The organism is Flavobacterium sp. Sr18 (assembly GCF_011064265.1).
Lineage (GTDB): Bacteria > Bacteroidota > Bacteroidia > Flavobacteriales > Flavobacteriaceae > Flavobacterium > Flavobacterium petrolei.
Genome location: NZ_CP049329.1, coordinates 2,595,214 through 2,710,556, shown reverse-complemented (window position 1 = coordinate 2,710,556; position 115,343 = coordinate 2,595,214). Strand labels below are relative to the sequence as shown.

At 34.7% G+C, this 115,343-nt stretch carries 114 protein-coding genes, 1 tRNA gene and 1 pseudogene (2 of these 116 only partly in view); 27 read left to right on the top strand and 89 right to left on the bottom strand.

The window, feature by feature from the left end; genetic code table 11:
• The 14 genes from G7A72_RS11980 to recR form a co-directional block, all read right to left on the bottom strand.
• Nucleotides 1–255: the 5' portion of an aldo/keto reductase gene (locus G7A72_RS11980; protein WP_165152634.1), read on the bottom strand. The gene continues 612 nt to the left of window position 1, outside the view; 255 of the gene's 867 nt are visible here — the first part of the coding sequence; its start codon is at nucleotides 253–255; its stop codon lies beyond the left edge, outside the window.
• A 6-nt stretch (nucleotides 256–261) separates the two neighbouring features.
• A complete protein-coding gene (gene pseC, locus G7A72_RS11975; RefSeq protein WP_165152633.1) occupies nucleotides 262–1,461 on the bottom strand; it encodes a UDP-4-amino-4,6-dideoxy-N-acetyl-beta-L-altrosamine transaminase in 1,200 nt (399 codons plus the stop codon).
• The gene (pseB, locus tag G7A72_RS11970; protein ID WP_165152632.1) at nucleotides 1,454–2,473 is read right to left on the bottom strand and encodes a UDP-N-acetylglucosamine 4,6-dehydratase (inverting); all 1,020 of its coding nucleotides are present in this window, start codon (nucleotides 2,471–2,473) and stop codon (nucleotides 1,454–1,456) included. The genes pseC and pseB overlap by 8 nt, the downstream gene beginning before the upstream one ends.
• 81 nt (nucleotides 2,474–2,554) lie before the next feature.
• Nucleotides 2,555–3,619 (bottom strand): Wzz/FepE/Etk N-terminal domain-containing protein, encoded by a 1,065-nt coding sequence (locus tag G7A72_RS11965; protein ID WP_165152631.1) that lies wholly within the window; start codon nucleotides 3,617–3,619, stop codon nucleotides 2,555–2,557.
• Between the two features lie 649 nt (nucleotides 3,620–4,268).
• Complete coding sequence (locus G7A72_RS11960; RefSeq protein WP_165152630.1) at nucleotides 4,269–6,692, bottom strand: SLBB domain-containing protein; 2,424 nt, start codon at nucleotides 6,690–6,692, stop codon at nucleotides 4,269–4,271.
• 744 nt (nucleotides 6,693–7,436) lie between these two features.
• Nucleotides 7,437–7,907 carry a UpxY family transcription antiterminator gene (locus G7A72_RS11955; protein WP_165152629.1) on the bottom strand — a complete coding sequence of 157 codons (471 nt, stop codon included), beginning with the start codon at nucleotides 7,905–7,907 and terminating at the stop codon, nucleotides 7,437–7,439.
• Between the two features lie 256 nt (nucleotides 7,908–8,163).
• Nucleotides 8,164–8,535 (bottom strand): GIY-YIG nuclease family protein, encoded by a 372-nt coding sequence (locus tag G7A72_RS11950; RefSeq protein WP_165152628.1) that lies wholly within the window; start codon nucleotides 8,533–8,535, stop codon nucleotides 8,164–8,166.
• Between the two features lie 171 nt (nucleotides 8,536–8,706).
• Nucleotides 8,707–9,714, bottom strand: coding sequence for a mannose-1-phosphate guanylyltransferase (locus G7A72_RS11945; RefSeq protein WP_165152627.1), 1,008 nt, complete (start codon nucleotides 9,712–9,714; stop codon nucleotides 8,707–8,709).
• A gap of 115 nt (nucleotides 9,715–9,829) precedes the next feature.
• Nucleotides 9,830–11,113: a nucleotide sugar dehydrogenase gene (locus tag G7A72_RS11940; protein ID WP_165152626.1), complete on the bottom strand. Its 1,284-nt coding sequence runs from the start codon at nucleotides 11,111–11,113 to the stop codon at nucleotides 9,830–9,832.
• Between the two features lie 303 nt (nucleotides 11,114–11,416).
• Nucleotides 11,417–12,808: a UDP-glucose 6-dehydrogenase gene (locus tag G7A72_RS11935; protein ID WP_165152625.1), complete on the bottom strand. Its 1,392-nt coding sequence runs from the start codon at nucleotides 12,806–12,808 to the stop codon at nucleotides 11,417–11,419.
• A gap of 33 nt (nucleotides 12,809–12,841) precedes the next feature.
• Nucleotides 12,842–13,822 (bottom strand): SDR family oxidoreductase, encoded by a 981-nt coding sequence (locus G7A72_RS11930; RefSeq protein WP_165152624.1) that lies wholly within the window; start codon nucleotides 13,820–13,822, stop codon nucleotides 12,842–12,844.
• Between the two features lie 20 nt (nucleotides 13,823–13,842).
• Nucleotides 13,843–16,308, bottom strand: a complete 2,466-nt coding sequence (locus G7A72_RS11925) for a polysaccharide biosynthesis tyrosine autokinase (protein ID WP_165152623.1) — start codon at nucleotides 16,306–16,308, stop codon at nucleotides 13,843–13,845.
• 15 nt (nucleotides 16,309–16,323) lie between these two features.
• A complete protein-coding gene (locus G7A72_RS11920) occupies nucleotides 16,324–17,115 on the bottom strand; it encodes a polysaccharide biosynthesis/export family protein (RefSeq protein WP_165152622.1) in 792 nt (263 codons plus the stop codon).
• Between the two features lie 73 nt (nucleotides 17,116–17,188).
• Nucleotides 17,189–17,809: a recombination mediator RecR gene (gene recR, locus G7A72_RS11915; RefSeq protein ID WP_165153753.1), complete on the bottom strand. Its 621-nt coding sequence runs from the start codon at nucleotides 17,807–17,809 to the stop codon at nucleotides 17,189–17,191.
• 100 nt (nucleotides 17,810–17,909) lie between these two features.
• On the opposite strand from recR, the gene G7A72_RS11910 reads away from it, so the two are divergent.
• A complete protein-coding gene (locus tag G7A72_RS11910; RefSeq protein ID WP_165152621.1) occupies nucleotides 17,910–19,418 on the top strand; it encodes a sodium:solute symporter in 1,509 nt (502 codons plus the stop codon).
• Between the two features lie 96 nt (nucleotides 19,419–19,514).
• On the opposite strand, the gene G7A72_RS11905 is transcribed toward G7A72_RS11910, so the two are convergent.
• A complete protein-coding gene (locus G7A72_RS11905) occupies nucleotides 19,515–19,880 on the bottom strand; it encodes a CoA-binding protein (RefSeq protein ID WP_091173917.1) in 366 nt (121 codons plus the stop codon).
• 146 nt (nucleotides 19,881–20,026) lie between these two features.
• Between G7A72_RS11905 and G7A72_RS11900 the strand changes: the two genes are divergently transcribed.
• Nucleotides 20,027–20,656 carry a MarC family NAAT transporter gene (locus tag G7A72_RS11900; RefSeq protein WP_091173749.1) on the top strand — a complete coding sequence of 210 codons (630 nt, stop codon included), beginning with the start codon at nucleotides 20,027–20,029 and terminating at the stop codon, nucleotides 20,654–20,656.
• A 61-nt stretch (nucleotides 20,657–20,717) separates the two neighbouring features.
• Here G7A72_RS11900 and ctlX read toward each other — a convergent pair whose 3' ends face one another.
• The 4 genes from ctlX to eno form a co-directional block, all read right to left on the bottom strand.
• A complete protein-coding gene (gene ctlX, locus G7A72_RS11895; protein ID WP_165152620.1) occupies nucleotides 20,718–21,653 on the bottom strand; it encodes a citrulline utilization hydrolase CtlX in 936 nt (311 codons plus the stop codon).
• Nucleotides 21,654–21,728: 75 nt separating this feature from the next.
• Nucleotides 21,729–22,643 (bottom strand): dimethylarginine dimethylaminohydrolase family protein, encoded by a 915-nt coding sequence (locus tag G7A72_RS11890; RefSeq protein ID WP_165152619.1) that lies wholly within the window; start codon nucleotides 22,641–22,643, stop codon nucleotides 21,729–21,731.
• A gap of 65 nt (nucleotides 22,644–22,708) precedes the next feature.
• Nucleotides 22,709–23,992, bottom strand: coding sequence for a citrate synthase (locus tag G7A72_RS11885; RefSeq protein ID WP_165152618.1), 1,284 nt, complete (start codon nucleotides 23,990–23,992; stop codon nucleotides 22,709–22,711).
• A 155-nt stretch (nucleotides 23,993–24,147) separates the two neighbouring features.
• Nucleotides 24,148–25,440, bottom strand: coding sequence for a phosphopyruvate hydratase (eno, locus tag G7A72_RS11880; RefSeq protein ID WP_113666979.1), 1,293 nt, complete (start codon nucleotides 25,438–25,440; stop codon nucleotides 24,148–24,150).
• 367 nt (nucleotides 25,441–25,807) lie between these two features.
• On the opposite strand from eno, the gene G7A72_RS11875 reads away from it, so the two are divergent.
• Nucleotides 25,808–27,145, top strand: a complete 1,338-nt coding sequence (locus G7A72_RS11875) for an erythromycin esterase family protein (protein WP_165152617.1) — start codon at nucleotides 25,808–25,810, stop codon at nucleotides 27,143–27,145.
• Between the two features lie 82 nt (nucleotides 27,146–27,227).
• Here the strand turns inward: G7A72_RS11875 and carA are convergent, their stop codons facing one another.
• From carA to rpsL, 33 genes are all read right to left on the bottom strand, one after another.
• Nucleotides 27,228–28,328 (bottom strand): glutamine-hydrolyzing carbamoyl-phosphate synthase small subunit, encoded by a 1,101-nt coding sequence (gene carA, locus G7A72_RS11870; RefSeq protein ID WP_165152616.1) that lies wholly within the window; start codon nucleotides 28,326–28,328, stop codon nucleotides 27,228–27,230.
• 376 nt (nucleotides 28,329–28,704) lie between these two features.
• A complete protein-coding gene (gene rplQ / locus G7A72_RS11865; protein ID WP_073210393.1) occupies nucleotides 28,705–29,190 on the bottom strand; it encodes a 50S ribosomal protein L17 in 486 nt (161 codons plus the stop codon).
• Between the two features lie 31 nt (nucleotides 29,191–29,221).
• A complete protein-coding gene (locus G7A72_RS11860; protein WP_039110214.1) occupies nucleotides 29,222–30,214 on the bottom strand; it encodes a DNA-directed RNA polymerase subunit alpha in 993 nt (330 codons plus the stop codon).
• A gap of 21 nt (nucleotides 30,215–30,235) precedes the next feature.
• Nucleotides 30,236–30,841 carry a 30S ribosomal protein S4 gene (gene rpsD, locus G7A72_RS11855; RefSeq protein WP_113636693.1) on the bottom strand — a complete coding sequence of 202 codons (606 nt, stop codon included), beginning with the start codon at nucleotides 30,839–30,841 and terminating at the stop codon, nucleotides 30,236–30,238.
• 92 nt (nucleotides 30,842–30,933) lie between these two features.
• Nucleotides 30,934–31,317 carry a 30S ribosomal protein S11 gene (gene rpsK / locus G7A72_RS11850; RefSeq protein ID WP_024981527.1) on the bottom strand — a complete coding sequence of 128 codons (384 nt, stop codon included), beginning with the start codon at nucleotides 31,315–31,317 and terminating at the stop codon, nucleotides 30,934–30,936.
• A gap of 8 nt (nucleotides 31,318–31,325) precedes the next feature.
• Entirely contained in the window at nucleotides 31,326–31,700 is a 375-nt protein-coding gene (gene rpsM / locus G7A72_RS11845; protein WP_091203660.1) for a 30S ribosomal protein S13, read from the bottom strand.
• Nucleotides 31,701–31,702: 2 nt separating this feature from the next.
• On the bottom strand, nucleotides 31,703–31,819 hold the full coding sequence (gene ykgO, locus G7A72_RS11840; protein WP_008992256.1) for a type B 50S ribosomal protein L36: 117 nt from the start codon (nucleotides 31,817–31,819) through the stop codon (nucleotides 31,703–31,705).
• A 12-nt stretch (nucleotides 31,820–31,831) separates the two neighbouring features.
• Nucleotides 31,832–32,047 carry a translation initiation factor IF-1 gene (infA, locus tag G7A72_RS11835; RefSeq protein WP_007136545.1) on the bottom strand — a complete coding sequence of 72 codons (216 nt, stop codon included), beginning with the start codon at nucleotides 32,045–32,047 and terminating at the stop codon, nucleotides 31,832–31,834.
• Nucleotides 32,048–32,051: 4 nt separating this feature from the next.
• Nucleotides 32,052–33,398 (bottom strand): preprotein translocase subunit SecY, encoded by a 1,347-nt coding sequence (gene secY, locus G7A72_RS11830; RefSeq protein WP_113666975.1) that lies wholly within the window; start codon nucleotides 33,396–33,398, stop codon nucleotides 32,052–32,054.
• 13 nt (nucleotides 33,399–33,411) lie between these two features.
• On the bottom strand, nucleotides 33,412–33,864 hold the full coding sequence (gene rplO / locus G7A72_RS11825) for a 50S ribosomal protein L15 (RefSeq protein ID WP_066081007.1): 453 nt from the start codon (nucleotides 33,862–33,864) through the stop codon (nucleotides 33,412–33,414).
• 11 nt (nucleotides 33,865–33,875) lie between these two features.
• Nucleotides 33,876–34,058: a 50S ribosomal protein L30 gene (gene rpmD, locus G7A72_RS11820; protein ID WP_035668100.1), complete on the bottom strand. Its 183-nt coding sequence runs from the start codon at nucleotides 34,056–34,058 to the stop codon at nucleotides 33,876–33,878.
• 12 nt (nucleotides 34,059–34,070) lie between these two features.
• On the bottom strand, nucleotides 34,071–34,598 hold the full coding sequence (gene rpsE / locus G7A72_RS11815; RefSeq protein ID WP_035668102.1) for a 30S ribosomal protein S5: 528 nt from the start codon (nucleotides 34,596–34,598) through the stop codon (nucleotides 34,071–34,073).
• Nucleotides 34,599–34,604: 6 nt separating this feature from the next.
• Nucleotides 34,605–34,955 (bottom strand): 50S ribosomal protein L18, encoded by a 351-nt coding sequence (rplR, locus tag G7A72_RS11810; RefSeq protein ID WP_039110219.1) that lies wholly within the window; start codon nucleotides 34,953–34,955, stop codon nucleotides 34,605–34,607.
• An 11-nt stretch (nucleotides 34,956–34,966) separates the two neighbouring features.
• Nucleotides 34,967–35,509, bottom strand: a complete 543-nt coding sequence (rplF, locus tag G7A72_RS11805; protein WP_091173708.1) for a 50S ribosomal protein L6 — start codon at nucleotides 35,507–35,509, stop codon at nucleotides 34,967–34,969.
• 18 nt (nucleotides 35,510–35,527) lie between these two features.
• A complete protein-coding gene (gene rpsH / locus G7A72_RS11800; protein WP_026707006.1) occupies nucleotides 35,528–35,926 on the bottom strand; it encodes a 30S ribosomal protein S8 in 399 nt (132 codons plus the stop codon).
• A 123-nt stretch (nucleotides 35,927–36,049) separates the two neighbouring features.
• Nucleotides 36,050–36,319, bottom strand: a complete 270-nt coding sequence (gene rpsN / locus G7A72_RS11795) for a 30S ribosomal protein S14 (RefSeq protein WP_007136553.1) — start codon at nucleotides 36,317–36,319, stop codon at nucleotides 36,050–36,052.
• A gap of 3 nt (nucleotides 36,320–36,322) precedes the next feature.
• Nucleotides 36,323–36,874: a 50S ribosomal protein L5 gene (gene rplE / locus G7A72_RS11790; RefSeq protein WP_113666974.1), complete on the bottom strand. Its 552-nt coding sequence runs from the start codon at nucleotides 36,872–36,874 to the stop codon at nucleotides 36,323–36,325.
• Between the two features lie 2 nt (nucleotides 36,875–36,876).
• Nucleotides 36,877–37,191, bottom strand: coding sequence for a 50S ribosomal protein L24 (rplX, locus tag G7A72_RS11785; protein WP_035668111.1), 315 nt, complete (start codon nucleotides 37,189–37,191; stop codon nucleotides 36,877–36,879).
• 11 nt (nucleotides 37,192–37,202) lie between these two features.
• A complete protein-coding gene (gene rplN, locus G7A72_RS11780; RefSeq protein ID WP_026717863.1) occupies nucleotides 37,203–37,571 on the bottom strand; it encodes a 50S ribosomal protein L14 in 369 nt (122 codons plus the stop codon).
• A 2-nt stretch (nucleotides 37,572–37,573) separates the two neighbouring features.
• The gene (rpsQ, locus tag G7A72_RS11775; protein ID WP_091173701.1) at nucleotides 37,574–37,834 is read right to left on the bottom strand and encodes a 30S ribosomal protein S17; all 261 of its coding nucleotides are present in this window, start codon (nucleotides 37,832–37,834) and stop codon (nucleotides 37,574–37,576) included.
• 17 nt (nucleotides 37,835–37,851) lie between these two features.
• Entirely contained in the window at nucleotides 37,852–38,037 is a 186-nt protein-coding gene (gene rpmC, locus G7A72_RS11770) for a 50S ribosomal protein L29 (protein ID WP_091203666.1), read from the bottom strand.
• Nucleotides 38,038–38,050: 13 nt separating this feature from the next.
• Nucleotides 38,051–38,476: a 50S ribosomal protein L16 gene (gene rplP / locus G7A72_RS11765; protein WP_007803637.1), complete on the bottom strand. Its 426-nt coding sequence runs from the start codon at nucleotides 38,474–38,476 to the stop codon at nucleotides 38,051–38,053.
• Between the two features lie 19 nt (nucleotides 38,477–38,495).
• On the bottom strand, nucleotides 38,496–39,254 hold the full coding sequence (gene rpsC / locus G7A72_RS11760) for a 30S ribosomal protein S3 (RefSeq protein WP_066081035.1): 759 nt from the start codon (nucleotides 39,252–39,254) through the stop codon (nucleotides 38,496–38,498).
• A 5-nt stretch (nucleotides 39,255–39,259) separates the two neighbouring features.
• Nucleotides 39,260–39,673, bottom strand: a complete 414-nt coding sequence (gene rplV, locus G7A72_RS11755; RefSeq protein WP_113636701.1) for a 50S ribosomal protein L22 — start codon at nucleotides 39,671–39,673, stop codon at nucleotides 39,260–39,262.
• 6 nt (nucleotides 39,674–39,679) lie between these two features.
• On the bottom strand, nucleotides 39,680–39,958 hold the full coding sequence (rpsS, locus tag G7A72_RS11750) for a 30S ribosomal protein S19 (RefSeq protein ID WP_007136562.1): 279 nt from the start codon (nucleotides 39,956–39,958) through the stop codon (nucleotides 39,680–39,682).
• 6 nt (nucleotides 39,959–39,964) lie between these two features.
• Nucleotides 39,965–40,789 carry a 50S ribosomal protein L2 gene (gene rplB / locus G7A72_RS11745; RefSeq protein WP_035668122.1) on the bottom strand — a complete coding sequence of 275 codons (825 nt, stop codon included), beginning with the start codon at nucleotides 40,787–40,789 and terminating at the stop codon, nucleotides 39,965–39,967.
• A 6-nt stretch (nucleotides 40,790–40,795) separates the two neighbouring features.
• Nucleotides 40,796–41,086, bottom strand: coding sequence for a 50S ribosomal protein L23 (rplW, locus tag G7A72_RS11740; protein WP_066081040.1), 291 nt, complete (start codon nucleotides 41,084–41,086; stop codon nucleotides 40,796–40,798).
• Between the two features lie 6 nt (nucleotides 41,087–41,092).
• Nucleotides 41,093–41,722 (bottom strand): 50S ribosomal protein L4, encoded by a 630-nt coding sequence (gene rplD, locus G7A72_RS11735; RefSeq protein ID WP_113666973.1) that lies wholly within the window; start codon nucleotides 41,720–41,722, stop codon nucleotides 41,093–41,095.
• Nucleotides 41,722–42,339, bottom strand: coding sequence for a 50S ribosomal protein L3 (rplC, locus tag G7A72_RS11730; RefSeq protein ID WP_113666972.1), 618 nt, complete (start codon nucleotides 42,337–42,339; stop codon nucleotides 41,722–41,724). Before rplC ends, rplD begins: the two co-directional genes overlap by 1 nt.
• Before the next feature lie 154 nt (nucleotides 42,340–42,493).
• Nucleotides 42,494–42,799, bottom strand: a complete 306-nt coding sequence (rpsJ, locus tag G7A72_RS11725) for a 30S ribosomal protein S10 (RefSeq protein ID WP_011963470.1) — start codon at nucleotides 42,797–42,799, stop codon at nucleotides 42,494–42,496.
• Nucleotides 42,800–42,810: 11 nt separating this feature from the next.
• Entirely contained in the window at nucleotides 42,811–44,967 is a 2,157-nt protein-coding gene (gene fusA, locus G7A72_RS11720) for an elongation factor G (protein ID WP_113666971.1), read from the bottom strand.
• 10 nt (nucleotides 44,968–44,977) lie between these two features.
• Nucleotides 44,978–45,454, bottom strand: a complete 477-nt coding sequence (gene rpsG, locus G7A72_RS11715) for a 30S ribosomal protein S7 (protein ID WP_035668130.1) — start codon at nucleotides 45,452–45,454, stop codon at nucleotides 44,978–44,980.
• 74 nt (nucleotides 45,455–45,528) lie between these two features.
• Complete coding sequence (rpsL, locus tag G7A72_RS11710; RefSeq protein ID WP_007136570.1) at nucleotides 45,529–45,912, bottom strand: 30S ribosomal protein S12; 384 nt, start codon at nucleotides 45,910–45,912, stop codon at nucleotides 45,529–45,531.
• A gap of 180 nt (nucleotides 45,913–46,092) precedes the next feature.
• On the opposite strand from rpsL, the gene G7A72_RS11705 reads away from it, so the two are divergent.
• From G7A72_RS11705 to rlmB, 4 genes are all read left to right on the top strand, one after another.
• Nucleotides 46,093–47,799 (top strand): hypothetical protein, encoded by a 1,707-nt coding sequence (locus G7A72_RS11705; RefSeq protein ID WP_165152615.1) that lies wholly within the window; start codon nucleotides 46,093–46,095, stop codon nucleotides 47,797–47,799.
• 84 nt (nucleotides 47,800–47,883) lie between these two features.
• Nucleotides 47,884–51,144 (top strand): SusC/RagA family TonB-linked outer membrane protein, encoded by a 3,261-nt coding sequence (locus G7A72_RS11700; RefSeq protein WP_165152614.1) that lies wholly within the window; start codon nucleotides 47,884–47,886, stop codon nucleotides 51,142–51,144.
• Nucleotides 51,145–51,147: 3 nt separating this feature from the next.
• Nucleotides 51,148–52,599: a SusD/RagB family nutrient-binding outer membrane lipoprotein gene (locus G7A72_RS11695; RefSeq protein WP_165152613.1), complete on the top strand. Its 1,452-nt coding sequence runs from the start codon at nucleotides 51,148–51,150 to the stop codon at nucleotides 52,597–52,599.
• Nucleotides 52,600–52,678: 79 nt separating this feature from the next.
• Nucleotides 52,679–53,413, top strand: coding sequence for a 23S rRNA (guanosine(2251)-2'-O)-methyltransferase RlmB (rlmB, locus tag G7A72_RS11690; RefSeq protein ID WP_035668140.1), 735 nt, complete (start codon nucleotides 52,679–52,681; stop codon nucleotides 53,411–53,413).
• Between the two features lie 61 nt (nucleotides 53,414–53,474).
• Here rlmB and G7A72_RS11685 read toward each other — a convergent pair whose 3' ends face one another.
• The gene (locus G7A72_RS11685; RefSeq protein WP_165152612.1) at nucleotides 53,475–54,263 is read right to left on the bottom strand and encodes a rhomboid family intramembrane serine protease; all 789 of its coding nucleotides are present in this window, start codon (nucleotides 54,261–54,263) and stop codon (nucleotides 53,475–53,477) included.
• 268 nt (nucleotides 54,264–54,531) lie between these two features.
• On the opposite strand from G7A72_RS11685, the gene G7A72_RS11680 reads away from it, so the two are divergent.
• On the top strand, nucleotides 54,532–55,809 hold the full coding sequence (locus tag G7A72_RS11680; RefSeq protein WP_165152611.1) for a replication-associated recombination protein A: 1,278 nt from the start codon (nucleotides 54,532–54,534) through the stop codon (nucleotides 55,807–55,809).
• Nucleotides 55,810–55,881: 72 nt separating this feature from the next.
• Here the strand turns inward: G7A72_RS11680 and G7A72_RS11675 are convergent, their stop codons facing one another.
• The 13 genes from G7A72_RS11675 to G7A72_RS11615 form a co-directional block, all read right to left on the bottom strand.
• Complete coding sequence (locus tag G7A72_RS11675) at nucleotides 55,882–56,646, bottom strand: hypothetical protein (protein WP_165152610.1); 765 nt, start codon at nucleotides 56,644–56,646, stop codon at nucleotides 55,882–55,884.
• Nucleotides 56,647–56,648: 2 nt separating this feature from the next.
• Entirely contained in the window at nucleotides 56,649–57,338 is a 690-nt protein-coding gene (locus G7A72_RS11670) for a YjjG family noncanonical pyrimidine nucleotidase (RefSeq protein ID WP_165152609.1), read from the bottom strand.
• 9 nt (nucleotides 57,339–57,347) lie between these two features.
• Complete coding sequence (radC, locus tag G7A72_RS11665) at nucleotides 57,348–58,043, bottom strand: DNA repair protein RadC (protein WP_165152608.1); 696 nt, start codon at nucleotides 58,041–58,043, stop codon at nucleotides 57,348–57,350.
• A gap of 12 nt (nucleotides 58,044–58,055) precedes the next feature.
• A complete protein-coding gene (locus G7A72_RS11660) occupies nucleotides 58,056–58,514 on the bottom strand; it encodes a GNAT family N-acetyltransferase (RefSeq protein WP_113666961.1) in 459 nt (152 codons plus the stop codon).
• Nucleotides 58,515–58,521: 7 nt separating this feature from the next.
• Nucleotides 58,522–59,877, bottom strand: a complete 1,356-nt coding sequence (murC, locus tag G7A72_RS11655) for a UDP-N-acetylmuramate--L-alanine ligase (RefSeq protein ID WP_165152607.1) — start codon at nucleotides 59,875–59,877, stop codon at nucleotides 58,522–58,524.
• 43 nt (nucleotides 59,878–59,920) lie between these two features.
• Nucleotides 59,921–60,619, bottom strand: coding sequence for a lipopolysaccharide assembly protein LapB (locus G7A72_RS11650; RefSeq protein WP_165152606.1), 699 nt, complete (start codon nucleotides 60,617–60,619; stop codon nucleotides 59,921–59,923).
• 126 nt (nucleotides 60,620–60,745) lie between these two features.
• Nucleotides 60,746–61,747: a GTPase ObgE gene (gene obgE, locus G7A72_RS11645; protein WP_165152605.1), complete on the bottom strand. Its 1,002-nt coding sequence runs from the start codon at nucleotides 61,745–61,747 to the stop codon at nucleotides 60,746–60,748.
• Between the two features lie 65 nt (nucleotides 61,748–61,812).
• Nucleotides 61,813–63,087: a hemolysin family protein gene (locus tag G7A72_RS11640; RefSeq protein WP_165153751.1), complete on the bottom strand. Its 1,275-nt coding sequence runs from the start codon at nucleotides 63,085–63,087 to the stop codon at nucleotides 61,813–61,815.
• Nucleotides 63,088–63,305: 218 nt separating this feature from the next.
• The gene (locus G7A72_RS11635; protein WP_165152604.1) at nucleotides 63,306–63,878 is read right to left on the bottom strand and encodes an adenylate kinase; all 573 of its coding nucleotides are present in this window, start codon (nucleotides 63,876–63,878) and stop codon (nucleotides 63,306–63,308) included.
• A 12-nt stretch (nucleotides 63,879–63,890) separates the two neighbouring features.
• On the bottom strand, nucleotides 63,891–64,421 hold the full coding sequence (hpt, locus tag G7A72_RS11630) for a hypoxanthine phosphoribosyltransferase (RefSeq protein ID WP_165152603.1): 531 nt from the start codon (nucleotides 64,419–64,421) through the stop codon (nucleotides 63,891–63,893).
• Nucleotides 64,422–64,828: 407 nt separating this feature from the next.
• The gene (locus tag G7A72_RS11625) at nucleotides 64,829–65,659 is read right to left on the bottom strand and encodes a hypothetical protein (RefSeq protein WP_165152602.1); all 831 of its coding nucleotides are present in this window, start codon (nucleotides 65,657–65,659) and stop codon (nucleotides 64,829–64,831) included.
• A gap of 81 nt (nucleotides 65,660–65,740) precedes the next feature.
• Nucleotides 65,741–70,339: a putative Ig domain-containing protein gene (locus G7A72_RS11620; RefSeq protein WP_165152601.1), complete on the bottom strand. Its 4,599-nt coding sequence runs from the start codon at nucleotides 70,337–70,339 to the stop codon at nucleotides 65,741–65,743.
• 198 nt (nucleotides 70,340–70,537) lie between these two features.
• Nucleotides 70,538–71,617 (bottom strand): helix-turn-helix domain-containing protein, encoded by a 1,080-nt coding sequence (locus G7A72_RS11615; protein WP_165152600.1) that lies wholly within the window; start codon nucleotides 71,615–71,617, stop codon nucleotides 70,538–70,540.
• Between the two features lie 479 nt (nucleotides 71,618–72,096).
• Here G7A72_RS11615 and G7A72_RS11610 point away from each other — a divergent pair, with 479 nt between their 5' ends.
• Together G7A72_RS11610 and purE are read left to right on the top strand one after the other, a co-directional pair.
• Nucleotides 72,097–73,248, top strand: coding sequence for a 5-(carboxyamino)imidazole ribonucleotide synthase (locus tag G7A72_RS11610; RefSeq protein ID WP_165152599.1), 1,152 nt, complete (start codon nucleotides 72,097–72,099; stop codon nucleotides 73,246–73,248).
• 107 nt (nucleotides 73,249–73,355) lie between these two features.
• A complete protein-coding gene (purE, locus tag G7A72_RS11605) occupies nucleotides 73,356–73,838 on the top strand; it encodes a 5-(carboxyamino)imidazole ribonucleotide mutase (RefSeq protein ID WP_165152598.1) in 483 nt (160 codons plus the stop codon).
• 50 nt (nucleotides 73,839–73,888) lie between these two features.
• On the opposite strand, the gene G7A72_RS11600 is transcribed toward purE, so the two are convergent.
• Nucleotides 73,889–74,560, bottom strand: a complete 672-nt coding sequence (locus tag G7A72_RS11600; protein WP_165152597.1) for a hypothetical protein — start codon at nucleotides 74,558–74,560, stop codon at nucleotides 73,889–73,891.
• A 227-nt stretch (nucleotides 74,561–74,787) separates the two neighbouring features.
• Between G7A72_RS11600 and G7A72_RS11595 the strand changes: the two genes are divergently transcribed.
• From G7A72_RS11595 to G7A72_RS11585, 3 genes are all read left to right on the top strand, one after another.
• Entirely contained in the window at nucleotides 74,788–76,815 is a 2,028-nt protein-coding gene (locus G7A72_RS11595; RefSeq protein WP_165152596.1) for a M3 family metallopeptidase, read from the top strand.
• Nucleotides 76,816–76,901: 86 nt separating this feature from the next.
• On the top strand, nucleotides 76,902–77,615 hold the full coding sequence (locus tag G7A72_RS11590; protein ID WP_165152595.1) for a YqjF family protein: 714 nt from the start codon (nucleotides 76,902–76,904) through the stop codon (nucleotides 77,613–77,615).
• Between the two features lie 74 nt (nucleotides 77,616–77,689).
• Entirely contained in the window at nucleotides 77,690–78,070 is a 381-nt protein-coding gene (locus tag G7A72_RS11585) for an SRPBCC family protein (RefSeq protein WP_241258506.1), read from the top strand.
• Nucleotides 78,071–78,201: 131 nt separating this feature from the next.
• On the opposite strand, the gene G7A72_RS11580 is transcribed toward G7A72_RS11585, so the two are convergent.
• Entirely contained in the window at nucleotides 78,202–79,014 is an 813-nt protein-coding gene (locus G7A72_RS11580) for a hypothetical protein (RefSeq protein WP_165152594.1), read from the bottom strand.
• 147 nt (nucleotides 79,015–79,161) lie between these two features.
• On the opposite strand from G7A72_RS11580, the gene gcvP reads away from it, so the two are divergent.
• The 6 genes from gcvP to G7A72_RS11550 all read left to right on the top strand — a co-directional run bounded on the left by gcvP (nucleotide 79,162) and on the right by G7A72_RS11550 (nucleotide 86,539).
• Nucleotides 79,162–82,011 carry an aminomethyl-transferring glycine dehydrogenase gene (gene gcvP, locus G7A72_RS11575; protein WP_113666946.1) on the top strand — a complete coding sequence of 950 codons (2,850 nt, stop codon included), beginning with the start codon at nucleotides 79,162–79,164 and terminating at the stop codon, nucleotides 82,009–82,011.
• A 274-nt stretch (nucleotides 82,012–82,285) separates the two neighbouring features.
• Nucleotides 82,286–83,344 (top strand): 3-oxoacyl-ACP synthase III family protein, encoded by a 1,059-nt coding sequence (locus G7A72_RS11570; RefSeq protein WP_165152593.1) that lies wholly within the window; start codon nucleotides 82,286–82,288, stop codon nucleotides 83,342–83,344.
• Nucleotides 83,345–83,578: 234 nt separating this feature from the next.
• Nucleotides 83,579–84,103: a class I SAM-dependent methyltransferase gene (locus G7A72_RS11565; RefSeq protein ID WP_165152592.1), complete on the top strand. Its 525-nt coding sequence runs from the start codon at nucleotides 83,579–83,581 to the stop codon at nucleotides 84,101–84,103.
• Nucleotides 84,103–84,951, top strand: a complete 849-nt coding sequence (locus G7A72_RS11560) for a glycosyltransferase (RefSeq protein WP_113666943.1) — start codon at nucleotides 84,103–84,105, stop codon at nucleotides 84,949–84,951. Before G7A72_RS11565 ends, G7A72_RS11560 begins: the two co-directional genes overlap by 1 nt.
• Nucleotides 84,952–85,031: 80 nt before the next feature.
• Nucleotides 85,032–85,781 carry an ABC transporter permease gene (locus G7A72_RS11555; RefSeq protein WP_113666942.1) on the top strand — a complete coding sequence of 250 codons (750 nt, stop codon included), beginning with the start codon at nucleotides 85,032–85,034 and terminating at the stop codon, nucleotides 85,779–85,781.
• Entirely contained in the window at nucleotides 85,778–86,539 is a 762-nt protein-coding gene (locus G7A72_RS11550; protein ID WP_113666941.1) for an ABC transporter ATP-binding protein, read from the top strand. The genes G7A72_RS11555 and G7A72_RS11550 overlap by 4 nt, the downstream gene beginning before the upstream one ends.
• A gap of 4 nt (nucleotides 86,540–86,543) precedes the next feature.
• Here G7A72_RS11550 and G7A72_RS11545 read toward each other — a convergent pair whose 3' ends face one another.
• Nucleotides 86,544–87,146, bottom strand: a complete 603-nt coding sequence (locus tag G7A72_RS11545) for a SprT-like domain-containing protein (RefSeq protein WP_113636767.1) — start codon at nucleotides 87,144–87,146, stop codon at nucleotides 86,544–86,546.
• Nucleotides 87,147–87,179: 33 nt separating this feature from the next.
• Entirely contained in the window at nucleotides 87,180–87,857 is a 678-nt protein-coding gene (locus G7A72_RS11540) for an SDR family oxidoreductase (RefSeq protein ID WP_165152591.1), read from the bottom strand.
• Nucleotides 87,858–87,987: 130 nt separating this feature from the next.
• On the opposite strand from G7A72_RS11540, the gene G7A72_RS11535 reads away from it, so the two are divergent.
• Nucleotides 87,988–88,566, top strand: a complete 579-nt coding sequence (locus G7A72_RS11535) for a GNAT family acetyltransferase (RefSeq protein ID WP_165152590.1) — start codon at nucleotides 87,988–87,990, stop codon at nucleotides 88,564–88,566.
• On the opposite strand, the gene G7A72_RS11530 is transcribed toward G7A72_RS11535, so the two are convergent.
• The 10 genes from G7A72_RS11530 to G7A72_RS11485 form a co-directional block, all read right to left on the bottom strand.
• Nucleotides 88,559–89,530, bottom strand: a complete 972-nt coding sequence (locus G7A72_RS11530; RefSeq protein WP_165152589.1) for a M20/M25/M40 family metallo-hydrolase — start codon at nucleotides 89,528–89,530, stop codon at nucleotides 88,559–88,561. The genes G7A72_RS11535 and G7A72_RS11530 overlap by 8 nt on opposite strands.
• Before the next feature lie 56 nt (nucleotides 89,531–89,586).
• Nucleotides 89,587–90,234, bottom strand: a complete 648-nt coding sequence (locus G7A72_RS11525) for a hypothetical protein (protein ID WP_165152588.1) — start codon at nucleotides 90,232–90,234, stop codon at nucleotides 89,587–89,589.
• Between the two features lie 4 nt (nucleotides 90,235–90,238).
• Entirely contained in the window at nucleotides 90,239–91,288 is a 1,050-nt protein-coding gene (locus G7A72_RS11520) for a D-alanine--D-alanine ligase (protein ID WP_165152587.1), read from the bottom strand.
• A 22-nt stretch (nucleotides 91,289–91,310) separates the two neighbouring features.
• Nucleotides 91,311–92,021 (bottom strand): NRDE family protein, encoded by a 711-nt coding sequence (locus tag G7A72_RS11515; RefSeq protein ID WP_165152586.1) that lies wholly within the window; start codon nucleotides 92,019–92,021, stop codon nucleotides 91,311–91,313.
• Nucleotides 92,009–92,497: a DinB family protein gene (locus tag G7A72_RS11510; RefSeq protein WP_165152585.1), complete on the bottom strand. Its 489-nt coding sequence runs from the start codon at nucleotides 92,495–92,497 to the stop codon at nucleotides 92,009–92,011. The genes G7A72_RS11515 and G7A72_RS11510 overlap by 13 nt, the downstream gene beginning before the upstream one ends.
• 9 nt (nucleotides 92,498–92,506) lie before the next feature.
• On the bottom strand, nucleotides 92,507–92,887 hold the full coding sequence (locus G7A72_RS11505) for a DoxX family protein (RefSeq protein WP_165152584.1): 381 nt from the start codon (nucleotides 92,885–92,887) through the stop codon (nucleotides 92,507–92,509).
• A 13-nt stretch (nucleotides 92,888–92,900) separates the two neighbouring features.
• Nucleotides 92,901–93,359, bottom strand: a complete 459-nt coding sequence (locus tag G7A72_RS11500; protein WP_165152583.1) for a YHS domain-containing (seleno)protein — start codon at nucleotides 93,357–93,359, stop codon at nucleotides 92,901–92,903.
• Between the two features lie 2 nt (nucleotides 93,360–93,361).
• Nucleotides 93,362–93,961 (bottom strand): peroxiredoxin-like family protein, encoded by a 600-nt coding sequence (locus G7A72_RS11495; protein WP_165152582.1) that lies wholly within the window; start codon nucleotides 93,959–93,961, stop codon nucleotides 93,362–93,364.
• 81 nt (nucleotides 93,962–94,042) lie between these two features.
• Nucleotides 94,043–94,720 (bottom strand): Crp/Fnr family transcriptional regulator, encoded by a 678-nt coding sequence (locus tag G7A72_RS11490; RefSeq protein WP_165152581.1) that lies wholly within the window; start codon nucleotides 94,718–94,720, stop codon nucleotides 94,043–94,045.
• Between the two features lie 86 nt (nucleotides 94,721–94,806).
• Nucleotides 94,807–95,946 (bottom strand): acyl-CoA dehydrogenase family protein, encoded by a 1,140-nt coding sequence (locus G7A72_RS11485; RefSeq protein WP_165152580.1) that lies wholly within the window; start codon nucleotides 95,944–95,946, stop codon nucleotides 94,807–94,809.
• A gap of 505 nt (nucleotides 95,947–96,451) precedes the next feature.
• Between G7A72_RS11485 and G7A72_RS11480 the strand changes: the two genes are divergently transcribed.
• From G7A72_RS11480 to G7A72_RS11470, 3 genes are all read left to right on the top strand, one after another.
• Nucleotides 96,452–97,090 carry a chalcone isomerase family protein gene (locus tag G7A72_RS11480; RefSeq protein ID WP_371807548.1) on the top strand — a complete coding sequence of 213 codons (639 nt, stop codon included), beginning with the start codon at nucleotides 96,452–96,454 and terminating at the stop codon, nucleotides 97,088–97,090.
• A 103-nt stretch (nucleotides 97,091–97,193) separates the two neighbouring features.
• On the top strand, nucleotides 97,194–98,420 hold the full coding sequence (locus G7A72_RS11475; protein WP_165152579.1) for a Glu/Leu/Phe/Val dehydrogenase dimerization domain-containing protein: 1,227 nt from the start codon (nucleotides 97,194–97,196) through the stop codon (nucleotides 98,418–98,420).
• 195 nt (nucleotides 98,421–98,615) lie between these two features.
• The gene (locus G7A72_RS11470) at nucleotides 98,616–99,515 is read left to right on the top strand and encodes an energy transducer TonB (RefSeq protein ID WP_165152578.1); all 900 of its coding nucleotides are present in this window, start codon (nucleotides 98,616–98,618) and stop codon (nucleotides 99,513–99,515) included.
• A 236-nt stretch (nucleotides 99,516–99,751) separates the two neighbouring features.
• Here G7A72_RS11470 and G7A72_RS11465 read toward each other — a convergent pair whose 3' ends face one another.
• Entirely contained in the window at nucleotides 99,752–100,147 is a 396-nt protein-coding gene (locus G7A72_RS11465; protein ID WP_165152577.1) for a biopolymer transporter ExbD, read from the bottom strand.
• Between the two features lies 1 nt (nucleotide 100,148).
• Nucleotides 100,149–100,844, bottom strand: a complete 696-nt coding sequence (locus G7A72_RS11460; protein ID WP_091173488.1) for a MotA/TolQ/ExbB proton channel family protein — start codon at nucleotides 100,842–100,844, stop codon at nucleotides 100,149–100,151.
• Between the two features lie 129 nt (nucleotides 100,845–100,973).
• Between G7A72_RS11460 and G7A72_RS11455 the strand changes: the two genes are divergently transcribed.
• The 3 genes from G7A72_RS11455 to G7A72_RS11445 all read left to right on the top strand — a co-directional run bounded on the left by G7A72_RS11455 (nucleotide 100,974) and on the right by G7A72_RS11445 (nucleotide 102,567).
• Nucleotides 100,974–102,194 (top strand): folylpolyglutamate synthase/dihydrofolate synthase family protein, encoded by a 1,221-nt coding sequence (locus G7A72_RS11455; RefSeq protein ID WP_165152576.1) that lies wholly within the window; start codon nucleotides 100,974–100,976, stop codon nucleotides 102,192–102,194.
• 86 nt (nucleotides 102,195–102,280) lie between these two features.
• Nucleotides 102,281–102,355: transfer RNA gene (locus tag G7A72_RS11450), tRNA-Val, on the top strand.
• A 50-nt stretch (nucleotides 102,356–102,405) separates the two neighbouring features.
• Nucleotides 102,406–102,567, top strand: a complete 162-nt coding sequence (locus G7A72_RS11445; protein WP_165152575.1) for a hypothetical protein — start codon at nucleotides 102,406–102,408, stop codon at nucleotides 102,565–102,567.
• A gap of 33 nt (nucleotides 102,568–102,600) precedes the next feature.
• Here G7A72_RS11445 and G7A72_RS11440 read toward each other — a convergent pair whose 3' ends face one another.
• A complete protein-coding gene (locus G7A72_RS11440) occupies nucleotides 102,601–103,356 on the bottom strand; it encodes an NUDIX hydrolase (protein ID WP_165152574.1) in 756 nt (251 codons plus the stop codon).
• 327 nt (nucleotides 103,357–103,683) lie between these two features.
• Here G7A72_RS11440 and G7A72_RS11435 point away from each other — a divergent pair, with 327 nt between their 5' ends.
• The gene (locus G7A72_RS11435) at nucleotides 103,684–106,014 is read left to right on the top strand and encodes a glycoside hydrolase family 3 C-terminal domain-containing protein (RefSeq protein WP_206531505.1); all 2,331 of its coding nucleotides are present in this window, start codon (nucleotides 103,684–103,686) and stop codon (nucleotides 106,012–106,014) included.
• 279 nt (nucleotides 106,015–106,293) lie between these two features.
• Here the strand turns inward: G7A72_RS11435 and G7A72_RS11430 are convergent, their stop codons facing one another.
• From G7A72_RS11430 to G7A72_RS11405, 6 genes and pseudogenes are all read right to left on the bottom strand, one after another.
• Nucleotides 106,294–108,033: a cellulase family glycosylhydrolase gene (locus G7A72_RS11430; protein ID WP_165152573.1), complete on the bottom strand. Its 1,740-nt coding sequence runs from the start codon at nucleotides 108,031–108,033 to the stop codon at nucleotides 106,294–106,296.
• A gap of 30 nt (nucleotides 108,034–108,063) precedes the next feature.
• A complete protein-coding gene (locus G7A72_RS11425) occupies nucleotides 108,064–109,521 on the bottom strand; it encodes a glycoside hydrolase family 30 beta sandwich domain-containing protein (RefSeq protein ID WP_165152572.1) in 1,458 nt (485 codons plus the stop codon).
• 28 nt (nucleotides 109,522–109,549) lie between these two features.
• Nucleotides 109,550–111,013: a glycoside hydrolase family 30 beta sandwich domain-containing protein gene (locus G7A72_RS11420; protein WP_241258505.1), complete on the bottom strand. Its 1,464-nt coding sequence runs from the start codon at nucleotides 111,011–111,013 to the stop codon at nucleotides 109,550–109,552.
• A gap of 3 nt (nucleotides 111,014–111,016) precedes the next feature.
• A pseudogene (locus tag G7A72_RS11415) lies at nucleotides 111,017–111,780 on the bottom strand (endonuclease/exonuclease/phosphatase family protein).
• A 487-nt stretch (nucleotides 111,781–112,267) separates the two neighbouring features.
• On the bottom strand, nucleotides 112,268–113,776 hold the full coding sequence (locus G7A72_RS11410; RefSeq protein ID WP_165152571.1) for a RagB/SusD family nutrient uptake outer membrane protein: 1,509 nt from the start codon (nucleotides 113,774–113,776) through the stop codon (nucleotides 112,268–112,270).
• 14 nt (nucleotides 113,777–113,790) lie between these two features.
• Nucleotides 113,791–115,343 carry the 3' portion of a TonB-dependent receptor gene (locus G7A72_RS11405; RefSeq protein WP_165152570.1) on the bottom strand. It continues 1,558 nt past the right edge of the window, so 1,553 of the gene's 3,111 nt are visible here — the last part of the coding sequence; its start codon lies off the right edge, out of view; its stop codon occupies nucleotides 113,791–113,793.

The following is a 115,343-nucleotide window of genomic DNA, read 5'->3' as shown; positions in this document are numbered from 1 at the left end:
TTCGATTTCTTCAACGACTACTTTGTGTGGAATTTTTGTGATGACATCAAATTTTATTTCGGGATTTAACTTGTGAAAATCCCCTATTACTTTATGGGCATTCCCGTAGGCTTCTGCTGTATCTAAAGTGTCAATTCCTACCTCAAATGCCTTTGACAAAATCAAACAACTATTCTCGAAAGTGATCTTCCCAGAATTGTTATTAACTCCATAATCCAAACCCATCTGAACGGTCCCTAAAATCAGTTTACTCATATGTACTTATTTACTGTAATATGCTGTTATTTTGTCAATAACATAGTTTTGTTCCTCTGTTGACAATGTGGGATACATTGGTAAACTAATACAATTTTTATAATAATTTTCGGCATTTGGCATATCGCCTGCTGCCCAACCTAATTGTTTATAATAAGGCATTAAATGGCAAGGTATATAATGGATTTGAGCAAAAATTTTATTTTCTCTCAAATGATTATACAAGCCCAAACGATCCTCAACTTCAATAACATAAAGATGATAAGCATGACCCTCAACAACACCTGACTGTCCTTGTATAAAAGACTTCCCTCTAAAGGCTTCATTATAAATCGATGCAATTTCTCTTCTTTTTACCATTCCATCATCAGCTCTTTGTAATTGACTTGTTCCTAAAGCAGCCTGAAAATCGGTCAATCTGTAATTGAATCCTAAAGTTTGCATTTCCATATACCAGCCAGGATAAGCATCAGTTGGCGTAGTTGTTCCGTTAGCAAATTCTATAGAATTACTGTAGTCCGACTCGTTTTTAGTAATACCGTGTGTACGTAATGCTAAAAGTTTTTTGTACAAAATTTCATCATTAGTCGTTATCATTCCACCTTCTCCACAAGCGATATGCTTTACAGGGTGAAAAGAAAAAATAGCTAAATTGGCAAATTTGCTATTTCCGCAATTTTGACTACTATTGTTTGTATCATTAAAAAAACCGCCTGGCGCATGACAAGCATCCTCTATAATCCACAAACCATATTGATCTGCTAATTTTCTGTACGCTGCTAAATCCACAGCTCGTCCAGCAAAGTCAACAGGAATAATTCCTTTATAAGTTCCTTTTGGAGATGCCTCTAATAATGCTTTTACTTTTTCAATATCCAAAAGATACGTATCGGGATCAATATCTGAGAAAACAACCTCTCCACCGCAGTAACGCACACAGTTTGCTGATGCCGCAAAAGTGATGGGTGTTGTAATCACTTTGTCCCCATCCTTTACATCTAATGCTAATGCACATAAATGCAATGCAGCAGTTCCATTAGAAACAGCTACCGCATAAGTACTTCCTACATATTCTGCAAAAGCTTTTTCGAACTCTAAAATTTTAGGACCTTGTGTCAGATAATCAGACTGTAATGCATCAATAACAACATTAATGTCTTCTTGCGTAATATTTTGACGACCATAGGGTATTACTTTATCAATCATTTATTAAAAAATTTGAATCAACATGTTCTTTTATTAACTCCCTTAAACCTTCAACAGTTTCCCATTCCGAATTAGTTCCTGAATTATAATTAAATCCTTCCTCAACTTTAACAGCATTAAAAGTAGATATAAAACCATCTAGATTAAAATTAGGAATAGAGGGTAATATTGTAAAATACTTCCCTAAATCATACGTATTGTAAGAATCCGAAGAAGTAATCATTTCTTCATGAATTTTTTCCCCTGGTCTAATTCCAATAATTTCTAAGGGACATTCTGGAGCAACAGCTGCAGCAACATCAGTAATTTTATACGAAGGTATTTTTGGTATAAAAATCTCACCACCCCAAGCTTGATCAATAGCATGCATTACCATATCTACACCTCCTTGTAATGATATATTAAAACGAGTCATTGTAGGATCAGTAATAGGCAATTTCCCTTCTGCTTTCTTTTTCATAAAAAAAGGAATAACAGAACCATTAGATCCCATTACATTACCATATCGAACAACAGAGAACTTAATCGGATTAGTTCCTTTTATATTATTAGCTGCAACAAATAACTTATCTGAAGTTAATTTAGTAGCACCATATAAATTAATTGGTGCACAAGCTTTATCAGTTGACAGTGCAACAACATTGCTTACGCTTGTTTGCAAAGCAGCATGAATAACATTTTGTGCACCACCAATATTAGTTTTGATACACTCATCAGGATTATATTCAGCTAAATGCACATGTTTCATTGCGGCAGCGTGAATCACAATATCAACGCCTTGAAAGGCCCGTACCAATCTTTGCTCATCTCGAACATCTCCCAAAAAGAAACGAATTTGAGGGAATTGGCTTTCTGGAAATTCTTGAGCCATTTGAAACTGCTTTTGCTCATCCCTAGAAAGTATGATCAATTTCTTAATTTCAGGAAAATTTTTAAAAATATGAGAAGTTAATGCTTTCCCTAAAGACCCCGTTCCACCAGTTATTAAAATTGTTTTATTTTCAAGATTCATATTATATATATATTTGTGAAATAATACTATTGTTTACCCTCATTGGATATAATTCTTTTATTCTTTTTCCATAGTATAGAACTAAGAGGACACCACCTTTGTAAACATTCGTCTTACGGCCAACCCCATCACCGTCAAAAAACCAGCTAAAGTCCCTCCAAAGACAATCCCTTTCGCCTTTCCAAATTGTTCTTTTTTCAAAGGCAAAATCGGTTGATCAATCACTTGAATCAAAGGGGTTTCTTTACGCAAAGTAACTTTGGCTAGTTCAGTTTGTTTAACTAACTCGGTTAGTATCGCAGTATTAGCCTGAACATCCACCTGTCTGCGTGCAGAAGGAGCACGGCGCACATTCATGGCAGGATTCAATCCAAAAGTATTATCATTAGCAACAGCCACACCAGTAATGGCACCATTGAGTGCCCCACGAATAGAATCCGTTTGACGTTCTAGGATATCCATATTCTCACGTGCTTTTTTACTCTTCGTAGTTACGTAAAAATCGGATACTTCTTTTACCAAAGATTCAGTAAAATATTTAGAAAACAATTCATTGGTAGAAGACACATCAATTGTAATAATCGCTATTTTTTTATCTTTTTGACCTACAACCAAACCATTTTTAGATAAATCTTGATACATAACCCCTAAAATACTGTCATGCACTCGGGTAAAGTACTTTCTCTTGGTATCGGGTAAAAACTGGATCGCCTTGAATTTAGGATTTTCATTCCATTGATCTCTCCATTCGTTATTCTGAATATACATCTCTGCAAGAGAAACAGCCTTTCCATCAACAACAACGGGACTCAACAACGTTTGTTCCACCATCGCACGGGACTTGAACAATTCTGTCAAATTAGAGCCGGTAAAAATACTCCCGCCGCCGCCGCCGAGATCTAAGCCAAGCGAACTGGCCAATCCAAGGGCACTCCCTAAACCACCGCCACCTTTTTCATCTTCCAAAGCAAAAGACAAACTGGCAGTGTACACTGGTTTTTTACTAAAAGAATAAGCAAGACCCAATCCGGCACCTACAATCCCCGCCAAAACAATGACCTTCCATTGCGAAAGCAAATAAGAAAACCATTCCCTTCCTTTTTCTATTAATTCCTTTAACGATATTTCGTCATTTTGTACTTCCATCAACACTTATATTTAATAACTAACAGCTAATTATTTTTCGTTTTTTGCCCACCGTTTTTCATTCACCATTTTTTCAATCATCGTTCAACTAATATCGGAAACGGAATCCTCTTCACACCACTCCTCCATCGCCCTTAAATTAAAAACGCAAAAAAACAACGAAAAAGTAAAGTGGCAGCAGTCCGCGAGTTGAGGACGAAGGACGAACGGCTCGGGCTGCGGAACGGCACTTTAAGGTAGTTTTTAAGCTTTTAATTTTCAGGCTTGATTTTTTTGTTTCTTTTTTGATCAAGCAAAAAAGAATAGATTGTTCTTTAATAATTTTATATCGCCTCAATAACTATAAAGTTAATGCATGAATATTTTTTTGTTCCTTTTTTGATCAAGCAAATAAGAAAAAATTGTTCTTTAATAATACTATATAGCCTCAATAACTATACAGTTAACCTATGAATAATTTTTTATTTCTTTTTTGATCAACCAAAAAAGAAAAAATTGTTCTTGAGCAGTAATAATTCCTTAATCACTCTTCACACCACTCAAATTTATAACAACAAACTCAAATTGTAAATATCTAAATCTTTAAAAATTTTCATTGTTCTTATTGCAAGGAATTCTTCCTTTTACAGACAACGATAAACCTTAAACCTTACCTCAATATAGCAATAATAACTCCAGCCAAACTCGCTAAAACTCCCGCTATACTTACAAATTCTCCCGTACTCATCTTTTTGGTCTCTGGTTTTTCAGGAACAATAATCTGCGACCCCGGAGTTACCTTTGGGTAATTTTTGAAAAACAAGAAAGAACTCGCAACATCTGCTTTTCCATTTGGATAAATGATATACGCTTTTTTCTTCCACCCTTTAGCATCAATCCCACCGGCTGCATTCAGATAATAACGAAACCCTTTACTGCGGTCATACGGAATCTCCGAAGTCAGCAGCACATTTCCAGTCACTTTAACGCCTTCATTAAAAGGAACAACTTCAATTTCATCTCCTGGAAACAAAGTCACATTGGTATTGCTCTTTTGATTCTTAATGATGGACTTCCAATCCACTGGAATAGTCGCATATTTTAAATCTTCTTTTAATTTTTTCTCTAATTTATTTTGAATGCTGTCTTTTTTTCCTAAGTTCAAATTGACATTTTCCAAATCTTCAATTTGTTTAGCTTGTATAGGCCTTTTGATACGTACCCCTTCTAAATTGGCAACCGAAGTCAATCCACCTGCTCTTTGAATCACATCATACACACGGTCTTTTTTACCGGCCAAGACATATTTACCAGCATACTGCACTGCTCCACTTACAGTCACCATCTCAGGTTTTTCGTATACCGCCATCTTTCGGATATTGACCACATCAAAAGGAAGCAGCGCAAAATTTTTAGCCTGCTCATTATTGGTGGCTGAAATCTCGATATTAAACAATTCTACTTTATTAGGATTCGAATCATCGATCTCCTCTGATTGTATCATTCGTGCTATTTCAACCTTTTTAGAAGCCGAACCACTTAAACCCCCTGCCTGAACCAATACATCATTAAGGGTTAAGTTATCGTAATATTGATATACTCCTGGTTTTTTTATTTCTCCATTAATGGTAATGGTAAATTCTTCTTCGAAATCTAAAATAGAATAAACCGTAACAACATCTTCTCTTTTTAAGGGAACGTCCGCATCCAAATCACCAGACAAGGCTTGAGCCAAATTGACATTGACGATTTCTGTAGTCAGATCGGATCGCAACCTGATAATTCGGGCTCTATTGTTGTAAGCATCTTCTTTTAAACCATCTGCTTTGCTGATTAGGTCAGAAATGCGCATGCCCTCATAAAAGGAATACGTATCCGGTCTAAAAACGGCTCCTTCGATTGTGATTCGGTTTTCAAAACGGCTTAAAATTTTAGAAACGCGAAACACATCGCCTGACAGCGGTTTGTAGGTATTGAATTCAGACTCCTTAATATCTGTTACTTTGAATTCCTTATTCGTTTTTTGCAACACATTGACAGAGGCCGTGTAAGCAAATTCGTTAAACCCCGAAGCAAAAGACACTAAAGTATTAAAAGTCTCGCCTTTCTTCATTTCAAAGATTCCAGGTCGTTTGACCTGACCCTCTACCGTTACCCTTTGACTGTACGCCGGAATCCGAATGACATCATTATCCTTCAGACCTACATTGTCAGACTGGTCTCCATTAACCAAAAAACGATAAATATCTATATTTCTATATACCTTATTGTCTCGCAATAATTCTATATTTCTGTAACTGCCGTTCTTTCCCGGACCTCCACCTAAAAACAACGCATTATAAACGGTTGCTAAAGAAGAAATAGAATAATTTCCCGGCTGCTTACTCCCTATTATCGTTACTCGGATTGTTCTAATTCTACTAAGACTCACACCCACCTGTGACTGACCGGATGCAACTGTGCTATACACACGCGCAATGGCACCTCTGATCTTTTGAGTAGCCGCTTCAATAGTCATTCCTGAAACGGAAATCTGACCTACATATTGAATAGTAACTTTACCTTCTGTAGTAACCGGCACCGATGCATTAAATTCCTGAACACCATAAACGCTGATTTGCAATTCATCACCAGGCCCTAGCACATAGTTCATTGGGGTCGCTAATTTCAAATTAGGTTCGAAATTTAGGATAGGATTGTCAAAAAGCTCTGAACCAAAGATTAACGCATTGACAGTATCTTTCACCTTCGTATTGACAATTTTTTCTTGTTTTCTGCTAAGCTCTTTTGTATCCGCTTCATTCTCTGAATCACCAATTATTCCAGAAGCTGCTCCATTAGTTTGCTGCAAACGAATTTTCAATTTGGCAAATTCAGCTGCGGGCATTCCTTTTGCTAAAGACATAGGCTCAGCTTGCTCAATAGTCAAATTATTAGACTGCAACTGCATTTTTATTTTTGAAATATCACCATCGGATAAATTATCCACTTTAAGTGTACTTAAATCAGTACTCTTTAATAAATCTTGAGCTACCGCAGTAGTCGAATAGAAAAAAGCGATAAAAAGGACAAGAACAGTAATTATTTTTTTCATAAAATGGGTGTGTAAATTTATCCTGCGCAATTATTGGCAATTAATAGTAGGAAAGCAATGGAAAGTCTGGTATAAAAAAGAGAATAAAAATGTACTATAACGATACAATTACATTTCTGATTCTAATTTCTTTTAAAACACTCAAAGCCAAATAAGCATTGCTAACAAGTACTAGTACGCCTTTTTTCTCTTTATATTGTTGTCAAAAATCACCACATGATATGGCTTCGCCGTTGCAAGTCCCAATTAGGAATTTGCGCTAGATATAAAACGGCAAATTTATAGTAAATAATTAGACTATTATAAATTTTGTTTACAAAATTCACAGTTTTATCTAAAAACAACCCTTAATTTTAAAGTGATTTTTCTTGCATATTACAAAATAAAAGATACGGCAAAAAATCCAATTGATACGAATTCACTTATAAAGCTAACAAAAATAGTACTTCGGGATACATTGACAATATTAGTATTTAATGATCTGTGGGATACAATTAATAAGAATTGTAAAATAGCAATAAATTAAAAAATCGAAACACATTAGAGGTGCCAAAAAAAAACTAAAAAGACCTGTTTTTGGGATGAAAAGCCATTTTTTTCTAAAAGAAAAAACTTTCCCTATTAATAAAGCTATCCATATCGCCTTCTGAACAGTGAGAAGTCGATGTAGTTACGCTATAAAATCTTATGAATCCAAAGCGTTTGTGACTCATCTATACAAACGCAAAACACGGCAGCAAGCTTTTACAGTTGTTTTTTATCTACTTTAAGCACGCAGCCCAAAGATTCTAACACTAGCAGGTAATGGCTCTGTTTGACTTCTTGTACAATAGCCTCTTGGTCGATAAATGGTCCCGAATCTAAAACAATTTTATCCCCTTTGCGCCAAGTTTCTATAGCAATTTCAAATGTTTCCGGTGCCGAAAGCCAATTCTGAATGGCTTCAATTTCAATATCTTTAACTACTGCTGGTTTTCCTAACCAAAACAAATAACGAATAGCCCCAGGTATGTCAAAAACCTGACTCCGATCTTTATCAGCTATCTGAACAAAAATATAAGAGTTAAACAAAGGCACCATGACCTTTTTTTTACGGTCGGACCACTGACTAATTTTTGCAATCAAAGGACAATAGGCAACGACTCCCATTTCAGTCAATCGCTCCGCCACTTTTTTCTCCCATTTGGGTTTAGTGTATACAACGTACCAACTCATATTTTCCAGTATTGATTAATTTTTTATTTTTTAAAAGGAACTGCATTCCAATGTCTCAGTACAATTTTTTTAAATCCTCAACAGAATCAAAAACCACAAAAAACCACAGTAAGCAATTTTATAAAATAGCGACAGCGGCTTTATAAAAATGTATCAAGAACCCGTCAGTTCGAGTGTTTTTATAAAATAGCGACAGCGGCTTTATAAAAATGTATCGAGAACAGTTGTGAATCCAAAAATTCTCTATGCATTTTGGCTAACATACTATTTTATATAAACAACTTCCTCCAGCCAAAACACTCGAAGTGACGAATATCCGACGATTGAGAATCCATCCTTTATGAAATCTCTTTTTAGCTAAGTTAATTAATGACTCAAATTCCCCATTAATTAAAGCTTCTTTCTTAATTTTCGACCACTTCTTGATTTGCTTTTCTTTTTCTACAGCTATGTTTATATCTGGAAACTCACAATAGATAACTAATTCTAATGGTCTTTTATTAAAAGTACAGCAATCAGGATAGAATCCAGAATTATGTTTGTATAATCTACTAGATAAATTACTTGTAACACCTGTGTAATAACTACCACCTGAGCATTTTATAATGTATACATAGGACTGCTTCATTTTATTTTTTGTTAAGTACAAATTATAAAATTTTATCGTGCAATCAGACCTTCTTGAACCAAAAGTAACGTCAGTTCAACTATTTTTACAAAACCGCAACAACACTTGTATAAAAAGACATTAAGAACAACCAACGGATTTAGGATTAAGAAATCTAATAATCGCTTTACTTTACTCTAACAAATGAGATTTCTTTCTTTCTAATTCGTTATAAACATTCTTGACTTCCTGTGAACTTTCTTTCTGCAAAATTAAATTAGCTGACTCGGTAGAAACAAAGATTGTGTTCTTTAATCCTACAAAAGCAGTATAAACAGCTTTCCCAATAACCATATTTCCATGGGCGTCTATGGCATGACCTTTTGATACTAAATAATCATAAACCGATTCAAAAGACCCTAAATCAGACCACGTAAATTCAGAGGAGACTACTTTTATTTTCCTGCTGCGTTCCATAACAGCGTAATCAATACTGATAGAAGGAATGGCAAGTGACAAGTCCAAATCTAATTTTCCATCTATGTTAGCATCCCAAGCAATTTTCGATTTTTCATAAACTTCAGGGTTAAATAATTTTAATTCTTCCAAAAAGACACCTGCTTTAAAACAAAACATACCACTGTTCCACAAAAAATTACCTTTTTCAATAAAATCTCTAGCCGAAACCTTGTTTGGTTTTTCTCGAAAAGAAAGAACATCCTCTCCTTTACGTTCAATATAACCATATCCCGTTTCTGGTTTAGTGGGAATAATACCAAAAGTAACAATATAGCCTTTGGAGGCTTTATCAACCGCCTCTTTAATGGATTGCTCATAGCGCTCCATTTCATCGATGATATGATCAGAAGGCGTAACAATTAATACAGTATCAGGATCAGAAGCAAATGCGGCAAAAGCGATTGCAGCAGCTGTGTTTCTTGGAGTTGATTCAATAATATCAACATAAGCTGTAGCTGATTTTTCTAAAACCATCCTACTCAAATGGCAATTATCGGTATTACCCACAACCATAACAGTATCCACCAAATTACGATTTCTTTCAACAGTCATTTCAAACAAAGATTTGCCGTCAAACAAATCCAAATATTGTTTCGGTTGGCTTTTGCGTGATAAAGGCCATAACCTGCTTCCAACTCCTCCCGTAAGTATTACGTGAGTAACTGCATTTGTTTTTTTCATAATTACGCTTTATATAATTTGCAAACTTTTTTTTATTACTATATAAGACCAAAACTTCTTAACCACAACAAAACTAATGGGTTTACTAAAATAGATTCTAATGGCAAGCTTGACGTTACAAACGTCCATCCGCTAGATCTCCTAAAATTCCTTTAACATCATACAACAAACTTTTTTCATGTTGCAATAATGAGAAATCCAAATCTAGAAATACAGTGTGAGACACCCCTAAAACAACCGCATCAAAAGATTCAATAGGAAGCGTTGTTGTGGTAGTCAAATTGTACTCCCGTTGTACCTCAACTGGATTGGCCCAAGGATCATATATTGTAATTTGAATACCATAATCAGCCAAAGCTTTAATGACATCAACTATTTTAGTATTGCGCACATCTGGACAGTTTTCTTTAAAAGTGATTCCCAGCATCAACAAACTGGCACCATTAACGATTATGCCTTTTTTTATCATTAATTTCACTACTTGAGACGCTACATATTCTCCCATGCTATCATTCAAACGGCGTCCTGCAAGTATAATTTCAGGATGATATCCTTTTTCTTGGGCTTTTTGAGCCAAATAATAAGGATCAACACCAATACAATGTCCGCCAACTAAACCCGGTTTAAAAGGTAAAAAATTCCATTTGGTTCCCGCAGCCTCTAAAACCGCATGTGTGTCAATTTCTAAAAGATTAAATATTTTTGCCAATTCATTCACAAAAGCAATATTAATGTCTCGTTGTGAATTCTCAATTACTTTGGCTGCTTCGGCTACTTTTATCGATGGGGCTAAGTACGTCCCGGCTGTAATTACCGATTGATACAGCTGATCTACTTTATGCCCTGTTTCCGGAGTGGATCCGGAAGTGACTTTCAAAATTTTCTCTACGGTATGTTCCTTGTCTCCCGGATTGATACGCTCTGGCGAATAGCCGGCATAAAAATCAACATTGAATTTTAATCCCGAATATTTTTCAAGAACAGGAACACATTCCTCTTCAGTAACACCTGGATAAACAGTAGATTCATAAATAACAATATCCCCTTTCTTTAAAACAGAAGCTACGCTTTCACTGGACTTAAACAAAGGAGTCAAATCAGGACGATTGTTCTTATCTACCGGCGTTGGAACTGTAATGATATAATAATTACAATCGGCAATATCAGCTAAAGTAGCAGTGCAATAAAGCCCAACTTCATTACTTGGTGCAGGGCGTAAAACACGCTGCAAAGTTGCATCATCAATTTCAAGTGTGGTATCATTTCCAGCAGCAAGCGCTGCTATTCTCGACTGATTAATATCAAATCCTACTACAGCATACTTGGTCGCGAAAAGCCTTGCCAAAGGCAGACCTACGTAACCCAGCCCTATAACTGCTATTTTTATATTTGTATTCAACTTTATAAATGGAATTGGTTAAAAATTACAAAACCTATTTGGCTTGTACCTATATTATTTAAAAATCACAAAAATCACCCCTTAATTTGACAAGCAAAGATACTTTAAATAGCGTTGTTTCTCTCTCCACTTTGCAACGCATGAAACGAACAGCAATATCTACTGGAGTGGCAAAAGCTAAAATACATACTCCAAATCAATAAGCAAAAAAAAGATTGAAAATTATCCTGATCAGGGCGACCTAATTACTTAAACTAGGAAAGTAACAATACCCTAAATGTCGCGAGCACTTCTTTTTCCTTGCTAAGATCCTATAGCATGATAAACAAAGCCAATTGTTTTCATTTTAGAGGCGTTTAAAACATTTCTACCATCAAAAACAAAAGCAGGTTTTTGCATGGAATCATATATTTTTTGCCAGTCATATGCAACAAACTCATCCCACTCAGTGAGTACTGCAATGGCATGTGAATCCCTGCAGGCAAGGTAAGGATCGTCATAGGAGGTTACTCCTGCTATATTTTCTTCGCAAGTTCTTGTCTCTAGATAATCCAAATCTGCCAGTACTTTTTTAGCACTCACTTTTGGATCAAAGACTGCGATCTTTGCCTGCTCATTAAGTAAATGATCAGCTACATAAATGGCAGCCGACTCTCTGGTATCATTCGTGTCTTTTTTGAATGCCCATCCTAAAAATGTGATTTTTTTTCCCGCAACAGTATTGTATAACGTTTGTACAATACTATTTGAAAAACGTCTCTTTTGATGATCATTCATGATGATTACTTGCTCCCAATAATCAGCAACTTCATTCAGGCCATATGATTTGGCTATATATACTAAGTTCAATATGTCTTTTTGAAAACAAGATCCTCCAAATCCTACTGAGGCTTTTAGAAACTTAGCACCTATCCGACTGTCCATTCCGATGGCTTTTGCCACTTCATTGACATCAGCTCCCGTTTTTTCACAAAGTTCGGACATCGCATTGATGGAAGAGATTCGTTGTGCCAAAAACGCATTGGCGGTAAGCTTAGACAATTCAGAAGACCAAACATTAGTCGTTAGTATTTTATTAGCAGGAACCCAATTTGCATATACGTCAACTAAAGCCTGTATGGCCTTTTGACCCTCTTCTGAAGAATCTCCTCCAATTAAAATACGATCGGGATGCAATAAATCTTGAACGGCAGTTCCTTCAGCAAGAAACTCCGGATTAGAAAGAATTTGAAATTGAACACCGTTACCGGTATGATCCAAAATACTTTTAATTGCTTCTGCGGTACGAACCGGAAGAGTTGATTTTTCAACAACAATTTTATTGTCTTTGGCAACTCTGGCAATTTGTCTGGCACACAATTCTATATATTTCAAATCAGCGGCCATTCCTTTGCCTTTACCATACGTTTTGGTAGGCGTATTCACTGATATAAAAATAATTTGTGCTTCATCAATCGCTTTTTCAACCTCTGTAGAAAAAAATAAATTTCTTCCTCTAGCCTCCGCTACAATTACATCAAGACCTGGTTCATAAATAGGAATGTTCGCAACATCTGTATCGTTCCAAGCCGCAATCCGATCTGCATTCATGTCAACAACTGTTACTTGTAAAGTGGGACATTTCTGCGCAATAACCGCCATAGTTGGCCCTCCGACATATCCTGCCCCGATGCAACAAATTTTTGTAATTTTCATTCTTTACTTTTTTCTATTCGCTAATTTAACTTCTCACTTCTCACGCAAATTCTCCCAATACCATTTTACAGCTTCTTTTAATCCTTCTTGCATAGAATATTTAGGATTATATCCAAGTAAGGTTTTTGCTTTATCAATACTAGCCAATGAATGCGGAATGTCACCCGCTCTGTTCGCACCATATTCAGCGGCAACATTAGCTATTTTTGGATCATATTTGGCTAAAAATTCTTTCAAATAATCCACTAAATTGTTCAACGTATTTCTATCGCCATACGCCGTATTAAAAACGGTATTAATAGCAGCTGGATTTTGTGTCAACATCGCCAACTCATTCATTTGAATAACGTTATCAATGTAAGTGAAATCTCGGGAATAATTTCCATCCCCATTTATTTTTGGACTTTCATGTTGCATGAACTGCATCACAAACTTAGGAATCACTGCAGCATAAGAGCCATTAGGATCTTGCTTTCTTCCAAAAACATTGAAATAACGCAATCCTATCGTCTCTAGACCATACGTCTTGCTGAAAATTTCAGCATACAATTCATTCACATATTTCGTAATCGCATACGGAGAAAGTGGTTTCCCTATTATATCTTCCACTTTTGGCAAAGCTTCTGAATTTCCATACGTAGAGGAACTCGCGGCATACACAAATCGTTTAACTTTAGCATCGCGAGAGGCTACTAGCATATTCAAAAATCCGGATACATTAACATCATTTGTGGTTATAGGATCATTTATAGAACGCGGCACAGAACCTAAAGCAGCTTGATGCAACACATAATCCACCCCTTGAACGGCAAGCTGACAGTCGACTAAGTTTCGAATATCACCTTCTATTAATTGAAAATTAACATTATTAACAAGATCTTTAAGATTATGCCGATGTCCCGTAGCAAAATTATCCAAGCAAATTACTTTATACTTTTTGTCTAAAAAATATTCACAGAGATTAGACCCTATGAAACCGGCACCTCCGGTAATCAAAATCGTTTTTTCTTTCATTTTTATCGCTGATTAACAGATTATAATCTGTTTTTTTTCTTTAATAATTTATGCGCTACTCTTTCATAAATGCTTTTTGGTTTTTCCTCCTCATGATATCCATCAGAATAGGGCGCATTTCCGTAACCATATCCATATCCGTAACCTGTGCCATATTTAGCTTTATTTGCAAACCCATTCAAAATAATGCTTGTATGATCTAATTCTCCTCTTTTTACTCTGTTATTCAGTAATGTAATCATATCCTTTTTAGTGAAATTTTGCCTTACAATATATAACGTTACATCACAAAACTCAGCTAACTCTAAAGCATCAGAAACTAGACCAACAGGAGGTGTATCCAGAATAATGTAATCGTATTTTTTCTTTAATTCTGTGATTAACTCCCCCATACTTTCACTCAAAATCATCTCTGATGGATTTGGCGGAATTGGTCCAGAAAGGATAACATCCAAAAAAGGAATTTGAGTATGATTTATTATTTCATCCACCGTTTTCTGCTTAATTAGATAATTCACAACACCCACTTCATTGGGTAAATTAAATTCATCAAATAATTTAGGCTTTCTTAAATCAAGTCCAATGATAACCGTCTTTTTTTCGCTGAGAGCAAATACTGTTGCAATGTTTATAGAACAAAATGTTTTTCCCTCACCACTCACTGAAGATGTAATCATTAGTGTTTTTGCTCCATCCACGTTTTGTTTCTTGTATAAAAATTGCAACGAAGAACGAATCGCCCTAAATGATTCTGATAATGCAGATTTTGGCTTCTCATATACTGCCAAACTTGATTCCTCTCTATTTATACCCACCACTCCAATGATTGGAATTTTAGTCAACCTACTAATATCCTCTACATTTTGAATAGAATTATTTATAAAGAAAATTCCAAAAACAAATAATAAGGGAATCAATATTCCTAAAAATAAAGCCAACACATAATTAACTGAAGTTTTAGGCCCAATTAATCCTCCTCCAACATCCTTAGCAGGGTCAATAAAATGAATGTCTGATAAATTTGCAGCTTTAACAATATCGGCTTCGCTACGTTTTTGAAGAAATGTGCTATAAATATTATCACTTAAATCATATTTCCTTTTTATTTTAATAAGCTCTTGCTGATCTTCAGGCAACTTTTTTATTGCACTTTCAGTCTGATTGATTTTGCTGTTCACCATAGCGAGATCTTCTTGTAAAGAAGCTTTAGCCGATGCAATATTTTCTATTAAGACTTTTTTTACTGCCTCCATCTGATTGTCAAAATCTTTGAATATCTTATCACTTTTTACCGCATAAGCCATTTCCGATCTTTGTGTGGAAAGCGCAATCAATTTTGAAACATTAACCACTATATTAGGATCTTCGATTCCAGCAACCGTTGGAGCGGGAAGCTTAGAATAATCAACACTATTTTTCAAATAAGACTTTAAAGAGTTGTAATACGTTATTTTACGAATAACTTCATCTCTTTTAACATCAAACTCGAGAGCTTTGTCAGAAAATTTTGTCCCTCCTTCTTCTATATCAAAAATGTTTTTATCCTTCCTGAATGATTTTAATTCATCCCCAGTTTCTTTCAATTGAGATTCCATAGCCACAAGTGTACTATCTATAAATGCAATTGTATTGGTCGCAAATTGATTCTTACTATCCAACTGCCTTTTGATAAGCATTTTAACCGTAGAATTCAAATACTCAACCATTCTTGCTTTATTGGTTCCTTGCATCCCAAGAGTAATGATAGAACCACCCTTATCATCTGACCTGACACTTATTCCTTTGTAGCTGGATACAGTTTCATCAAAACCATTAAACTGCACAAAATATTCATTTCCTTTGTAAAAACCGGGATTATCTTTTATTTGTAATTTCCAGTTTAAAAAAGGTAAAGACACTTGTTCTCCAACCTTATATTTTTTTACAAAATCCCCAGTTTCAACATTTGTATTGCTATAAGAATTATTGGAATACGTTAGTAATGAAACACTTTGATTCTCAAATGGAACCCTGATTTCATATTCATTTTCGCTTAGAAACTTAATCCCTATGAGGTTTCCTGCCAATTGACCTTTAGATTTATCAATATTTACGTAAAAGGGTACGGCGCCATAAGCATCTACAACATTGTATTTCCCCTGAACTAAGTAATTAATATAATATTGCAACTTGTCTACTACTAGCTCATTATGAGATCTGGATTGTAACGTTGTTGAAATCGTTTGAACTTGATCAGAAGTCCCCCCCCAATTAAAAACCAAGCTGGTGTTTGAAGTAAAAAGAGGATTACTTTCTTCTTTCACTGCTATTAACGTTTCCATTCCGTAAATTTTTTCTTTACGAATATTCACTTGGTAGGCAATAGTGAAAGAAATCAATAAACTAATTAGAAACCACTTCCAGTAACTTCCAATTTTAATTAAAAAATCTTTAAAGTCGAAACTGGTTTGATTTTCAAAAACCGAAAAATCTTTTATATCTAACATTTTTTGAAATCTATTTTATTTTTTTAAAAGTAAAAAAGTAGTTGTTGCCAATGACAATAGCGTAATAATTGTTCCCAAAGATTCGATTCCTGTCTTACCGGTTCCCCATGTTTTTTGTTTGAGTGGTTTCACATAGATATAATCATTGGGTTGCAAATAATAGTAGGGTGATTTCATCACATTCCTATCGGTAAGGTCAATGTCCTGCATTTGAACTCCTATAGGTGACTGCCGAATAATTGTAACAGCTTTTCTATTACCTGTAATTGTAATGTCGCCGGCATTTGCAATTGCTTCCATTACATTTACATGTTGTTGAAAAAGTGTTTTGGTACCTGTACTACCTACTTCACCATTTATTGTATATCTAAACCCAGCTAATTTTACAATAACAAATATATTTGCCGCTTCGTTGAAATATTCGGATAATAATTGCTTTTCAATTTTGATTCGTACTTCTTCGAGAGTATAGCCAATTACGTTTATTTCCCCTAAAACTGGAAATCGTATTGCTCCGTGATCGTCTACAGTATAACCATCAAAATACAAACCGGATTCTGATTTATTTCCTATTTCAGATTGATTTGAAGTACTAAAAATTGAAACTAATTTTGGATCATTTGCATTAATAGTAATACTCAAAACATCATTAGTTTGCAATCGATACGGTTTTGACTCTACAACAGCTACAGTGCTTTCAGTTTCATTTCCGTCCTTTTTTTGCAAATAAACCAAATCTTGCGTAGGAATACATGAAGAAAAAAACACGCTAATAATTAGTAACAAACAGAAAATGGACTTACTCATTTTTATATTTTTAATAACAAATATAGGCTTTTCATTTACCATATTAAAAAGCACCTTCATTCATTAAAATGAATTAATTATTTTTAAAAGATTTTTCGAATGGAACTCTATGCAATATACTGCGTCCCAAAGTAACTTCATCCGCATATTCCAGTTCATCGCCTACCGAAATTCCTCTAGCGATTGTTGATATTATTATTTCACAATCGGCAATTTGTTTGTAGATGTAAAAATTAGTTGTATCACCTTCCATTGTGGAGCTTAAAGCAAAAATAATCTCGTTTACACTTCCTGATTTCACTTTTTCGACTAAAGTCGTTATGTTTAATTGACTGGGACCAACGCCATCAATGGGAGAAATTTTACCTCCCAAAACATGGTAAATTCCTCTAAATTGACCTGTGTTTTCAATTGCCATCACATCGCGAATATCCTCGACGATGCAAATAATCTGGTGATTCCTGCTTTTATTGGCGCAAATTTCGCACATTATACTATCCGAAATATTATGACAACTTGCACAATACTTAATATCTTCACGCATAGCGACCAAGGCTTGCGATAAAAAACCCGTTTGCTCTTTAGGCTGCTTCAATAAATGCAACACCAATCGCAGTGCCGTTCGTTTGCCAATTCCTGGCAGCTGAGACATTTCGTTAACTGCCTTTTCTATTAATTTCGAAGAAAATTCCATAACTGCAAAAGTAGTTAATTTGTCCCAATCGTTCGGGATAGATATTTTGAAAATTTGAAGATTATTTATGTAATTTGGCCAAATACAATATTCACACAATATGACTCCATTTGCCATTCTAGCGCTAATTGTAATCTACTTCGGAATTCTTTTTTTGATTTCACATTTTGTTAGTAGAAAAGACAGCGGCAACGATGCTTTTTTCAAAGCCAATAAAAATTCCAAATGGTATTTAGTCGCTTTTGGAATGATTGGAACAGCACTTTCCGGTGTGACTTTTATTTCTGTTCCGGGAGAAGTTGGTTCTCCAAATGGGGAGCAATTCAAATACTTTCAGTTTGTTCTGGGTAATGCGATTGGTTTCATCATAATCGCAAAAGTATTGCTACCGTTGTATTATCGGATGAATTTGACTTCGATTTACGGTTATATAGAACACCGATTAGGAATATATTCTTATAAAACTGCTGCAACTATTTTCCTGATTAGCAGAACCATTGGATCGGCATTCCGGTTGTATCTTGTTGTAATTGTTTTGCAACGCTTTGTTTTTGACTTTTATGGAATCCCATTTGCCGTTACGGTTCTGATTTCGCTGGCTCTGATATTTGCTTATACGTATCGAGGTGGATTGAAAACCATAATAATTACAGACACTTTACAAACCTTTTTCTTAGTTTCTTCAGTCTTTTTAACGATTTTCTTTATTTGCCGAAGTTTAAACTTAAATGTTTTTGAAGCTTTTGAAGCAGTAAAAAACAGCAATTATTCTAAAGTATTTTTCTTTGAGGATTTTGTATCGAGTAAGTTTCATTTTGTAAAACAAATTCTGGGAGGAATCTTTGTAACTATTGCCATGGTCGGTTTGGATCAGGATTTAATGCAGAAAAACCTGAGTTGCAAAAACATTGGCGAAGCACAAAAGAACATGTTTACGTTCACCGGAATATTTGTAGGTATCAATATTTTTTTCCTCAGTGTAGGCGCTTTACTTTACATCTATGCTACTAAAAACGGAATAGAAGTTCCTACCGATTTAGTTACCGGAAAACCCAGAACTGATTTACTGTTTCCCGAAATTGCGTTTAACCATTTGACACTGATTCCTTCGGTTGTTTTCTTGTTAGGATTAACCGCAGCCACATTTGCAACAACGGATTCCGCACTAACAGCGTTAACGACTTCGTTTTGTGTGGATTTTTTAGGAATGGATAAAGCCGAAAATTTAAACAAACCAAATGCAGTACGAACCAGACATTTTGTTCATATTGTCTTTTCGTTTTTAATGTTTTTGGTGATAATATTTTTTAATGCTATTAATGATAGTTCTGTAGTGGGAATGATTTTTAGAGTTGCTTCCTATACGTATGGACCGCTTTTGGGACTGTATTGCTTTGGATTATTTGTAAAATCAAAAATGGTAAAAGACAAATTTGTACCTATAATTTGCTTATTGTCTCCTGCTGTAACTTACTTTATTAGCGAAAATTCTGAAGCATTATTTTTTGGATATGTTTTCGATAACGAATTGATTATCGTAAACGGGCTAATCACTTTTCTAGGGTTGTTATTGATCAGCAAAAATGCCACTTCTGAAACACGATTCTAGTTTTTAGCCCAGATAGCAGCGACATCCTTTTCTTGTTCCGTTTTTTTTAACGGGACAAGAAAAGATATAGCGTATAGCTGGAATACCTCCTAAAAATTAATATTGATTGGTGGCTAACAAAACTAACGTACAAGCTACTTCTACTTTAATATCATTCAATTTCAACAATTGATAGAATTCTGGATTTTCAGTACCTGGATTAAAAATAACACGTTTTGGTTTTGCTTCGACGATATAATTGTAATAATCGCGTTGACGTGTTGGGTTTAAATATAAGGTAACAGTATCGATATTTTTTAATGGAATGGCTTTAGTCTGGATTTTCACTCCTGCAACTTCACCAGCATTTTGGCCTAATGCAAGAACGGAATGCCCTTTTTCTACTAACATATTTACGGCCTTGAAAGCGTAGCGCTCTGGTTTAGTTGTCGCTCCAAGAACCAATGTTTTTTTATTCTTTATCATTTTCTATAATTGTATTTGGCAAAAGTAATCAAAAAGGTTTATCTGTTTAGCAATTTTAAGGTTTACTTGCAACTACAATAAAAAACATTCGCCTAACATTAAAAAACAAAAAAAGAGTATTTTTACACTCTTAAAAATAAAATATGGATTTATTTATTTACCTTTTTGTTGCCCTTTTTTCCGTTTTAAACCCTATTGGAACCGTTCCTATTTTTGTGGGACTTACACAACACGACTCTAAAAAAGAGCGTTCCAGAATTTCTTTGTGGACTGCGATAAATGTATTTATCATTCTTATCGTCTCGTTTTTTATCGGGCAATATGTATTACTTTTTTTTGGAATCAGCATTGATGCGCTCCGAATTGCGGGCGGAATTATCATCGTGAGTTCTGGTTTTTCATTACTTTCCGGAAAATTCACTAAGAAGCGAGGTATTAACAAAAAAGCAGAAACTGACGCGCAACAAAGAAACGATATCGCCTTAACACCACTTGCAATCCCAATGCTTGCCGGACCTGGTTCTATTTCTCTACTTATTGCTTTTTATCAGGAACACAATACAACTATGGAGATTATCATTTCTTCAATTGCTATTCTTGCCATTGCAGTAACCATTTTTCTTATTCTAAAAAGCGCTCATTATTTAGCAAAAATACTTGGAGCATCCGGAATTGTAGCAATATCAAGAATTGTAGGATTCATTGTAATTGCTATAGGAATTCAATATATCGTAAGTGCTATTATCAATATTATTAAAGGTAATCTTTCCTAAACTTAAATTACAACTAGAAAAAAGCCGGATATGATTTTGAATCTTATCCGGCTTTCTTTTTTTAATTTCTTGGTAAGAAAATCTCTGCCATCATACATCTGGCGCTTCCTCCGCCGCAAGCTTCAATAGTATCCAGACTTGAACTCAAAATTTCAGCATGTTTTTCCAATTGCTCAATTTGTTTTGGAGTCAAGCTTTGATGAGCCGCAGCACTCATAACCAAATATCGTTTGTCATTTGCTCCGCGAATTTCAAGCATATTTCCAGCAAAATTATTCATTTGAGCTTCGGTAATCAAAATAATTTCTTTTCCGTTTTCTTTCAGATTGTCCAAAACCATTTTGCGTTCTTTTTTATCATCGATACAATCCGAACAAATTACCGCAAAAGTTTCGCCTAAACACATCATCACATTAGTATGATAAATTAGTTTTCGCTCCGAATCAACCGTTTGAAAAGCTTCAAAAATCACTGGTGCATAATCAAAATCCTCACAAAATTCTATAAATAATTCTTCATCAGCTCTAGGAGATAATGCGCAATACGCTTTAGCATTGGCTCTGTCTAAAAGTAAACTTCCTGTTCCTTCTAAGAAAAACCCATCCTCTTCAGCGGAAGTGTAATCTATAATATTATGAATCACAAAACCTTTTTCTTCCAGTAAATCTAAAATTTCCTCACGACGTTCGTGACGACGATTTTCTGCAAACATTGGATATAAAGCCACGTCACCATTCTCGTGAAAAGAAATCCAGTTGTTTGGAAAAATACTATCTGGAGTATCTGGATTTAATGTGTCATCAACAACGGTAACATCCACACCTACTGCTGTTAGTTTTTCGACAAAAGCATCAAATTCTTGTTGTGCTTTAGCATTTACCGTGGCGGGCAAAAGTCCGTCTAATACTTTTTGATAATAATTATTTACTGCCGTTTGTTCGTTCATTCTAAACGCAACCGGGCGAATCATCAATATGGAATTTGTCGTTTGTTTCATATATTTTTAGTTTAAAGTTTAATAGTTTAAAGTTTAATGTTGAGCATCATAAAACTTTAAACCTTAAACAAATATTTATTCTCTAATTAAAGGCAAAGTAGAACATCGCAACAATCCTTCTTGTTTTGCAATTTCTGAATATGGAATTTCTTCTACGATAAAACCGTTTGCACGCAACCAATTGTTAAGTCTGGTAAAATTTCTTTCCGAAACGACAACATTCGTATCGATTGAAAAAACATTGGAATTCATATTATACATTTCGTCTCTGGTAATATGGAATAAATTTTCTTTTCCAAACAGATTCACTAGAAAGAAATAATCTGCTTCTTCACGGAAACCATTTTTATAAATAATCCCTTTATCGTTTCCAACCGGTTGAAAACAGCAATCTAAATGCAATGCATTGTCACGAGCTTCAATTTTAGATTTTACCAAATCGAATTCTTTGACTATTTTATTTGGAAACAAATCTTTAATGTATTGAACTCCTTGTACATTCGTTCTTGCAGTAATGTAATCTTTGTAATCACTTCCTTTATAGGTTCCAATGAAAATATAATCGTTCCACAACATCACATCACCACCTTCTATATGCACTTCCTCTGGAGGACGAACTACTTTTTTAGGATTAATTTGGTCAATTATATATTGGATTGCATCAAGTTCGCGTTCTCTGTCTGGCAAAATATTTGATTTTACAAAAACATCATCAATCACGAAACCAATGTCTCTGGTGAATATCTGATTGTAATTCTCAATCATTTCCGGACGATAAACAGTCACATTATATTTTTTTAACACACTGGCAAATACTTCCATTTCACGCACCATATCTTTCTCGACTGGATAGGTACCTGCTAAAATATGCTCTAATGATTTTGGATCATAAGCCTCTTCAACCTTTGGCGTAGGTCCATTATTAACTGCTGAACCCAGAACTACTACTCTAAGTCTTGAAGTTTCATTCTTTATATTTAATTCTAACATGTATTTTTAGCTTTTGGCAAATATAAAAAAAGCTCCACAAATTAGTGAAGCTTTTTAAACTGATTTTATCTTTTATCTGTTGGTACAAAATCCCTTAAAGGGTGCCCCGTGTAAACTTGTCTAGGCCTTCCAATAGGCTCCTTATTTTCACGCATTTCTTTCCATTGTGCGATCCAACCCGGTAAACGACCTATTGCAAACATTACAGTAAACATATCTGTAGGAATTCCTAATGCTCTGTAAATAATTCCAGAATAGAAATCTACATTAGGATATAAATTTCTTGATTTGAAATATTCATCTTCTAAAGCTGCTTCTTCAAGTTTCTTTGCAATGGCAAGAATTGGATCTTCAACACCTAAAGTTGCTAAAACTTCATTAGCTGCTTTTTTGATGATTTTTGCTCTTGGATCAAAATTCTTGTAAACTCTGTGACCAAAACCCATTAAACGGAAAGGATCATTTTTATCTTTGGCTTTAGCCATATATTTATCAGCATCTCCACCATTTCTGTGGATTTCTTCCAACATTTCAAGAACGGCTTGATTGGCTCCTCCGTGCAATGGTCCCCAAAGTGCAGAAACTCCAGCAGATATTGAAGCAAATAATCCTGCGTGAGAAGAACCCACCATTCTTACAGTAGAAGTTGAACAGTTTTGCTCATGATCTCCGTGAAGAATAAACAATTTATCTAATGCATCAATAACTACTGGGTTTGCCGTGTAAGGTTCTGTAGGTAATTCAAACATCAAACGCATGAAGTTTTCTACATATCCTTTTGTATTATCGTAATAATTCAAAGGATAACCCATGCTTTTTCTATACGTCCAAGTTGCTATAACCAGGAATTTACCCATAGTTTTACAAACCGCTTCATACATTTCTTTTTCATTATCAACATTCACTGATTTAGGATTGAATGCTGTCAATGCACTTGTCAAAGCTGCTAAAACACCCATTGGATGTGCTGTTTTAGGAAAACCATCAATGATGTTTTTCATTTCTTCATTGACCAAAGTGTATTTTCTAATATCCGTTTCAAATTGCTCTAACTGCTTAACAGTTGGCAATTCTCCAAAAATTAAAAGATACGATACTTCAAGAAAATCTGCTTTGTCTGCTAAATCTTCAATAGAATAGCCTCTGTAACGAAGAATTCCTAACTCTCCATCTAAAAAAGTGATGTCACTTTTACAAGATCCTGAATTTTTATAGCCCGGATCTAGTGTTATTATACCGGATAAATCACGTAATTTGTTAATATCGATGGCAACTTCATTTTCACTTCCTACAATTATAGGCAGTTCAATTTTCTTTCCATCAATTTCTAATGTTGCTGTTTTTGACATAATATATTTGAAAATAAACTTTTAAAATAATAATTTCTCAAATCTAAGGAATTAAACACTAATTAAAAAGAGAATAACACAATGAAATTGTTAAATATTATACAAAAAAGCCACTCACACAAGGCGAATGGCTTATAAAAAAATATCGTAAGAATTTATTTTATTTTAAAAGCGGCTTTACCAGGGAAATACGCTGAATTCCCTAATTCTTCCTCAATTCTCAATAATTGATTGTATTTAGCCATACGATCTGAACGAGAAGCTGAACCAGTTTTAATTTGACCACAGTTTAACGCTACTGCTAAATCAGCAATCGTGTTATCTTCTGTTTCTCCTGAACGGTGTGACATTACTGAAGTATAACCTGCGTTTTTAGCCATATTAACAGCTGCAATCGTTTCAGTCAAAGTTCCAATTTGGTTCACTTTAATAAGAATTGAATTAGCGATACCTTTTTCGATACCAGTTGACAAACGCTCCACATTAGTAACGAATAAATCATCTCCAACTAACTGAACTTTATCCCCAATTTTTTCTGTAAGCAATTTCCACCCATCCCAGTCATTTTCATCCATTCCGTCTTCAATAGAAATAATAGGATATTTAGCTGCTAATTCAGCCAGATACTCCACTTGTTCTTCAGAAGATCTAATTTTACCTGTTTCTCCTTCAAATTTAGTGTAATCGTATTTTCCGTTTACATAAAATTCTGCAGCAGCACAATCTAAAGCAATCATGATTTCATCCCCAAAAGTATATCCTGCATTTTCAACAGCTTTTTTGATTGTATCCAAAGCATCTTCAGTTCCTCCAGCAAGATTTGGTGCAAAACCTCCTTCGTCACCTACAGCAGTAGAAAGTCCTCTGTCATGTAATACTTTTTTCAAGCTGTGAAAAATTTCAGTTCCCATTTGCATGGCATGTGAAAAAGAAGTTGCTTTTACCGGGAAAATCATGAATTCTTGAAATGCAATAGGGGCATCAGAATGAGAGCCTCCGTTGATAATATTCATCATTGGTACAGGCAACGTATTTGCTGAAACACCACCTACGTATCTGTATAATGGCAATCCCAATTCGTTAGCAGCAGCTTTAGCAACAGCCAAAGAAACTCCTAAAATTGCATTTGCTCCTAAGTTTGATTTATTTGGAGTACCATCTAAATCAATCATAGTTTGATCGATTAGATTTTGTTCGAAAACAGAAACTCCTACCAGTTCTTCAGAAATAATGGTATTCACATTTTTCACCGCATTCAAAACTCCTTTTCCAAGAAAAGCTTTTCCTCCATCACGTAATTCAACTGCTTCGTGCTCTCCAGTTGAAGCCCCAGATGGTACTGCAGCTCTTCCTAAAACACCATTGTCTGTAATTACATCTACTTCTATTGTAGGATTTCCTCTTGAATCAAAAATTTGTCTTGCGTGAATCTTGATAATTATACTCATAATACTAAAATTTAAATTTTGAATTACAAATATATTCTATCTTTTGGAATGATTTTATGAAAATAATGAATGTTATTAACGAAAACGTTATAATTTTTTTACAAACAGAACATTTAAGCTTTTTAGGGAATTTATTTTTACACTATGTGTTATTTTTCTGTTTTTTGTTTAAAATAAAATCAAAAAAATTTACCGCACAGATGCTAAAATTAACCAAAGTGATTAAAAATTAAATTTAACATTACTAAAATACTGGTTTTCAGTTATTTAAACTAATTTTATATAATCCTCTAAAAAAGATATAGAACTTTTTCACACCCTGCTTTCTAAAGAATATTTAAAGTCTTAATTTTTAAATTAAAATCTGATGGAAACTTTCAAAACGACTAACAACAACATTAATTATGATGCGATTATATCATTATTAAAAAGAACTTCTTTACCTCTAGAAAACCCTACCGATTTAGATCCGTTAATGAATTACATCGGAGACGCAAAGTATGTACTTTTAGGAGAAGCTTCACATGGAACACATGAATATTATACTTGGAGAGCAAAAATTTCACAACGTTTAATTCAAGAAAAAAGATTTTGTTTTATAGCTGTCGAAGGTGATTGGCCAGATTGCTATCGTTTAAATCGTTTTGCAAAAGGATATTTAGATTCTGGCAAAGATATATTAAACGCACTCACTGAATTTAAAAGATGGCCAACTTGGATGTGGGCAAATTGGGAAATTGCAGCATTTATTGACTGGCTCAAGATTTATAATGAAAGCTTTCCTGTTGATGAAAGAATAGGTTTTTACGGTCTGGATGTATACAGTTTCAGAGAATCTATGAATTCCATAATTCAATATTTAGAAAAAAACGATCCAAAAGCATTAGCAATAGCAAAAACTGCAATGAAATGTTTTGAACCTTACGGTAAAGATGAACGACAATCATACGCAAGAGCTTCTTCTTTTATCCCAGAATTATGCGAAAAAGAAATCATACACATGCTTACCGAAATTCTCAGAAACGTTCCTAATTACAATCATGATTTAGAGAATGTTTTAAGCATAGAACAAAATGCTTTCGTGACCAGAAATGCGGAAAAATACTATCGAGCCATGATAAAAAGAGGTTCAACATCCTGGAATATTCGTGACCAACACATGGTTTCCACCATAAATAGGCTAATGAAATTCCATGGAAAAGATGCTAAAATTATCATCTGGGAACATAATACTCACATTGGTGATGCACGCGCTACAGATATGGCATCTGAAGGAATGATAAATGTGGGACAATTGCTAAGGGAACAATATGCTACAGACGGTGTTGTTGCAGTGGGATTTGGAACATATAAAGGCAGTGTCATTGCAGGAAGAGAATGGGGAGATTCTATGCGAAAAATAAAAGTTCCAGAAGCAGTTGAAGGAAGCTGGGAACATGCTTTTCACATTGCAAACAATGGACAAAATAGATTATTATTAATGAATAAGGCAAAGGATGAAAAATGTCTTTCCTCACTTATAGGACATCGTGCAATAGGAGTTGTTTATAATCCTGAACACGAAAGATTTGGAAATTATGTTCCTACAATACTCCCAAAAAGATATGATGCTTTCATATTTATTGATAAAACTAACGCTTTACATCCCATAAATATTGAAGTTAATGGAAATCAAATCCCTGAAACTTATCCTTTCGGTATGTAAACTATTAAATAAAAAAAAAGGTTTGACTTATTTAAAAGTCAAACCCTTTTTTTTTTACATAATATTGGAAGACATCCAAATATTAACCTTTTATGTTCTCAATGAATTGATCAAATAAGTAGGAAGAATCGTGAGGACCAGGACTTGCTTCTGGATGATATTGAACGGAAAAACAGTTTTTATTTTTCACACGCATTCCTGCAACCGTACCATCATTTAGATGAAGATGAGTAATCTCTAAATCAGGATGATTATCTAATTCTTCTTTATTTACCGCAAAGCCATGATTTTGTGAAGTAATTTCACCTTTTCCGGTAATGATGTTTTTCACGGGATGATTGATTCCTCTGTGCCCATTGAACATTTTATAAGTCGAAATTCCGTTAGCTAAACCAATCACTTGATGTCCGAGACAAATTCCAAATAAAGGCTTATCATTTTTAAGAATTTCTTTGGCTACTTGAATCGCTCCAGAAAGAGGTTCCGGATCACCAGGACCATTAGATAGAAAATAACCATGAGGATTAAATGCCGCTAAATCTTCATAAGAAGAATCAAAAGGAAATACTTTTATATAACAATCTCTTTTTGCAAGGTTACGAAGTATATTTGTTTTAATCCCTAAATCAAGTGCTGCAATTTTATAAGTAGCATTTTCATCACCAAAATAATAAGGTTCTGTTGTTGAAACTTTAGAAGCCAATTCTAAACCTTTCATGTCTGGAACCTTTGATAATGCAATTTTAAGTTCTTCAATAGGAGTTTCATCGGTACAGATTACAGCATTCATAGCTCCGTTGTCACGAATGTAACTTACAAGCGCACGTGTATCTACATCAGAAATACATATTAAGTTTTGTTTAGTAAAATACTCTTCTAAACTCCCTGAAGCATCTTCACGAGAATAATTGAAGCTGAAATTTTTACAAACTAAGCCAGATATTTTAATGCTTTGTGATTCAACTTCTGAATCGTTTACCCCATAATTTCCAATATGGGCATTGGTAGCTACCATTAATTGACCAAAATAAGAAGGGTCAGTGAATATTTCTTGGTAACCTGTCATTCCTGTATTAAAACAAACCTCTCCAAAAGTAGTTCCACTGATTCCAATAGATTTACCGTGGAATATAGTTCCGTCACTTAATAGAAGAATTGCTTTTTGTCGTGTTGTATATTTCATGTGTAGTTAAATATTTTGCAAATTTAATTTTTTAAAACAGTGAATCCAATATTTTTTAAAAATTTATGTTTTTCAGGTTTTCCTATTTAAGGAAAAAGTTTTAAACTAGCCCCGAATACTTCACTTAGTTGTTATTTTTATAGTAGTTCAGTGAACTTTGTTTGAAGTGGAAATCCTCTTTCTTTTTTCTTTAAAAAGAGAAAGATTACTTCACTTAATATTCATTTAAAGCGGAGTTCAGTGAACTTCGTTTGCAACTGAAAGCCGGAAAACTAGTTCTTAAAAATTTCAGATATCTTGCTCCGAAAAAATCAAAAAAAAAGGATAAACTATAAATAGCTTATCCTTGATTTTTATTGAATGATTATTTTCATAATTACTCAGCAGTCTCAGTAGTTGTTTCAGTTTCAGCAGCTGGAGCTTCAGTAGCTTCGTCTTTCTTAGCTTTACCACCACGACGGCTTTTTGCTTTTTTAACTTCTTTTTTACCACCATTGTAAAGTTCATTAAAATCTACTAGTTCGATCATTGCCATATCAGCATTATCTCCTAAACGATTTCCAACTTTAATGATACGAGTGTATCCACCTGGACGGTCTCCTACTTTAGCAGCTACGTCTCTGAACAAGTCAGTTACGGCATATTTGCTACGTAAGTAAGCAAAAACGATACGACGATTGTGAGTCGTATCTTGTTTTGATTTTGTTATTAAAGGCTCAACGAATTGTTTAAGCGCTTTTGCTTTAGCAACAGTAGTGTTAATACGTTTGTGCTCGATAAGAGAACAAGCCATATTAGCTAACATAGATTTTCTATGCGCAGTCTGTCTGCTTAAGTGATTGAATTTTTTTCCGTGTCTCATTGCTATGTAAATTTAAACCTTGCGGCTTAGATTATTCTTTATCTAGTTTGTATTTTGCTAAATCCATACCGAAGTTCAAATTTTTAACTGCAACAAGTTCATCAAGTTCAGTTAAAGATTTTTTACCAAAATTACGGAATTTCATTAGGTCATTTTTATTGAACGATACTAAATCACCAAGTGTATCAACTTCAGCCGCTTTCAAACAATTTAATGCTCTTACAGAAAGATCCATATCAACAAGCTTAGTTTTAAGCAATTGTCTCATGTGCAATGACTCTTCATCATATGATTCTGTTTGTGCAATTTCGTCAGCCTCGAGTGTAATTCTTTCGTCAGAAAACAACATGAAGTGGTGAATTAAAACTTTTGCAGCTTCAGTAAGAGCATCTTTAGGATTGATAGAACCATCAGTTTTTATTTCAAAAACTAATTTTTCGTAATCTGTTTTTTGCTCTACACGGAAGTTTTCAATAGCATATTTTACATTTTTTACCGGGGTAAAAATTGAATCTGTAAAAATAGTTCCAATTGCAGCATTCTGCTTTTTGTTCTCTTCAGCAGGAACATAGCCTCTACCTTTTTCGATTGTTAAATCGAAATTAAGTTTGATTTTACTGTCTAAATTACAGATAACTAGTTCTGGATTCAAAACTTGGAAACCTGAAATAAATTTTTGAAAATCACCAGCTGTTAATTGGTCTTTACCTGAAACAGAAATAGTAACTGATTCATTATCGATGTCTTCAATTTGACGTTTGAAACGTACTTGTTTAAGATTAAGGATAATTTCGGTAACGTCTTCAACAACTCCTGAAATAGTAGAAAACTCATGATCTACACCTTCAATGCGAACAGATGTAATTGCATAACCTTCTAATGCTGAAAGCAAAACTCTTCTAAGTGCATTACCAACGGTCAATCCGTAACCAGGTTCTAAAGGTCTGAATTCAAATTTACCTTCAAAATCGGTTGAATCGATCATGATAACTTTATCGGGCTTCTGAAAATTAAATATTGCCATAAATTTCGACTAAGTCAATTATTATTTGTTGTACAACTCTACGATTAATTGTTCTTTAATGTTTTCTGGGATTTGAAGTCTCGCAGGTACAGAAACGAAAGTACCTTCTTTGATATCATTATTCCAAGTAATCCATTCATAAACATGACTTGAATTAGATAAAGAACGTTCGATAGCTTCTAAAGATTTAGATTTTTCACGAACTGCAACTTTATCACCAGGCTTAAGGTGGTAAGAAGCAATATTTACAACATCACCATTAACAGTGATGTGTCTGTGAGAAACAAGTTGTCTAGCTCCTCTTCTAGAAGGGGCAATACCCATTCTAAAAACAACGTTATCTAGTCTTGCTTCACACAATTGTAAAAGAACTTCACCAGTAACACCTTTAGTAGCTGATGCTTTTTTGAATAAACCTCTAAATTGTTTTTCTAAAATCCCGTAAGAATATTTAGCTTTTTGTTTCTCCATTAATTGGATCGCAAACTCAGATTTTTTACCTCTTTTTTTAGCCATCCCGTGTTGTCCGGGTGGATAATTTCTTCTTTCGAAAGCTTTGTCGTCTCCGAAAATTGCTTCGCCAAATTTACGGGCGATTCTTGTACTTGGACCAGTATATCTTGCCATTTTAAATTGTTTAAGATTGAGGTTATGAATTCAGGTCTTATCCTTCAATAACCGATATTCAATCTAGGTTATACTATAATTATTTTTGAGTATTAAACTCTACGTCTTTTTGGAGGACGACATCCATTGTGAGGCATTGGAGTAACATCGATAATCTCTGTAACTTCAATTCCACCGTTATGCAAAGAACGGATAGCAGACTCACGTCCGTTTCCTGGTCCTTTTACATACACTTTTACTTTTTTTAGTCCAGCTTCAAGAGCTACTTTACTACAATCTTCTGCTGCCATTTGGGCTGCGTATGGAGTATTCTTTTTAGAACCTCTAAAACCCATTTTACCAGCTGAAGACCAAGAAATAACTTCACCTTTTTTGTTTGTCAAAGAAATGATGATATTGTTAAAAGTAGCAGAAATATGAGCTTCTCCCGTTGATTCAACGATAACTTTACGTTTTTTTGCAGTTGCTTTAGCCATATTACTTATTATTTAGTTGCTTTTTTCTTGTTGGCAACAGTTTTTCTTTTACCTTTTCTTGTTCTAGAGTTGTTTTTAGTTCTTTGTCCTCTTAATGGAAGACCAGTTCTATGACGGATACCTCTATAACATCCAATATCCATTAAACGTTTGATGTTTAAAGAAACTTCAGAACGTAATTCTCCTTCAATTTTAAAAGTTGATACCGCCTCACGAATTGCTCCGATCTCGTCATCATTCCAATCTTGAACTTTTTTATCTTGGCTAACTTGAGCTTTCTCTAAAATCTCAACAGCTCTACTTTTTCCTAATCCAAAGATGTAGGTAAGTGCTATAACACCTCTCTTGTTTTTTGGGATATCTACCCCTGCTATTCTTGCCATAATTATCCTTGTCTTTGTTTAAATCTAGGATTCTTTTTGTTTATTACGTACAATCTCCCTTTTCTTCGCACAATTTTGCACTCGGGACTTCTCTTTTTTACTGAAGCTCTAACTTTCATTTTGAATATCCTTTAATATCTATAAGTAATTCTTGCTTTTGACAAATCGTAAGGGCTCATTTCTAGTTTCACTTTATCACCAGGTAATAATTTGATGTAATGCATACGCATTTTTCCAGATATATGGGCGATTACAATATGTCCATTCTCTAATTCTACACGGAACATCGCATTTGATAATGCTTCAATGATTGACCCGTCTTGTTCTATTGCTGATTGTTTTGCCATAAAGTTAAGCTACTGCTTTTCTATTTTTACCACTTTTCATTAAACCATCATAATGCTTATTCAACAAGTATGAATTGATTTGTTGCATCGTGTCTATGGCAACTCCAACCATAATTATTAATGAAGTACCTCCAAAAAACATTGCCCAAGATTGTTGAACATCCATAACACTCACAATTATTGCTGGGAACACAGCGATTAGAGCAAGAAATAAAGATCCTGGAAAAGTTATTAAAGACATCACTTTGTCAAGATAATCAGAAGTTTCAACTCCCGGTCTAATGCCTGGAATAAAACCACCACTTCTCTTTAAATCATCAGACATTTTATTAGTAGGAACGGTAATGGCTGTATAAAAGAAAGTAAATACAATAATTAAAGTTGCAAATACAAAATTATACCAAAACCCAAACATATTACTAAAAGCGCCAACAATAGATTGTGATGCATCAGACTTAGACAATCCGGCTAAAGCAGCTGGTATAAACATAATTGCTTGAGCAAAAATAATTGGCATCACCCCTGAAGCATTAAGCTTTAAAGGAATCCATTGTCTATTGCCATTCAACATGTCTTGTTCGAAATCACCTGATGTTGTACGACGAGCATATTGGACAGGAATTCTTCTTACCGCCATAACTAAAAGTACACAACAAATAATAACCAATAACCAGATGATAATTTCGATAACCAACAACATTGGACCACCATTATTATTGGTAACCCTTGTTGTAAACTCTTGAATAAAAGCTTGAGGTAATCGCGCCAGTATACCAACCATAATCAACAGTGATATACCATTTCCAATTCCTTTATCAGTAATTTTTTCTCCCAACCACATGGCGAAAATTGTACCTGTAACTAAGATTACTACTGAGGAAAATAAGAATTCAAAAGAATTGAATCCCAATAAAAATGCATTACTAGGTAATGTTCTGTACAAATTGTAGATATAAGTTGGACCTTGAACTAAAGTAATTCCAATTGTCAACCAACGAGTAATTTGATTAATCTTTTTTCTACCACTCTCTCCATCACTTTGCAGTTTTTGTAAATAAGGAATCGCAATTCCCATTAACTGAACGACAATAGAAGCAGAAATATAAGGCATAATACCTAAAGCAAAAACGGAAGCTTGTGAAAAAGCACCTCCAGTAAACATATCAAGAATTGAACCAATTCCTTCTTTTGTCTGCCCAGCTAAATTACCTAATTGAGTAGCATCAATACCTGGTAGGGTCACTTGTGCCCCAAAACGATAAACTAAAAGTAAACCTAATGTTATTAGGATTCTATTCTTAAGTTCTTCGATTTTCCAAACATTACTTATTGATTCAATAAATTTCTTCATCTTAATTGAAAAATTACATTGTTACAGCTTCTCCTCCAGCAGCTTCAATAGCGGCTTTTGCAGTAGCAGTAAATTTGTGAGCGGTTACTTTTAATTTTGCTGTCAATTCACCTCTACCTAAAATCTTAACGATTTCATTTTTAGTAGCTAAACGATTAGCAACGTAAACTGTCATATCAACAGTATCTTTAATAACACCATTATCAACTAAAAGTTGAAGTGTATCAAGATTTACACCTTCGTAATCTTTACGATTGATGTTTGTAAAACCAAACTTAGGCACACGTCTTTGAAGTGGCATTTGCCCACCTTCAAAACCAATCTTTTTAGAATAACCAGAACGAGATTTTGCTCCTTTGTGACCTCTTGCAGAAGTACCACCTTTTCCAGAACCTTCTCCTCTACCTAATCTTTTATTTTGATTGTGTGTAGAACCTTCAGCAGGTTGTAAGTTACTTAAATTCATAACAGTATTTGTTATTTAGTTTCTTCAACAGAAACTAAGTGTTTAACTTTATTTATCATCCCAAGGATTGTAGGGTTTGAATCATGCTCTACAACTTGTCCCATTTTACGTAGACCTAAAGCTTCTAATCCTCTTTTTTGAGTAAGAGGACAGTTGATTTTGCTTCTAACTTGTTTTACTAATAATTTAGCCATAATTTCCTTGAATTAACCTTTAAAAACTTTTTCTAAAGAAACACCTCTTTGTTTTGCAACAGTATAAGCGCTTCTCATTTGTAATAAAGCATCAAAAGTTGCTTTAACTACGTTGTGAGGATTTGAAGATCCTTGAGATTTAGATAATACATCATGAATTCCTACTGACTCAAGAACTGAACGAACAGCTCCACCAGCAATAACTCCTGTACCATGAGAGGCAGGAATTAAGAATACACGTGCACCACCAAATTTACCTTTTTGTTCGTGAGGAACTGATTGACCATTCAAAGGAATTTTTACTAAATTTTTCTTAGCATCTTCTACTGCTTTCGCAATTGCTTCAGAAACATCTTTAGATTTTCCTAATCCGTGTCCAACCACTCCATTTTCATCACCTACAACTACAATAGCAGAAAAACCGAAAGCTCTACCACCTTTTGTAACCTTAGTAACACGATTTACACTCACCAAACGATCTTTTAATTCAAGACCACTTGGTTTTACTAACTCTACATTCTTGTATTTACTATTAGACATACTATATTAGAATTTAAGTCCAGCCGCTCTTGCGCCTTCCGCTAATGATTTAATACGTCCGTGATATAAATAACCTCCTCTATCGAAAGTTACTACGTCTATCCCAGCTTTTAAAGCTTTTTCAGCAACTAGTTTTCCAACTGCTGTAGCAACTTCAATGTTCGTACCGTTACCTATTTCTTTTTCTCTTGAAGAAGCCGCCAACAAAGTAACTCCGTTTACGTCATCAATAAGTTGAGCGTAAATTTCTTTGTTACTTCTAAATACAGATAGTCTTGGATTAGTAGCAGTACCACTAATTGTCTTTCTAATTCTGAATCTAATTCGTTGTCTTCTTTCAGGTTTTGTTAATGACATAATCTTATTTTTTAAGCTGATTTACCTGCTTTTCTTCTTAATACTTCACCTACAAATTTAACACCTTTTCCTTTGTATGGCTCAGGCTTACGGAAACCTCTGATTTTCGCAGCTACCTGTCCTAAAAGTTGTTTGTCAAATGATGTTAATTTAACAATCGGGTTTTTACCTTTTTCAGATATAGTCTCTAAAGTTACTTCTGGAGCAATTTCTAAAACTATATTGTGAGAGTAACCAAGTGCTAAATCTAATTTTTGTCCTTGATTTGAAGCTCTATAACCAACTCCTACCAATTCTAATGACTTAGTAAAACCATCCGTTACACCGATAATCATGTTGTTGATTAAAGATCTATACAAACCGTGTTTTGCTCTTTGGTCTTTGTGATCAGACGATCTATCTACTTGAACTAGATCCCCTTCAACTGTTACAGTCACGTCCGAAAACTCCTGAGTTAGTTGACCATTTTTTCCTTTTACCGTAATAATACCATTAGCAACTGAAACAGTTACTCCTGCTGGTATTGTTACTGGGCTTTTACCTATTCTTGACATCTTATATAGTCTTTAAAATTAGTATACGTAACAAATTACTTCGCCACCAACATTCAACTGCTTCGCTTTCTTTCCAGTCATTAAACCTTTAGAAGTAGAAACAATAGCAATTCCTAATCCGTTAAGGATTCTAGGAATACTTGAAGAACTTGAATATTTACGTAAACCTGGTTTACTAATTCTTTGGATATCTTTAATTACTGACTCTTTAGTATCTTTATCATACTTCAAAGCGATTTTGATTGAACCCTGAACAGCGTTGTCTTCAAATTTGTAACTCAAGATATAACCTTGATCGAATAAGATCTTAGTTATTTCTTTTTTTAGATTAGACGCAGGAATTTCGACAACCTTGTGGTTTGCAGCCACAGCGTTACGAACTCTTGTCAAATAATCTGCAATAGGATCTGTATACATATGTATTAATTTGCGGTCTTGGTTTTCAACAAACGATTTGTCGAACCTTAAACCAATTTATAAATATTTATGATACAGACAAAACGCAAGTTAAGTCTGTATCAGAACGTAATAAATTACGTCTTACCAAGATGCTTTTTTAACACCAGGTATCAATCCGTTATTTGCCATTTCACGAAATGTAACACGTGAAAGACCGAATTGACGCATATATCCTCTTGGTCTACCTGTTAATTTACAACGATTGTGTAAACGAACTGGTGAAGCATTTTTTGGTAACTTTTGCAAACCTACGAAATCTCCAGCTTCTAACAAAGCTTTTCTTTTCTCAGCATACTTAGCAACTGTTTTTTCTCTCTTAACCTCGCGGGCTTTCATTGATTCTTTAGCCATGTCTTAATTCTTTTTAAAAGGTAATCCTAATTCCGTCAATAGAGACTTTGCTTCTTTATCAGTTTTCGCAGTAGTTACAAAAGTGATATCCATACCTGAAATTTTGTTTACTTTATCAATATCAATTTCAGGGAAAATGATTTGTTCCAAAACTCCTAGGTTATAATTTCCTCTTCCGTCAAAACCAGTAGCTTTAATACCACTGAAATCTCTTACACGTGGCAAAGACGAAGTAATAAGTCTATCTAAAAACTCATACATTCTTTCTCCACGCAAAGTAACTTTTGCTCCAATAGGCATCCCTTTTCTCAATTTGAATGACGCAACGTCTTTCTTTGAAATAGTAGATACTGCTTTCTGTCCAGTGATCTTTGTTAACTCATCAACTGCATAGTCAATTAGTTTTTTATCAGATACAGCTGCACCAACTCCTTTACTTAAAACGATTTTTTCCAATTTTGGAACTTGCATTACGTTTACGTATCCGAATTCCTCTTTAAGAGCAGCAATTACTCTGCTCTTATATTCTTCTTTTAGTCTAGGTATATACGCCATTACTATAGTACTTGATTAGATTTTTTTGAAAATCTTACTTTCTTATCTCCTTCTACTCTAATACCAACTCTAGTTGTTTCCTTAGTTTTAGGATCAATTAAAGAAATATTAGATATTTGTATAGAAGCTTCTTTCTTTACGATACCACCTTGAGGGCTTTTTGCACTAGGTTTCGTGTGTTTCGAAACCATGTTTACACCTTCAACAATCGCTTTGTTCTTCTCACGGTAAACACGTAAAACTTTACCTTCAGCACCTTTATGGTCTCCAGCAATTACTCTTACAATGTCGCCTGATTTTATTTTTAGCTTTATCATCTTAAAACGAATTAAAGCACTTCTGGTGCTAATGATACAATTTTCATGAATTGTTTTTCACGAAGTTCTCTTGCTACTGGACCAAAAACACGAGTTCCTCTCATTTCACCAGCAGCATTCAATAACACACATGCGTTGTCATCAAATCTAATGTATGAACCATCGGCTCTTCTTACTTCTTTTTTGGTACGTACAACAACTGCAGTTGAAACAGCTCCTTTTTTAACGCTTCCGTTAGGAGCAGTATCTTTTATAGAAACTACAATCTTGTCACCAACAGAGGCATACCTTCTTTTGGTACCTCCTAAAACACGGATAGTTAAAACTTCCTTTGCTCCAGTGTTATCTGCTACTTTTAGTCTTGATTCTTGTTGTACCATAATTATTTAGCTCTTTCTAAGATTTCAACTAACCTCCAACATTTTGTTTTACTTAAAGGACGCGTTTCGCTAATCCTTACAGTATCTCCAACGTTACAGTCGTTCATTTCGTCGTGTGCGTGATACTTTTTAGTTTTCAACACGAACTTACCGTATAATGGGTGTTTTACTTTACGCACTTCAGCAACAACAATAGATTTATCCATTTTGTCAGAAGTAACAACACCAACTCTTTCTTTTCTTAAATTTCTTTTTTCTTCCATCTTTCAGCAGACTACAGTTATTGTCTTTTAGTAAGTTCGGTAGCCAATCTTGCAACTGTTCTTCTCACACTTCTAATTTGAAGTGGATTCTCAATTGGTGAAATAGCGTGAGCCATTTTTAGATCAGCATATGTTTTCTTAGTCTGGCTAAGCTTTTCTTGCAACTCCGCTGCAGAAAGATCTTTTATTTCTGATTGTTTCATAATATAATATAAATTATGCTTCGAAATCTCTAGCAACGACGAATTTAGTTTTTACTGGAAGCTTTTGTGCTGCAAGACGTAACGCCTCTTTTGCAACTGACAAAGGTACTCCTCCAACTTCAAACATAATTCTTCCGGGTTTAACAACGGCAGCCCAATACTCAACTGCACCTTTACCTTTACCCATACGTACCTCAAGAGGCTTCTTAGTAATTGGTTTGTCTGGAAATATTTTGATCCATAATTGTCCTTCTCTTTTCATAAAACGAGTTGCAGCAATACGTGCAGCTTCGATTTGACGAGAGGTTAAGAACATTCCATCTTCATGTACAGATTTAATACCAAACATTCCATTAGAAAGTTCATGTCCTCTTTGAGAATTTCCTTTCATTTTACCTTTTTGTACCTTACGGTATTTTGTTCTTTTAGGCTGTAACATTTTTCTTTAGTTTAAAAATTTACTTTCGTTTACGAGCGTCTGGTTTTCCACCTTTGTTAAAAGGTTTTCTGTCTCCTCTTGGAGAATCACCACCTTTACCACCAGCACCAGATTGTTTTTTGTCCATTCCGGCAAGTGGAGAAAGATCTCTCTTTCCGTAAACTTCACCTTTCATGATCCATACTTTGATTCCCATTCTACCATAAGTAGTATGAGCTTCTGCTAAAGCATAATCAATATCAGCTCTGAAAGTTGATAGAGGAATTCTACCTTCTTTAAAACCTTCCGAACGAGCCATCTCAGCACCATTCAAACGACCAGAAATCAAAACTTTGATACCTTCTGCGTTCATACGCATGGAAGCAGCAATAGCCATTTTGATTGCACGTCTGTAAGAAATTCTACTTTCGATTTGACGACAGATGCTGGTAGCAACTAGATACGCGTCAAGCTCAGGTCTTTTGATTTCAAAGATGTTGATTTGAACCTCTTTGTCAGTAATTTTCTTAAGTTCCTCTTTCAACTTGTCTACCTCTTGGCCACCTTTTCCGATAATAATACCAGGTCTAGCAGTAGTGATAGTAACGGTTACAAGTTTCAAAGTTCTCTCGATGATTACTTTTGATACACTAGCTTTTGATAAACGAGCATGGATATACTTTCTGATTTTATAATCTTCGGCAAGTTTATCACCGTAATCATTTCCACCATACCAGTTTGAGTCCCATCCTCTGATGATACCAAGTCTATTTCCAATTGGATTTGTCTTTTGTCCCATGCTGCTTAAGAATTGCTTTGTGTGTTATTGATAGCCCCAAGCACGATTGTTACGTGGTTAGAACGTTTTCTAATTCTGTGTGCTCTTCCTTGTGGCGCTGGACGAAGTCTTTTCAACATCATTCCACCGTCAACACGGATTTCCTTAACAAATAAACCAGCTTCTTCCATATTAGCGTCAGGATTTTTAGCTTGCCAGTTAGCAATTACTGATAAAACCAATTTCTCTAATTTTCTTGAAGCTTCTTTAGAACTAAATCTTAAAATGTTAAGTGCTCTTTCTACCTTCTGACCTCTTACTAGATCTGCTACTAAGCGCATTTTTCTAGGTGAAGTAGGGCAGTTATTTAACTTTGCGAAGGCCAAAGACTTATTAGCCTCTTTTCTTGCATCTGCTGTTTCTCTTTTACGAACTCCCATTGCTTCTTATTTTTTACCTTTATTTTTTGCTCCAGCATGACCTCTAAAAGATCTCGTTGGTGAAAATTCTCCTAATTTGTGACCTACCATGTTTTCTGTTACGTAAACTGGTACAAATTGACGACCGTTATGAACTGCGATAGTTTGCCCAACAAAGTCTGGAGTAATCATAGAAGCTCTAGACCAAGTCTTTACTACTCCTTTGTTTCCACCTGCGATGTTTTCTTGAACTTTCTTGTCTAACTTATAATGAACAAAAGGTCCTTTTTTTAATGAACGTGCCATATCTTATTATTTCTTTCTACGTTCTACGATATACTTGTTACTCGGGTTTTTCTTAGAACGAGTTCTGTAACCTTTAGCTGGTATTCCATTTCTTGAACGTGGATGTCCACCAGAAGAACGTCCTTCACCACCACCCATTGGGTGATCGACAGGGTTCATTGCAACAGGTCTTGTTCTAGGTCTTCTTCCTAACCATCTTGTTCTACCTGCTTTACCAGATACAACTAATTGGTGGTCTGAATTAGAAACCGCTCCAATTGTAGCCGAACAAGTCAACAAGATCAATCTTGTTTCCCCTGAAGGCATTTTGATTGTAGCATATTTTCCATCTCTTGCCATTAATTGAGCAAATGTTCCAGCAGAACGAGCGATAACAGCTCCTTGACCTGGTCTCAATTCGATACAAGAAATAACAGTTCCAAGTGGAACTCTACTTAAAGGCAAAGTATTACCAATTTCAGGTTGAGATTCTGGACCAGAAACTAATTTCTGACCAACTTTCAATCCGTTTTGAGCAATAACATACGTTTTCTCTCCATCAGCATAAGCCAATAAAGCGATAAATGCAGTACGATTTGGATCATATTCAATTGATTTAACCGTAGCAGGAATTCCTTCTTTTGTACGTTTAAAATCAATGATACGATATCTCTGCTTGTGACCACCACCCGTATAACGCATGGTCATCTTTCCTTGACTATTTCTACCACCAGAGTTTTTTATCGGCGCTATCAAAGAGCGTTCCGGCTTATCAGTTGTAATGGCGTCATAACCATTCACAACTCTAAATCGCTGACCTGGGGTAATAGGTTTTAATTTTCTTACTGACATTTTATCTTAGATATTGTTGTAAAAATCAATTGTTTCTCCTTCTTGTACTTGAACAATTGCTTTTTTGATTGCATTCGTCTTTCCACTGATTAAACCACTTTTAGTGTATTTTGTAGTTCTATCCGGTCTTACGTTCATCGTGTTAACACTCAAAATAGTTACTCCATAAGCAGCTTCAATAGCTTTCTTAATTTGCACTTTGTTTGCTTTTTTGTCAACAACGAATCCGAAGCGGTTTAAAACTTCACTTTCTTTGGTTACTTTTTCCGTTACTATAGGCTTAATTATGATGCTCATATCCTATTATTTACTTAAATTTTCTTCAATTATCTCCAAAGAACTCTCTAAAAGCACTAAGTTATTAGCGTTTAATATAGCATAAGTACTTAATTCTAAGCTACTTACTACGCTAGAGCCCTTTAAATTGCGTGACGACAAATATACATTTTTATTCGTATCACCCAATACAAACAGGGATTTTTTATTTTCTAACTCTAAAGCTTTCAAAACGTTAATGAAATTTTTAGTGTTTGGCGTTTCAAATTCAAAGTCTGCAAGAACGATAATATTCGACTCTTTTGCTTTAATTGAGAAAGCAGATTTTCTAGCCAAACGTTTCAAGCTTTTATTCAATTTGAATGAATAACTTCTTGGTCTTGGTCCGAAAACTGTTCCACCACCCTTAAACAATGGATTCTTTGCACTACCCGCACGAGCAGTACCAGTTCCTTTTTGTTTTTTTATCTTACGAGTACTTCCCGCTACTTCAGCTCTTTCTTTAGCTTTGTGCGTCCCTTGTCTTTGATTAGCAAGATATTGCTTAACATCAAGGTATACTGCGTGATTGTTTGGTTCTATACCAAATACTGAATCAGAAAGTTGAACTTTTCTTCCAGTATCTTTTCCGTTGAAATCTAATACTTTTGCTTCCATTACTTCTGAATGATTACATAAGAGTTGTTACATCCAGGAATACATCCTTTTATAACAAGTAGGTTCTTTTCAGCAACTACTTTTAAAACTCTAAGGTTTTGAACTTTTACATTGTCTCCTCCCATACGTCCAGCCATACGCATTCCTTTGAATACTCTAGATGGATAAGAAGAAGCTCCTACAGAACCTGGCGCTCTTAAACGGTTGTGTTGACCGTGAGTTGCTTGACCAACACCACCAAAACCGTGACGTTTTACAACCCCTTGAAAACCTTTACCTTTAGATACACCCTGTACATCTACAAATTCTCCTTCTGAAAAAATAGAAACATCAATTAGATCTCCTAAATTTTGTTCTGTTGCGAAATCTCGGAATTCAACGACTTTTTTCTTAGCTACAGTTCCCGCTTTCTTAAAGTGACCTAAAGCCGCTTTTGTGGAATGTTTCTCGTTTTTGTCATCGAAACCAAGTTGCAACGCTTCGTACCCGTCAACACCTTTGGTTCTGACTTGGGTAACAACACATGGTCCAGCTTCGATTACTGTACAAGGAATATTCTTCCCGTTCTCGTCGAAAATGCTAGTCATGCCGATTTTTTTACCAATTAACCCAGACATAATTATTAATTATTAATTATTAAATATAAATATAGAACGCAGCTTTTAAACGAATCCTATTTTTTTAGTGGGTGCAAATGTATAACTTATTTACACACAAACCAAAAAAATATTTTTCGCTTAAAAACAGCGTTCCTTTTTACTCTTAAACTACTTAAACTTTGATTTCAACTTCAACTCCACTTGGCAATTCAAGTTTCATTAAAGCATCAATAGTTTTAGATGAAGATGAATAAATGTCAATTAATCTCTTGTATGACATTACTTCAAATTGCTCTCTCGCTTTTTTGTTTACGTGTGGAGAACGAAGAACAGTGAAAAGTTTTTTGTGAGTTGGTAATGGAATTGGTCCTGTAACAACTGCACCGGTACTTTTTACCGTTTTTACAATCTTCTCAGCAGACTTGTCTACCAACATGTGATCGTAAGATTTTAATTTTATTCTGATTTTTTGACTCATTTTCTTAAAGATTATGCGTTTCCTTTTGCTTTTTTGATAACTGCTTCTGAAATATTAGAAGGCGTTTCAGAGTAGTGTGAAAATTCCATAGTAGATGTTGCTCTACCTGAAGAAAGCGTTCTTAACGTAGTAACGTATCCAAACATTTCAGATAATGGCACATCTGCCTTAATAGTTTTAGCACCAGCTCTATCACCCATATCATTCACCTGACCTCTACGACGGTTAATATCACCTACGATATCTCCCATGTTTTCTTCTGGTGTAATCACTTCCATTTTCATGATTGGCTCTAATATAACAGCACCAGCTGCTTTAGCTACCTCTCTATAACCCATTCTTGCCGCAAGTTCAAAAGAAAGTGCATCAGAATCCACCGGGTGGAAAGATCCGTCTAATAAAGTTACTTTCAAACTATCTACTTGGTATCCTGCTAAAGGACCTGTTTTCATAGCTTCTCTAAACCCTTTTTCAACTGATGGAATATATTCTTTAGGAACGTTACCACCTTTTACTGCATTTACAAACTGCAATCCAACTGGAGCTTTACCGTCAACTTCATCTGCTGGTTCAAGAATAAATACGATATCACCGAATTTACCACGACCCCCAGATTGTTTCTTGTACGTTTCTCTATGTTGTGCTTTCTTAGTAAAAGCTTCTTTGTATTCAACTTGAGGCTCACCTTGATTTACTTCAACTTTGAATTCGCGTCTCATTCTATCAACTAAGATATCCAAGTGAAGCTCACCCATACCTGAGATAATAGTTTGACCTGAAGCTTCATCTGTTCTAACTGTAAAAGTAGGATCTTCTTCAGCTAATTTAGCCAAAGCCATACCCATTTTATCTACGTCAGCTTTAGTTTTAGGCTCAATTGCAATACCAATTACCGGCGCAGGGAATTTCATACTTTCTAAGATAATTGGGTTCTTTTCATCACACAATGTATCTCCAGTTTTAATATCTTTAAATCCAACTGCCGCTCCAATATCACCTGCCTCGATATAATCGATTGGGTTTTGTTTGTTAGCGTGCATTTGATAGATACGAGAAATTCTTTCTTTATTTCCTGAGCGTGTGTTCAAAACATAAGAACCAGCATCCAAACGTCCTGAATAAGCACGGAAGAAAGCTAAACGACCTACGAATGGGTCGGTAGCAATTTTAAATGCTAAAGCAGCGAATGGCTCTTTAACATCTGGCTTACGCAAAATTTTAGTTTGATCTTCTTCTAATAAATCAGCATCATCAGGATGAATCCCTTCGATACCATCTTTATCCATTGGAGAAGGCAAATATTTACATACTGCATCTAACATGAATTGAACTCCTTTGTTTTTGAAAGAAGAACCAGCAATCATAGGAATAATAGCCATGTCCATTACAGCTGCTCTTAATGCAATGTTGATTTCTTCCTCTGTAATAGAGTTTTCATCTTCCATGAACTTTTCAAGCAAAGTCTCATCATAATCAGCTACTGCCTCAATAAGAATCGATCTGTATTCTTTAACCTCTTCAAGCATATCTTCTGGGATAGGCACAATATCATATGTTGCTCCCAAACCTTCCTCATGCCATACTATAGCTTGATTTTTAACCAAATCAACAACACCTTTAAAATCATTTTCTTCACCAATTGGCAAAGTGATTGCAACTGCGTTTGATTTCAACATATCTCTTACTTGTTGACAAACCATCAAAAAGTTAGATCCTTGTCTATCCATTTTATTAACGAATCCAATACGTGGAACTCTGTATTGATCTGCTAATCTCCAGTTAGTTTCTGACTGAGGTTCAACACCATCAACAGCACTAAATAAGAAAACCAAACCATCAAGAACACGTAAAGAACGGTTTACTTCAACTGTAAAGTCAACGTGTCCCGGAGTATCGATAATATTGAAGTGATAAGGCAATGTTTCAGGCAAAACTTTACCTTGTGTAGTTGGAAAATTCCATTCACAAGTTGTAGCTGCAGAAGTAATTGTAATACCTCTTTCTTGCTCTTGTGCCATCCAGTCCATTGTTGCAGCACCATCATGTACTTCACCAATTTTATGTGATTTTCCTGTATAGAACAATATACGCTCCGTTGTTGTTGTTTTACCAGCATCAATGTGAGCAGCAATTCCTATGTTTCTTGTATATTTTAAATCTCTAGCCATTTCTTATGAATTAAAATCTAAAGTGAGAGAAAGCTTTATTAGCTTCTGCCATTTTGTGAGTATCCATTCTTTTCTTAACGGCAGCACCTTCTTCTTTAGCCGCAGCTAAACATTCTGAAGCTAACCTTTGAGCCATAGATTTTTCGTTTCTTCTTCTTGAATAAAGAATTAACCATTTCATCGCCATAGAAATTTTTCTATCCGGACGAATTTGCATTGGAATTTGAAATGTAGCTCCACCTACTCTACGACTACGTACTTCTACGTGAGGCATAACATTAGTCAACGCATCTTTCCAAATTTCTAATGATGGTTTCTCAGCATCTTGTTTCTTAGACTCAATGATGTCAATAGCATCATAAAATACTTTAAACGCTGTCGATTTTTTTCCATCCCACATTAAGTTGTTCACAAAACGTGTTACCAGTTGGTCATTAAACCTAGGATCTGGTAAAAGTGGTCTTTTCTTTGCCGCTCTTTTTCTCATGTCTTTTTTTTAATAAAATGTCATACCTATACAGCTGTAACGAATCACATCTCTACAAGAAATAACTTTTTAAATTACTTTTTTGCTTCTTTTGGGCGTTTAGCTCCGTACTTAGATCTTCTTTGCGTTCTTCCTGCTACTCCTGACGTATCAAGCGCACCACGAACGATGTGATATCTAACTCCTGGTAAATCTTTTACCCTTCCACCCCTAACTAATACTATCGAGTGCTCTTGTAAATTGTGTCCTTCACCAGGGATGTAAGCATTCACTTCATTACCATTTGTCAAACGTACACGCGCTACTTTACGCATTGCAGAGTTTGGTTTTTTTGGTGTTGTAGTGTAAACACGCGTACAAACCCCTCTTCTTTGAGGACAAGAATCTAAAGCAACCGATTTACTCTTCTTAGTTATCTGAGTTCTTCCTGTTCTTACTAATTGTTGAATTGTTGGCATAATTAATACTAAAAATTTCTTATTATATTAAATTCCCGCTTTTTACGGGGTTGCAAATGTAGAAAATATTTTTCACTCTACAAACGTTAAACTATTAATTTTCAATAAGATTATTTAATGGTTTGATTTTTATTACAAACCATAGATATTTGCATTACATTTATTTAAATAAATATTCCTTTGAAAACAGCTTTCCTTTTTCTTTTATTTTTGATTTTTGGACAGAATTCTTCTGCTCAAAATTTATACTTACAATTAATTGGAGGCTCCACATCTGAAACAAGAACAATCGACTCGATATCTTACCTTAGAAAACACAAAAACACAAAATCGGTTCAGGACGAAATAAGTGAAATATCAAGCAAACTTTCGAAAATAGGATACATTGACAATAACCTTTCTGATCTTCGCAAAGCAAATGACTCGAGTTATGTCACAAAATTAAACTTAGGCAAAAAAATAAAATTTATTCATATATATATAGGTAGCGACGAATTATTAAACAACACCATTACCTTAACCCAAAAAAACAATAATATTGAATTACCGTACCCTGATACAGATTCATTCCTAAAAGAAACAATACAAAAATTAGAACAAAAAGGGTACGCTTTAGCAACACTAAAACTAATAAACATAAAAAGAGACAAAAACACTCTGTATGCTGACTTAAAATTCGAATCCAACAAAAAAAGAAAACTCAATTCTCTTATAATCCAATATTCAGATAATACGCAATCCAATAAATTTCCTAAGGGACATTTGACACAAGTAAATAAGAAATATCAAAATAGCATTTTTAACCAAAAAACTGTAGAAGAAATTTACAGTGACTTCAATAAATTTGGATTTGTAAACCAAATAAAATACCCTGAAATTCTATTCACAAACGACACAACAAAAGTTTTCGTGTATCTCGAAAAAAAGAATTCAAATACATTTGATGGGTTCTTAGGCTTCTCGAACGATGTAAACAGCAAATTAACCCTAAATGGATATTTAGATGTGACGCTAGAAAATATTTTAGCTATCGGCGAACAACTTTCAATATTTTGGAAAAGTGACGGCAACGACCAGAAGACTTTTAAAGCACAGATTGAAATTCCTTATTTACTAAAAACCCCAATAGGATTAAAGGCGCAAATTCAATTATTCAGACAAGACACAACTTTTCAAAACACAAAAACAGCCATTGATTTAAGCTACTTTGCCAATTATAACACGAGAATTTATTTGGGATACCAATCTACAGAGTCAAGTGACATACAAAACTCAAACAACAGTTCGATTAGCGATTTCAATAACTCTTACTTAACATCCAGTTTTGAACATACAAAACCAGATAGCAACAATAATATTTTTCCAGTAAAATCAAGATTTTTAACATCCGTAGGAATAGGAAAAAGAAATAGTAACATAAAATTTGAAAACTCAGAAAACAGGCAATTTTTCGTAAACATTCAAGCCACACATACCCTTTATTTGAATAAAAGGAATTCAATAAATCTTAACAGCCAAAATTATTATTTGAGAAGCAGCAATTATATTATTAACGAATTGTTTCGTTTTGGAGGATTCAAAAGCGTTAGAGGATTTACAGAAAATAGCCTTCAAGCCTATTTTACAACATCTATTCTTACAGAATACAGATATATTCTTTCCTCAAATCTTTACATTCATTCCATTCTTGACTATTGCCTTTATAAAAACAAAATTGGTTTAGAAACAAGTGATAAAACCCAAAACTTAATTGGCGTAGGCCTTGGAGTAGGATTACAAACAAAAAATGGATTACTAAAATTAGCCGTAGCAAATGGCACTGCTAAAAATCAGCAATTCGAAATTTCAAAATCAATTGTTCACATAAGCTATAATGTTAAATTCTAAAATTAACATAAATTATCGATTTATATATTAGGAAAGTTAACAAATTATTAAGAAGTTTGCGAGACTAATTCAAAATATTATAAAATGAAACTAAAGTTTAATGGATTCTTAGTACTACTATTAGTACTAGTAGCGCAAATTACCTTTGCGCAAGAAAGAACTGTTACAGGTGTTGTTTCTGATAATGCAGGAATGCCTTTACCAGGTGTAAGTGTATTAGTGAAAGGGACTCAAACTGGAACACAAACAAATTTCGATGGAAAATTTTCTATCAAAGCAACACCAAGCCAAGTTTTGGTTTTCAGCTACATTGGAATGAAGACACAAGAAGCAGCAGCAAGTTCTTCTGTTGTTAATGTAAAATTGAAAGACGATTCTGCAGTGGAACTAGAAGGAGTAGTTGTTACTGCCTTAGGTATCAAAAGAGAAAAGAAATCTCTAGGTTATGCTACACAAGAAGTTAAAGCAGAAGAATTAAATTCTGGCGCAGGAAGTGGAAACTTCATCAATGAACTTTCCGGAAAAGTAGCAGGTGTTAATATCAAAAGAAATAACAACTTTGGTGGATCATCTAGTATTGTTTCTAGAGGTGTTAAAAGTTTAACCGGTAGTAATGAAATGCTTATCGTTATCGACGGTATGCCTATTAACAACTCTTTGGTAACAGGTAGTACAGGAAACCAAGCTGCTGGAGCAGGTGGTACTTACGATTATGGAAATGCTGCAATGGATATCAATCCTGAAGACATCGAAAGTGTAAATATATTAAAAGGAGCAGCAGCTTCTGCATTATATGGTTACTTAGGTGGTAACGGTGTTGTTATGATTACAACAAAAAAAGGTAGAGCTAAAAAAGGTTTAGGAGTAACTGTTTCTTCTGAGTTTGTTGGAAGCACTATTGACAAATCTACATTTGTTAAATACCAAGATAAATACGGAGCGGGTTACGGTCCTTTTTATGAAGATGGTTCTGGATATTTCTTATCAAGAGACGTTAACGGAGATGGTGTTGAAGATTTAGTAGTACCAACTTCTGAAGATGCTTCTTACGGAGCGGCTTTCGACCCTAATTTATTGGTTTACAATTGGAATGCTTTCACTCCTTGGTCTGACAACTTCGGAAAAGCTACACCTTGGGTAGCCGGTAAAAATGACCCAACTACCTTCTTCCAAACTGGTACATCATTTAACAACTCTGTTTCATTAGAAGATGGAAATGACACTACAAATTTTGTATTGAATTACACTAATTCAAAACAAACAGGTATACTTCCAAACAGTGAAATGAAAAAAAATAGCGTAAGTGCTAAAATTAATCACCAATTTTCAGATAAGCTATCTGCTAGTGTCTTTGCTAACTACAATGCACAAAGTACTGTAGGTAGAAACTCAACAGGATACAATGAAAACATCATGTCAATGTTCCGTCAATGGTGGCAAACAAACGTAGACGTTCAAGAATTGAAACAAGTTTACGAAAGATCTGGTGGACAAAACATCAACTGGAATTATACTGACCCTTCTGATTTAACTCAAATTTACTGGGACAACCCTTATTTCATTAGAAATAAAAATTTCCAATCAGATGAAAGAAACCGTTTTATTGGTTACTCTAAATTAGATTATAAGATTGCTGACTGGGTAACTGCTACGGCAAAAATATCTACAGATTCATACAGTGAATTACGTGAAGAAAGAAGAGCTTTTGGTTCTATTGCGGGTGATTTTGGAATTAATAGATTATCAGAAACTTCAGGATATCAAAAATACCAAAGATCGTTTTCTGAACAAAATTATGATTTCATCTTAACATTCAAAAAAGACATTTCTGAAAGTATTAGTTTTAGTGGTATTGCTGGAGGTACAGCAGTTAGAACTAGAATCATATCTACTTTAAACTCTACACAAGGTGGTCTTATTGTTCCAGACTTGTTCAGTTTATCAAATTCTGTTCAAACCGTTCCTTTCCCTGTAGAAGCAGAAGTTAATCAAGGAATTAACAGTTATTATGGATCTGGATCATTTGGATTCAAAGACTACTTTTTCGTCGACGCAACTGCAAGAAGAGATGCTTTCTCTAGCTTACCAGCTGGAAAGAATGCAATCTGGAGCTACTCTGCATCTGGAAGTTATGTTTTCACAAATCACATCAACCAACCATGGTTAAGTTTTGGTAAAATTAGAGCTGGTTATTCTGAAAGCCCATTAGGTACTCCAGGATTATCTTTAGTAGATACTTATGTTAAAAATGACCCTTTTGGCTCTAATCAACAATATTCTGTTGCTGGTACTAAAAACAATCCAAACTTAGAAGCAGTAAAAACAAATACTCAAGAAATTGGTTTAGAAATGCAATTTTTAAACAGAAGACTTGGATTTGAAGTAAGTGCTTACAAAAACGTAAATAACGGTGAAGCTTTCCAAGTTCCTTTTTCTACTGCTACTGGTAATAGTTCAAGATATATTAACGCAGCAACTGTAGAAAACAGAGGTATCGAGGTTCAATTTAACGTTACACCTATTAAAACAAAAGATTTCGCTTGGGATGTTTTTGTAAACTGGTCTAAAAACAAAAATGAAGTTACTAAATTAGCTGAAGGAATTGAAAACTTAAGATTAAATCAGTTTGGACAAGGGGTAACTCTTAATGCTGCTGTAGGGCAGCCTTATGGTGTACTCAGAGGTACTGACTTTACTTACTTAAACGGCGAAAAAGTAGTTGGAGCAAATGGAAGGTATGTTGTTAATGCATCCGCAAATAATGTAATCGGTGATGTTAATCCAGATTGGTTAGGTGGTATTCGTAACAAATTCACATACAAAAATTTATCCTTTGGATTCTTAATCGATATGAAAAAAGGTGGAGATATTTTCTCTCTTGACCAAGCATACGGTTTAGCTACAGGACTATACGATGTTACTGCTGGACTTAATGAATTAGGAAACCCAATTAGAAATACTATTGCTAATGGTGGTGGTGTTATCTTACCTGGTGTAAAAGCTGATGGTTCAGTAAATACTACAAGAACTCCTGCTCCTGATCAATACGGTAACGTATCAGGTTACAGAAGAGCACCGAATAAAGCTTTCGTATATGACGCTTCATTCATTAAATTAAGAGAAGTGAATATCACATATTCTTTACCAACTACACTAGTTTCAAGAATGAACCTTCAAGAAATGAAATTTAGTATCGTAGGTTCAAATCTATGGATAATAGACAAAAACCTTCCATATGCTGACCCAGAAAGTGGATTGAGCGCAAATGCTTCATCTGCAGGATATTCAGTAGGCTCTTTACCAACGACAAGAAATGTTGGTGTTAACGTAACATTTAAATTTTAAATTATGAAAAAAATAGTTTTATTAATCTCGTTTTTAGCACTGAGCGTATCATGTACTGATGATATTACCGGACTAAATACAGATACGAAAAATCCAACGTCTGCCAAACCCGAGTTTTTATTTACAAATGCTCAAAAAGCTTTAGTAGACCAAATGGTAAATGCATCTGTAAACAGAAACGTTTACAGATTGTTAGTGCAACAATGGACAGAAACTACCTATCCAGATGAAAGTCAATATAATTTGACTACAAGACCTATTCCTGATACTCACTTTAATACACTTTACAGAGATGTTCTTAGAGATTTTAAAGAGTCAAATGTATTACTTAACAAAGTTGTTACAGCTGGTCCAAGTGAAGCTGCAGTTCTTGCTAACAAAAAAGCTATCATTGAAATCATGAACGCTTACACGTTTAGTGTTTTAGTAGATACTTTTGGAAATGTTCCTTATTCTGAAGCTTTAGATATTGAAGGTCACCCATTGCCGAAATACGATGACGCTCAAGGAATCTACAAAGATCTTATTGTAAGATTATCTGCGGCTCAAGCTGCATTAAATACTTCAGAAAGTAGCTTTGGATCTGCTGACTTAATTTATGGTGGTAATGTTGCAAAATGGAAAAAATTTGCAAATACTCTTAGATTAAGACTTGCAATAAACATGTCTGATGTAGATGCAACTTATGCTTCTGCTCAAGCTACAGCAGCAATTAACGCAGGAATTATGACGAGCAATAGCGATGATGCTAACTTGAATTATTTAGGAGCACAGCCTAATGCAAACCCATTGTTTGCAGATATAGTAGCAAGTGGAAGAAAAGATTTTGTCATTGCTGATACATTTGTAAACCAATTAAACACACTATCAGATCCTAGAAGAGCTAAATATTTTACATTTGCGCCAGGTACTACTAACTACATAGGAGGAGTATACGGTTCTTCTAATAGTTACACTAATTTTTCTACAGTAAACAATACGCTTTTAGAACCAACGTTTCCTGGAACTATACTAGCTTATAGTGAACAAGAGTTTTTGTTAGCTGAGGCCGCTGCTAGAGGTGTTGCTGCTGCTGGAGTAGCTGTTACGCACTACAACAACGGAATAACTGCTTCTATGGATAGCTGGGGCGTTGCCACTGCTGATGCCACAGCTTATTTACTTGCAAATCCTTACAACGGAACTTCAACTGCAGCTTGGAAAAAAAGCATTGGAGAACAAGCATGGATTGCATTGTATAATAGAGGTTTTGAAGCTTGGAATTCATGGAGAAGATTAGATTATCCTGTATTATTAGCACCTGCTACAACGTACAATGATATAACATCTGTTCCTACAAGATTCAATTATCCTGCAAGTGAAGCGACAGTAAATGCTACAAATGTAACAGCTGCTGCTGCAACTGTTACAGGTGGAGATAAATTAACATCTAAAATTTTCTGGGATAAATTCTAATTATCTCTAAATTTATATTGAAACCATCAGTCTAGGCTGATGGTTTTTTTTTTACACACATTTTACTTAGCTTTGCACCATGGAAAAAGAACATCAAATATTTGGGATTAGAGCGATCATTGAAGCTATACAAGCAGGTGCAACTGTAGACAAAGTCTATATTCAAAAGGAAGCGAGCAGCGAACTAATGAAAGACTTAATGAAAGTAATGAAACGTGGAAATATCAATTTTTCCTATGTTCCCGTAGAAAAACTAAACAGACTCACACCTAATAATCATCAAGGTGCAGTAGCAACCATCTCACCTATTTCCTTTTTTGATTTAGAATCTTTGATAGAATCAGTAATTGAAAATGGTAAAAAACCCCTATTTTTAATTCTGGATCAAATATCTGATGCCCGTAATTTTGGTGCTATCATCAGAACTGCAGAATGTACCGGAGTAAATGGTATCATTGTTCAAAAAGCAGGATCTGCACCTGTTAATGGCGACACTGTAAAAACATCTGCTGGAGCAGTTTTCAACATTCCAATTTGTAAAGTAGAACACATTAAAGATGCTATATTTCTTTTGCAAGCCAGTGGTATCAAAACCGTGGCTGCGACAGAGAAAACAGATCAAAATATTTATGACATTTCTCTAAACGAGCCTGTTGCTATCATTATGGGATCGGAAGATCGAGGTGTCAACCCATCAGTTCTTAAGATTGTTGATGAGAAGGCTAAACTTCCTATGTTTGGAACTATTGGCTCATTAAATGTATCTGTGGCTTGTGGTGCTTTTTTATACGAAGCAGTAAGACAACGATCTTAGATTGTTACGCTTCTTAGCTCTTTAGAATCTTGTAACTCTAAACACTTAAATAAAAAATGAATTAAGGCCTAGGTTTTGATTCATTTTTTTTATTTATAACAATCTCATAATCTACAGGATAATTACAAGTATAGTATGATAAAATTTCCTGCTTATCTTCTTGTTCTATGATTTCTGGTAAGTTCACAAAATTTCCATTAGCATCAAAACGCTGCATAAATTTATCTTCAGAGGGATCAAAATCCGGAAGCTCCCAATCATATTTAATTACCTTTTTATATTCTGGAGTTTTATAAACCAACGAAAGAAAAAATCCAGTGAGTAATCCTCCCAAATGACCTTCCCAAGAAATAGATTTATTCCCAGTTATCTCAGGGCTTGGAAAAACATACCAAACCAAACCACCATAAATGACTATTACTGCAAGCGACAAGGCAACCAATCGATTGTATCTAGTTTGTATTCCTTTAAAGAAAACAAAACTAAAGAGAACATAAATTAATCCACTTGCCCCTATGTGATAATTCTCTCTGCCAATAACCCAAGTAAAACACCCCGAAACTAAAATACCGTATCCAATCACTCTTATCGATTGCTCCGCATAAAAAAATTGTAGAGCCGCCAATAAAATTAGTAACGGAATCGAATTGTTATAAAGGTGTTCCATATCAGCATGAATGAATGGACTAAACAAAACCCCTTGTAAACCTGCAAAAGTTCTAGGATAAATACCGTTTTGCACAAAATCAAAATCAAATCGGATTTCGAGCCAAAAAACAAACCAAAGAAATACCACAAAAAAAAGAGGTAATCCTATAACTGAATTGGTAAATTTAAAATCCTTTTCCATTAATTATTTAAAGTTTTAATCTCTTGTTATAATTCAAAAACTTATCCAAAAGTAATTTAATGCTATTTTGTCATATTTAAACTGAAAACCATTTGTTAATGCGCTCCCTAACCCAGATGATCCCGAAGTCTCGGGAGGCATCCTTTTATATCTCGTTTTTTAACGAGATAAAAAGATCTAGTATATCCAGAAGCTTCGGGAGAAATAGCTCCCAAAAAAAAAACAGAAACTAAAACAAGTTCAGTTTGAAATATAGTAATTTTACAAAATGGAAGCACCACTTGCAGAACGTATACGGCCACAAAAACTTGAAGAATATATTAGTCAGGCCCATTTAGTTGGACCTAATGGATCTTTGACACAACAAATTGCGAAAGGAATAATACCTTCATTAATTTTTTGGGGACCACCCGGAACAGGAAAAACAACATTGGCGCAAATTATCGCACAAGAATCAAAACGACCATTCTATATCTTAAGTGCTATCAATTCAGGTGTAAAAGATATTCGAGACGTTATTGAAAAAGCGAAGCAAAGCGGCGGTTTGTTTACCGCCAAAAACCCTATTTTGTTCATTGACGAGATTCATCGTTTCAGTAAATCACAACAAGACTCCCTCTTGGCTGCAGTCGAAAAAGGATGGATTACACTGATAGGCGCCACTACAGAAAATCCAAGTTTTGAGGTTATCCCAGCATTACTTTCCCGTTGTCAAGTTTATGTTTTAAACGCTTTTACAAAAAAAGATTTAGAGTCTCTGCTTGAACGAGCGATGAAAACAGATACTTATTTGTCTACAAAAAATATTATTTTAGGAGAAACCGAGGCCTTGTTAAGACTTTCCGGCGGAGATGGACGCAAACTATTAAATATTTTTGAACTTGTGGTAAATGCGTCTAATGAAGACGAAATTTTTATTACAAATGATCTGGTGTTCTCATTAGTCCAACAAAACACTGTTTTGTATGACAAAACCGGCGAACAACATTATGACATTGTTTCTGCTTTTATAAAATCTATTAGGGGAAGTGATCCAAATGGCGCTGTCTATTGGCTCGCTCGAATGATTGAAGGTGGTGAAGATGTAAAATTTATTGCACGAAGAATGCTAATACTTAGCAGTGAGGATATAGGAAATGCTAATCCAACTGCCTTTATTATGGCTAATAATACTTTTCAAGCTGTTACTACAATTGGATATCCTGAGAGTAGAATTATATTGAGTCAATGCGCTGTTTATTTAGCTACTTCCCCAAAAAGTAACGCCTCTTACCTAGCTATTGGAACTGCCCAACAACTTGTAAAACAAACTGGAGACTTACCCGTGCCCATTCATTTGCGCAATGCACCCACAAAATTAATGAAAGAATTAGGTTATGGTGAAGAATACAAATATGCCCATGATTATACCAATAATTTTGCTGAACAAGAGTTTTTACCACAAGCTTTAAGCAAAACCCCAATCTATGTACCTGGAAACAATTCCAGAGAAAACAGTATCCGAGAATTTCTTAAAAACCGCTGGAAAGATAAATACGGCTATTAAATTTCATAAAAAAAGTCTTGATTTCTCAAGACTTTTTTTATGAAACTATTTTCAGCAACAGATTTTTGAAGACTAAAACTTAACAACTACTTTTTCAGACATTAAGTTATCGTTTTGATAATATTCAAAATACCACTGATTTTCTTTAAGCAACAAAACACCTTGCAAGCCATTCTTAACCGCAATATAACAAGATGGATTAGTAGTTTTAAACACTTTCATAACCACTTTTGGCGCGCTGTCAATTAATTGAAAACCCGAAGCAGTTGGCTGTGCATACAACAAATTAGAATCCGCAACAACAGTATTAACAACAACAGGCTCACTTATAACATTCTTAGCGGTAGTAATAGGTGCTGGCATTGGCTTAACAACTTCTGTATGTATTTCAGACTGAACCTTTGTAGTTGTACTACCATTATATTTATATTTCAACGCAAAAAGAGACTGAAAAGCTTCATTCAACGCCTCGCTATAAGCAACTTGATATTCCTTTTCTTTACTTTTTCCAATAGGGGATTGAAAGATAATTTTACCATAACAATCTTTGAGCGTTAAAAATAATTTAGTTATCAAAAAGCCATTCTCTTTTAACACATCAATATAAAGCAAACTACATCGATCACTAAAATCATTTGGAATAGCCTCATTACTATAAAATGCTTCAAAACCAGCTTTATTCAAATTAAATTTAGTCAACGTGTTCAACCGATATTGGTTCTCACCTTTAAGGAAATCATATTTTAAAGGAACTACAACAGCCTTATAATCGTTTACAGATTGAGCATAAGAGTAACTGACGAAGAAGATTAGCAAAAACAGGAAGGATTTTTTCATCTTTATAAATATTTTTTAAGTTCTAATAAATGATTAATTTGTATTATATGATCTTCAACAAGCATTTTACTTTCATTAAAAAAAATAGCGTCTAATCCAGCATCAAGAGCTCCTTGAACATCAGCATCTAAGCTGTCGCCAATCATAATACTATTTCCTTTTATGGCTTTTGCCAAATCTAAAGCGTAATCAAAAATAATAGGGTTTGGTTTTTTTACTCCAGCCATTTCTGAATTAGTTATGGTCTGAAAATAAGAACCTATTTTTGAATTATTTAGTTTTTTAAATTGAACATCCGCAAAACCATTGGTTATAATATGCAAATTATATTTAGGCTTAAGATAATCTAAAAGTTCGATTGCTCCATCAAAAAGATGATTATTCTCTGGCAAAAATTTGATATAATCATTTGCAATTGCATCAATTTCCTCATCCGAAACTGAATAATTTATTGCATCAAAAGAATACTTGAGTCTATTGTAACGCAATTCTTCATGAGTAATTTTATCATATTGATATAATTTCCAACATTCTTGATTTATTGGAACATATTTCTCAATAAAATCTTTAGTTATTATTGATGGATGATCTCTATTGAAAATAGTCTCAAAAGTCAACTCTGAATTTTTATCAAAATCCCAAAGTGTATGATCTAAATCAAAAAAAACGTCCTTTATATGTGTTTGTTTCATTTTATATTTTTAAAATATTCCTTCATCTGCAAAGCTGAAATAACTGGTTTCAGTTACAATGAGATGATCCAATACTTTTATTTCTAAACTATCGCCAGCTAATTTCAATTTCTTCGTAATATGTTTATCGGCATCACTCGGAATCAACGTCCCCGAAGGATGATTGTGACACAATATCAAAGCCGTAGCTCCCATCTCGAGCGCTGTTTTAAAAACTATTCGCACATCAACTAATGTTCCCGTGATTCCGCCCTTACTCAACTGGGATTTTGCAATCACTTTATTCGAATTATTCATGTAAATAATCCAAAATTCCTCGTGTGGCAATTCCCCAATAATAGGTTGCATGATTTCGAAAATGATTTTACTCGAAGTTATTTTCTTCAATTCCACTGCATCCTCTCCTCTTCGGCGTCTTCCTAATTCTAAGGCTGCAATAATCGAAATTGCTTTTGCCTCCCCTATTCCTTTAAATTGCATGAGCTGCGATAACGATAATTTCCCTAAGGCGTTCAAATTATTGTCAACACTAGCTAAAATTCGTTTGCTTAAATCCACAGCTGATTCGCTCCTGTTTCCTGAACCAATCAAAATGGCAATTAATTCCGCATCACTCAAAACACTTTTGCCCTTAAGCATCAATTTTTCACGTGGTTTATCATCTTCGGACCAATTCGTTATAGGAAAAAAGGAATTTTCAGCCATTGATATTGTAGTTTAAATTTGTTTCCGCATGCAAATACTATTTTCCAAACCTACATAAGGCTCGTAATTATCAACTATGGTATATCCCGTTTTTTGATATAAAGCAATCGCTTCTTTTTGTTTGTATAACGTTTCCAAAACAGAAAAAGAATATCCTAAATCATGTGCCCAACCTTCTAATTCAAGTAAAATAGTTTGTGCCAAACCCATTCCTCGAACTTCGGGTGAAACAAACATACGTTTTATTTCTATTGCATTTTTATCGTATTTTTTGAAACAACCACAAGCGACAGGTTTTTCATGCAAGTAAACAACAATAACATTTGGATTTAATTCCAAAATATTATTACCCCAATAATTTGTTTTCAATTCAGGATAACGCTCCCACAAACTCTTATCTAATGCGGCAATCAAATTAACAAAATCGGGGTTTTCACTCGTAGTTTTAGAAATTCTTACAGTGTCATTCATATCACTTTTATTTTACTAATTCCTTTACTTCGTCAAAGTTTAATCCACCGTAATTACCGGAACTCATTAATAACAAAGCAGAATTTTCAAGATTCAGGTTAAATAAGTAATCTTTGAAATCTATTGGATTGGTATAGATAATCAAATCTTTTCTATTAAAAGCATTTGCTATTTGGTCGTAAGTCACTACTTCCAGCTGTTTGATTTTTACTGCATCGGGTGAATAAAAAACAACTGCTTTATCAGCATATTCCAGTGCGCCTTCGTATTCTTTTAGGAATTCAGCATTCAAACTGCTGTACGTATGCAATTCTAAACACGCCACTAAAGTTCGATTAGGATATTGTTCTTTAACTGCTTTAGTAGTGGCAGCCACTTTGCTTGGTGAATGTGCAAAATCTTTATAGGCAACTTTTGTTTTGCTTTCGGCTATCTTTTCCAATCGCTTTGAAGCACCTTTAAAACTTGCAATCGCTTCATAAAAATCAGCTTCATCAACACCCATGTTTTGGCAAATCCATTTGGCTCCAGCCAAATTATTAAGATTATGCGCTCCAAAAACTTCAATTGGCATGTCTCCCTCTGGAGTTTCTAGGAGTGTCACACCATCACTTACAGAATATTTTGGGGTATTATATGCTAATTTTCGAATTGGATTTGTTGCGGCTTCTGAAACACGTTTTACTTCAGCATCATCTTCATTGTAAACGAGAATCCCACCGTTTGTAATTTTGCCAATAAAAATTTCAAACTGTTCAACGTAATTCTCATACGTAGGAAAAACATTAATATGGTCCCAAGCAATTCCTGAAATTAGAGCAATATTTGGTTGGTACAAATGAAATTTAGGTCGGCGATCAATTGGCGAAGACAAGTATTCATCTCCTTCCAAAACGATAAAATCATTCTCCTCAGTAAGATGAACCATCGTGTCAAAACCTTCCAGTTGTGCGCCAACCATGTAATCTACAGCAATGTCATGATAGTGCATTACATGTAAAATCATTGAAGTTATCGTTGTTTTTCCATGAGAACCGCCTATAACAACACGTGTTTTATTTTTGGATTGTTCGTAAAGAAATTCCGGATAAGAGTATATTTTTAGTCCTAATTCCTGAGCTTTTAATAATTCAGGATTATCAGCTTTTGCATGCATTCCAAGAATTACAGCTTCAATCTCTCGAGTTATTTTTTCAGGAAACCAACCTAATTCTGGAGGCAAAATTCCCTTTTTATCTAATCTTGATTTTGAAGGTTCAAAAATCGCATCGTCACTTCCCGTAACTTGATATCCTTTGTTATGTAGTGCTAAGGCCAGATTGTGCATAGCGCTTCCGCCGATAGCTATAAAATGTGTACGCATTCTAATTTTGGTTTATAGATTTTGGATTCAGGAGCAATTATAATCAATCCTGATTTTTTTTATTATACGTTTCTAATATTATTTTTGCCTTTTCAGGATCACGCATTTTGTTCTTGTACAAGCTGGCTAACTTTTGATAACTTGTTTTGGAACCTCCTACAAGAATGGCTTTTTTATATTGTTGTTCTGCAGCTGCATATCTTTTAAAATATTCGTCAATATGACCTCTTGACAAATAACCGTCAACTGGTGACAGACGCAATAATTCATTGGAATATTTTATAGCTTTAGATTCGCTTCCGCCAACAATTCCCGGTAATTGAATGTATATTTCTATCAAAGCCCATCGCGATTCAATGTGTTTTGGGTTCAAACTAATCGCTTTTTCAAAAGAAGCTTTCACTTCATCTATCATTCCAAGCGCCTTGAATTTATTTGATTCTTTGGCTTTCATTCCTAAAGCTCCGCCATATTTATAATGATAATTAGCCTCTGAAGGTTTTAGTTGCTTGAGTTTCTTATAATATCCAATCGCTTTATCCCAAGATTTACCTTGGCCTGCAATATCTCCCAGATACTCAATCGTTTTTAAATCCGATGGATTGGATCTTAAAACAGAATCAAAAACCAACTCGGCTTGATCCATTTTATTCGCCTTATATAGCTTTTCCGCTTTATCAAAATCAGATTGACCCCATATCATAACCGGTAGAAATACAAATAAATAAAAAATATGTTTCATTCTTCAAAAATAGCGAAATTTATAATTGTAACTCTCCAAGTATGTGAAAGGTTTAACTATTTTTTACAAAAAAACCGTCTCGCATTGTATACGAGACGGTTTAGATTATGAATATAAAATCAAGAATTAGTCATTCAACATTTTCCATAATTTATCTTTCAACTCTGTTAAACCTTGTTGAGCTACAGAAGAAATAAACATATAAGGAACATCCTTGAAAGCTACATCTAGTTCGGTTTTCAATTCTGCTTTTAATTCATCATCAAGCATATCGCATTTTGAAATCACCAACAAACGTTCTTTGTCCAGCATTTCAGGATTGTATTTCGTCAATTCGTTTACCAAAATATCGTATTCCGCTTTGATATCCGGAGTATCAACTGGAACTAAAAATAATAAAGTCGAATTACGTTCAATGTGACGCAAGAAATAATGTCCAAGACCTTTCCCTTCGGCAGCACCTTCAATAATTCCAGGAATATCAGCAATTACAAAAGATTGAAAATCTCTGTAGGCTACAATTCCAAGATTTGGTTTTAAAGTTGTAAACGGATAATCCGCAATTTTTGGTTTAGCAGATGTCAATACTGACAACAATGTTGATTTTCCAGCATTAGGAAAACCTACTAAACCTACATCAGCCAATACTTTTAGTTCTAGAATTACATCCATTTCTGCTCCAGGCAATCCCGGTTGAGAATATCTCGGCGTTTGATTCGTCGAGCTTCTAAAATGCCAGTTACCTAAACCACCTTTTCCACCGCGAGAGAGAATTTGTTTCTCACCATCATCGGTAATTTCAAATAATATTTCTCCAGTTTCTTTGTCTTTTACAACAGTTCCTAATGGCACTTCGATGAATTTATCATCACCATCAGCACCTGTACTTCTGTCACCACTACCATCACCGCCATTTCCTGCTTTGATATGTCTGGCGAATTTCAAGTGAAATAATGTCCAAAGACCTTTATTCCCAACTAAATATACATGTCCTCCACGACCTCCATCACCACCATCAGGTCCACCTTTTTCAATAAATTTTTCTCTGTGCAAGTGCGTAGATCCTTTTCCACCTTTACCGGATGAAACATATATTTTAACATAATCTACAAAATTCCCTTCTGTCATTTTTTTTAATTTCAGATTTCAGCTTTCAGCTTGAATACTTTCAAACTTCCAACGTACATCTATTTTTATAATTTAATCGCCTTCACCATCACTTTATCAATCTTCACGCCATCCATATCGATAACTTCTAGCTCAAATTTTTGCCAAACTAATTTCTCCCCTTGTTTTGGAATATGAGAGAGTTCAGTCATTATTAATCCGCTTACTGTTGTTACTTCATAATCATTGATTAATTCATCTAATTCAAAGTAGGTCAAGAAATCATGTAATGAATAATGTCCGTCAACCAGCCATGTTCCATCTTCTCTTTCTATCAACTGAAAATCATCTTTATAAAAATCAGAAGCATCACCTACCAGAGCTTCAAGAATATCATTCAGTGTAATAACTCCCTGAAAAACACCATATTCATCAGATACAAAAGCATAATGTATCCCTGACTTTTTAAAATTCTCTAAAGCGATATAAGCCGTAGTTTGCTCCATCATGAAAGGAGCTTCAGTCATTATTGAAGATAAATTGAAATTTTCATTTTCAAAATGAGCAAAAATATTTTTCAGATTTACAACCCCAACGATATCATCATAATTTTCACCGTAAACCGGATAAATAGAATGTAATTCTTTGAGCATAAACTCCCTAACTTGTTCTTTATCAGAATGCAAAGGTAAAAAAACCACTGACTTCCTGTGTGTCATCAACGAATTTATTTTTCTGTCTCCAATGTGAAAAACGCGCTCTACAATATCTTGTTCTATTTCCTGAACTTCACCACCTTCAGTTCCTTCTTTGATAATTGCCTTTATTTCCTCTTCGGTTACTTTTCCGTCAGCGGTGGGTTTTATCTGTAAAACATCCAGTAAAAAATCAGTAGAATGCGTTAACAACCAAATAAATGGTGCGGTAACTATTGAAACTATTTTCATCGGAAGAGCCACTGCTTTTGCAATTGCTTCCGGATGGTTTAGTCCAATTCTTTTTGGTAATAATTCCCCTAAAACAAGAGAGAAAAAAGTCAAAGTAACAACTACTAAACCTACAGCAACAGGATGCGCGTAAGGTACCAAAGCTTCAAATCCTTTTATAAAAGTTTCAACATCTTTTGTTATTTTGTCTCCACTATAAATACCGGTAAGAATTCCTATCAAGGTAATTCCTATTTGCACGGTTGATAAAAACTTATTGGGCGAATTTGCCAAATCCAAAGCGATTTTCGCACTTTTATTTCCTTTTTTCGCTGCAGTTTCTAGTCTATTTTTTCGTGCTGAAATCAATGCGATTTCCGACATCGAGAAAACCCCATTTAGCAGTATCAGAAAAAATATTATTACTATTTCCAATTTCTTAATTGATTCGTTTATGTATTGAAATGTGATTTCTAATTCTTTGAAATCGGTTTTTTGTATGCTTAATAGTATAGCCCAGATGGCAGTGAAAAGCCCAGAGGTAAAAAAAACTATTTTTCTTGTCATAAAAGAACGACCAAAGGAAGCTCCTTTTATGACTTAGAAAAATGTTGTTTTTGTCGAGGACTTGTAACGTACAGCTGGAATTGCTCCTATAAATTATCAATCACGTTACTTACTCTTTCGGTAATTTCTGCAATGGAACCAATTCCATTTACGGCGAAAAACTTTCCTTGCTCCTCGTAATAATTCATCAAAGGCGCAGTTTTCTCATTGTATTCCTGGTAACGATTTCTGATTTTTTCTTCATCTTGATCGTCAATTCTACCACTTGTTTTTCCTCTTTCTAACAACCTTTGTACTAAAATCTCATCATCGGCTTCAAGCGCAATTGTTGCTGCAACTTTAGAACCTATTGAAGTAAGAAATGCATCTAAAGCTTCGGCTTGCGAAAGTGTTCTTGGATATCCGTCAAACAAAATCCCGTTTGTATCCGGATGTTTATTTACCTCATCAATAAGCATTTTTGTAGTCAATTCATCTGGAACTAAATCTCCGGCATCCATAAATACTCTTGCTTGTTTACCAAGTTCGGTATCGTTTTTTAGATTAAAACGAAATACATCCCCAGTTGATATGTGTGTTAATTTATATTTTTCTTTCAAAAACTCTGCTTGAGTTCCTTTACCAGCTCCTGGTTTTCCAAATAAAACAATGTTAGTCATGTTGTTGTGTAGTTATTCTTTTAGTTTATATACTTCGGGTAAATTTCTCCCTAATCCATTGTAGTCTAATCCATAACCAACGATAAATTTATTTGGAATTCTAATTCCAATATAATCTATTTTGATATCTTTTGTATACGCTTCCGGTTTGAAAAAAAGTGTTGCAATTTTAAAATGTTTTACATTTTGTTGCTTGAATAACTGTTTCAGTTCAACCAATGTGTTCCCGGTATCCACAATATCTTCAATTATAACGACAGTGCGTCCTGTTAAATCCTGGTTCAATCCTATTAATTGTTTCACTTCATTTGTTGAAGAAACCCCTTCGTAAGAAGCCATTTTGATAAAAGACACTTCGCACGGTTTTTTGTAAAGCTTCATAAAATCAGAAACTACCATAAAAGCACCGTTCAAAACACCAACAAATACTGGAGTTTCATCCGCAAAATCGTCTTCGATCTGAGCTACCATTTTTGTCAAGGCAAATTCTATTTCTTTGGCAGAAATAAACGGAACAAATTGTTTATCGTGAAGTTGTATCATTATTTTCGTATTTAAAATAATGCGCAAAGATACAGAATTCGGATTTGTGAATTGACAAATGGACATTAATTTCTGTTATTAAGTGCAATCTACAAAAAACAACTCAAAAATGAATTACAACAACAAATCTTGTACTATAAATTCCGAAAAAATAAAATAGCATTTTCAACATTAAAGGATTTAGAGGTAATTCATAAATATTCGACCTACTGTTTTACTTTCTCTTTATTGTCGACTTGAATCATAAGAGAAACAAAAAAAGGCTGCCTTTATAAAAAAGAAAGCCTTTGATTATTTTTAAATTAAAATACTTTTGAAATCAGAGCAAAAAACCCTTCGTTCATTTGTGTTTTTTTTTACTGCTTGGTCTACTATAGCATCTAAATCTTAAACCATAACGAAATTTATTAAAAATTCAATCCTACTGTTAATCCGAATGCAACCGGTTTGATAGTCGCGTCTTTGTCGGTACTATACAAGCCGTTTGCTTTTCTGTCAGTACTTGATGTTGGATTATAGCTTAAATAAGACTCGTTTTGTTTTTGATCAAGGATTGTTCCATAACCGCTGTCAAGAAACATAGCGGCATACAAAGCGTTCTTTTCTCCAGATTTAAAAGTAAACCCTAGCTCAAACGTACTCATCAAAATACCTTTTGTGTTGTACTCGCCTGATGCAGCGTAATTGGTTTGATTCCCAAAACCATATTCTGGCAAATTATCAATGTATAAATTAACATCCGGGTAGTAAGCAATCCCATTTACAGATGACGCTGAAGACTCAATTTTGTAATTTACAGGTAAGAAGTATTTAACACCAGCCCTAAAATTGAAATCAATTCCTTTGTTAATATTCTTTTTATACTGCACAAAAAGCGGAATCTGAATAGCCTGCAAGGTTTGAGATTCTTTATAATTTCCTGTAGTCACACTATAAGAAAATGCCGAGCCAGTTTGATCAACCTCAAAATTAGTCAGCGTTGCTGAGGGTTGTTCTAAAAACACCTTTTGCTTATATTGGGCAAACTCAACTCCAGACCCGATACCTATGTGATCCGTCAATGAGTATATGTAACCTGCCTTTAATGCTCCGCCAATATCAGTGGCTGACCTCACCCCTTTTACATCACTTTGAATATTCCCTATTCCTGTTTGTACGCCTACATAAAACTGCGCTTTAATTCCTTGAGAGAATAAAATTAGTGCAAATCCTACTATATATTTAACATCAAATTTCATATTTATTTGTTTTTATTGCATTTGAGTAATCCATCCTCGTCTCTAATAAACGAGGATTTCATACTCTTAATAATTTGATTTCTAATTTTTAACCAAAAGGTTTTTTGTAAAGTATTTGCCATTTGTTAAGGTCATCCTTACCACATAAATCCCTTCCGTATTTGGCGCAATCATATCCGTTGTTATGCCATCAACTATTTTATCGTTCACTAGTACTCCCAGTATATTAAAAACTGTAATACGAGCATTTTGTAACTTAACTGAATCTACATTAGTAAGGATTTGGTAGCTTGCATTACTCTTAACCGGATTAGGTGCAATCTTTAAATATTCATCTACTATTGATGCAGAAAACGTCAAAGGACATGTTGTAACAACAGTTCCGTCTATTTTTGTAGCTTTAGCATAATAGGTGCCATTAAGAACTCCACTATCTTTAAAATATTGAGCTGTTTGACTAGATACTAAAACTCCATTTTTATACCAACTGTAAGCAACGAAGGCTTTAGAACTATTATCAAAGAAAATAACATCGTCAAAATGTTTTCTAATTAAATTAGGCTGACTATTAACAATTGTTACAATAGCTGTTCTAGTAGTAACATTTCCACTATTATCTGTTACTTTTAGAGTAACGACATTCTCACCTACATTGGCACAACTGAATAATGCTTTATTGAGTTCTAATAAACTGATTCCACAATTATCAGTTGAACCATTATTTACATCGGCAGCAGCTATCAATATATTTGAAGATGCATCAAGTTGAACAGTGATGTTTTTTGTAATTACCATTGGTGCAATTTTATCTTCAACAGTTATAACAGCTGTTTGAGTAGCAACATTTCCGTTATTATCTGTAACTTTTAATGTTACTGTGTTTGCTCCAACATTAGCACATGTGAATGCCATTTTATCCAACTCTACTAAACTGATTCCGCAATTATCTGTTGAACCATTGTTTACATCTGCAACAACTATCGAAGCTGTTCCTGCTGCATTCAATTGAATAGTCTTGTTTTTAGCAACTACAACTGGAGCCATTTTATCTTCAACTGCAACTACTGCTGTTTTTGAAGTAACATTTCCATTAACATCAGTAACTTTTAATGTTACTGTATTTAGTCCAATATTAGCACAAGTAAATGTACTTTTATCTAATTCTAATAAACTGATTCCACAAGCATCCGTTGAACCATTATTGATATCAGCAGCTACTACCGAAGCAGTTCCTGTAGCATTCAATTGAATCGTAGTGTTTTTAGTAACTACAACTGGAGCAGTCTTATCTTCAACAATTATAATAGCTGTTTGAGTAGCGATATTTCCATTGTTATCTGTAACTTTCAATGTTACTGTGTTTGCTCCAACATTAGCACATGTGAATGCCATTTTATCCAACTCTACTAAACTAATTCCGCAATTATCTGTTGAACCATTGTTCACATCTGCAACAACTATCGAAGCAGTTCCTGCAGCATTCAATTGAATCGTAGTGTTTTTAGTAACTACAACTGGAGCAATCTTATCTTCAACAGTTATAATAGCTGTTTGAGTAGCGATATTTCCGTTGTTATCTGTAACTTTCAATGTTACTGTGTTTGCCCCAACATTAGCACATGTGAATGCCATTTTATCCAACTCTACTAAACTGATTCCGCAATTATCTGTTGAACCATTGTTCACATCTGCAACAACTATCGAAGCAGTTCCTGCAGCATTCAATTGAATCGTAGTGTTTTTAGTAACTACAACTGGAGCAATCTTATCTTCAACTGTAATTACTGCTGTTTTTGAAGTAACATTTCCATTAACGTCCGTAACTTTTAATGTTACTGTATTTAGACCAATATTGGCGCAAGTAAATGAAGTTATGTCTAATTCTAATAAATCAATTCCACAGGCATCTATAGAACCATTGTCTACTTCTGCAGGAGCAATTGTAGCATTCCCTAAAGCATCTAGTTGAACTGTGATGTTTTTAGTAACTACAACTGAAGCAATCTTATCTTCAATCGTCACGATTGCCGTTTGAGTAGCAACATTTCCGTTTTTATCAGTAACTTTTAAAGTAACTGTATTTACTCCAACATTAGCGCAAGTAAATGAATCATTGTCTAGTTCTAATAAATCGATACCACAAGTATCCGTTGAACCATCGTTTACGTCAACAGGAGCAATTGTAGCATTCCCTAAAGCATCTAGTTGAACTGTGATATTTTTAGTAACTACAACTGGAGCAATCTTATCTTCAACCGTCACGATTGCCGTTTGAGTAGCAACATTTCCGTTTTTATCAGTAACTTTTAAAGTAACTGTATTTATTCCAACATTAGCGCAAGTAAATGAATCATTGTCTAGTTCTAATAAATCGATACCACAAGCATCTGTTGAACCATTGTTTACGTCAGCAGCTCCGATTAAAGCAGTACCCATAGCATTAAGTTGAACTGTGATGTTTTTAGTAACTACAACTGGAGCAATCTTATCTTCAACCGTCACGATTGCCGTTTGAGTAGCAGCATTTCCGTTTTTATCAGTAACTTTTAAAGTAACTGTATTTACTCCAACATTAGCGCAAGTAAATGAATCATTGTCTAGTTCTAATAAATCGATACCACAAGCATCCGTTGAACCATCGTTTACGTCAGCAGGAGCAATTGTTGCATTTCCTGTAGCATCCAATTGAACCGTAATGTTTTTTGTAACTACCACTGGGACAACTTTATCTTCAACTGTAAATATAAAAGTTGAAATTTCCGTTCCTCCTTGACCATCATCGACAGTTACAACAACATTCGAAGTTCCGGATTGACCCAGAGCTGGAGTAAGCGAAACAGTTCTAAGAGCATCAGAACCTCCAAAAACAATATTTACAACTGGTAATAGCCCAGGATTTGAAGAAGTAGCCGATATTGTCAAACTACCAGTAGCAGTTTCCGCATCATCAATTGCAAATGGAATATTAGAGATACTAGTATTAGGACAAGTAGATTGATTAGAAATTGCTGATATTGTTGGAACAATATTTGAACTAACCGTTATTGAAATATTCTGAAATGGGATACCGCCAATGTTGTCGTGATGATTAATATCGTGAGCCTCTACCCTAAAATTAAAAGTACCAACATCTGTAAGTGTTGGAGTACCTGAAAGTTTTGCAGTACCATCACCATTATCTGTAAAGGTAAGCCATGCAGGTGCACCGATAGCATATAGATCCAAAATATCACCATATGCAACATCAACATCATTCGCTATTACATCATAATTATAGGTACCTGCAACTTTGACTATGGCAGAAGGTGGAATAGAGGTTAAGGATGGGTTTGAATTTATTAAAACATTAACTTCATGACGCGTTCTATCACCATAACCGTCCTCAGCCCAAAAATAAATATGTTTATGCCCCCAATCAGCCGCTTGAGTAGCCCAACTAAAAGTAGCACTAGTTGGATTAGCTGCTAGCGAAGGTAATACACTTAAAGAGGCGTTAGAATATAACGGAATTTCTTGCCCCATCATATCCTTTCCTTTTACATCTACAATCCGAACAACGTCAGCTGTATCAGGATCGGACACTTGTACAGGAAAAGAAATTATTTGTCCAGGTGAATAAACATTATGAACTCCAGCAGCCGGCGTTGGCGGTACGTCAAATTGTGGCTTAAGACTAACTTGGATAGTAACAGAAGAAAACACTTGAACACCTACATTATCTTGTGCTACAAAATTTATAACATACCCTCCAAAATTACTGGCAGTTGGTGTCCAGTTAAAGGTAGAGGTGGCCGGATTACCTGAAGCAGTAGTAAAGGTGGCCCCTCCTGGTATTCCGGTCGCAAACAAGCTAGACACATTGCCTCCAGCATCTACATCTCTGGCGCTTACTTGAAAATTTACGTTTTGACCGGGTGAAACCACAATCACACTCGCATTTACAGGTGTTGGTCCATAAAGAAATTCAGGAGGCGTTGAAGGCTGTGTAATCTGGATAAGAAAATCGGCATATACAGAAGTTTTACCATCAGATACGACAATACCTGCAATATACAACTGGCCTGCAACATAATTAGAAAGAGTTGTATTTACTGTCGCTAATCCAGTTACTGCATCAATAGAAAAACCCGCAGGTTGATTGCCATTTAATTCAGCTACTGTTGCAAGACGATATGACAAAGCGTCTCCATCTAGATCATTAGCAGGAACCTGAAATGTTGCTGCAGAGGAACCCACAGGAACATTCACAGTTGCTGGTAAAGAAACGACTGGACTATTCTCATTACCTCCTGTAAGATCAACAATTGTTGACAAAACGAAATTTCCGGTACTACCTGCGCTACTTAAACCACCAATCCTACAACAACTTCCCCATGAAACGTTAAATGGACCTTCGGCGGGATAAGTTACAATAATTTTTTGTACTCGAGTTGCCACTCCATTTACATCACTAACTATCAAGTTTGATGTCTCTTGGACATCTGTTACTGTTGATCCGTAATTTAAATAAACATTGTCAGCAGAACCGCTTCTCCAAGACGTAGTAACTGTAAATTCAACAACTAATGGAGAAACCTCCCTCCAAGTAATGACACCCGATCTGAAATGGCTTGCAAATACAGTGGACGATAAAGTTATCAAGAAAATCAACGTTAAATAAATGTGTAATTTTTTTTTCATACTAGTTTGTTTAAATTTTAGTGACAAAAATAAAATTAAAAAAAATGATTAAATAGCCCGTTAGGACGAAAAATAATTTTTTTATCACAAAGAGATGGTGTAATTTATTTTTAAATTAAAGTTTTGAAAATCAATAATTTACAAATAAAATACTTCAATAAATCTAGCGAAATTTAGAAAACAGGGTGAAAAAAGACATTACACCGCTTCATTTCCTTCTGAAAAAAATCGTATTTCAGATGGAAGTTTAGCAAAACGTTTTTTAAAATTGGAAGCAAATTTACTACCACATTCGTGACCCGTCACAGCAGCAATATCTCGAATTGGAATGTCCGAATTTTGGATTAATTGCAACGCCAGCAACATGTTTTTTTCTTTGTGATATTGCAACATCGAAAATCCAAAAACCGTTTTAAAATCAGACTTTAATTTTGTAGGTGAAGTCCATACATCTTTTGCAATACTTTCAATGCCGATGAACGGTAAATGCAAATGGTGCAAAATAATTTTCTCGGCCTTAGCAACAGCAGTGTAATCTAAATTGTTAAGCGAAACATTATCTAAAATACAGTTGTCTTCAAAAGAATTATCAAAAAATGTAGCAATCAATTTTATACACTGCTTTTTTAAATCAACAGTAGCAAATGAATCCTTACTTTCATTTGCTAAAATTATTGAAATTTTTTTTGCCAAACCATGCGCTTTTGGTGCGATGTCTAACCAAGTGTAAAAACCATTTTTAGTGTTGAAAAAATCTTCAATAGCTTTTTTTTTTGAAAAATTTTTACGCAAAATATTTTTATCAGCCCATTCTTTACCAATGGCTAAATTAAAAAATGTCCCTTTTGTACCCTTATAAAAATAGGTGTCCACTTCAGTTCCAGGTTTGTAAAAAGTCCAACATGTGCTTAAAAGCGTAATGTCATTTGAATTTTTAAAAGGATACTTATATTCAAATGCAGAAAATGTCAGAAAATAATAATTCCTTAATTGATTTTCATCATAAACTGCTTTAGCGATGATATTTTCTGTGATGTTTATATCTGTTGCCAAAAGCCAAAAACCGTCTTCTATTTCGCGATAGCGCATTATCCCTTTGCAGAAAGCACTATTAAAATAAATGCTTTGTTGCAAAATTTCATGATAGGTCACTGGTAATTTTACTAAACTATCCAACATGGCTTGCGGAGAATTGGACAAGTAGGGTAATTCATGAAAGCCATCTTTGAGAAGAAACAGGTATTTTTGAATGTGATTAGGCCAATTATTTAAGGTCATGCATTTAGCGATTTAGTTATTTTAAAAATCAAATCAAATGTGAAATTATTTATCAATATAAAAGCTTAATATTAAAAATTAATTACACGTTAATCAAAAAAACCCAGCAAATAAAACAATTTAGACCTAATCTTTATTTTTCTATTTTCAAAATCAAAGCAGCAATAAATAATTTTCCTGTTCTTTTTTTGATTAGCTTCTAATTTTAAATTTGTTTTTAAAATCAAGCTTTAACAAATACAATACACAACAATCGACTTATCGTACGCAATAACTGGCTCAAATCAGTCTGCTAAACTAAACAAAAATTAACAACTTAAAGCAGGTAAAAATACCTGTTTGTCCATTACTACATAAACGCATCATAAATATATATTTTTTTACCTTCAAACTAAAAAAAACAAAATCAACTCAAATCAAAAAAACAATAAATTGACATTTGTTTTTTTATCAATTATCTTTGCACAAACAACTACACCATGAATTATTTTTCTTCTGATTTCAAATTAGGAATTCTCGGTGGCGGACAACTGGGCAAAATGCTATTGTTTGACACCCGAAAATTCGACATACAAACTTATGTTTTGGACCCAAGCGATGAAGCGCCTTGTAAAATTGCCTGTGACCAATTCTTCAAAGGGGATTTAATGGACTTTGAAACGGTTTACAATTTTGGTAAAAAAGTGGACGTTTTGACTTTCGAAATTGAGTTGGTTAATCTGGAAGCTTTGGTAAAACTCGAAGAAGAAGGATTAAAAGTATTTCCTTCACCAAAAACGTTGAAACTCATTCAAAACAAAGGAATTCAGAAAGATTTTTATATTCAACATGCCATACCAACAGCAAATTACAAACGATTTAATAATATAAAAAGTCTAATTGTTGATATTTTGGATTCTAAAACAAAACTTCCGTTTGTCTGGAAATGCACGGAATTTGGATATGATGGAAATGGCGTAAAAGTGATTCGACACATTTCGGATTTGGATAATTTAGCCAACGTAGAGTGCATTGCCGAAGAAATGGTTCCGTTCAAAAATGAATTGGCCGTTATCGTTTGCCGCAATCCTTCTGGTGAAATAAAAACTTATCCTGTGGTAGAAATGGAATTTCATCCCGAAGCCAACCAAGTGGAATATGTGATTTGTCCTGCTCGAATTGATGATAAAGTTGCCGAAAAAGCAAGAGCAATCGCATTGAATGTTTCCGAAAAATTCAATCATGTGGGATTATTAGCAGTTGAAATGTTTCAAACCGAAGATGATGAAATCCTCGTTAACGAAGTCGCTCCACGCCCGCACAATTCAGGTCATTATTCTATTGAAGCAAGTTATACGTCGCAATTTGAAAACCATTTGCGTGCAATTCTTGATTTGCCTTTGGGAAATACGGACAGTAAAGCAGCTGGAATTATGGTAAATCTAGTAGGTGCCGAAGGATTTTCTGGAAATGTACTCTACGAAAATATTGAAAAAATACTAGGCTGGAATGGTGTTACACCACACATTTACGGAAAAAAACAAACACGTCCTTTTAGAAAAATGGGACATGTAACCATCGTTAATGAAGACATCGATGAAGCAAGAAGAATTGCTGAAGAGGTGAAGAACACGATTAGAGTAATAAGTTAATTGAAAGATTGAAAAAAATAAAGATTGAAAAATTCAGAACACCAACTAAATTGAATTTCTCAAAAATCTTTAAATACTTAAATCTTTAAATCTTTAAATAAGAAAAAATGAAAGTAGCCGTAATAATGGGAAGCATATCCGATATGCCCATCATGCAAGAAGCCATCGATATCCTAAAAGCATTCGAAATTGAAATTGAAGTCGATATAGTTTCGGCACACAGAACACCAGAAAAATTATTTGATTTTAGTCAGAACGCACACACTCGCGGCATTTCTGTAGTAATTGCAGGTGCTGGTGGTGCTGCACATTTACCTGGAATGGTCGCATCCATGTCGCCACTTCCAGTAATTGGCGTGCCAATAAAATCAAGTAATTCTATCGACGGTTGGGATAGTGTTTTATCCATTCTGCAAATGCCCGGTGGTGTTCCCGTAGCAACCGTTGCTTTAAACGGCGCGAAAAACGCAGGAATCCTTGCCGCTCAAATCATAGGAAGTCACAATAAAAGTATACTAGAGAAAGTAATTAAATACAAAACCGGATTGAAAGAAGCCGTTATCATCGCTTCCGAAAGTCTACAGAAATAGAAAAAGCTCCATAACGGAGCTTTTTTTCATTTATTTAAACCTTGAAACGGTTATTCAGCATCAACTACAATTTCAAGAACTCCTTCAAATTCTGATGCAATAATATCGTCTTTGCTTAACCAATATTCAGAAGTCATAATCGTATAATTTACATTATCCGTAATCTTAACATCCCATAAAATGTCTTCGGCTTCTGGGAAAGGCGCGTTTTCCGACATTTGGCTGTCAAATAATCTTTTGATCAAATTACTACCTGACAATCCGTTGTTTAATAATTTTAAAATACTTTCTTTAGTCAATTCATTTTCATTTTCACCCTCTGCTGGCGCCAAACTACATTCAATAATAGTAGCTTTTGCATTTAGAAAAGTACCGTTATAGGCTTTAAAAAGCAATTGATTAATATGAAACAAAGTCGAATGCAATCCAATTTCCGGATATTCCTCACATACTTTATCCAAAAGCATATCATTTGAAATTTGCTGAATCTGACCTTCATTCAAATCTTCTGATAATTTATATTCCAGAACAATTGCAGCAGCATCTCTGGCTTCAAAATCAGAAATTGCCATAAATAACAATTCTCTTAAACTCGCAGGATCCGCCTCCGCAGCATCCGGATAATCAAACTTTTCCAAAAGTTTTATATAATCCTCATTTGTCCAATATTCTTCAACCTCATCAACAGTATTCGCTCTATTTATTGTAATTTGATAATTCATCTTTTCTTTTAATTTATTATATTTTTTCTGATTCGTCTTTTATAAAACCAATCATTTTTTTACAATTTAAGGCTTTATTACTGCCAAACGAAATAAATAACATTTAAATAACACTTTTGAATCTGCTATTTTGGTCCAAATCAATTCCCTCGACAACCCCATTTTTTTTATTAAATCCGTACCTTTGATTTCTTTAAACATCGAATTATTTTTATTACAAAATACAAATGAGCATCCTAACACACCATTTCAATACGAAATATAACACTGCACCTTTTTCGAAAATTAAAAACGAAGATTTTCTTCCTGCTTTTCAAAAAGGAATCGAATTGGCAAAAGCCGAAATTGATGCTATTGTTCGAAATCCGCTAAAACCGACTTTCGAAAATACAATTGAGGCATTAGCATTCAGCGGCGATGTTTTGGACAGAATCTCAAGCATCTTTTTCAATTTGAATTCAGCAGAAACTAATGATGAAATTCAGAAAATTGCACAGGAAGTTTCACCTTTACTCTCTGAATTCGGAAACGATGTGCGCCTTAATCCGGATTTATTCGCTCGAGTAAAAACGGTCTATGAGCAACGAGAAAAACTGAATCTTAATCCGGAACAAACCACGCTTTTGGACAAAAAATACAAAAGCTTTTCCAGAAATGGAGCGAATTTACCGGAAGACAAAAAGAATCAATTGCGAGAAATCGACAAAGAATTATCAAAATTAAGTTTGCAGTTTGGCGAAAATGTTTTGGCCGAAACACAAGCGTATCAATTGCATATTACAAATGAATCCGATTTAGCCGGTTTACACGAAGGAACAATCGAAGCCGCTCATTCTTTAGCTAAAAGCCTAGAAAAAGAAGGTTGGATTTTCACGTTGGATTACCCAAGTTATGTTCCATTTGTGACGTATGCTGATAATCGTGAATTGCGCAAGAAAATGGCAATTGCTTTTGGTGCCAAAGGTTTTCAAAACAACGAATTTGACAACCAAGAAATCGTGCTAAAAATTGCAAAATTACGTTTTGACAGAGCACAGGTTTTAGGTTATGCCACTCACGCTCATTTTGTGCTTGAAGAACGCATGGCAGAAAGTCCGGAGAAAGTAAAAACATTCTCGAATGATTTACTAGAAAAAGCCAAACCGGCCGCTTTGAAAGAATTTGCACAATTGACTGCTTTCGCAAAAGAGCTTCACGGAATCGAGCAACTCGAAAAATGGGATGGCGCATATTATTCGGAGAAATTGAAGCAGCAATTATTCAATTTGGACGATGAAATATTAAAACCGTATTTTCAATTAGAAAAAGTTCTGGACGGTGCTTTTGCAGTAGCACAAAAATTATTTGGAATTACTTTCGAAGAAATTTTCGAAGTGGATAAATATCATGAGGAAGTAAAAACGTACCAAGTAAAAGACGAAGAAGACCAATTAGTCGCTGTTTTCTATGCTGATTTCTTTCCAAGAAAAGGGAAACGCAACGGTGCTTGGATGACGTCTTTTAAATCACAGTACATTAAAAAAGGAAGTAACGAAAGACCGCATATTTCAATTGTGTGTAATTTCACAAAACCTACTGAGACGAAACCATCGTTGTTAACTTTCAACGAAGTGACAACTTTGTTTCATGAATTTGGTCACGCCTTACATGGGATGTTAGCCAACACCACTTATCCAAGTTTATCAGGAACTTCAGTATATTGGGATTTTGTGGAATTACCAAGTCAGATTTTAGAAAATTGGTGCTACGAACCGGAAGCATTGGCTTTATTCGCATACCATTATGAAACCGGCGAAATGATTCCGATGGAATTAGTACATAAAATCAAAGAAAGCGCGAGTTTCCAAGAAGGAATGGCAACCATGCGCCAATTGAGTTTTGGATTATTAGATATGGGATGGCATGCGCAAGATCCTTCCAATATTAAAGATATCAAGGTTTTTGAAACCGAACAGTTCGCAGCCACACAATTGTATCCTGATGTAAAGGAGAATGCAATGAGTACTTCGTTTTCACACATATTTCAAGGAGGGTATTCATCTGGGTATTACAGCTACAAATGGGCCGAAGTGCTAGATGCTGATGCTTTTGAATATTTTCAGGAAAAAGGTATTTTCAATAAAGAAGTGGCAACTAAATTCAAGGAAAATGTACTTTCGAAAGGCGGAACAGAACATCCGATGATTTTGTACAAACGCTTCAGAGGACAGGAACCAAAGCCAGAAGCTTTGTTACGAAGAGCAGGATTACTTTAGAAACATAATTATTGAAAACCCGGAGTAACAGACTTCGGGTTTTTTAATAGCATTCCAACACACCCAAAAATTAAAACCAACAAAAGATGAGTTTTTTAATAGCCGAATGGAACAATTTAGCAATGATTAATTATGTGGTCAATCCCGAAATTCTGCAAAAGTATGTTCCTGCAGGAACGGAAATAGATTTTTGGAACGGCAAATGTTATGTTAGTTTTATTGGATTCCTATTTGAAAATGTTCGTGTTTTGGGAATGAAAATACCGTTTCATTCTGATTTTGAAGAGGTAAATCTTCGGTTTTATGTGAGACGTTTTGAAAACGGTGTGTGGAAAAGAGGTGCGGTTTTTATCAGTGAAATTGTTCCAAAATATGCAATTTCATTTGTGGCCAATACCTTTTACAATGAGCATTACCGAACTTTGCCCATGAAACATACGCTAAAAGTAAATGAAAACTCCCGAGAATTTATATACCAATGGAAAGTGAATAATAATTGGAATACCATCCAGGTAGCAACACAAAAAAATCCCATTGCAATTGAACCCGATTCTGAAGCTGAGTTTATCACGGAGCATTATTTTGGCTATACCAAAATCAATGAAAATGAAACTTTTGAATACCAAGTCACCCATCCCAGATGGCAGCAATATGAAGTAACCAGAAACGAATCCGTTATTGATTTTGAAAGTGTTTATGGAAAAGAATTTGCTTTTATTAAAGATTTAAAACCCACTTCTGTATTTCTGGCCATAGGCTCGAAAATCACTATTGAAGACAAACGAAAAATAAAACTGTAATGACCAGAATAAAAATTCGGACCAAAATAAATGCACCCATATAAACTGTTTTTGACATTTCCAGAGATATTGATATGCATCAAAAATCTGCCAGTCCTACAAACGAAATCGCTATTGACGGCGTTACTTCTGGATTGATAAATTACAACGAAACGGTAACTTGGCGTGGCAAACATTTTGGTTTTTACCTGACTCATAAAAGTAGAATAACAGCGATGAATCTCTACGATTATTTTGTGGATGAAATGGAGGAAGGAAAATTTAAATCTTTTCGCCATGAACATATTTTTTACAAAAAAAACGGATTAACCGTTATGAAAGACAAAATACATTACGAAGTACCCTATGGTTTTTTTGGAGAATTATTTGATTTGTTGTTTTTGAAAAATCACATGATTAATTTTATTCTCGAAAGAAACAAAGTATTGAAAACCCTATCTGAAAGTAAGCAGTAGAAATCGAAACACTGTGTAAATAAAAACCCAAACTATTTCAAAAATTCCCTCAAATTCTCTTTACTTGTTGTAACATACTATTCACCAATTAAACACTTTTTTATGTGAATACCTCGACCAATTTTAGCTTTTTAAAATAACAACAGCAACAACCACCAAACTATCGGAATGCTTTCTACATAAAAAGAAGTATAATATTTTGATTGTTTTTCTTTGGCAAAAAGCAGAAATAATGCAATCATCAGCACTAAAATCAAGTTGATTATTAACTGATTTTTATCAAAAACACTTTTGAAAAACTCCAGAAAATAAAATGGAATCAAAAGTAAAATCCCCAATATTTTGGTTCGGTTTACTCCTATTTGCTGCGGTACGGTTTTAAGATGTGGATCATCATTTGCCAAATCAATGACTTCAAAAATAAGGACCAATACAAAAATCAATACAAAGCGTTGCATACATTTTAGATAGAAATCCAGGTTTATTGATATGCCCGCATCTAAAATTGGCAATCCCAACGTCACACCAACCCAACACAACGCCACGATATAAATTTTGACACCAGCCCAATTCCTTGCATTTTTTTTATTTGGAAAAAAGGGAAGCGTATACAGCAATGTGACACTCAAAAAAGCAATAGCAACAATCTGGGTAACGCGTTCCAACTGAAAAAAATAAAAGCCAACCAAAATAAACGAACAAAAACTGAACAAAGTAATTGCTTTAAGTTCCTTCCGCATTTGTATTTTTTTGGCTCGAGCCAAAGCATCGTATTTCACAAAATTATAGCCGACAATCGTTCCGAAAAAAGCAAACTGAGCAACTGCATCGCCTTCCGGAATGTGGAACATGTGTTGCGTCATTCTGACCAAGGCATAACACGAAAAAGCCACGTGAATACTACTATTAATATAGAAATCAAAAATTAATTTAAAAAACCTCATTAGACAAAATTAATCAAAGTGTTAATAAGAACGGCTTTTAGTTGAAAAATTCACAGAAAATCAAGTAAAAAAAGGCAATTAATAGCATATTAATATTTAATTTTACAGCCTTTTAAAACAAGAAACACACAACCCATTTTATATACAATGAAAACAGACGCTTTTGCATTAAGACACATTGGCCCAAGAGAAAATGATTTAGAACACATGTTGAAGACGATTGGGGCAGAAACACTGGAACAATTGATTCAAGAAACGATTCCAAGTGACATTCGTTTAAAATCTGATTTAGACTTAGAACCTGCAATGACCGAATATGAGTTTGCAAATCACATTCAGAAATTAGGGAATAAGAATAAAGTTTTTCAATCGTACATAGGTTTAGGGTACAATGCAGCAATTATTCCTGCAGTAATCCAACGAAATGTATTTGAGAATCCAGGATGGTACACTGCTTACACACCGTATCAAGCTGAAATTGCTCAAGGTCGTCTGGAAGCAATTTTGAATTTCCAAACTATGGTTATCGAATTAACCGGAATGGAAATCGCTAATGCTTCTTTATTAGACGAAGGAACTGCTGCTGCAGAAGCAATGGCATTACTTTTTGACGTTCGTTCTCGTGACCAAAAGAAAAACAACATTAATAAATTCTTCGTTTCTGAAGAAATATTACCACAAACTTTATCTGTTTTACAAACACGTTCGACACCAATCGGAGTTGAATTAGTAGTTGGAAACCATGAAACATTCGATTTTTCATCGGAATATTTTGGAGCAATCCTGCAATATCCGGGGAAATTTGGACAAGTTTATGATTATGCCGCATTTATCGCTAAAGCTGCTGAAAACGAAATAAAAGTAGCTGTTGCTGCTGATATTTTAAGTTTAGTAAAACTGACTCCTCCAGGAGAAATGGGCGCTGCTGTAGTCCTTGGAACTACACAACGTTTCGGAATTCCTTTAGGTTACGGTGGTCCACACGCTGCTTACTTCGCTACAAAAGACGAATACAAAAGAAGTATGCCAGGAAGAATCATCGGTGTAACTGTTGATACCGACGGAAATCGTGCCTTGCGTATGGCGTTGCAAACACGTGAGCAACACATCAAGCGCGATAAAGCAACTTCAAACATTTGCACTGCGCAAGTTCTATTATCAGTTATGGCAGGAATGTATGCCGTTTATCATGGTCCAAAAGGATTACAATACATCGCTGACAAAGTTCACGCTTCTGCAGCGACGTTGGCAAACGCACTAGAAAAATCAGGTTATCAACAAACCAATACCGCTTTCTTTGACACTATCGTTATTAAGGCTGATGCCAAAAAAGTAAAATCGATTGCTGAAGAAAACGAAATTAACTTCTATTACGTAGACGACAATACGATTTCAATTTCCTTAAACGAAACAACAAGTATTACCGATTTAAATAAAATTATTGCTGTTTTCGCTTCTGCAAATGGAACTCCGGTAAACACTATTGAAAGTTTATCAGAAACCAATCATTTCCCAGAAAACGTAAACAGGACATCAACGTTCTTGCAGCACGATGTTTTCAATAAACACCATTCAGAAACCGCTTTGATGCGTTACATCAAAATGCTGGAAAGAAAAGATTTAGCGTTAAATCACTCGATGATTTCACTAGGTTCTTGCACCATGAAACTGAATGCTGCTTCAGAAATGTTACCTCTAAGTATGGCACAATGGAATAACATTCACCCGTTTGCACCATTAGACCAAGCACAAGGATATCAAGAAATGTTGGCTAAACTAGAACAACAATTAAATGTCATTACTGGTTTTGCCGGAACTACTTTACAACCTAATTCAGGAGCTCAAGGTGAATATGCCGGATTAATGGTTATTCGTGCGTACCACCAATCCAGAGGAGATCACCATAGAAATATTGCTTTAATTCCATCATCGGCTCACGGAACAAATCCAGCTTCAGCAGCGATGGCAGGAATGAAAGTTGTGGTTACTAAAACATTAGAAAACGGAAATATCGACGTAGAAGATTTACGTGAAAAAGCACTTTTACACAAAGACAATCTTTCTTGTTTGATGGTTACATACCCATCGACTCACGGTGTTTTTGAAAGCGCAATTAAAGAAATCACACAATTGATTCACGATAACGGCGGACAAGTATATATGGATGGTGCGAATATGAATGCACAAGTTGGATTAACAAATCCTGCAACTATTGGTGCTGATGTTTGTCACTTGAACTTACACAAAACATTCGCTATTCCTCATGGAGGTGGTGGACCTGGTGTAGGACCAATATGTGTAGCGCCACAATTAGTTCCATTTTTACCAACAAATCCTGTAATTCCAACTGGTGGAGAAAACGCTATTACGGCAATTTCTGCTGCGCCATGGGGTTCCGCTTTGGTTTGTTTAATATCATATGGTTATATCTGTATGCTTGGTGCTGAAGGTTTGAAACAATCTACTGAATATGCAATTTTAAATGCGAACTATATTAAAGAGAAATTAAACGGTCACTATGATACGTTGTATTCTGGAGAAATGGGTCGTGCGGCACACGAAATGATTTTGGAATGCCGTCCATTTAAAGAAAAAGGAATTGAAGTAACTGATATTGCAAAACGTTTGATGGATTATGGTTTTCATGCTCCAACCGTTTCGTTCCCTGTTGCCGGAACTTTAATGATTGAACCTACCGAAAGTGAAAATTTAGAGGAATTAGACCGTTTTTGTGATGCGATGATTGCTATCCGAAAAGAAATTGAAGCCGCTACTTTAGAAAACCCAAATAATGTATTAAAAAATGCACCACATACTTTGATGATGGTTACCACTGATAACTGGAGCTTCCCATACACTCGTGAAGCAGCAGCATTTCCACTAGAATACATTGCCTTAAATAAATTCTGGCCTACCGTTCGTAGAGCAGATGAAGCATACGGCGATAGAAATTTAGTTTGTTCTTGTGCACCGATTGAAGCATACATGGAAAGCTAAATAATAACTTAAAATGTCTCGAGAAATCGGGACATTTTTTTTTATAAAAATTACTTATCGAAAATTATCATTAAATTGCAACAATAACAACTGTATTTTCACTTACGAGATTAAAGAAATAAAATTCACACCAAAACTTATAATTCGTAATGAAATAATCAATATTTTTGCCAATAAATTATTATTTCACAATTATATGCACGCATAGTAAATTTTGTGAGTGTAGTAAAATTTTAATGATTAAATTAGCATCAAATTTTGGAAATTTAACGCAATGAAAATAAAAATAGCTGGAATAGGAAGCTATATTCCTGAGAAAAAAGTAAGTAATACTGACTTTGGCGAACATGTTTTTTTGAATGAAGATGGAACCGCATTTGGTTATCCTAACGAAGTCGTAATTAAAAAATTCAAGGGCATCACCGGAATCGAACATAGGCGATATGCTGATGACCATTTAAATTCATCTGATTTAGCTTTTTTTGCTTCTCAAAAAGCAATTGAAAATGCTGGGATCGATCCGGAAACAATTGACTACATTATATTTGCACACAACTTTGGAGATGTAAAACACGGAACAATTCAATCTGATATGCTTCCAAGTTTGGCCACTCGCGTCAAAAATAAATTACAGATAAAAAATCCAAAATGTGTCGCTTACGACATTCTTTTTGGATGTCCAGGCTGGATTGAAGGTGTACTTCAAGCCAACGCATTCATCAAATCAGGAATGGCGAAACGCTGTTTGGTTATTGGTTCCGAAACGCTATCTAGAGTGGTAGATGCGCACGATAGAGATTCTATGATCTATTCTGATGGAGCTGGAGCTTCTATTATTGAGGCTTCCGATGATGAAACTGGAATGCTGTCTTATGAAAGTGCAACGTATGCTAACGACGAAGCTAATTATTTATATTTCGGAAATTCATACAATCCGGATTTAGACCCAGACACCCGTTACATCAAAATGTACGGACGTAAAATTTATGAATTTGCATTAAACAATGTTCCTACAGCAATGAAAAGTTGTTTAGACAAAAGCGGACTTGGAATTGACGATGTAAAAAAGATTCTCATTCATCAGGCCAACGAGAAGATGGATGAAGCAATAATTCAACGTTTTTACAAATTATACGATAGGCCTGTTCCTAAAGACATTATGCCTATGAGCATTCATGAACTTGGAAACAGCAGTGTGGCTACAGTTCCAACCCTTTTTGACTTGCTAGTTCGTGGTGAAATCGAAAACCAAGAAATCCATAAAGGCGATGTTATGATTTTTGCTTCTGTTGGAGCCGGAATGAACATTAATGCCTTTGTTTACCGATATTAGTCCATTCAGGAATATGTCATTCAGGAGCTAATCCGGCTGTACATTACAATTCCTCACTACAAATCTTGTTTTTATAAGGTGCAAGAAAGCTTCTTTCAGTCGCTTTTTGCACCTTGAAAAACTACATTTTGAAGCTCCGGGATTTTCTTTCCATCCGGGCTAAAAAACAATGCCCAAAAACACATTTATTACTATATTTGTGCCTTCGTGCCCTAGCGGCAAAATCAAAAAAACATGTACGAAAAAACGTTTCCCAATAAAAGATTCAAACATACTTTAGAATTTTTAAAAAAACACGTCTCCACTTCAGAGACCATACTCGATTTAGGTGTTGAGAACCCTTTTTCTAAAATCATGAAATCCGAAGGGTTTTCAGTTACAAATACAACAGGAGAAGACTTAGACAAAGACCAATCAGTATTTTCAATTGAAAAACAGGAAGTAGTAACCGCTTTCGAAATCTTTGAGCATTTACTAAATCCTTACACGATTTTAAGTGAAATAAAATCAGAAAAACTTATTATTTCCATTCCATTGCGTTTGTGGTTTTCACCAGCTTACCGCAGTAAAACTGATATGTGGGACAGACATTACCATGAATTTGAAGATTGGCAACTGGACTGGCTTTTGGAAAAAACAGGTTGGAAAATAATAGATAGAGAAAAATGGACCAATCCCGTTAAGAAATTTGGAATTCGACCATTGCTAAGAAAGTTCACGCCAAGATATTACATCGTTTACGCCGAAAAAATAAAATAATGAATTACTACATTGTCATTCCGGCGCATAACGAAGAAGCTTTTATAGCTTTAACATTAGATTCTTTGATTTCACAAACCGTTTTGCCAAAAAAAATTGTCGTTGTCAATGATAATTCAACGGATAAAACTGCCGAAATAGTAACAGCGTTCGCTAATAATAATCCTTTTATTACTTTAGTAAATAAAACATCTGAAGCGATACATTTGCCAGGAAGCAAAGTTATTCAGGCTTTTCACAAAGGTTTTGAAACACTAGACGAAAATTATGAAGTGATTGTAAAACTGGATGCCGATTTAATTCTACCCAACAATTATTTTGAAACTATTTTAAACATTTTCAAAAACGATGCTACGATAGGAATGGCTGGCGGATTCGCTTACATCGAAAAAAATGGCGAATGGATTCTGGAAAATCTTACTGATAAAGACCATATTCGTGGTGCATTCAAAGCGTATAGAAAACAATGTTTCCAACAAATAGGAAATTTAAAACCTGCTATGGGTTGGGACACGGTTGATGAATTGCTATCAAAATTCTATGGTTGGAAAGTGGTTACTGATGCTTCATTAATTGTAAAACATTTGAAACCAACCGGCGCAAACTACAACAAAACAGCCCGATACAAACAAGGAGAAGCATTTTATACTTTAGGTTACGGGTTCCTTATCACTTCTATCGCTTCTGCAAAACTGGCGATGATGAAGAAGAAACCGCTGCTCTTTATAGATTATATTAAAGGGTATTGGAAAGCTAAAGCGGCCAAAACGCCTTTATTGGTAACAGAAGAACAAGCAAAATTCATTCGGAAATATCGGTTGAAAAAAATGAAAGAAAAGCTTTTTTAGCCAACAAAATCAAAAAACTGCTGAACCAAAAGGGATAACTCCTGACATTTTTTGTAATTTAGCCCATATTCGCAAAACTTATGATGCTCATTCGCTATATAACGCAAATAGGAAGATACTTCTTAATGCTGAAAGAAATTTTCAATAAACAGACAAAATGGTCTGTGATGAAAAATCTAATTTTTAAAGAAATTGATGATTTAGTTATCGGTTCATTAGGTATTGTTGCCTTCATTTCCTTCTTCGTTGGAGGGGTTGTTGCTATTCAAACAGCCTTAAATCTTACAAACCCTTTAATTCCAAAATACCTTATCGGTTTCGCAACAAGACAATCCGTAATATTAGAATTTGCACCTACTTTTATCTCGGTGATTATGGCTGGAAAAATGGGTTCATTTATTACCTCTAGTATTGGAACAATGAGGGTTACAGAACAAATTGACGCACTGGAAGTGATGGGAGTAAATTCATTGAATTACCTTGTTTTCCCTAAAATAATTGCTTTACTATTGTATCCGTTTCTAATAGGAATTGCCATGTTTCTGGGTGTTCTCGGTGGATGGATGGCTGGTGTTTATGGTGGATTTATTTCAAGTGCTGAGTTTATAAATGGAACTCAAATGGATTTTATTCCGTTTCATATTGTTTACGCTTTCATTAAAACATTGATTTTTGCGATGTTATTAGCAACTATTCCTTCTTTTCACGGTTATTATATGAAAGGCGGTGCTCTAGAAGTTGGTAAAGCCAGTACCGTTTCCTTTGTTTGGACATCGGTTTCCATAATACTTTTCAATTATATATTAACGCAGTTGTTACTAGGATCATGATAGAAGTAAAAAACATAGAAAAATCATTTAACGGAAATAAAATTCTTAAAGGTATTTCGACGATTTTTGAAACCGGAAAGACAAATTTAATTATTGGACAAAGTGGATCCGGAAAAACGGTCTTACTTAAAAGTCTGTTAGGCATTCATACGCCAGAATCTGGGACTATTTCATTTGATGGCCGAATTTACTCCGAATTAAATCCGGATGAAAAACGAGAATTGCGAACTGAAATCGGAATGGTTTTTCAAGGAAGTGCCTTGTTTGACTCGATGACTGTGGCTGAAAATGTTGGTTTTCCGTTGCGAATGTTCACTAAAGACAATAATAAAAAAATTCAAGAGCGTGTAGACTTTGTATTAAAAAGAGTCGCTCTAACGGATGCGCACAAAAAATTACCATCTGAAATTTCAGGAGGAATGCAAAAAAGGGTGGCGATTGCTCGCGCGATTGTAAACAATCCAAAATACCTCTTTTGCGATGAGCCAAACTCTGGTTTAGATCCAAATACAGCAATCTTGATTGATAATCTTATCAAAGAAATCACTGAAGAATACAACATCACAACGGTTATAAATACCCATGATATGAATTCTGTGATGGAAATTGGAGAAAAAATTCTATTCCTTAAAGATGGTTTAAAAGCTTGGGAAGGAACTAAAGAAGAAATTTTCAGAACCGATAATGAGGCTGTTGTTGCCTTTGTTTATTCTTCTAATTTGTTCAAAAAAGTAAGAGAAGCATATTTGAAAGAATAGAAGGCTAACTTGATTTCAACAATTCTACCTCAGCATTAGGATTGAATAAATAAGTCTTTCCAGAACTCATTTCGAGACATTCAAAACGCTTAGTTCTTATCGCTATTTTTTTGAAAATCTTTCCGTTTTGGATTCTGAAAACACTACCGTACGGAATTTCAAACACATAATTTTTATCATTTTGTTGGTCAAATTGTTTCAATGCCAAAGCTAATGTGGCATCAGTATCGCTACTGGCTGTTGGATTTTTGAAATGCCTCGCTAATAAAGGCAACAAATGATTCGGGAAAATCTCTGGCCGAATATAGGGAATCATCAACCGCTGAAAAGAATATTTCCACTCGTTTCCATGCGGTTTAATGTTTCTTCCAAATTTTTCAAACGCAACCAAATGAGAAATTTCATGAATTAATGTAATCAAGAACTTGTATTTATTCAGATTTGAATTTACCGTGATTTCATGCTTTCCGTTCAACCCTTTTCGATAATCACCGTGACGCGTCTGACGCTCGTTCACAATCTTAAGATGCACCTGATTGGCAACAATAAGTTCGAAAACGGGTTTTACCGCATGCTCTGGAATATATCTAGCTAAGGTTTCGCTCAAAACAATTAGAAATTATTAGTTATGAATTATGAGTTACGGATTCGTAGAAGAAACTTGCAGCACTTTACCGTTGAAATATTTATTGCCAGTCAAAGTGAAATCATAAATATAATTTGCCATATCACCCGCTGATATTGGTGCTTGATAGCCTGGAAAAGCTTCAGCCAGCATTTCTGTTTGAACGGAACCCAAAGCCAAAACATTGAACGAAATTCCACGCTCTTTGTATTCTTCAGCTAACAATTCAGACAAAGTAATAACTGCACCTTTACTCGAGCTATACGCTGCTAATCCGGCAAACTTTAAACTTCCCTGAATTCCGCCCATAGAACTTATTGTTACCACATGGCTTCCTTTTTGTAAATAAGGCAGGCAAATTCGAGTCAAATTAGCAACTCCAAAAACATTTACTTTATAGATATTTTCAAAATCTTCCTGAGTCGTTTCTGAAAAGGGCTTCAGCAATAAACTTCCAGCATTATGAATGACCGCATCTATTTGTTTCCAAGACTTAGAAAGGAAATCGCTTACTTTCATTAATTCAGACTCAGTGGATAAATCAACTGAAAGACAGGTAATATTTTCATTACCCAATAAAGCTTGAGGAATTTTTCTCGAAATAGCTAACACTTGGTGTCCGGCATTGGCAAATTGCAATGCCAACTCAAATCCTATACCTCTACTCGTTCCTGTGATGATAATATTTTTCATGTAGCAAAAATAAACAAAAACAGTAAAAAAATAATGCTTTATACAAAGGATTGTTGCTGTAATAAAAATTAAAAATTCCTATAATTTTACTTATTTTTGGTAAACCAAATTAACATCAGATTTAAAAAAAATGACAGATAACATACAATTCGAAATTGCAAAAATAATTGATATTGATGGCGTATTGGCATTACAGGAATTGTACCTTGTAGCTAATCTATCCGAAGAAGAAAAAGCTTCGGGCTTTGTTACTACACCATTTACCGTCGCGCAACTAACCGAAGTTATCCATGAAAACAACTTATTTATTGCCAAAGACAACAACAAAGTCATTGCTTACATTTTTGCCGGAAGTTGGGATTTTTTCAAACAATGGCCGATTTTCAATTACATGAGTTCATTGTTTCCGGAACTGACCTTTTTAGATTTTGACATCACCACTACCAATAGTTTTCAATACGGCCCCATTTGCATTCACAAGGAATATAGAGGAAAGGGATTGATAACCCCACTTTTTGAGTTCATGAGAAAACACGTTGTTAAGAAATACCCATTGGCTTTGACCTTTATCAACAAAGTAAATATCCCGTCTACTAAAGCGCATATCCAAAAACTAAAATGGACCATTATTGGGGATTTTCAATTCAACAATAATGAATACTTTATTTTGGCGTATGATATGAAAAAGGCAGTTTCTTCAACTATTTGAGCATTATGATTTCTTGTGTCGGGGAGTTTGCCATTTGCGTTACAGCAGGTAATAATTCCTGAATAAAAGAAGTCATGTGCGGAATATCCATCGCTTTGAAATCATCAGAAACATGATGGTAAAATTCAAAATTTTCAAAATCAAACGTACTCACAGACTGACAAGGCACTTTAAAAAGTTCGTAAAAAGAATAGTTATCGGATCTGTAAAATAATTTATATTCGGCTTCTTTTGGAAGAAAACCAATCGTATTTTTCCCAGTATATCCATTGATTTTATCTGCCATATTAGATTTATCAAAACCCGTTATATAAGCCAAATAATCTCTTTTCATTGGCACACCAATCATTTCAATATTGAACTGCGCATACAATTTAAAATCTTGTGCTTTCAATTTTTTGGCCAAATGTTTAGAGCCTAACAGCCCTTTTTCTTCTCCAGCAAAAAATACAAAAAGAATACTTCGTTTATTATTTTTAGCGGTACTGAAATATTTTGCCATTTCAGCAACTGCAGTTGTTCCTGAAGCATCATCATTTGCACCGTTGTTTATAAAATCACCATTTACCCCATTTTTATCCAAACCAATATGATCGTAATGTGCGCTTAAAATTATAAATTCATTCTTTAGAACCGGATCATTTCCTTCAACAACACCTACAACATTGAAGGCAGTTTCCTTAAAAGTTGTCAACGTATCGCGATACGATTTGAAATAAGGCTTTACATTGTTATCCTTGAAAAACTGCTCTAAATAATCCGCCGCTTTTACCATTCCTGCTTTTCCGGTTTCTCTTCCTTCTAATTCATCCGAAGCTAAATATTTTAATGTTTTAGCGACATCATTTTCTTTTACTTTATACTCGATTGACAGCGGTTCACTTGTTGTGGTCTCAGTCACAACCGAAGAAATTGGTTTGCAGCACAAGAAAAGAAATGGAAGTAACAGAAAAACTTTTTTCATAATTAAAGCGGATTTTTGGTTAGTAAAATGATATAATTTAGCATTAACTTTTATATTCAGACTCTTTCTCGATAATATTTTTTGTACACTTTAACTATTTGAAAAAAAGCTAAAACCACAAAAAATGATGGAATTACAATTGGAATTATATATTTAGAAAAGCTTGCTGTATTTTGAGCTAAAACATTCAACATCAGAACCAAACTCAACATTCCGACAAATGTACCTATTAAAGTCCCTGCAATATAAAACAGTTTGCGTTTATTTACAATGGATATATAATTACCATTGATCAGATACATATTCCAACCGGTCCAAAATGGTACTTGAAGAAAATTGATTGCACTCAAAAAAACACCTATTAACAAGGGCGAATACATCGCATATTTTTCTAAAACACCTTGCTGATCCATTGTTTGATTAGCACTTGCATAGAAAGAATAGCCTATTATCAACAGGAAGAAAATGGCGAAAAAATCAATAATCTTCATTAATTTTTTATTGTTAACTAATTGTTTTGCAAAAATTAAAGTGAAATAAATTACAAACATCTCGACAAAAATCACTCCCAATAAAAAGAAAACCAAGCTGTTCATTCCTAACTTTGAATAGATTTCAAAACCTATAACATTCAAATATCCTAATGGTATTGAACCGATAAAGCTCACTAAAAAACCAACAAAAATGTTCTTTAATGCTTTCATGATTTTAGAAATTTACAATTTTATTGCTTTGTTCCAAATGCATTCTGTATTCCTTCATCCCATCTTTATGCAGTAAATAGGGAGCGCCATTTTTATGGTTTGCCACACTTATTTCATACATATACGTAATGTGACGCGCAAGTTCTTTCCATGCAAAAAACAAAGAATGTTTTGGGTCATAAATATGGGTAGGCTCACTTGCAGCGCCATTCAGTTCAACGACTGAAAAATTTAACCCTTGTTCTAATTCTTCAATTGTATTATACATCACATCCAATCTTCCAAAGTAGAAACCTGGAATTTGGAGACACATTTCGTTGATAGTTTGTGTCAATTTTGGTGTTATCCAATGACTTCCATCAATGAATTTTGCACCTCGTGCATGATTCCCATAAGGTACTAAATTCAATTTTTCCCCTTTTGGAAGAATATCGAGTAGTTTTTTTCCGTATTCCTGTTTCAAAACCTTTAATTGCAGTTCGTACCGAGGATTTTCTTTGATTAATTCCTCTACGGTAGAGAATCCGTTTCCGGTAATAATCAGAAATTCTTTAGAAACTATTCCTGTAATTCTACCTGCTTTTTCATGAGGATAACGCACATAAAAAATCCCAACTTCATTCTCGTACGGAATTAAATCCTGCACCACATAATCAAAATTTACTTTTTTAGCATATTCTTTTAAATCTAGAACGGTATTGATTTTTTTGACGCCAGATCCTCGCAGTCCAATATCTGGTTTTGCAATTAAAGGATATTTTATTTTCACTGCTTCAATCACATTTAAAACATCTTCAAGAGCAGTTCCTTCTTTTATTAATTCCGTTTTTGGGTAATACTGTTGTGGAATCAAATTATAGATTTCTTTTTTGGACTCCATCATAAAACCGCCATTTTTTATGGTTGGATTAGAAGCATTAAAGAAAAAAATAGATTTTGCCTTGATCGAATAATAAGACCATAAAAAATAAATAGGAATGTAAACAATCTGGAAAGGCCAATATTCCCAATGCGTAATTTTATGAAAAAATAGTTTGCTTCGCCTGTTCGTCATAACTCGGGTCAATGTTTGTTTTTTAAACGGTGATAAATGAGGTCGAAAAATCCTGTTGCGCAATCAAATCGTAATGCAATATAACTACTTTATTTTTTTCAATAACCGCTTGCGTAATACTTAACGTTTTCATCTCCTCATTTCTATTGATGACCAAACCATTTTCATCATTTTCTTCTTCGGTGTAGCGATGAAAATCGTGCATTTTTGATTCGGAAATTTCGGGATTTGTATCCATAAAAGTATGAAACCAGTCGGCACGTTTTTCACGAATCGATGAGGAATACAAAGTCGATGAAGACCAAATGTGATTTTGATGAATATCCAAAGGAGTTGTTCGTTTTTCTTTTCCGTTCCAGCGCAATTGAAAAAGAGCGTTGTTTTGAAATAAGACTAACGTAAAAGGTTCTATGTTGTCCAAATCAATTGCGTTCCAGAAATCCTTTGGCGATAAGCTGCTAATCATGTCTAAAACAATCAAGCCTCGGCTTTTTCGATACGGAAACTGTACTTCATGCTTTTCATCGGCACCATTTAAAAGTACCAAAATTACTCCATCAGCATTAGCTACAAACCACGTTCCTCCTGCTTTTGGATCCTTTGGAAAAATAAGATTTTTTCCATTTACGGTATAACTTCTTGGTGGTATTGCACTCGGTCTTACTATTTTTTCATCCCGATTGGAGGTAATGATAATTTTATCATTCGTTGCTACAAAACTTACTGTGCACATTGATTTCTGTATTCTATGGTAGAGCGAGCAACGCCAAAATTAGGGTCAATTGTTACTGTTTCACATTGTAAAATAGCTACTTTTATAAGCGCCTGATGATGAATACAATGTTCTAAATTATACAATAATTCTCTGAAATAGTTACTTTCTATTCGGATTTCCTCTCCATCAATAACCTGCAACAACTCGATATTTTTATTTTGTTTATCTAAATTTTGTTGAATCAATAGGATGTTTTCAATAGCAAAAGCAGTATCCGTTTGAATTCGAATATTTCGTTCTCTTTTATCATAATTCACAATGCCTGAATCATATTGATTTTCCAAGCATTGAAACATTTCTATAATATGTCTTGTATGCTCCCCAATCGTTGCATTACTTAATTCCATACAAGAATTTGAATATTCTTTATGCGATAATTGATTCAGTAAATCAATTAATTCATTTAAACTATTATTAATGGAAGGTATAAGCATATTAAAGTTTTAATTCAACAGATTCATTAGTTTAGTTCTATCCTTAAAAACTAAAATAAGACAACAAAGAAAGGTAATTAGTGCCATAATAAAAAGTGTGCCACCATCATTTTTAACTTCAATGCCAAGCACAAACAGATGAGCAAAAACTGCACCAACCATTATGCCGCATCCCATTATAGCACCAAATAACGAAGTCCTTGGTATTAAAATCAAAATAACCGCAATCAACTCGGCAATTCCAATACCAATCCTTCCATAAGGTTCGATTCCCAAAGCAGAAAAAATATAAACCGATTCTTCACTAGCCGTAAATTTAAAGTATAGTGTTTGCACTAAAATTACTGCTACTACAAGTCGCAGCAACCAGAAAAACAGAGATAGTTTCATAATTTCTATTTTTTTATTTAACTATTTTATTCCAATTTGCATCGGCCTTCATCATCAATCCCGATTCATTCTTGTTCCAACTTTTCAATGTATTATTAAAGAAAGTATTGTAAAACAAATACAACTTCCCATTACTAATTTTGAAAGTCTCCGGATTTACAGACACTTTTTCATTAGAGTCGCCCATCGCAAAAGCGCACCAACCCCCATACTGAGGTTCAAATTTTGAAGGATTCTTCAAGAAATATTCTTTATTAACTGGCATCGAAAAATAATAAACCACACCTTCATGCGATGTTGTGATTTCTTTTTTCCCTTTGACTGCTTTTCCTTGTTTGAAATAAGCCACAGGATCATATCCTTGAATAGCTACATTTTTCTCAACATTAAAATGAGTTAGACGTTTGCTTTCCTTTTGCGCGAAGCAAGGAATAGTAAACAATATGGTCAAAATAAACAGCAGATTTTTCATGATTATTTTTTTAAAGACTTTGCAACAGCAATCAGCAAATCATTTGAGATTCTATTTTTGAAATTTGGGGCGATGTGTTCAAATTCAATTTCAGCATTTACATTTAAAATAAATACCGCCGGAACAGGCAAAAAAGAATTACTCACACCATCAGAACCTTTAGCTATTGTAGCCTTATAATTTTCTGGAGCTTCAAAAGCAATACCAACTGCTTTCGACAATTCGCCTACACTATCTGACAATAACACATAATTTAATTTTTCTTTATCATCTGTAACTTTCAAGCTTTTTGGAGCATCAGGACTTATGGCGATAATTTGATATCCCAAATGTAATAATTCTTTTTCGGCTTCAGCCAAGGCAGCTAAATGAGCGTTACAATACGGGCACCAACCGCCACGGTAAAAAACTAAAACCGTTCTTTTCTTACTGATTAATTCCATTAAATCAACATCTGTATTATCTACAGATTTTAAAGTGATTAAAGGAATTTTTTCTCCAATAAGTAATGGAGCAATTTCTATTGCCTGTTTTGACAAGTCATTTTGAGCATGAACGGATAATCCAATTGCAAATAAAGCCAGACAAATTATTTTTTTCATAGTATTACATTTTTGAAGTTGTAAAACTACTATGCTATTTCGAAAACATTTGTCGGCTATGTTACAGTTCCAGTAAAATAATTATAGTTTACGAATATCCGTAATAATAATTTCTTTCCTGCTGTAAACAATAGTTCCATTGGTCTCCATTTCATTGAGCAATTGAGTCGCCGTTTGTCTGGACGTACAAATAATTTGCGCCATATCGTTTTGGGTCAGGTAATTCTCAATAACAACTATATTTTCAGTCCTTACACCCTCTTTCTCCGCCCAATCTTTTAGGAACTGAAACAATCTGGTTTTGGCATCTTTGGAAATCAGATTAGCATAGCTGTTCTTAATGCGTTTCATCTTTAGACCTACAAACTTAGTGTAAGACAAAGCCAAACTTGGATTTCGAAGCAATAAATCTTCAAAATCCGACATTAGAAAACTACAAATAGCCACATCATCCGAAAGTACTTTTGCATATTCATTGGACTGGCTGTCTGCTTCCAAAGTTAGTTCTCCAAATAAATCTCCTTTTTGAATAATATCTTTTATAGTCTCGTTTCCGTCTTCATCAACTGCAACAATCTTTATGTTTCCCTTTTTCAGTAAAAAAATTCTTGGTAAATCCGATGAGGAAAAATAGATAATTTCGCCTTTCTGCGCTTTTTTAAAACCAGTAATAATACACAATTGTTTGATTTGTCCAAAACTCAATGTTCTGAATAATTTGTGATCGCGCAAATACCAATATTTTAAATCTTCGTACATAAAAATTTATTTTCGTAAATGTATTAAAAAAACAAAACCCTTTCTAACCGAAATTAGAAAGGGCTTAAACAACTATTTTGTTCTCTTTACGAAACCAATCCTCTTGAAATTACAATTCGTTGTATTTCAGAAGTTCCTTCATAAATTTGCGTGATTTTAGAGTCGCGCATCATACGTTCCACATGATATTCAGCTACGTAACCGTTTCCACCGTGAATTTGAACGGCTTCATTAGCCACTTCTAAAGCGATTTCAGAAGCGTATAATTTTGCCATAGCACCAGAGTGCGCAATGTCTTTACCTTCATCTTTTTCGCAAGCCGCCTTCATTACCAATAATTTTGCGGCAGTTACTTTCACATACATATCAGCCAGTTTGAATGCAATGGCTTGATGATTGAAAATTTGTTTTCCAAATGCTTTTCTCTCATGCGAATACTTCAAAGCAATTTCATATGCACCTGTCGCAATTCCTAACGCTTGAGATGCAATTCCAATTCTTCCGCCATTTAAAACATTCATTGCAAAAGCAAATCCAAATCCATCTTCACCTATTCTATTTTCTTTCGGAACTTTTACATCTGAAAACATTAAAGAATGCGTATCGCTTCCACGAATTCCCATTTTTCTTTCTTTTGGTCCAATGTCAAATCCGGCCCAACCTTTCTCTACGATAAAAGCATTGATTCCTTTATGTCCTTTTTCAATATCAGTTTGAGCAATAACTAAATAAGTGGATGCAGTTGATCCGTTTGTAATCCAGTTTTTTGTACCGTTTAATAAATAATGGTCGCCTTTATCTATTGCTGTTGTTTTTTGAGAAGTAGCGTCACTTCCTGCTTCAGGCTCTGATAAGCAAAAAGCGCCAATCACATCTCCTTTTGCTAGTGGCACTAAATATTTCATTTTTTGCTCTTCATTGCAATATTTCTCAAGACCTGCACAAACCAAAGAGTTGTTTACAGACATGATCACAGCCGCAGAAGCATCAACTTTTGCAATTTCCGTCATAGCCAAAACATAGGAAATACTGTCTAAACCAGATCCACCATATTTAGGATCTACCATCATTCCCATAAAACCTAAATCGGCCATCATTTTCACTTGCTCCGTTGGAAATTTTGAATGTTCATCACGTTCAATAACACCCGGTAATAATTCTGCTATAGCAAAATCTTTAGCGGCCTGCTGAATCATTAAATGCTCTTCGGTTAGATTAAAATCCATATTTTGTTGTAAATTAAATGTTCTTAAATTTGTGGTCAAAAGTAATTATTTAATATCAGATTTCAAACGATTTCGTAAATTTAGCCTATGTTTAACGACAAAATGTAAAGTTGAATAAAAACACAACGAAAACACTCCCTACGGAACACACTTTTTATCTTAATTATTTATTGTAAAATATAAATCCAAAATCTTTCTGCAGTTTATTAAAATCTTAAACCTAATAGCCATACAGGTAATTAAATAACTTACGCTACAGTTTGCATTTTTTTTCAGAAAAGATGACCGTCAGTTTCAAGATAACAACATTAAACAAAATAACTTATTACTTTATTCTATTCGACCTTTTTAAAGCCCAAGGTGAAAGTAACATGATAAACATTATCAAATGCATAAGAAAACTACTCCTACAAATTAATTTTACTCATAACTATTTCCAAATCAATGCAATAGCGTAATAAAATCAAAAAGAGAATTAGACAATCTCTACTTAAAAAAGTATTTTTTGACTTCTAAAAAAATAAATGATAGTTTTGCTGAAATTTATATCAGTTATACTATGAAAAATCTATTATTACTTTTCTTGTTTGTACTATCTATGCAGGTAAGTCACGTATCCGCACAAAAACAAATTGAAGTTGAAGGAGTTGTTTTGCCTAGAACTATTGAGTTCAAACAAAGGCAGTTGATGCTAAACGGTGTTGGCATAAGATCTAAAATGTGGGTTGACGTTTATGTTCAAGCGCTATACCTATCTGAACTTTCACAAGATGCGGAAAGAATTATTGAAAGTAATTCAGAGATGGCAATTAGATTACAAATCACATCATCAATGGTTACTTCAGACAAACTTTCAAAATCCCTTAACAAGGGTTTGGTGAAATCAATTGGTGATGGTAACCTTGCAAACTTCAAATCTCAAATAGCAATGCTTGAATCACTTCTTAATAAGGAAAAAACGGTTAAAGACGATGCTTTTAACCTCATATATAATTCTGCGGATGAATCCCTTTGGGTGTTTAAAAATGACCGATATGAAGGAAAAATTCCAGGATTTGAATTCAAAAAATTATTTTTCGGGATTTGGCTTTCTAACAAACCGGTTGATGAAAAACTTAAAAATGACTTATTAGGTAAATCTTGATAGCTTTTTTTGACTAAAACGCATCTGGTAAATAATACCTAAAAAAATCAAATTCGCATTATTCTATTTTTTATATTTGCCAAAATTAAACATATCGCAACAAATGAAAGATTTATTAAAGAAATTCGAAAATAAAGAACCTGAGATAGTTTTCCATTGGAAAGATGCTGAAACGGAAGCTGAAGGATGGACAGTCATCAATTCGCTACGCGGTGGTGCTGCCGGTGGTGGAACACGTATGAGAAAAGGGTTGGATATGAATGAAGTTTTGTCTTTGGCAAAAACCATGGAAGTGAAATTTTCGGTTTCTGGACCTGCTATTGGCGGAGCTAAATCTGGAATTAATTTTGACCCAAATGATCCAAGAAAAAAAGGCGTTTTACAACGTTGGTATAAAGCCGTTTCTCCATTATTGAAAAGTTACTACGGAACTGGCGGTGATTTGAATGTAGATGAAATTCACGAAGTGATTCCAATGACGGAAGAGTGTGGTGTTTGGCATCCACAAGAAGGAGTGTTCAACGGTCACTTCAAACCAACAGAAGCAGACAAAATCAATAGAATTGGACAATTGCGTCAAGGTGTAGTAAAAGTGATTGAAAATCCAAAATTCTCACCAGATGTTTCCAGAAAATATACGGTTGCCGATATGATTACCGGTTATGGCGTTGCCGAAGCCGTACGTAATTATTACACCATTTATGGTGGAGATGTAAAAGGGAAGAAAGCAATCGTACAAGGTTTTGGAAATGTAGGATCGGCTGCTGCATTTTACTTAGCGGAAATGGGTGCTAAAGTAATTGGTATCATCGACAGAGATGGCGGATTAATCAACGAAGAAGGATTCTCTTTTGAAGAAATAAGAGCTTTATTTCTTGCAAAAGACGGAAATAAACTGGTTGCAAAAGATATGATTCCTTTTGAAGAAATCAATCAAAAAATATGGACCATTGGTGCTGAAATATTCACTCCATGTGCCGCTTCCCGATTGGTAAATCAATCTCAAATTGACAGTTTAATTACTAATGGTCTTGAGGTAATTTCTTGTGGTGCTAATGTTCCTTTTGCTGATAAAGAAATATTTTTTGGTCCAATTATGGAAGATGTAGATCACAAAGTAAGTTTAATTCCTGACTTCATTTCTAATTGCGGTATGGCTCGTGTTTTTGCTTACTTTATGGAAAAGAAAGTACAAATGACAGATGAAGCTATTTTTCAAGACACTTCAGAAATCATCAAAAAAGCAATTGAAAAAGCACATGCTTTAAACCCAAGTAAAACAAATATTAGTGCAACTGCTTTTGAAATCGCATTGAAGCAGCTTACTTAAAATAAAATAGTATTTATAACTATTTGCCGGAACTGGGATTAAGCAGATTTTAAAATCTATTTAATCCCAGTTCTTATTTCTAATTCTAAGTGAAAGCAATATTATTTATATTCCGGCAGTCGCTTTTTACTCTTGACAATTTTTAGTACTTTTCAACGTTTTTTAGTAATACACTTTTTAAAATTTAAAATACAAATGAGTTCCACCATTTCATCAGATCAAAAGAAATCTTTAGCACTATCCATTCTTTTGTATGCGACAATGTTGTTAATTTTATTTTTCATTCGCTTTTGGCCTCCTGCAAACATGGATGAACTTGCCGGTGGTGGCGGCGGCGGCGGTGTTACAGTAAATTTTGGTGACAGCGATTTCGGTTCTGGAGCAGATTATAAAAGTGAAGTTTTGGAAGTAAAAAACCAAACCAGACAAACGCCAGCAAAATCAACTCCAGAGGAAGCTATTTTATCTCAGGAAAACAGCACTGAAGAAAGCGTTGTGATTCCGACGAAAGAAAAAACTAAAAAACCAACAGTCGTTGTAAAAGAAGAAACGAAACCAGTGGTTGTAAAACCTAAAGTTTCTAACAATACAAATGATGCTTTATCCAGCATATTAAAAGGTTCTAATAAAGGTGGTGATGGAGATGATAAAGCTGCCGGAAATAAAGGAAAAACCAATGGAAGTTTAAGTTCTAACGGGTATTATGGAACTGGTGGTTCCGGTGGAGGAACAGGCGGTGGAAATGGCACTGGAACAGGAATAGGAACTGGTAGCGGTTATGGTTCTGGAAGCGGTGGCGGAAGCGGAAGTGGTTCTGGCGGAGGCGTTGGGTATTCTTTAGGAAACCGAAAAGCATTATCTAAACCTGCACCAAAATATACCTGTAATGAACAAGGAAAAGTAGTCGTAGAAGTTTCTGTAGACAGAACCGGAAGGACAATAAATGCAGTTGCCGGTGTAAAAGGAACTACAAATACCGCAAAATGTTTGTTAGACCAAGCAAGAATTGCTGCGATGAATACCAGATGGGATGCCAGCAGCGATGCACCGGAAAAGCAAGTCGGTAAGATTGTTTACAATTTCAATTTGAATTAGAACAATTAGAAACGTCACTTTTTTGTTTTGAACAGACCTTATCTAATCATTGTGAGGAACGACAAGTCGAAATATTTTACGAATTTGCGTGAGGGATAGGAGCAGGTACCGAAGTACTGCGGATAGCCCGACCGGAATAGAAAAAGGAGCTGATCAGCATAAAGTTGATCAGCTCCTTTTTCTATTGTGGTCACGCCCAAATAATGCAGATGCTATATAAAAACTAGTAATGACTTTTACTTGGGACTCGTAGCGATCACAAACTTTAGATTGTTCTTCACTCCTATTTGCAATACGTCAACTAGATCCTGTACTTGCAAATTGAATGGAATACGAACAATAACAGTTTGGTCCTTTGTTGAATCCATCTTAGACATCAAGGTTGTTTCCAATTCTTCAAAGGAAACTGCTTGCTTGTCTATGTAGAATTTTTTATCCTCTGTGACAGATAAACTGATGTACTGCTTGTTTGTTTTCTCGTTGGATTGTGCTTTTGGCAACGTCATCTTGATAACATTAGGATTCGCCAATGTTGATATTATCAAGAAAAACAACAACAGGAAAAACATAATATCACTTAATGAAGAAGTCGCGACCTCAGCATGAAATCTTCTTTTTCTTTTTATAGACATATTATGATCTTTGAATAATATTTACAAATTCAAGTACTTGTTTCTGAATTTTTAAAGCAAAATTATCAATCTTGCCGTTTAATATATGATAGCCGCTGTACGCGATTATACCAACGATTAATCCAGCACCACTACTAATCATTTTCTCGTACAATCCTCCGGAAATATTACCGATACTGATATTTTCAGTAACTGAAATACTGTAAAATATTTTGATAACTCCTGAGATAGTTCCAACAAATCCAAGTGTAGGCGCAATTCCAGCAATAAGTCCTAAATGTCCTAAATGCTTTTCCATTTCCCCTATTTCGATATCGGCTGCACGATCCATATTCGATTCGATTTCAACAATAGGTCTTCCAATAACCAGAATTCCTTCTTTGATAATATTCCCTGAAGCGGTACTGTTCCGTTCAGCGATTGATCGCGCCAAATCAAGATTTCCGGAATTGAGATTATCACGAACATCGCGCATCAAAAGAGTATCAATTTTTGATGCTTTACTAATGTATAAATAGCGTTCAATAATTAAGTAAAACGTGTAAAATAATAGAATCCCGATTGGGATAAGCCACACACCACCTTTTAAAAGGAAACCCAAAGTGGATATTTCGGCATTTGGAGCAATTTTTTCAATAACTACGTTTGAAGCAGCGTTGGTAATGGTGTCGGCCTGTAATTGTATAAAACTAAACATATAATATTATTGGATTTTAATCATTAATTCTAAAAATTATTTCAATTTTGCACTAAAGATACTTTTCGATGTACTATTAAACTAAAAAAAACGAAAAATATTTTAAACAACTACTATTTTATTACAAAAATGAACTATCAGGAAACCATAAATTGGATGTTTAACCAACTCCCGATGTACCAACTTCAGGGCGCTTCAGCTTATAAGAAAGATTTAACCAACACGCATTTACTTATAGCCCATCTTGATAATCCACAAGAAAAAATAAAGTGTATTCATGTTGGAGGAACCAACGGGAAAGGATCCACTTCACATATGTTGGCATCCATACTTCAAGAAGCGGGTTATAAAGTTGGATTGTACACTTCTCCTCATTTAAAGGATTTTAGAGAACGCATAAAAATTAACGGAAAGGATATATCTGAAGAATTTGTTACTGATTTCATCAATGAACACAAAACTTTTTTTGAGTCCAATGACATGAGTTTTTTCGAAATGACCGTTGGTTTAGCCTTCGATTATTTCGCCAAAGAAAAAGTAGACATCGCAGTTATTGAAGTGGGAATGGGAGGAAGATTGGACGCCACCAATATCATCACTCCATTAGTTTCGGTGATTACCAATATAGGATTGGATCATACACAATTTTTGGGCAACAAGCTTGAAGCTATTGCATTTGAAAAAGCAGGAATTATAAAGCCAAATATTCCCATAATTATTGGCGAATACACTCCTGAAACAAAACCTGTTTTTTTAGTTAAAGCCAAAGAATGCAATTCGGAAATCTATTTTGCTGCTGATTTGATTTCAGAAACCTATCCTTCTGATTTAATTGGTAATTATCAAATCCACAATAAAAAAACTGTTTTACAAACTGTCAAAGTTTTAAACGAACAGAATGAATTTAAAATCACTCCAGAGAATATAAAATCAGGTTTATTAAATGTGATGAAAAATACAGGACTTCAAGGAAGATGGCAGCAATTAAGAGAATTTCCAAAAGTTATTTGCGATACTGCACACAACAAAAATGGACTGGAAATTGTATTGAAACAAATCCAGAAAGAAGATTTTGATACTTTACATGTTGTTTTGGGAGTAGTAAATGACAAAGATTTAGATGAAATTCTGCCTTTATTCCCTAAAAAAGCAATTTATTATTTCTGTAAACCAAATATTCCTCGCGGTCTTGATGTTCTAATTTTAAAACAAAAAGCTACCAGTTTTGAACTAAAAGGAGAAGTATACAATTCTGTTTCAGAAGCTTACCAAAAAGCACTAAAAAATGCAGAGATCACTGACTTTATATACATTGGAGGAAGTACATTTGTGGTCGCAGAAATTTTATAATTTTTTTATTTTTTTACTTGCAAATACCAATTCTAGTCGTATATTTGCACACGCAATAACGGAAACGAAAGTAACCAAATTGTTTAGGGCGATTAGCTCAGCTGGTTCAGAGCACCTCGTTTACACCGAGGGGGTCGGGGGTTCGAACCCCTCATCGCCCACAAGAAACTCCATTAGAAATAATGGAGTTTTTTTTATGTATTATAGTTTTATGGAACACATTACTTACATCCTATTTAGCGGAATTAAAAATAGATATTATATTGGTTTAGGATCAAGTTCAAATATTGGATCAGTAGTAAAAGTTGGAGGTTATGCAAAAAGTTTAGACAACCTAAACAAGAAAAAAAAAGACACGCAAAAAACTCCTTAATTTCTTAAGGAGTTTTTATGTTAATTTTTAAGATTACCAACCTTGAGTCAATCCATTCTTAACGACTTCTTCATATTTTTCTTTATCGAAACTATATAAATTTGGCGCTTTATGTGCGACATTACTTTTCTTTTCGTCCAGCTTTGTTAAAATGCCTATTGCCATTATCTTACGTAAAAAATTTCTTCGGTCTAGTTTTCTGCCTAGAATGGTTTCATATAATTTTTGTAATTCCGGAATAGTAAATTTTTCGGGCAGCAAATTATAGCCTACCGGCATTAAATTCAACTCCTTCCGAAGGGTTTCTAGTGCTTTGTCTAAAATTTCCTTATGATCTAAAACTAATTCTGGCACCGCATTATGATCAATCCACTCTACAATTTCATTTTTACCGTCAGGCTGAGGAACCGTTTTTAAAAAATCGACTAAGGCATAATAACCAACTGTTACAAAGCGGCTTGCAAACCATTTCCCCTCGTCTAAAGGTATTCCATAAAAATTCAGAACGCCATTGCTCACTTCAACATCGCATCTATTTGCTGCTCCAAAAGTAGCAAACTGCCTCAGAAAAATCCCTTTTAATCCTGTTCTACCATGCAAAACAGTGACAGCTGCCTGATCAATACCCTCGTTTACCGGCACAAAACCACCTGGCAAAGCCCATTTATCGCTGTACTTTGTTTTTATCAATAAAACTTTAAGTTGATTGTCATGAAATCCGAAAATCACACAATCTATTGACAAACCCGGCTGATAATCTTCCTTATTATCTAAAATGGTTTTTAACATGTGATTTATTCTACTTATTAATATATATACTTTTTGAAAGGCGCAATTTAATTCATTTTTTATAAGAAAATAAAAGAACGCCTCATTTTGAAAACGCGCCAATCCTTACTTCTGGTTTAAATCAAAAAATAATGTAGCAAAGAAACAAATCCATTTGACAAGAAAACAGATTTCTACAAAAAAACACTTAAAAAAACCATAAACAAAAAAAAATTGTGAAATTTTAAATCGAATGCATTGCCAATCATAAATTTATGTACATTGCGTCAAAATAACACACAATATTATTTATTAAAAATAGTCACCAAAAAACAACCACAAATAACCATGAAAAAATTAATTTTAATACTTATCGGACTTATATTCACGTCCCAATCGAATGCGCAAGAAGTAGATTATCGTGCAAAAGCAAAAAAATTAGTTTCACAAATGACATTAGAAGAAAAAGCTTCTTTATGTTCCGGTGAAACAGCTTGGTCTACAAAAGCAATTACCCGACTTGGCATTCCTTCTATTTTTATGACTGACGGACCGCATGGTTTACGCAAAGCTGAAGGTTTCGACTTTACCAATAGTGTTCCTTCCACTTGTTTTCCAACAGCATCAGCCCTTGCTTCTTCTTGGAATCCAGCATTGGCACAAAAAATGGGTGAAGCCTTAGGAATTGAATCTCAAGCTAACGATGTTCAAATACTATTAGGACCTGGAGTAAATATGAAGCGTTCGCCTCTTGGAGGAAGAAACTTCGAATATTTTTCTGAAGATCCAGTATTAGCTGGAAAAATGGCTATCGGTTTTATAAATGGAGTTCAAAGTCAAGGAGTAGGAACTTCCATGAAGCACTTTGCAGCTAACAGTCAGGAAGCAGAACGCATGTCTAATAGTTCTAATGTTGACGAACGTACTTTGAACGAAATCTATTTTCCTGCCTTTGAAATGGCAGTAAAAGAAGCACAGCCCTGGACAGTAATGTGTTCTTACAATAAACTTAACGGAACATATGCTTCTGAAAATTCTTATTTATTGAATCAAATGCTAAAAGAAAAATGGGGATTGCAAGGTTTTGTAGTTTCTGATTGGGGTGCAGTAAACGAAAGAGCTTTAGGAGTTGGTGCCGGATTGCATTTAGAAATGCCTGCAAGCGGCGGTTTCAATGATAAAAAAATTGTTGAAGCAGTAAAAAAAGGAACTTTGGCGGAAGCCAGATTGGATGAAATCGTAACTGATTTACTTGCCATTACTTTAAAAGCAAAAGACAGCCACAAAAAAGGAATTGTTGTAGACAAAGTAAAACACAATGAATTAGCTAGACAAGTAAGTGGCGAATGTATTGTTTTATTGAAAAACGACAATGCGATTTTACCGTTGCAATCAGCTTTAAAAAAGATAGCTATTGTTGGTGATTTTGCAAAAAACCCACGTTATCAAGGAGCCGGAAGTTCACAAGTAAGACCTACACAAATTGTAAATGCACTGAATGAATTACAAAAAATGGCTAAAGGAACTCAATTTTCTTTTTCAACTGGTTACAATACTGCAGGGGAAACGGATGATGCTAAAATTGCTGAAGCAGTTCAGCATGCAAAAAATTCAGAATTAGTAATTGTTTTTGCAGGTTTACCGGACAGCTATGAATCAGAAGGTTTTGACAGAAATAACATGGACTTGCCTGCGGGTCACAACAAATTGATTTCAGAAGTAGCAAAAGTTAACAAAAACATTGTAGTGGTATTGATGAATGGCGCTGCTGTTTCTATGCCTTGGAAAAATGATGTTGCTGCAATCGTTGAAGCGTATCTTGGTGGTCAAGCCGGTGGTGGCGCAATCGCAGATGTTTTAACGGGAAAAGTAAATCCTTCCGGTAAATTATCTGAAACTTTTCCTGCTCGTTTGGAAGATACTCCTACTGCCATGGATTTCCCTTCCAGAGACGGAAATGCCAATTATGGTGAAGGGATTTTTATAGGCTACCGTTATTATGACAAAAAGAAAATCGAGCCTAACTTTCCTTTTGGATACGGTTTGAGTTACACCTCTTTCTCTTATTCTGATATTAAAGCCAATACTACATCAGCTAAAGATTCCGATGCAATCACAATCTCAGTAAAAGTAAAAAATACAGGTAAAATTGCGGGTAAAGAAGTCGTTCAACTGTATGTTCATGAACAAGAAAGCGAAGTGGCAAGACCAGAAAACGAACTAAAACACTTTGAAAAAGTAACATTACTAGCCGGAGAAGAAAAAACAGTTACATTTCAATTGACTTCACGTGACTTTGCTTATTTTAACTCAAAATCTCATGATTGGGCAATAAAATCTGGAAACTTTGACATCCTTATTGGAAGTTCCTCTCGTGATTTGCCTTTAAAACAAACCATAACTATCGAATCTACAAAAGCTGCAAAAATAGTACTGACGCGTGAATCATTATTTAAAGAATTCAAAAATTCTCCTAATAGTAAAGCGATATATGAACAACTAGTTCAAAGTTTCACTGGTGCGAATAAAAAACCAGAAACAGAAGATGAGAAAAAAGCAGCTTCATTTTTAGAAGCAATGTTAGCCGATATGCCAATTAATAAATTCCTTTTATTATCTGGAGGGAAATTTACAGAAGAAAATCTGGATGGTATTTTGAAAGCTGTCAACCAGAATTAAAGATTGTTATTAATTGTTGTTAAAAAAGTATTGAAAAAGAATGTATTTGAAGCATTTGCGAGCGTCTTCAGCTAATTTCCCTCAATCCAATTTATTCTCCAAATAAACAGCATAACTTGTAGTTTATTAGAAACTAAATAATGAGTCAATACTTTTTTATTTAAAAAAACGCAGTCAACAGTATATTTTAAATATTGTTGACTGCGTTTTTTTAATGCTTACTAATCTTTGGTGTCAAACCACAAAAAAAAGTTACTTATAAAGATCTTTGCGTTCGATTTATTTATTGGATTTTTTAAATTCTAAAAAATTCAAATTAAAATTCCCTTTTTCAAAACGGACTTTGACTTTATTTATTCCCTGTTTTAAAATCACATTTTTTAAAGTCGCCGTTTTCCATTTATCATATCCTCCCGAAGATGGAATTGTTATGGTTTCAGAAATTCTACCATTTCCATCTTCTAAATACAGTTTCCCGCCTGAAGCCTGACTTGCATAACGAACAGCAATATCAAAACTAGTTTTGGTTTTTACCTCAACCGTGTATTGCAACCATTCACCATCTTCAATAAAGCCAACCTGAAATCCATTTGTCATTGTATCATTGCAAGACTCAATATCAACTCCATCATTTCGCATCATTCCACCTTTGTTCCATTTGGTGAACTTTGTCCCGTCATAATTCGCTATATCTTTATCCAAATAAGCGTATCCGTTTTGTCCCAAATCATATTCGGATGCGAATACTTTACCTGGCAACGCATGATTTTTATATTTCTTAGTTTCCGTAGTTTGGATTTGTCTGAACATCGCATCAATCACATCATATCTGATGGTCAGATTTTCAATTTTGAAGTTTTCGGCAATTTGCATCAATGCTTTTTTGCCAAAATCAACCGAAGGTTTAGCGCTTTTATTATTCCAATATTGCAACAATTGCTCATATTCCGGCGTTTTTTTAACCGAAGTAACTCCCGCTAAATTCTCGATTTTTTTCATTGGCCAAAAAGCCCAACCAATATTATTTGATTCCATCAAAGAAATGGCTTCCTTAAACCAAACATTAGAGTTTTCTCCACTTTCTCCCAACCAAATTGGCACATTGTATTGCGTTCTGTAATCCAACATTTTTTGTATCGAAGCCACATCGTTTTGATTCCAATATTTATGAAAACTCAACGCCATATTTTCATCCCAAAGCGGAAACATTCCGTTGTAATTATTCCCCCAACAGTTCCCTTCAATGAAAATTAAATGAGTTTTATCGATGGCTCGAATGGCATTTGTGACTCTAACTTGTAAAGCTCGTAAAGGCGCATTGGAGGTTTCATCACAACCATTTTGGTTCGTTCCCGTAAAATTCCAATTGGGTTCATTGATAATATCATACGCACCAATCCAAGGATTATCTTTGTAACGTTCTGCTAATTTTTCCCAGAGTGCTACCATTTTATCCTGGTTGGCTGTACTTTCCCAAAGCGATGGTTTTGCAGGATTATAATCAGAAATATTGGCATCTTTTCCCTGTCCACCCGGAGCTGCATGTAAATCCAAAATTAAATATATTTTATTCGCAGCACACCATTTCAATAACTCATCGGTCATTTCGAAACCTTCCTCTAGCCAAGTATTCTGACCAGAAACCGCTTCTTGTTCCAGAGGTAATGTATATAAATTGTAATGCATCGGTAAACGAACAGAGTTGAAACCCCAAGCCGCCAATGAATCTATATCTCTCTTAGTTATTCCATTTGCTTTGTAGGCATCATAAAATTCTTTGGTGTTCTTGGCATCAATTAAATCCGTTATTTTTTGTTTGATCACATGTTGCGGACCTGCAAACGAACCCGTTTGAAGCATATATCCTTCCTGAACCATCCATCCGCCCAATCCCAAACCGCGCAATACAATATTTTTCCCGTTACCATCGACAATTTCTTGCCCATTTCTATGCAAAAAAACCTGTCCCAACGAGGCAATTGAAAAAGAAATAAAGACTATTAAAACTATTTTTTTCATACAATTGGTTTAAAATAAAACGGTTAACATTTAATACACTAATGTTTGAATCCCGTGAGCTGGAATTTCAACAACTGTTTTCTCAGTAGCAATAATTAAATTATACGTCACACTTTTGTCACTTTGATTCATTACTACCGTAACCATTTTCCCGTCTTTATTAAGGAATGAAGTACTTATCAAACTGCTTCGGCTTACCGCTGTACTAACTCTTTTAGCATCTGGTCGAATGAATTTTGAGAAATGTCCAATATAATAATACGACGGCGTATAAATTAACTCTCCTGAATTAGTATCTGCATGAATGGGTGCAAAACAAAAATTCCCTACGTGATTTGGCCCACCATTTTGATCCAAAAGGATATTCCAATCGGTCCAACCCACAGTTCCATTATTAAAATCATTAATCATAGAAGTTCCATATCGTTCTCCGTTTGCCCAAAATTGGTATTTTTTTGCATCAAATTTTTCTACACAACCTTCAGTAAACAATAAATTTTTAGATGGGTAGGCTTCGTGTACTTTTCGAACATTATCAAACATAGGCTCTCCTCCAGCCCAAGTTTCGTACCAATGAAATCCCATTCCCCAAGCATATTTTGAAGCTTCGGGATCTGAGAAAATAACATTGGCTCTTTGGTTCATCAAATCACGGTTGTGATCCCAAACCACAATTTTTTTATCTCCCAAACCTTCTTTTTTCATTGTTGGACCAAGGAAATTCTTCAAAAAATCTCTTTCGGCTTCCGCAGAATATACACAGGATTCCCAAGTTTGCGTTGCCATAGGTTCATTTTGAACGGTCAACCCCCAAATTGGCATTCCTTCTTTCTCATACGCTTTTATAAATTTCGTGTAATAATTTGCCCATGACTGGTAATATTCCGGAAGTAAAGTTCCACCTTTTAGCATGCTACCATTGCTTTTCATAAAAGCGGGAGGGCTCCATGGCGAAACATAGAGCAATAATTTTCCGCCTGCCGTTTTTATGGCTTCTTTAAGCATTGGAATGCGATATTGCCTGTCGTGATCAATGTTGAACGTTTTTAAATCCTTGTCTCCGTCTTTGATATACGTGTAACTCCCACTCGAAAAATCAGAACTGTGAATGGTGGTCCTCAATAAAGAATAGCCAATTCCTTTTTCTTTATCATAGTAGGCGTTTAGTAATTCTTGCTGTTTGCCTTTACTCAATTTTGCAAAAACCTCAGCACTCGCATCCGTGATTGCGCCGCCAATTCCCATAAAGTTTTGGAATGTTTTAGTTGGTTCCACAAAAACAGAAATCTCTGTTTCCAAAGGTTGTTTTGAACTACTAAAACTCAATTTATCAGTTTGCGTTAATCGTAACTTTGTATTTTCTGCTGTTGTGTAAACGGTAATCGTTTTATCTTTAGTAGAAAAAGAGTGTTGTTCCGTTTTATTTTTTTGCTGTGCAAAAGCCAAAAAAGTCACAGCCAGTAAAGCAATTGTTGTTATTCTTTTCATGATGTAAGTATTATTATACTATTTTCTATTACCAAATGTATGTTCCTACTGAACCTGCTTCCAGTGAAGTTGTTATCCATTTTCCATTCTGTTTAATATTAAAAATTTCGGAAGTATTCCCATCATTTTCAACAATTAAAACTTTTTTCCCGCCAGGTGATTTAAAAGCCACAGAATTCAAATTACCACTAATGTTACTCGAAATTCTAACGGATCCTGCTGGAACAAATTTAGAGGCGTGGGCAATGATATAATACCCTACATTTCTGGTAAAACTATCACTGCTGTTAATGGTCAATGCGCCTTTGCAAGTCGTGCAACCGCCGGGAGTATTTGGTCCAAAAGAAGCGTTATTTGCTAAGTTCCATTCTAATGCTGTTCTGCTCCAATTTCGCATCGAACCGATGATTACATTTTTTACATGCCATTTCAAATCCCCATCAAAACTTCCTGTAGAAGCCGTGTATTGCTCTGTAAAATAGATATTTTTATTTGGGAACGAATTATGAACTGTAGACAAAGCACTGATATCACCTTCGTACAAATGAAAAGCAGAACCGTCAACATAAGGATTTGCTCCTGGATCATTCAGCACAGCAATAGGATATTCAGGTTTGTTGCAATTATGGTCGTATGCTACAATTTTCGTCGACAAATTTGCCGCTTTAAAAGCTGGACCTAAATGATTTTTTATAAACTCAGCCTGTTGCAATGCAAGCATCAACATACTTGGATTATTCCCCGGATGCAACGGTTCGTTTTGAGGGGTAACGGCATCAATTGTGATTCCTTCGGCTTTCATTGTTTGGATATACTTCACAAAATATTTTGCATAAACGGCATAATATTCCGGTTTCAAGCTTCCGCCAATAAAACCATTATTATCTTTCATCCAAACTGGTGGCGACCATGGCGTTGCCATAATTTTAATATTTGGATTGATTGCCACAATTTCTTTTAGCATTGGAATCAAATCCGTTTTATCTGGTGCCAAACTGAAATTGTCCAGATTTACATCTATTTGTCCGCTTGGTAAATCGTCATATGTAAATGGCGTTGCATTCAAATCGGATGCGCCAATACTGATTCTTAAATAACTAATGGTAATTGAATTAGCATCGGAACCAAACAATTCTTTTAATAATTCTTGTCGCTTTTGCGCATTTAACTGATTGATAACCTGAGCGCTTCCTCCTGTTAAAGTATATCCGAAACCATCAATTGTCTGAAACGTTTTTGCATCATCAACCTCAATATTTGCGTAGTTATTTACCGTGGTTCCAAACGCTAAAACCGACGTTTGCTTTTGAAGTGTTACACTTTGATTGCCTTTAGTCAACCAAAAATCCATTTCATTGGTAACTGCTGCTGGCGGATTTGGTGTTGGCGTTGGAGCCGGATCAACAGTATCTCCTGATGGAGAACATTTTGACATAAGCAAGGTAAGGGTTAGTACAACTAAAAACTTCATAGTGTTTTTTATAGTGTTCATAATTTATTTCAAGTTTATTTCAACATAAACCGGTAAATGATCGGATGGATATTTCAAGTCTTTTGAATCGCTTAAAACTGCATATTTTTTTACTTTAAAAATGCTATTCTTCGAAATAAAAATATAGTCAATCAATTTAGTTACGGGTTTGTTGTGTTTAAAATTGTTAAATGTTCCTGAAGGCCCAAAAGGTTTTTCTATCGAAACCGCTCTGGTATCATCCATTGCCTTTTTAAGCAGTAGTATTCTGTCGTCTTGCGGTTCTGAGTTAAAACACCCATCAGAATTACAGGATATTTTTTTGTGTTTAGTTCCTTTATTTTCGAAAGAATTAATTCAATTCCTTTTGTTCTGGCTTGTTCCCCAATGTGGTCCAAATGGGTATTAAAAACCCAAAAGAGTTGTTTTGTCTTTAAATCTTTGAATAGCGCGTACGTACAAACTCTATTTAGGGCAGCATCCCAACCTTTTGAAATTGTATTTGGCGTTTCAGAAAGCCAGAATGTATTGCTTTCTTTGACCGTAAATCTTTCTTTTTTATAAAAAATATTAGATGATTCTCCCTGCCCAATTCCGTCTCTTCCTATACCAACATTATTGTATTCTAAAAGTGCTTTTGAAATATCAATAACCTGATTGGGTTTTGCTTCTTGGATTCCAAAAACATCAGGATTATAGAACTGAATTTGAGAAGAGAAATACTCTTTCCTAAAAGGCCAAGCATTAGTTCCATCACTGTCTACATCTAAGCGAATGTTATAGGTCATCACTTTCAATGTTTGCGCATTAGAAAAAAATCCCGTTAGCAGAAAAACTACCGAAACAATTATTTTTTTTACCTGATTCATAATGCTATTTAAAATTAATATTCTCCATCTGAGCTTCTATCCAACTTACAAATAGAAGCTCTCAATGAAGACCTAACTAAACAAAAACCATATTATTTAGTGTTAAGAATCCCAATTATCCATTTGAATACTTGTTAATCGGTTGTTTGACACCTTTTGTAAATACTACTAAAATTAGCAAAAGAGAACAATAATTCTATTCTAACTCCTAATTATTTAATTGAATAAAAAATAAAAATTCTTTAACACTGCGTTTTGAGAACTACAAATTTATTTTTTTGAACTTTAATTAAAGGAACTGGAATACTAAATAAAGCTCAGAACAGGAATGCGTTCTGAGCTTACATTTACTATTTTTTGTTGCATTCAGAGTTTCTATTGAATGGAAACGTACATTCTATTTGAATTAATTGTAACCTGGATTTTGTTTCAATTTGGTTCCTTGTAATTCTCTTTCAGGAATTGGAAAAATTTCATCAACACCTGCATCAAAACCTCTGTTTGTTAATTTAGAAGCTGCATCACCCCAACGCACCAAATCAAAAAATCGGTGACCTTCGCCGGCAAGTTCCATTCTTCTTTCATTTTTAATGGCTGCAAGCGTAACGGGAATAGAAGGCAAACCAACTCTGGCTCTCACTGCATCCAGTAAAGCTTGCGCTCTGGCTCCTGAACCTAAAGCTTCGGCCTCCATCAAATAAGAATCGGCCAATCTAAGAATATATGTATTTTGCTTATAATTTAATTCTGCTGCTCCTCCACCGGTACGAACATCTTCTTTACGTGGAAGAAATTTGTTTAAAAAATAACCTGTATCTTGATATCCACCAATATAGTCTGCTTTTCCAGCTGCTTTTAATGCTTTAAGGTCAAAAATAGTAGCGCCAAATCTTGGATCCCCTTTTATGGCATCATACAAATCTTGAGTAACAATACTAAAACACCATCCTGATGGCAAATCAGGCGCTGTAGAACCTGCCGGTCTTGAATAACTTCTTGGTCCAACCATAACGTTCAAGGAATTCCCTTCGTCTCTTCCGGATCCCCAAAAACCCCAGTCCGAATTTCCAGCACTAGTGTGAGAAACTTCGATAAGAGATTCCGTGTTGAATTTATTAGATACTACCCATAAGTCATTAAAATTACTTAGAAGTTTATTTCCATATTGATTTGTAGCTCCCGGAGTTCCATTTACCTGAGCCAAAATAGCTGCTGCTTCTGTTTTTTTACTTTGAAACAAATACACTTTACCTAACATGGCTTGCGCAGCGCCTTTAGTAAGTCGGCCAGATTCAGTCTCCGCAGAAACTGTTGTTGGCAAAACATTGATTGCATCTAGTAAATCCTTCTCAATTTGCGCATAAACAGCTTCTGGAGCAGCTTGCTCAACGTTATACATATTAGTTGCCGTCAAAGGATCTAATAGTAAAGGCACATTTTTGAACAATCGCACTAAATCGAAATAATATATTGCACGTAATGCTTTAGACTCAGCGGTAAATCGTGCTTTAACATCATCTGGCATAGCCACAGTGGGTAATTTTAACAATAAAGTGTTCGCTCTAAAAATACCTTGATAATAATCGTTCCAAAAACTTCCCGGGATAATGGTTGCCGTGAGTGTATGAGTTGAAAAACCTTGGATTCCAGCTCCATCTGTTGGACCACCGCCACCAGCAAAATGATCATCTGAACCAGAATTCATCATCGAAATCATGTTTTCAAAACCACTAGAATTTTTTCTGATTGGATCATAAACTCCCACAAGAGCGGCTGTAGCCTGATCTTGATTTGCATAATAATTTTCTGAAAGAAAAGAACCTTCAGGTTTTACTTCCACAAATTCCTCAGTGCAAGAACTTAGGGAAACCATTGCAACTGCAATAAATAAATATTTGAATTGTATCGTTTTCATAATTGTTGATTGTATTAAAATTGTACGTTAGCTCCAAGCATAAATGTTCTTGCTTGAGGGTAAATTCCTTTATCTATTCCAAAAACTCCTCCACCAATCTCTGGATCGTACCCTGAATATTTCGTAATAGTCAATAGATTTTCAGCCGTTACGTAAAAACGCACTTTGCTTGCTCCTATTTTACTCACAGAACTTACCGGTAATGAATATCCTAATTGAACCAATTTTAATCTCAAATAATCTCCTTTTTCAAGATAGAAATCAGACATTCTTCCAAAATTGCTATTGGTGTCATTGTTAGTAAGTCTTGGGTAATCATTTGAAGTCCCTTCGCCTGTCCATCTGTTCAATGCACTTGTTTGATAATTTGCATTTCCTACATCCAATCGGCGTAAGCCCTGGAAAATTTTATTTCCTGCTGCACCTTGTGAAAAGACCATGAAATCGAAGTTTTTATAATCAAAATTTAAGGTTAAACCAAAAGTGTATTTTGGAATATTAGTCCCCAAGAATTGTTTATCATCATCACCAATCGAACCATTCCCATTTGTATCTACCCAACGGAAATCTCCCGGACGTGCATTAGGTTGAATTAAACCACCCGAAGCATTTGTGTAGGCTGCAATTTCAGCTTGATTTTGAAAAATTCCGGCTGTTTTAAAACCGTAAAATGAGTTATAGGACTGCCCAACTTGTGTTCTTGTCACTTGTCCCATTGATTGAAAAGAAGCGTCACCAGCAATAAAATCAGCATCAGCAGCTACATACGTAACTTTATTTTCTAAGTAAGCAACATTTCCATTTACAGAAAAATTAAGATCTCCAAAGTTCTTTTTGTACCCTAATTCAACCTCAATCCCTTTATTGTCCATGTCGGCCACATTCCCAATTGGACTTGCAGTAACTCCCACATAACCCGGAATATTTATTGGACGTAAAATTCCTTTGGTTGATTTTTTATATAAATCGACCGTCAGACTGATATCATTAAAAAATTTCGATTCAAATCCTACATTCGCCTGGGAGGTTTCTTCCCATCTTAAATCTGGATTATCAAGAGTAAGATTTGCATATCCTGTAGTTATGGCTCCAGTATTGCCAAAAGAATAATTGTAACCGCCCTCCACTAACGAAAGATATCTAAAATCGGGAATAGCATCATTTCCTACAATTCCGTAACCACCTCTAATCTTAAATGTATTCAGGACTTTGCTTTCTTTCCAAAAATCTTCTTTGGTCAAAACCCAACCTAAATTAAACGATGGAAATACTCCGAATTTATTATTCCCTCCAAAACGACTTGAACCATCGCGACGAATAATTCCTGTAAACAAATATTTCTCTTTGAAATCATAATTCACACGTGAAAATAAAGAAGTCAGTTTATGTTCTGTAGCATCATATGTATAACTACTTCTGTCGGATTGCGGAATATCAAAATTGAAAGACGCTTCACGGTAATTAGTCACTGGCAAACCAAACAATGTCGCACCAAGACCTCCACCGATATTATCTACGTAAGAACCTTGACCTAATAAAACGGTAACATTATGATTCCCAAACTGGT

Coding starts and splice junctions, on each gene's coding strand:
- pseC (WP_165152633.1), bottom strand. CDS start 1,461: ATGATTGATAAAGTAATACCCTATGGTCGTCAAAATATTACGCAAGAA.
- pseB (WP_165152632.1), bottom strand. CDS start 2,473: ATGAATCTTGAAAATAAAACAATTTTAATAACTGGTGGAACGGGGTCT.
- G7A72_RS11965 (WP_165152631.1), bottom strand. CDS start 3,619: ATGGAAGTACAAAATGACGAAATATCGTTAAAGGAATTAATAGAAAAA.
- G7A72_RS11960 (WP_165152630.1), bottom strand. CDS start 6,692: ATGAAAAAAATAATTACTGTTCTTGTCCTTTTTATCGCTTTTTTCTAT.
- G7A72_RS11955 (WP_165152629.1), bottom strand. CDS start 7,907: ATGAGTTGGTACGTTGTATACACTAAACCCAAATGGGAGAAAAAAGTG.
- G7A72_RS11950 (WP_165152628.1), bottom strand. CDS start 8,535: ATGAAGCAGTCCTATGTATACATTATAAAATGCTCAGGTGGTAGTTAT.
- G7A72_RS11945 (WP_165152627.1), bottom strand. CDS start 9,714: ATGAAAAAAACAAATGCAGTTACTCACGTAATACTTACGGGAGGAGTT.
- G7A72_RS11935 (WP_165152625.1), bottom strand. CDS start 12,808: ATGAAAATTACAAAAATTTGTTGCATCGGGGCAGGATATGTCGGAGGG.
- G7A72_RS11930 (WP_165152624.1), bottom strand. CDS start 13,822: ATGAAAGAAAAAACGATTTTGATTACCGGAGGTGCCGGTTTCATAGGG.
- G7A72_RS11925 (WP_165152623.1), bottom strand. CDS start 16,308: ATGTTAGATATAAAAGATTTTTCGGTTTTTGAAAATCAAACCAGTTTC.
- G7A72_RS11920 (WP_165152622.1), bottom strand. CDS start 17,115: ATGAGTAAGTCCATTTTCTGTTTGTTACTAATTATTAGCGTGTTTTTT.
- recR (WP_165153753.1), bottom strand. CDS start 17,809: ATGGAATTTTCTTCGAAATTAATAGAAAAGGCAGTTAACGAAATGTCT.
- G7A72_RS11910 (WP_165152621.1), top strand. CDS start 17,910: ATGACTCCATTTGCCATTCTAGCGCTAATTGTAATCTACTTCGGAATT.
- G7A72_RS11900 (WP_091173749.1), top strand. CDS start 20,027: ATGGATTTATTTATTTACCTTTTTGTTGCCCTTTTTTCCGTTTTAAAC.
- ctlX (WP_165152620.1), bottom strand. CDS start 21,653: ATGAAACAAACGACAAATTCCATATTGATGATTCGCCCGGTTGCGTTT.
- G7A72_RS11890 (WP_165152619.1), bottom strand. CDS start 22,643: ATGTTAGAATTAAATATAAAGAATGAAACTTCAAGACTTAGAGTAGTA.
- G7A72_RS11885 (WP_165152618.1), bottom strand. CDS start 23,992: ATGTCAAAAACAGCAACATTAGAAATTGATGGAAAGAAAATTGAACTG.
- eno (WP_113666979.1), bottom strand. CDS start 25,440: ATGAGTATAATTATCAAGATTCACGCAAGACAAATTTTTGATTCAAGA.
- G7A72_RS11875 (WP_165152617.1), top strand. CDS start 25,808: ATGGAAACTTTCAAAACGACTAACAACAACATTAATTATGATGCGATT.
- carA (WP_165152616.1), bottom strand. CDS start 28,328: ATGAAATATACAACACGACAAAAAGCAATTCTTCTATTAAGTGACGGA.
- rplQ (WP_073210393.1), bottom strand. CDS start 29,190: ATGAGACACGGAAAAAAATTCAATCACTTAAGCAGACAGACTGCGCAT.
- G7A72_RS11860 (WP_039110214.1), bottom strand. CDS start 30,214: ATGGCAATATTTAATTTTCAGAAGCCCGATAAAGTTATCATGATCGAT.
- rpsD (WP_113636693.1), bottom strand. CDS start 30,841: ATGGCAAGATATACTGGTCCAAGTACAAGAATCGCCCGTAAATTTGGC.
- rpsK (WP_024981527.1), bottom strand. CDS start 31,317: ATGGCTAAAGCAACTGCAAAAAAACGTAAAGTTATCGTTGAATCAACG.
- rpsM (WP_091203660.1), bottom strand. CDS start 31,700: ATGGCAAGAATAGCAGGGGTAGATATCCCAAAAAACAAGAGAGGTGTT.
- ykgO (WP_008992256.1), bottom strand. CDS start 31,819: ATGAAAGTTAGAGCTTCAGTAAAAAAGAGAAGTCCCGAGTGCAAAATT.
- infA (WP_007136545.1), bottom strand. CDS start 32,047: ATGGCAAAACAATCAGCAATAGAACAAGACGGGTCAATCATTGAAGCA.
- secY (WP_113666975.1), bottom strand. CDS start 33,398: ATGAAGAAATTTATTGAATCAATAAGTAATGTTTGGAAAATCGAAGAA.
- rplO (WP_066081007.1), bottom strand. CDS start 33,864: ATGAATTTAAGTAACTTACAACCTGCTGAAGGTTCTACACACAATCAA.
- rpmD (WP_035668100.1), bottom strand. CDS start 34,058: ATGGCTAAATTATTAGTAAAACAAGTTAGAAGCAAAATCAACTGTCCT.
- rpsE (WP_035668102.1), bottom strand. CDS start 34,598: ATGTCTAATAGTAAATACAAGAATGTAGAGTTAGTAAAACCAAGTGGT.
- rplR (WP_039110219.1), bottom strand. CDS start 34,955: ATGTCATTAACAAAACCTGAAAGAAGACAACGAATTAGATTCAGAATT.
- rplF (WP_091173708.1), bottom strand. CDS start 35,509: ATGTCAAGAATAGGTAAAAGCCCAGTAACAATACCAGCAGGAGTAACT.
- rpsH (WP_026707006.1), bottom strand. CDS start 35,926: ATGTATACAGATCCTATTGCAGATTATTTGACAAGAGTTCGTAACGCT.
- rpsN (WP_007136553.1), bottom strand. CDS start 36,319: ATGGCTAAAGAATCAATGAAAGCCCGCGAGGTTAAGAGAGAAAAAACA.
- rplE (WP_113666974.1), bottom strand. CDS start 36,874: ATGGCGTATATACCTAGACTAAAAGAAGAATATAAGAGCAGAGTAATT.
- rplX (WP_035668111.1), bottom strand. CDS start 37,191: ATGATAAAGCTAAAAATAAAATCAGGCGACATTGTAAGAGTAATTGCT.
- rplN (WP_026717863.1), bottom strand. CDS start 37,571: ATGGTACAACAAGAATCAAGACTAAAAGTAGCAGATAACACTGGAGCA.
- rpsQ (WP_091173701.1), bottom strand. CDS start 37,834: ATGGAAGAAAAAAGAAATTTAAGAAAAGAAAGAGTTGGTGTTGTTACT.
- rpmC (WP_091203666.1), bottom strand. CDS start 38,037: ATGAAACAATCAGAAATAAAAGATCTTTCTGCAGCGGAGTTGCAAGAA.
- rplP (WP_007803637.1), bottom strand. CDS start 38,476: ATGTTACAGCCTAAAAGAACAAAATACCGTAAGGTACAAAAAGGTAAA.
- rpsC (WP_066081035.1), bottom strand. CDS start 39,254: ATGGGACAAAAGACAAATCCAATTGGAAATAGACTTGGTATCATCAGA.
- rplV (WP_113636701.1), bottom strand. CDS start 39,673: ATGGGAGTTCGTAAAAGAGAAACAGCAGATGCAAGAAAAGAGGCTAAT.
- rpsS (WP_007136562.1), bottom strand. CDS start 39,958: ATGGCACGTTCATTAAAAAAAGGACCTTTTGTTCATTATAAGTTAGAC.
- rplB (WP_035668122.1), bottom strand. CDS start 40,789: ATGTCAGTAAGAAAATTAAAACCTATTACCCCAGGTCAGCGATTTAGA.
- rplW (WP_066081040.1), bottom strand. CDS start 41,086: ATGAGCATCATAATTAAGCCTATAGTAACGGAAAAAGTAACCAAAGAA.
- rplD (WP_113666973.1), bottom strand. CDS start 41,722: ATGGAAGCAAAAGTATTAGATTTCAACGGAAAAGATACTGGAAGAAAA.
- rplC (WP_113666972.1), bottom strand. CDS start 42,339: ATGTCTGGGTTAATTGGTAAAAAAATCGGCATGACTAGCATTTTCGAC.
- rpsJ (WP_011963470.1), bottom strand. CDS start 42,799: ATGAGTCAAAAAATCAGAATAAAATTAAAATCTTACGATCACATGTTG.
- fusA (WP_113666971.1), bottom strand. CDS start 44,967: ATGGCTAGAGATTTAAAATATACAAGAAACATAGGAATTGCTGCTCAC.
- rpsG (WP_035668130.1), bottom strand. CDS start 45,454: ATGAGAAAAAGAGCGGCAAAGAAAAGACCACTTTTACCAGATCCTAGG.
- rpsL (WP_007136570.1), bottom strand. CDS start 45,912: ATGCCAACAATTCAACAATTAGTAAGAACAGGAAGAACTCAGATAACT.
- G7A72_RS11700 (WP_165152614.1), top strand. CDS start 47,884: ATGAAACTAAAGTTTAATGGATTCTTAGTACTACTATTAGTACTAGTA.
- G7A72_RS11695 (WP_165152613.1), top strand. CDS start 51,148: ATGAAAAAAATAGTTTTATTAATCTCGTTTTTAGCACTGAGCGTATCA.
- rlmB (WP_035668140.1), top strand. CDS start 52,679: ATGGAAAAAGAACATCAAATATTTGGGATTAGAGCGATCATTGAAGCT.
- G7A72_RS11685 (WP_165152612.1), bottom strand. CDS start 54,263: ATGGAAAAGGATTTTAAATTTACCAATTCAGTTATAGGATTACCTCTT.
- G7A72_RS11680 (WP_165152611.1), top strand. CDS start 54,532: ATGGAAGCACCACTTGCAGAACGTATACGGCCACAAAAACTTGAAGAA.
- G7A72_RS11675 (WP_165152610.1), bottom strand. CDS start 56,646: ATGAAAAAATCCTTCCTGTTTTTGCTAATCTTCTTCGTCAGTTACTCT.
- G7A72_RS11670 (WP_165152609.1), bottom strand. CDS start 57,338: ATGAAACAAACACATATAAAGGACGTTTTTTTTGATTTAGATCATACA.
- radC (WP_165152608.1), bottom strand. CDS start 58,043: ATGGCTGAAAATTCCTTTTTTCCTATAACGAATTGGTCCGAAGATGAT.
- G7A72_RS11660 (WP_113666961.1), bottom strand. CDS start 58,514: ATGAATGACACTGTAAGAATTTCTAAAACTACGAGTGAAAACCCCGAT.
- murC (WP_165152607.1), bottom strand. CDS start 59,877: ATGCGTACACATTTTATAGCTATCGGCGGAAGCGCTATGCACAATCTG.
- G7A72_RS11650 (WP_165152606.1), bottom strand. CDS start 60,619: ATGAAACATATTTTTTATTTATTTGTATTTCTACCGGTTATGATATGG.
- obgE (WP_165152605.1), bottom strand. CDS start 61,747: ATGACAGAAGGGAATTTTGTAGATTATGTTAAAATATATGTTTCATCC.
- G7A72_RS11635 (WP_165152604.1), bottom strand. CDS start 63,878: ATGACTAACATTGTTTTATTTGGAAAACCAGGAGCTGGTAAAGGAACT.
- hpt (WP_165152603.1), bottom strand. CDS start 64,421: ATGATACAACTTCACGATAAACAATTTGTTCCGTTTATTTCTGCCAAA.
- G7A72_RS11625 (WP_165152602.1), bottom strand. CDS start 65,659: ATGAAATTTGATGTTAAATATATAGTAGGATTTGCACTAATTTTATTC.
- G7A72_RS11620 (WP_165152601.1), bottom strand. CDS start 70,339: ATGAAAAAAAAATTACACATTTATTTAACGTTGATTTTCTTGATAACT.
- G7A72_RS11615 (WP_165152600.1), bottom strand. CDS start 71,617: ATGACCTTAAATAATTGGCCTAATCACATTCAAAAATACCTGTTTCTT.
- G7A72_RS11610 (WP_165152599.1), top strand. CDS start 72,097: ATGAATTATTTTTCTTCTGATTTCAAATTAGGAATTCTCGGTGGCGGA.
- purE (WP_165152598.1), top strand. CDS start 73,356: ATGAAAGTAGCCGTAATAATGGGAAGCATATCCGATATGCCCATCATG.
- G7A72_RS11600 (WP_165152597.1), bottom strand. CDS start 74,560: ATGAATTATCAAATTACAATAAATAGAGCGAATACTGTTGATGAGGTT.
- G7A72_RS11595 (WP_165152596.1), top strand. CDS start 74,788: ATGAGCATCCTAACACACCATTTCAATACGAAATATAACACTGCACCT.
- G7A72_RS11590 (WP_165152595.1), top strand. CDS start 76,902: ATGAGTTTTTTAATAGCCGAATGGAACAATTTAGCAATGATTAATTAT.
- G7A72_RS11585 (WP_241258506.1), top strand. CDS start 77,690: ATGCATCAAAAATCTGCCAGTCCTACAAACGAAATCGCTATTGACGGC.
- G7A72_RS11580 (WP_165152594.1), bottom strand. CDS start 79,014: ATGAGGTTTTTTAAATTAATTTTTGATTTCTATATTAATAGTAGTATT.
- gcvP (WP_113666946.1), top strand. CDS start 79,162: ATGAAAACAGACGCTTTTGCATTAAGACACATTGGCCCAAGAGAAAAT.
- G7A72_RS11570 (WP_165152593.1), top strand. CDS start 82,286: ATGAAAATAAAAATAGCTGGAATAGGAAGCTATATTCCTGAGAAAAAA.
- G7A72_RS11565 (WP_165152592.1), top strand. CDS start 83,579: ATGTACGAAAAAACGTTTCCCAATAAAAGATTCAAACATACTTTAGAA.
- G7A72_RS11560 (WP_113666943.1), top strand. CDS start 84,103: ATGAATTACTACATTGTCATTCCGGCGCATAACGAAGAAGCTTTTATA.
- G7A72_RS11555 (WP_113666942.1), top strand. CDS start 85,032: ATGATGCTCATTCGCTATATAACGCAAATAGGAAGATACTTCTTAATG.
- G7A72_RS11550 (WP_113666941.1), top strand. CDS start 85,778: ATGATAGAAGTAAAAAACATAGAAAAATCATTTAACGGAAATAAAATT.
- G7A72_RS11540 (WP_165152591.1), bottom strand. CDS start 87,857: ATGAAAAATATTATCATCACAGGAACGAGTAGAGGTATAGGATTTGAG.
- G7A72_RS11535 (WP_165152590.1), top strand. CDS start 87,988: ATGACAGATAACATACAATTCGAAATTGCAAAAATAATTGATATTGAT.
- G7A72_RS11530 (WP_165152589.1), bottom strand. CDS start 89,530: ATGAAAAAAGTTTTTCTGTTACTTCCATTTCTTTTCTTGTGCTGCAAA.
- G7A72_RS11525 (WP_165152588.1), bottom strand. CDS start 90,234: ATGAAAGCATTAAAGAACATTTTTGTTGGTTTTTTAGTGAGCTTTATC.
- G7A72_RS11520 (WP_165152587.1), bottom strand. CDS start 91,288: ATGACGAACAGGCGAAGCAAACTATTTTTTCATAAAATTACGCATTGG.
- G7A72_RS11515 (WP_165152586.1), bottom strand. CDS start 92,021: ATGTGCACAGTAAGTTTTGTAGCAACGAATGATAAAATTATCATTACC.
- G7A72_RS11510 (WP_165152585.1), bottom strand. CDS start 92,497: ATGCTTATACCTTCCATTAATAATAGTTTAAATGAATTAATTGATTTA.
- G7A72_RS11505 (WP_165152584.1), bottom strand. CDS start 92,887: ATGAAACTATCTCTGTTTTTCTGGTTGCTGCGACTTGTAGTAGCAGTA.
- G7A72_RS11500 (WP_165152583.1), bottom strand. CDS start 93,359: ATGAAAAATCTGCTGTTTATTTTGACCATATTGTTTACTATTCCTTGC.
- G7A72_RS11495 (WP_165152582.1), bottom strand. CDS start 93,961: ATGAAAAAAATAATTTGTCTGGCTTTATTTGCAATTGGATTATCCGTT.
- G7A72_RS11490 (WP_165152581.1), bottom strand. CDS start 94,720: ATGTACGAAGATTTAAAATATTGGTATTTGCGCGATCACAAATTATTC.
- G7A72_RS11485 (WP_165152580.1), bottom strand. CDS start 95,946: ATGGATTTTAATCTAACCGAAGAGCATTTAATGATTCAGCAGGCCGCT.
- G7A72_RS11475 (WP_165152579.1), top strand. CDS start 97,194: ATGAAAGATTTATTAAAGAAATTCGAAAATAAAGAACCTGAGATAGTT.
- G7A72_RS11470 (WP_165152578.1), top strand. CDS start 98,616: ATGAGTTCCACCATTTCATCAGATCAAAAGAAATCTTTAGCACTATCC.
- G7A72_RS11465 (WP_165152577.1), bottom strand. CDS start 100,147: ATGTCTATAAAAAGAAAAAGAAGATTTCATGCTGAGGTCGCGACTTCT.
- G7A72_RS11460 (WP_091173488.1), bottom strand. CDS start 100,844: ATGTTTAGTTTTATACAATTACAGGCCGACACCATTACCAACGCTGCT.
- G7A72_RS11455 (WP_165152576.1), top strand. CDS start 100,974: ATGAACTATCAGGAAACCATAAATTGGATGTTTAACCAACTCCCGATG.
- G7A72_RS11445 (WP_165152575.1), top strand. CDS start 102,406: ATGGAACACATTACTTACATCCTATTTAGCGGAATTAAAAATAGATAT.
- G7A72_RS11440 (WP_165152574.1), bottom strand. CDS start 103,356: ATGTTAAAAACCATTTTAGATAATAAGGAAGATTATCAGCCGGGTTTG.
- G7A72_RS11435 (WP_206531505.1), top strand. CDS start 103,684: ATGAAAAAATTAATTTTAATACTTATCGGACTTATATTCACGTCCCAA.
- G7A72_RS11430 (WP_165152573.1), bottom strand. CDS start 108,033: ATGAAAAAAATAGTTTTAATAGTCTTTATTTCTTTTTCAATTGCCTCG.
- G7A72_RS11425 (WP_165152572.1), bottom strand. CDS start 109,521: ATGAAAAGAATAACAACAATTGCTTTACTGGCTGTGACTTTTTTGGCT.
- G7A72_RS11420 (WP_241258505.1), bottom strand. CDS start 111,013: ATGAACACTATAAAAAACACTATGAAGTTTTTAGTTGTACTAACCCTT.
- G7A72_RS11410 (WP_165152571.1), bottom strand. CDS start 113,776: ATGAAAACGATACAATTCAAATATTTATTTATTGCAGTTGCAATGGTT.